The organism is Paracoccus subflavus, from assembly GCF_004310345.1.
In the GTDB taxonomy this organism is placed as follows: domain Bacteria; phylum Pseudomonadota; class Alphaproteobacteria; order Rhodobacterales; family Rhodobacteraceae; genus Paracoccus; species Paracoccus subflavus.
In genome coordinates this window covers 55592-168642 of record NZ_SISK01000008.1, presented here as the reverse complement: position 1 = coordinate 168642, position 113051 = coordinate 55592, and the positions used below count along the sequence as shown (strand labels likewise).

The following is a 113051-nucleotide window of genomic DNA, read 5'->3' as shown; positions in this document are numbered from 1 at the left end:
GCGCACGGATCGGCGCCATCCACTCCATCGTCTTTGCGGGCTTTTCACCCGATGCGCTGGCGAACCGCATCAACGACTCGGGCGCCAAGGTCGTGATCACGGCCGATACCGCGCCCCGCGGCGGGCGCCGCACCAATCTGAAGGCCAATACCGACGCCGCCCTGCTGCACTGTTCCGATCGGGTGCGCTGTCTGGTGGTCAAGCATACCGGCGACCAGACCACCTGGATCGAGGGGCGCGACGTGGATGTCAGGGAACTGATGCGTCATGCCGGCCCCGATTGCCCGCCGCGCCCGATGAGTGCCGAAGACCCGCTGTTCATCCTCTATACCTCGGGTTCGACCGGCAAGCCCAAGGGCGTCGTGCATACCACCGGCGGCTATCTGGTCTATGCGGCGATGACGCACCAGTACACCTTCGATTACAGGGACGGCGACATCTTCTGGTGCACGGCCGATGTCGGCTGGGTCACGGGCCACAGCTATATCGTCTATGGACCGCTGGCCAATGGCGCCACCACCCTGATGTTCGAGGGCGTGCCGACCTGGCCCGATGCCGGCCGCTTCTGGGAGGTCTGCGCCAAGCACAAGGTGACGCAGTTCTATACCGCGCCCACCGCCATCCGGTCGCTGATGGCCAAGGGCACCGACCCGATCCAGGGACACGACCTGTCCAGCCTGCGCGTCCTGGGCACCGTGGGCGAACCGATCAACCCCGAGGCCTGGAACTGGTACAACGACAACATCGGCAAGGGCCGCTGTCCCATCGTCGATACCTGGTGGCAGACGGAAACCGGCGGCCATCTGATCACGCCGCTGCCGGGTGCCACGGAAACCAAGCCCGGTTCCGCCACCCTGCCCTTCTTCGGCATCAAGCCGGTGATCCTGGATGCCGCCACCGCCCATGTGCAGGAGGGCAACCCCGCCGAGGGCGTGCTGTGCATCGCCGATAGCTGGCCGGGCCAGATGCGCACCCTGTGGGGCGATCACGACCGCTTCATGGAGGCGTATTTCCAGCAGTATCCGGGCTATTACTTCACCGGCGACGGCTGCCGCCGGGATGAAGACGGCTATTACTGGATCACCGGCCGCGTCGATGACGTGATCAACGTCAGCGGCCACCGGATGGGCACGGCCGAGGTCGAATCCGCCCTGGTCGCGCATGAAAAGGTGGCCGAGGCTGCGGTCGTGGGATACCCGCATCCGCTGAAGGGTCAGGGCATCTATGCCTATGTGACGCTGATGAACGGCGTCGAGCCCACCGAGGAGCTGCGCGCCGAACTGGAAAAATGGGTCCGCACCGAGATCGGGCCCATCGCCAAGCCCGACCTGATCCAGTGGGCACCGGGAATGCCCAAGACGCGGTCGGGCAAGATCATGCGCCGCATCCTGCGCAAGATCGCCGAAAACGACTATGGCAGCCTGGGCGACATCTCGACCCTGGCCGAGCCCGAGGTCGTGGACGACCTGATCGCCAACCGGATGAACCGGGGCTGACGGGGGGTCGCCGCACCTTCATGACAAGGCGGCCTCCGGAGGAGGACCGGGTGCCGCCAGACCTGCCCGACGAGCAATCCCGGTCAGAGGTTTCGGCTTGGTCCAACCGCGATCCAAGAAGGCTTGAGCGTCGAAATTTCCTGCCAGCCACCGGCCGGCATAACAGGAGGAGGACAGATGACTTACATATCGCCCGACGCAACGACCCGTTCGCGTCCCATGACGTCCGAGGAAAAGAAGGTCATTCTGGCCTCGTCCGCGGGCACGATCTTCGAATGGTACGACTTTTATCTTTACGGCTCGCTGGCCGCGATCATCGGCTCGCAGTTCTTCACGGCCTTCCCCGAGGCAACGCGCAACGTGTTTGCGCTGCTGGCTTTCGCGGCGGGCTTTCTGGTGCGGCCATTCGGCGCACTGGTCTTTGGATCGCTGGGCGACATCATCGGCCGGAAATACACCTTTCTGGCCACCATCCTGATCATGGGCTTCTCGACCTTCCTGGTGGGCCTGCTGCCGGGCTATGCATCCTGGGGCATCGCCGCGCCGATCATCCTGATCGCACTGCGGATGTTGCAGGGCCTGGCGCTTGGCGGCGAATACGGCGGCGCGGCGGTCTATGTGGCGGAACATGCGCCGCAAAGGCAGCGTGGCTATTTCACGGCCTTTATCCAGACCACCGCGACCCTGGGCCTGCTGCTGTCCCTGATCGTGATCCTGCTGGTCACGTCCTATGTCAACGCCAATTACCCGGCGGTTCCGCAGGTGGGCCTGGATGGCCAGCCGCTGCTGGACGCGACGGGCGCCCAGGTCATGCTGGACCCGTTCCGGGCCTGGGGCTGGCGGATCCCGTTCCTGGGGTCGGTCTTCCTGCTGCTGATCTCGCTGTATATCCGACTGCAAATGAATGAATCCCCCGCCTTCAAGAAGATGAAGGAAGAAGGCACGCAGTCCAAGGCGCCCCTGACGGAAGCCTTCGGCAACTGGAAGAACGGCAAGATCGCCCTGATCGCGCTGTTCGGCCTGACGGCAGGGCAGGCCGTGGTCTGGTATTCGGGCCAGTTCTACGCCCTGTTCTTCATCCAGAACGTGATCAAGGTCGATCAGTTCAGCGCCAACGTCTTTGTTGCCTGGTCGCTGATCCTGGGCACCGCCGGGTTCATCTTCTTCGGGTCGCTGTCTGACCGCATCGGCCGCAAGCCGATCATTCTGGGCGGCTGCGCGCTTGCCGCGCTGACCTATATGTGGGTGTTCCCGATGCTGACCAGCGTCGCCAACCCGGCGCTGTCCGCGGCACAGGAAACCCCGGTCACGGTGACGGCGGCGCCGGACGACTGTTCGTTCCAGTTCAACCCGGTCGGCACCGCGCAGTTCAACAATAGCTGCGACATCCTCAAGGCGGCACTGGCGCGGTCCTCGGTCAACGTCCAGGAAACGGTCGATGCCCCGGCGGGCACCGTGGCCTCGGTCCAGGTGGGCGAGACGGTCGTGCAGGCCTATGACGGCAATGCCCTGACCGGCGAAGCGCTTGCCGCCGAAAAGGCCCGTTTCACGGCCGAGATCAACGCGGCGATCACGGCGGCGGGCTATCCGCTGACGGCGGCCGACAACACCACCGTCGCCAAGGCCGACCACTTCTTTGACATCTTCAACGGCCAGAACATCAAGGTCGTGCTGATCCTCACCTATCTGATCGTGCTGGTGACGATGGTCTATGGGCCGATCGCGGCGCAACTGGTGGAACTGTACCCGACCCGCATCCGCTATTCCGGCCTGTCGCTGCCCTATCACATCGGCAACGGCTGGTTCGGTGGCCTGCTGCCGGCGACCGCCTTTGCGATCTCGGCCCAGACCGGCAACATCTACGCGGGCTTGTGGTATGCGATCGTGATCGCGGTGATGACGGTGATCATCGGCGTCATCTTCGTGCCGAACAATACCCACAAAAAGGATATCTTCGCCGACGACGGCCTGTAATCAGCGGGCGGGCCGGGATGCGTTCCGGCCCGCCGCCCCATCCGTCAGACCGGAAAGGCACCCCGCATGGCCAGGATTCTTGTTGTCGAGGACGAGGACAACATCGCCCTGGCGCTGGAGTTCCTGCTGACGCGCGACGGACATGCCCATTCCCGCCTGTCCACGGGAAATGCCGCTCTGGCGACGATCCGCAAGGAACGCCCCGACCTGGTCCTGCTGGACGTGATGCTGCCCGACATATCGGGTTACGAAATCGTCGAACTGCTGCGCGCCGATCCCGGTCTTTCGGGGGTGCGCATCTTGCTGATGACCGCGCGCGGATCGCTGGTCGAAAAACGCCGTGGCCTGGCGCTCGGCGCGGACGGCTTCATCGCCAAGCCCTTCGAGCCGTCCGAATTGCGGGCCGAGATGACGCGGCTTCTGACCTGAAGCGCAAGCAATCCCCCTTCTCGACGCCGTTGCGGCCACGGACCGCCACTTGTCCGTCCCCGCCCGCAATGGAATGCGCAATCCCCCGCATGATGCCGATCAGGTGCAGTCGATGTCCAGGATGGTGTTGAAGCGGTTGTTGTCGGGATCGACATCCACCACGGCCGGGCCGCCCGTCGCCCCGATGACGGCCTGGGGAAAGATTCGGCCCGGCCCCGGCGCATTGCAGGCGATGCGATAGGTCACCCGTTCGACCCGCCGATAGCTGCCGTCCACCCGCCCTTCCGTAAAACTGGTCGGATCGGCGGTCTGGACGGACAGGTTCGGCGACACGAAGAATGGCGCTATTGCCATCGAAACCCCGTCCGTTTCGCCCTGGAGGTTCTGGAACGTCGCACGCAGGGTGACATGGGTGAATTCGGACACAGGCAGGCTGCGCTGCGATCCGTCCACGGCGGTAATATCGGCTTGCAGGTCGATCTGGTCGCAGGCGATGTCGGCCGGTTCGGCGGCACAGAAATCCTCGATCGCCCGATCCAGCCGTGCCTCCATGACCTGCCCCGATTGCAGGTCGGTGATGCGCACCGACGACAGGGCCTTGCTGTAGGGCAGCACATAGCGAGCCTCCTCGACGGCCAGCCGTTCCGCGTTGCGCATGTGGGGATGGGGGGCGTTCCACTGGTCCATCAGACTGCCGCGGCGGTCGATGATCTCGACCAGGATGTCGCCCCCGTCGCCGCGCCGCACATTGGCGCGGGACTTGACCAGGGCAATGGACGCCGGCTCCAGCATGGCCGCCCCATGGGGAACACGCAGCACGATGGACCGCTGACCATCGTCAAAGGCCGTCGGGTCGATCTGGCCTTCGATCGAAGGCGGCTCCTGCGCGGCCACCAGAACGGGTATCGCGGCGATCAGGATCAGGGACAGCAGGCGGGCCATGATCAGCATCCCTCGGCAGCGTTGGCGCAACGGTCCAGCAGCCAGTCGGCGCGCCGCCGGTCAAGGCGGTTGAAGGTCATCCGGTCATCCGTCATCAGATCGGGCAGGGGGTCCGAGGTAAAGACCATGCCCGTGATGTTGCGGCAGACCGCCGCCGTGCCGTCGGTCGGCAGGTCGTTCGTGCAGGCCTGGATGCCGTTATAGACATTGGGCAGCATGGGCGCCTGGAAATAGCCTCCGTCGCAGCAGTATTCGTCGGCAAGGCCGAAGGGAACATGGCCGGTTTCATGCACCGCCGCCGCCGCGTCGTTCGTGGCGCCGCCAAAGGCCCGCAGGCTGGGGGCTGCACAGTCGCGCTGCATGGCGGCGTCCCGGTGGGCGATCCAGCCGACATCGGCAAAGGCATACTGGTCCCAGTCCTCGGGCGGCTGGACCAGGATGCAGGTGGTGGCCGTGCCCTGGAAATCGGCCGTGGACCGCCCCAGCCAGAAGTTGAAGCGATGCTGGTTCGCCAGCACATAGGGGTTGTTCATGAAGCTGGTCCACAACGCCTGACGGATTTCGGCCAGGACGGCCGGCTCCTCGGGCAGGGACAGACCGGTGAGGCCGGCAGGCGGGGCGAAATCGCGGTCCACCAGCACCACCACGTCGATGGCGCGGGCTGCGGATGCAGCGACCCCGACCGGGCTCCAGCGTTCGGCGGGAAAGCCTACGCGCACCAGACGCGACCGGGTATCGGCCATTTCCGCGTCGGGATTGGCGCCGACGGTGTTGCGGGCACGGCATTGCAGGACGAAATGCGGTCCGTTCGCCGTAAAGGCATAGGCGGTCTGGCTTTGCGCCGTGGCCCGCTGCATGATGGTGTTGTTGACCAGGATTTGCAGGTCTGAGGCGACCTTTGGCCCGCCGGCGCCGTCCAGCACCTCCATGTCGATCGTCACCGCGTCCCCGGGCCGGGGCAGCAGAGGGTCTTGCAGACAGCGCACCAGAAGCCCTGGTGAGCTGGGGGGCCAGAACACTTCGAGCCTGAGCGTGGCGCTGTCGCCCTGGTTGATGGCGATATCCCATCCGCAGGTGGTCGAAATGCCGTTCCCGGTGATGGCGCAACTGCCGAAATCGACATCCAGCCGCGCGTCGATGGTGGTATCGTCGCCGAAATTCAGCCCGCTGTCGTAATCGAGCGCCCGGAAATGCAGCTCTCCCCCGCCGCTGGTCGAGGGGACATCGAATTCGAATTCCCAGTTCGGATGAATCGTTTCCTCGCCCTCCTGGCGGGCAGCCTCGTTTTCAAAGGGAATTGCCGTGCCGTTGCGCGGCGTGAACGACCCGGCCACATAGAAATCGGAATCCGACAGGGAATCGTTGTCGTCGCCACTGTCGGAAAGCCGCAGCACCGTCATCTTGACCGTGAAATCGGGGGTGGGCTGCGCCTGTATCGGGGTGGCGCAGATCGCAAGAATGGCAATCAGGACAGGGGGAAACCAGCCTTTGGCGGCAGTAGGGCTGCATGACATGATAACCTCGACACCAAAAAGAATCACCCAGGTCATTTAATAATAATATATTTTCCTGTTTTTATTGTTTTTAATTATTATGGAAAAAATATAAGTCAAATCGGCGCTTCCCGGAATATCCGTTCTTGTGCATCAGCCGCAGATGCTTGCGGTGTCTTGCGCCCGGCATCGGGACGCTGCAATGCTGCGCCCCGGAACGCCGATGGGGAACCTGCCATGGACGAATACTGGATCTGTCGCCGCGACAACCCGCATTTCCGCCTGACCGAGGATGGGCGCGATTTTTCCACCACGGCCGCCCCCATGGCGTTTCCCAGCCATGACGCCGCCTTCGACTACATGACCCGCGAGAACACGCAGCCGCCGCTTGAGGGGGTATCGCTGGAAATCGTCAAGGCCGACGCCTGACCGCTTCAGCAGGCCGCCTCAGTTTGCCGTATGGACGCTGCGCAGGTCGGCGCTGATCCGGCAAAGCAGCCCGGTGGGGTGATAGTCGATCTCGACCTCGCAATCGGTGGTGCCCGACAGCCCCGCCCGGATCAGACGCGATCCCGACCCCAGGGTCCGGGGCGCGATCACCGGCGGGCCGCCTTCTTCGGTCCAGGTCAGCACGAAACGGTCATTCCCGGCAACGTCCGAGACGACCTCCCACCGGATGTGGACAAGGCCCGCGTTGTTCGACAGGGCACCGTATTTCACCGCGTTGGTGGACAGCTCGTGCAGGACCAGCGACAGCGACAGCGCCGGACGCGAGGCTATCGACAAGGGCGGACCCTCGACCCGGAACCGCGCCTGTCCGGATTCCTGATGCAGGGCCAGGACCTTGGCGACGATATCGCCGATCATGGTACTGTCGGCATGACCCCGGATCAGGATGTCGTGGGCCCCCGACAGGACGCGGATGCGGTCGCCCAGAACCTCGGACGCGGTGGCCAGGTCGGTGGCGGTGCGCAGCGTCTGGTTGACGATTGCCTGGATCATGGCCAACTGGTTCTTCATCCGGTGGCTCAGTTCGCCCAGGATCATCTGGCGGCGCTTTTCCTCGTCCACCCGTTCGGACACGTCCAGGGCCTGCACGAAGATGCCGGTGATGGCGCCTGCGTCGTCGCGGATCGGGTGGAACAGATAGTCCAGAAAATGTTCGCGCGGGGCGGCATCGGGGCTGGATTGCAGCGTCACGGGGATGTTGCGCCCGATATGGGATTCGCCCGTCCGGAAGACCTTGTCCAGAATGGCGATGAAGCCCTGGTCCACAATCTCGGGCAGGCCCTCGCGGACCGTCTTGCCGATGATATCGTGACGACCCACCAGCCTGACATAGTCGCTGTTCACAAAACGGAACACATGGTCCGGGCCGTCCAGCAGGGCCACCGCGCCAAGCGCCACCTCGAAGACCTGCAGGAAGTCCCTGCGCTCGGCCTGCTGGGCGTCGCGAAGGGCGACCGAGGCGGTGGTTTCGAGGCAGGCGCAGAGCATCCCCACCACCTGTCCGCTGCGGTCGCGCACCGGGTTGTAGGAAAAGGTGAAATGCGCCTTTTCAGGATAACCGTTGCGATGCAGCATCAACTGCAGTTCATCCTTCGCGGTGCCCACGCCCTGATAGGCGGCCGCGATCAGCGGACCCACGTCGTTCCAGATATCGAACCACATCTCGTGGAAGGGCCGACCCAGACCGGCGGGGTGGCGCTTGCCCGCGATGACGCTGTAGGCATCGTTGTAAAGCGTGATCCGGTCCGGCCCCCAGACGATGAACATGGGCTGCGCCGAGGCCAGCACGATGCCTGCCAGCACGGCCAGTTCGTCCGGCCATTCGGCAGGATGGCCAAGCGGGTGGCGCGACCAGTCCATCTGCCGCAGCAGTGCCCCGCATTCCCCGCCCCCCTGCAGGAACGGCAGTGTCGCCCCGTCCGTCATGATGGCATCGACCAATCGGTTGTTTCGCCTTCCTTATCTTGGGACGGGTCCGGCTGCCACATGACATTTGACAATCGGCGGCAGACAGCCTGCGGGCCGGTCCTTGCGGGGGCGCGGCGGTCTCGCCAAACTGTGACCGGCGCCGGGGGTGACGGCCCGCCGCCCCTGCCCTTAAGTCGGGCGATCATCTTCTTGCGCACGGAAAGCCCATGGGCGACACCCCCTCGACCGCCGACACCCGCTCGGGCGACCGCTATGCGCGGGAACTGGAACGGCATCTGGACTGGCTGGATACCTTTACCTCGACCGCGCTCGGCGTGCTGGCGGCGGCTTCGGGGATCTATACCTATCTGGGGGTGCGGACGCTGCTGGACGATCCGGGCGTCTGGACGACCTTTGCGGCTTTGTCCTATTCGATCGCGGTGTCGGTGGGGATCTTCGTCTTCTGGTCCTATATGCTGCGCCTGCTGCCCGCGGTCCGGACGGCGGCGGCACGCGGCGGCCTGCTGCTGACCATGGCCCTGGGCTGCGTGGCCATCATCGCCATGTCGTCCTGGCTGAACGCCGCGGCCTTGGCCGGGGGCGCCGCCGTGGAAACCCACATGGCGACCACCGTGCAGCAGTATCAGGCCGCCCTGGAACGCGCCCATGCCAATGCCGTGGCGGGCCAGTCCCTGTCGCGCGACGTGGCCCGCGTCCGCCAGAGCTTCGACGACCTGTCCGAGCAGGAGGCCGGCGGCACGCTGTCGGGCTTTTCCGGACGCGGCGCGGTGTTCCGTGTCCTGACCCAGAAGGGGGCCGAGCTTGCCGCGCTCGAGGATCAGATGACCGTCGTGGCCCAGCCGATCGAGGATGCCTTTGCCCAAGGCAACACCATCCTGGCCCGGATGCGCAGCCTGTCGGTCGAACCCGGCGGGATCGAGGATCGCACCGTCCGCTTTTCCGAGGACGCGGTCGAACTGTCGGGCCTCATCACCCAGTTGCGCCAGTTGAACCCCGCGCCGCTGGTCGCGCGCGCCGCGCAGGATCTGGCGGATGCGGTGGTCCTGCCCGAACTGGACGGGTCATCCGCCGACATCCGCGCGGGCCAGAACAGCACCATCAATTCGGTGCTGAGCCTGGTGGAACAGCGCGCCGCGACCCTGACCGCCGCCGCGACCGAGGTTCTGGCCCTGCCCCAGCCGTCCGAGGCGATCTATACCCCCCTGTCGGCGGCGGACGCGGTGATCGTTTATGCCGGCAACTTCATTCCCGCCTGGGCGGGCGCCATTTCCATCGACCTGCTGCCGGCCGTTCTGGTCTTCATCATCATGGTCGTCCAGGCCGCGATCCGCGGTGGCCGGGGCGAGACGATGACCGACGACCGCATGACCGTGGGCGAGTTGCGCAGCGCCCTGGCCGCCGCCGACCTGCTGCGCCAGACCGAGCCGGGGCCACACGACCCTGCAGCCGCGCCGCTGCGACCGGGGCCATGACGTGAAACGGCTGGCCACCCCGCAGGGCGCGATCCGCGCGGTGCTGCTGTCGCAGGTGCTGCTGGCGGGCGCCATCGTGCTGCTGGATCTGCGCGCATCCCCCGGCGGGGCTGCCCCGGACCTGTTCGCCCCGCCTGCCCAGGGGCCGTCCGTGCGCCCCTATCGCCCCGACCTGCGCCCGGCGTCGCCCGGCGCCCCCGCCATGCGCCCCATGCCCGATCGCCTGGAATTCGCCGTTGCCGACGGAGCCATCCGCGTTATGGGCCAGATCGCGCCGGGCGATGCCGACCGCTTCCTGTCCTGGCTGGACGAAACCCGGCCCGCCGAAAGGCGTGTCAGCCTGGACAGTTCGGGCGGGTCGGTCGCCGATGCCCTGGCCATCGGCCGCACCATCCGCGGCGCGGGCTATGACACCGAGGTCGGCGACGGCGGCGTCTGCATGTCGGCCTGTCCCTATATCCTGGCCGGCGGGACCGAACGGCGGGTGACAGCGGGCGGCGTCGTCGGTGTCCATCAGCACGATTTCGGCGAGAACACCTTTCTTCCCGCCTTCATGGCGATCCGCGACCTTCAGCGCAGCCAGGCGGGCGTTCTGGACTATCTGTCGGACATGGGGATCGACCTGCGCCTCATGTCCCTGGCCCTGCGCACCCCGCCCGAGGACATCACCGTCCTGACCCCCCGGCAGATGCAGGATCTGCATCTGGTCACCGGCTGACACAGGGTCGGGTCCTGCGGCGGGACAGCCTGGCCACGGCATCGGGGGCCCCGAGGATCGTCCGGGTCGCATCTCGGCCCTTCGGGACCGCCGCGGCCTTTGCCTGCGGCCCGGACAAGGTGCGGCTCAGCGCCCTGATCGACCGGTTGGCGATTCCCCTGGCTGGTCGGAGGCGGCAGGCGGTGATCGCCGTCGGTCAGGACCGCGCGACCGGGGGCCACATGCGCTGCCAGACTCCGTCGCGGCGGATCATTGCATGATGCAGCGCCGCGCCCACATGGATGAACAGCACCCCGATCAGGGTGAAGGCGGCAAAGGCATGAAAGTCCTTGGCAAATTCGGCAAGGGGCTCGGACTTGGCAAGCCACGGCCCGGCGCCCAGACGGTCCAGAAGCTCGATCGGAAAGCCGCCGGCGCGCACCCTGACAAAGCCGCTGACCGGCATCGCGATCAGCAGGGCATACAGCGCGGCATGCGACGCCCCGGCCGCGCGGCGCTGCCAGCCGGGCATCGAGGCGGGCAAGGGCGGCGGCGGGTGCATCAGGCGATAGGCCAGCCGGGCGAGGATCAGGAAAAACAGCAGCACGCCGGTGTTCTTGTGAAACAGGAACAGCGCGTCCTGAAGCGGCCGGGAAATGCCTTCGCGGGTCATCACAAGCCCTGCCGGGATCATCAGCAACACCGCTGCCGCCACGATCCAGTGCATTGCGCGGGCGGGGGTCCGATAGCCTTGCAGAGGGTGGGGCATGGCGCGGCTCCTTTGGAAGCCACTCTATCAGAATGCCGGGAACCCGCACAGGCGTTTGACGAGCGGCCTTGATCGCGCGCTTGACGGATCGCGGACTTGGCCCGAGGCTGGGCGGAATGCGCGATGCCCCTTTCCCCGGATGGCACAGGCCCCCCCGGCAGACCCGCCGGGCGCCGTCCCTTGCGGTGCAGGTCGGCGTGGCCGCTGTCCCCGGTCTGGCGGCGATCTGGGCGACCTCGGTCCTGACGGCCGGGACGGGCACCGGCCTCAGTGGCGCGGTTCTGGTATTCCTGCTGGTCTGCATGGCCGTTGTCCTGGCGATGCGGGACGGCTATCCGCATGGCCGGATCGGCGGCTGCAACAGGGTCACCCTGCTGCGGATGGCTCTGGTCGCGGCCCTGCTGGTGCCGCTGAACGCCGGGTATGCCGGGGGTTGGATCGTCGCGGGGATCGCCGCCGCCGCCCTGATCCTGGACGGCGTGGACGGGCATCTTGCACGGCGCAGCGGCCTGGATTCCCGCTTTGGCGCGCGCTTCGACATCGAGGCGGATGCCGCCATGGCCCTGGTCCTGGCCCTGCATGTCCTGGCATACCGGGCCATGATCCCCGAGGCGCTGATCCTGGGGCTTACCCGATACGCCTTCGTGCTGGCGCAGGGCCCGTGGCCCTGGCTGCGGGCCGATTTGCCGCCGCGCCGGTGGCGCAAGGTGGTCTGCGTGCTGCAACTCTCGGCGCTGATCGCCGTGCAGGTTCCCCTTGTCGGCCCGGATTCCGCCGCGGCCGTGGCGCGTCTTGCCGCAGGGGCGCTGATCCTGTCCTTCTGGGTGGATCTGCGCTGGCTGTGGCGGCGTCGGCCATGACCGGGCGGGACTGGGCCAGCCTGGCGGCGGCGGGACTGGTGATCCATCTGGCCCTGGCTCTGCCCGACGCGCCCGTGCCGGGGGGGCAGGCGTGGCTGCGGGTGGCGCCCGAACTGCCGCTGATCCTGCTGGCGCTGCCCCTGTCGGGGCGCATCGGGCGGATCGCGACTGCCGTCCTGCTGGTCCTGCTGACGGCGCAGAAGACCGCCGACTGGGCCATGAATGCGGCCTTGGGGCGGCCCTTCAACGTCCTGGCGGACCTGCCGCTGCTCGCGCCCGGGGCGGAGCTGGCGCGGGAAACGCTGGGCCTGTCGGGACTGCTGGCGGGTCTGGCGGCAACCCTGGCGCTTGGGGCCGCAGCCGGGGCGGCCTTGTGGTGGGCGACCGGGCAATGGAGCCGGCATCCCCTGCCCCCTGCCATGGCCATCGGTCTGGCTGCGGCCGGCGGCGCATTCACGGCAACGGCCCTTGCCGGGGCCGCATGGGCGGGCAACGGCCCCTATGCCGCGGCCCGGCTGGCGCTGTTCCAGCAGACCGCCCGCGACCTGCGGCAGATGCGCGCCTTGGCCGCGCGTGACGAGCTGGCGGGGACGGCCGGGCTGCTGGCGGCCATCGACCGCGATGTGCTGGTGATCTTTGTGGAAAGCTATGGCCGGGCCAGCTTTGACGTTCCTTTCCACGCAGACCGGCACAGGGCAACCCTGGAACAGGCGCAGCCGCGGCTGGCCCAAGCGGGTTTGGCAATGCGGTCGGGCTTTCTGGTGGCGCCGACGCAGGGCGGGCAAAGCTGGCTGTCCCATGCCACCCTTGCCAATGGGCTGTGGATCGCCGACCAGACGCGCTATCGCACCGCCCTGGTCAGCGGGCGGCAGGGGCTGTTCCATCACGCCCGGCAGGCGGGGTTCCGGACGGCGGCGGTGATGCCCGCCATCACCAGACCCTGGCCCGAGGCCGCGACCATGGGGTTCGACCACATTCTGGCGGCGGGCGATCTGGGCTATCGCGGTCTGCCCTTCAACTGGGTTACGATGCCCGACCAGTTCACCCTGGCGGCGACCGACCGGTTGCTGCGCGACCGGACCGGGCCGCCCCATCTGTTCGCGCAGGTCGCGCTGATCTCGTCCCACGCGCCCTGGGTGCCCGCGGCCCGCCTGCTGGACTGGAATCGCCTGGGAAACGGGGCCGTCTTCGACGCCATGGCCCGTGCCGGCGACCCCCCCGAGGTCGTGTGGCGCGACCGCGACCGGGTGCGCCATGCCTATCGGGACGCGGTGGACTACAGCCTGCGGACGGTTCTGGACTATGCGCGCCTTCATGCCGCCGACCCGCCCCTGATGATCGTTCTAGGCGATCACCAGGCGGTGCCCTGGGTGGCGGGGCAGGATGTGCCCGACGTGCCCGTTCACCTGATCGGCCCGCCGCATCTGGTGGACCGCGCCGCCTCGTGGGGACTGGCCCCCGGCCTGGTGCCCCCGATCGGGCACGAGGCCCTGCCCATGGACCAGATGCGCAACCTGATCCTGAGGGGCTTTGGCACCCTTCCGCCGCACAGATGATCGCCATTGCGCGCCGGGCCAAAGGGGCGTCACATATGGGGGGTGCCATGCCCCATCGTCACGGAGGTTTCCGATGCCGCTTCGTTCACTGTCGCGCCGCACCCTGATGACCACCGCCACGGCAGGCCTTGCCCTGGCGGGGATGGGCCTGCGCGCGCCTGTCCGGGCCGCCACGCCGGCAGGACTGCAATTGTCCTGGCTGCATTCGGTCCAGTTCGCGGGCAGCTATATCGCGCTGGAAAACGGCTGGTGGCGGGACGCGGGGCTTGACGTGACCTTGCTGCAGGGGGGGCCCAATGCCCCGGTCGAGCCGCCGGTGGTCGCAGGCACCGCGCTGATCGGGATTTCGGCCGCCGACTATGCCTCGGCGGCGGTGGCGCAGGGGGCGCCCTTCCGCATCATCGGCGTGGCGATGCAGAAGAACCCCTTTGCCATCGCCTCGCTGCCCGAAAACCCGGTCCGCACGCCCGCCGACCTGCCGGGCCGCCGCATCGGCATGGCCTTGGCGAACATGCCCGTCCTGCAGGCGCTTTGCACGCTGAACGGCATCGACATCGATGCCATTGCCGTGGTTCCCACCCAATATTCGGCCCAGCCGCTGCTGGCGGGCGAGGTCGATTGCCTGCTGTGCTGGGAAACCGACCTGCCGGTCGCGATGGCCGTGCAGGGGGTGGAATCAGAAACCATGCTGCTGGCCGACCATGGCTATGTGCTGCATTCCCAGACCTATATCGCGACCGAAGACAGCCTGGCCAGCCGCCGCGCCGATCTGGTCGCGATGATGGCGGGAGAGATCCGGGGGTGGGAAACCTGCCGTGCCGACACCGACGCGGCCGCCGATCTGACACTGCGGATGTTCCCCGATGCGGGCCTTGATGGCGCCATGCAGCGGATGCAGGCCAGACGCCAGATTCCCCTGATGTTTTCGGACCTGACGGACGCCCGGGGTTTCGGCTGGTGGACGGATGAGGGGGTCGAGGCGAACATCCGCACCCTGTCGGCCATGGGCCGCGAGGTCCGGCCCGACCTGTGGGACCGTTCCATTCTAGAAGAAATCCATGGCGCCTGACGACCACCCCCCGGCGGCGATCGTCTGCGCGGGGCTGGTCAAGCGGTTCGACAACGGCATGACGGCGGTGGACGGGATCGACCTGACGCTGGCGGGCGGGCGGACCACGGCCCTTCTGGGTCCGTCGGGCTGCGGCAAATCCACGCTCTTGCGCATGATCGCGGGACTGGAGGAGCCGTCCATCGGGGGGATCACGATCGCGGGCCAGCCACCGGCCGCGCTGTGCCGGCAGGGCTCGCTGTCGGTGGCCTTTCAGGACCCTTGCCTGCTGCCCTGGCTGACGCTGCGCCAGAACATAGCCCTGGGGCGCAAGCTGGCGCGGCTGCCCGCCGATCCCGCCACGGTGGACCGCCTGATCGACCTTGTGGGCCTGGGCGGGTTCCAGCAGATGCGCCCGGCGGCCCTGTCGGGGGGGATGCGCCAGCGTGCGGCCATCGCCCGCGCCTTGGCAACGCGCCCGCGCGTGCTGCTGCTGGACGAACCCTTTGGCGCGCTCGACGCCCTGACGCGCCGCCAGTTAGCGCAGGATCTGCCGCCCCTTTGGCGGCACGCGGGCGCCACCACGGTTCTGGTCACGCACTCCGTAGACGAGGCCGTGATGCTGGCGGACCGCATCGTCGTCCTGTCGCCCCGCCCGGCCCGCGTCCTGGCCGACATCCCCGTGCCGCTGGACTGGCCCCGCAGACCGGACCTGTCCGAAGCCCCCGCCTTTCGCAGGCTGGTCCAGACGGCGCTTGCCGCCCTTGTCCGGGGGGGCGAACGATCGCAAGCCGTGGCCGCGCAATAGGGCAGCCCGCCCCCTGGATGGGCCTTCTGGTCCTGCTGGCACTGTGGCAGGCCCTCGCGCTTGCCGGAGGCGGCTATCTGCTGGCGGGACCGCTGGGGGTGGCTAGCTGGCTGGCGGCGCATGGCGGGCTGATCCTCAGGGCGCTGTCGGTGACGCTGGCCAATGCCGCCTGGGGGTTCCTGCTGGGCAATCTGGCGGCGATCCTGCTGGCGGCGATCGCCCTGGTCTGGCCGCGCCTCTTGAACCTGGTGGGCGGCCTGGCCTTGGTGGTGTTCTGCCTGCCGCTGGTCGCCACCGGGCCGATCCTGCGGGTGCTGATGGGTCCGGGCGAAGGACCGCAGGTCGTTCTGGCGGCGCTTGCCGTCTATTATACCACGCTGATCCCCCTTTTGGCCGGGCTGCGGGCCGCGCCGCAGGTCTGGTTCGACCTGATCCGCAGCTATGGCCGGGGCCGCTGGTCCGAACTGGCCCATGTCCGCGCCCGCGCCGCCCTGCCCTATCTGCTGGCGGGATTGCAGATCTCGGCCCCCGCGGCCGTGCTGGGCGCCATGGTGGGCGAATTCACGGGGGCCGAGCGGGGCCTTGGCGTGCTGACCATCCGCTTTACCCGCGATCTGGACGTGCCGGCACTGTGGGGGGTGGCGGGCATCGCGGCGGCGGCCTCGATCGTCCCCTATGCGGCTCTGGGATGGCTGGGCGCGCGGATCGCCGACGACAAGCCTCCGGTCATCCTGTCGCCCCCCCGGATCGTGCGGGGATCGCCGTTTCGCAAGGCGGCCGGAACCGCGCTGCTGGTCGGGGCGGTTTTGGTCCTGTGGTGGGGCGGGATGGAGGTTCTGGGGCTGAACCGCTTTTTCGCCAAACGCCCCGACGACCTGGCCGAGGCGCTGTTGTGGGCGCCGGATGCTGCCCGGACGCGGCAGGTGCTGTGGGCCGCGACGGTGCAGACCCTGATCTGGGCCCTGCCGGGCTATCTGGCAGGACTGGCGGCCGGCGCAGGCCTTGCGATCCTGCTGTCGCTGCTGCCGTGGCTGGGGTCGCTGATGACGCCCCTGGCGGTGGCGCTGCGGTCCATCCCCATCGTCACGACAGCACCGCTGGTGGTGGTGCTGACGGGACGGGGCGCCGCCGGCACCATGACGCTGGTGGCGCTGATGGTGTTCTTTCCGACCTTTGTGGCCTGTCAGCACGGGCTGCGCCAGGCACCGGGGCCGATCCTCGATCTGTTCCGCTCCCATGCGGCGGGGCGGCTGGCCCGGCTGCTGCACCTGCGTATTCCGGCCATGCTGCCCGCGCTGTTCGCCTCGGCCCGGATGGCGGTGCCGGCGGCGATCCTGGCGGTGACGGTGGTGGAATGGCTGGCCACCGGGCGGGGTCTGGGCAGCCTGATGGCGCTGTCGGCCTCGCTGTCGGATTACGATATGCTGTGGCTGACGGTGGCGGTGGTCACGGTCATGGCGGCGCTGTTCCATGCGGCCGTGTCCGCCGCCGAACGCCGCGTGCTGGCGGCCTTTGCCCCCGAACAGACCCACGCATGACGCGCCCTCCGCTGGCTTTCGCCATTCCGGGCGACATCGCCACCCTCACCGGAGGCTATATCTACGAACGCCGCCTGCTGGAGGGGCTGCGCCGGGCGGGCCACGACATGCGGCATCTGGAACTGTCCGCAAACTTTCCCGATCCCTCGACCGCCGACATGGCCCAGGCCGTCGCAGCGCTTGCCGAGCTTCCCGCGGACCGCCCGGTGATCCTGGACGGCCTGGTCTTCGGATCGATCGATACCGCGGGCCTGGCACGGATCCGCGCGCCGGCGGTGGCGATGATCCACCATCCCCTGGCGCAGGAAACCGGCCTGACGCCCGCCCGGCGCGACCACCTGTTCAGGACCGAGCGCGACAACCTCGGGCTGGTGCGGCATGTGCTGGTGCCCAGTCCGCATACCCGCCGCATCCTGATCGAGCGTTACGCCGTCCCGTCCGGCACCATCAGCGTCGTCCGCCCCGGCACCGACCGGCCGCGCCTGCCGCCCCGTCCGCAGCATCCCCCGCTGATCCTGTCGGTGGGCATCCTGCACCCGCGCAAGGGCCACGACATCCTGATCGCCGCCCTGTCTCGGCTGGCCGACCTGGACTGGCGGGCGGTGATCGCCGGCAACCCCTGGGACCGCGACCATGCCCGGGCCCTGGCCCGGCAGTGCCGCGCCAGTCCCGTGGCGGACCGGATCACCCTGGCGGGCCGGGTGTCCGACGAGGTCTTGCAGGATCTGTATGCGCGGGCGCATGTCTTTGCCCTGGCTACGCATTACGAGGGACACGGCATCGTTTTCGACGAGGCTCTGGTGCGCGGACTGCCCATCGTCAGTTGTGCGACCGGCGCGGTGCCCGACACGGTGCCCGGCGGCGCGGGCCTGCTGGTTCCGCCGGGCGATCCCGATGCCCTGGCAGGCGCCCTGCGCCGGGTCATCGCCGATCCGGACTGTCGCCACCGGATGGCCATGGCGGCGGGGGCCGCAGGCGCAAGGCTGCCCAGTTGGCAGGGAATGGCCGACCGTGCCAGCCTGGTCCTGACCGGGCTGTTCGGGGGCTAGCCGTCCTCGGCTTCCTCGGGAACCTGTTCCTTGGGGGCAGGCGCGTCGTCGGCGCGCAGGCCAAAGCGCAGCCCCACGTCGGGGGCATAGCGCGGCAGATCGGACCGCAGCCGCATCAACGCCAGATCCTTGGTCTTGGCCTCCAGCATCACATCGAAATCCAGGTTGCCGGCTTCGCGCATGAAGGTGGCGAATTCGAAGGGATTGACGAAATCCGCATGTCCCGTCCAGACCGGGGGCAGCAGCACCGTCTTGACGCGCGAGGCGGCGGTCACGACGTCGCGCGTCGGCGCGGTGCCTGCGGGCTTGTCGGACCTCAGCGCCGCGCGTTCCCTGTCGCTGACCTTGCGCTTGACCTCGCGCATTTCGGTGCGGGGGGACGAGAAATGGATCTTGGGCCGCACCCCCTAGGGCCAGGCCCTCGGGGTTGAGACACCAGTGGTGTTGATAGTCGAAGATCAGCGGCACCCCGCAGCGGTCGTGAATCCACAGCACGTCCGCCGCCGAAAAGCGGATGTCGTCGTTTTCCAGCACCAGGCGGCGGCGTACCGGTTCGGGGCATTGCTCATAGCCCCTGATCCAGCGGGCGCGGCTGGCCTCGCGGTCGTCATAAACGCCGCCCACATGCGTGACCAGCACCGCCTCGGGGCCCAGGGTCATGCGGTCCAGCATTTCGGCCTGAGAGGCAAGATCCCAGATGCTCTTGTCCGTCAATGCCTGATCGGGGCTGTTCAGCAGCACGAACTGTGACGGATGGAACGACAGCCGCAGGTCCAGGTCGCGCGCCCGCCGCCCCAGGGCAGCAAGTTCGGCATCGCTCTCGGCGACCATGCCGTGGAACTGCGGCATGTCGGGATGGGTCGCATAGGGCGCCAGATCCGAGGACATGCGATACATGTCGATGTTCTTTTCGACCAGATGGTCGAAGATCGCGTGCAGATGTTCCAGCGAGGTCTTGAGATGCGGGTTCTGCTGCCAGCGGCGGGTGTCGCTGCTTTTCAGTCCAGGCTCTGCCATCACCTTGACGGGAAAGCCCAGACGAAGGGGGCGGTTGGTCATAGGGGCTCCTGTGCGTCGGAAAAACCGATCCGGGCGGCAAAGTCGTTCCGGTGGACGGGCCATGGCCCGCGATGACAGGCGCCGCCTCGGGGTAGCTCTGCGGGACATGATGGCTGATCGGCACGGTCCATCGTCCGCGCCGGGATCAGCGGGGGACGGGCCGGGTCGACGGCCCTTGGTGCAGTCCTGGAGGCGGGACCGGCCTCGGCGGGGATGAGGGGGGCTTGCGCGGTCATGCGCGTCAACGGCGCAACCCTCGGACGGTTTCATGCATTTCCCGGACAGCCTGTCGCAGGCGGGCTGACCGGAACACCACAAAGGACATCCGCAGATGACATCGACGAACCAGACACGCGAACGCCTGGCAGGCATCGCCCAGAGCCATGGCTTTTCCCCCCGGACCGCCGAGGGGATGCTGGAGGCCCTGCGGCGCGGCGGCGGCACGCAGGCGCAGTTCGACCTGCCCGAGGCGGGGGGCATGGGGCAGTTGTCCTCGGGCGGGATGCTGATGATCGGCGACATGTTCGACAGCGGCCTCAAGGCCCGCGTGCAGGCGCTGATCGCCGACCTGCTGCCCTTGGCGCAGTCCCTTCCGGACCGGGACGGCGGCGATGACCGCCAAGCATCGGACTGGCCCGCCGACCTGGGCCGACCCGGCGCCAGCGGGGCGCAGGGGGACATGCGCTATGCGGTCTTTCCCGACACCCGGCGGCTGGCGATCCGTCAGGGCGACCGGCTGTCGGTCTATGACACGGGCGAGCATCGCATCGGCGGAGTATCCCAGCAGCAGGGGGGCAGCAGCAGCCTGACCTTTTCCAGCCAGCATGGACCCGTGTCGCTGGACAGCCTGACCCCGGTGGCGATGCCGGGCGACGCGGAACCCGGCCCTGCGCCCGCCGATCGGACCCCCGGCGACGACGGCTCGATCCCCGCCCGGATCGAACAGGTGCACGGCCTGTTCACCCGCGGCGTCCTGACGCGCGAGGAATACGAGGCCAAGAAGGCCGACCTGCTGTCGCGGATGTGACGCGCCTCAGCCGCAGGTCGAGGCGGCGATGACCGGAAACAGCGTGACCGCGCTTGCCACCGCGCCGATCCAGTTTCCGGCCCGGATCAGCCCTGCCTGCGTGCCCTCCCCGCCCGGCCCGTTCAGCACGATCAGCGCCCCGTGGACCGCCAGTCCCGCCAGCCACAGCGCGATCATGCCCAGGGGATGCAGCGGCCCCAGCGGCGTCTGGCGAGCGGGCCAGTCCCAGGCGCAGCCCAGGCCGTGCAGGCCATAGACGGCGCAGAACAGCACCGCCCACAACCCCGGCCCCGCCAGCATCCGCGCCACCCAGGTCATGCCAGAACCTCTTGCAGGACGACCACCGCGACCGACACGGCCGAGGTCGCCAGCCAGAAATCCCCGAACAGGCGCCAGACCGGCGCGGCCCCGCGCCGGGTCCGGCTGACCCGTCCGGCCCGGATATCGGCCAGGCTGCGCAGGCCCATCATCAGCGCGATCACCCCGTGGACGGCGGCATGGCCCAGCAGCACACCGCGCAGCGCGTTGCGGGCATGGCGCGTCGGATCGTCAAGCTGCAAGGCAAGGCCCGCCAGCAGGGCCAGGCCCAGTATCGCGGCCAGAATCCCTGCCAGGGCCGCCTGTCCCCCCAGCGGGCGGGTGCGCCGCGATTCCGCCAGCCGCGCCGCCAGCGATCCGCCCGCCATCGCCAGCAGCGCCCCCCCGGCCAGCCACAGGTCAAGCATCGACAGCCCGCTGTCCGGCGCGGGCCAGTTCGGCGCGATCACGGTCAGGAATGCCACCCCGAACAGCAGCGACGCGTAGAGCGTCCCGTCGGCCACCAGCAGCGCGACCGCACCGCTAAAGGCCAGGGTGTTGCGGCACTGGTAATGTTCAGGCAGGGACAGTCCGGGGGCGACGGGGATCGGCGCGGCCTCGTCGGCGGTGCCCATGATCCGGCCCCACCGCCACGCGGCCCACAGGATCGCAAGGATGGCCAGCGGCGCCAGCGGGTAAAGCCCCGCCAGCATCAGCAGAACGAGGCTGCCAATGGTCGCGGCGGTGACGATGGGCAGGGCGGTATTGCCGGGCAGGACGGCCACATGGTCGGGCCGCCCGCTGCCCGGATCGACGACCAGCGTCTCGCGCCGACCGCGCGGGGCGCCGGGCAGCAGCCCCTCGCCCCGCGCCAGGGGCAGCAGCGCATCGGCCGTGTCGCGGCCCGGTCCGGGCAGCGAGGCGACGTTGTAGGACGGCGCGGGCAGCGCCATGGCCCAGTCCAGCGTCGGCGCCCGCCACGGATTGCGTCGGCTGCGCCGCCCGAACAGCCATTGCATCGCGATGTCGAGCGCGAACAGCGCGAACCCCGCCGACATGACCATGCCGCCGATCGAGGATATCAGGTTCAGCCACTCCCATTCGGGATTGTCGGGATACACGTCTATCCGGCGCGGCATCCCCAGCAGCCCGGTCAGGTGCATCAGGAAAAAGGTGCCGTGGAACCCGACCAGGATCAGCAGGAACGCGGCCTCGCCCAGGGCGCGGACGCGGAAGCGCCCGCAGATCATCGGCATCCAATAGGTGATCGCGGCCAGCATCGGAAAGACGAAGCCGCCGACCAGGACGTAATGCAGATGCGCCGTGACGAAGGCCGTGTCATGGGCCTGCCAGTTGAAGGGCACCATGGCCAGCATCACGCCCGTCAGCCCGCCCATCACGAATGTCAGAAAGAACCCGGCGACGTGCAGCATCGGCAGGCGCATCGTCACCCGCCCCGCCCACATCGTGCCGATCCAGGCAAAGATCTGCACCGCCGTGGGCACCGCCACCAGGGCCGAGGCGGCCGAAAAGAATGCAAGCGCCATGTGCGGGATGCCCACGGTGAACATATGATGCACCCACAGCCCGAAGGACAGGAACACCAGCCCTAGGATCGCCGCGACGATGGCCCCGTATCCCAGGATCGGCACGCGGGCAAAGACCGGGATGATGGTGGACAGCACGCCCGCGGCGGGCAGAAAGATGATATACACCTCGGGGTGGCCGAACAGCCAGAACAGGTGCTGCCACAGCAGCGGGTCGCCGCCGCGCAGGATGTCGAAGAACGGCCAGCCTGCGGCGCGCTCCAGTTCCAGCAGGATCGACCCCAGGATCAGCGGCGGAAAGCCCACCAGCATCATCGCCGCCGTGCCCAGCATGTACCACCCCATCAGCGGCATCGCAGCCAGCCGCATCCCCGCGGCGCGGCAGCGCAGGATGGACACGGTGATCTCGACCGCGGCGGCGATGGCGGAAATCTCGACGAACGTGACCCCCAGCAGCCAGACATCGGCGCTGATGCCGGGGGTATGGGTCTTGCCCGACAGGGGCACATACATGAACCAGCCGCCGTCGGGGGCCACGCCCGCCAGCAGCGACAGCAGAATGATAATGCCGCCGAACAGATAGCACCAGTAGCCAAGCGCGCTCAGCCGGGGAAAGGCCATGTCCCGCGCGCCCAGGATCTTGGGCAGCAGCCATAACCCCAGACCCTCCAGCATGGGGATGGCGAACAGGAACATCATGATGCTGCCATGCATCGTGAAGATCTGGTTATACAGGGCCGTGTCCAGGAAGGCCCCGTCGCGGGTGGCAAGCTGAGCGCGGATCAGCATGGCCAGCACCCCGCCGATGCCGAAGAACACGATTGCCGTCGCCATGAAGCGAAGCCCCAGCGTGCCGTGGTTGACCGAGGTCAGAAATCCCCGCCAGCCAGGCAGGTCAGTCCAGACCCGGTCCAGTTCGCGGTGCAGGCGGATTGCGCGCTGCGGGGGATTGGGGGCGATGGCGGGGCGGGTGTCGGTCATGGCGCGGTTCCCCCTGCGGATGCCGACCCTTGGGGCAGCGGGGCAAGATCGGGCAACGGCCCGGACGGGTCATAGACCACCACCTCGAACCGCATGGCGGCATGGCCCAGGCCGCAGAATTCGGCGCACAGCCCCTCGTATCGGCCGGGGGCGTCGGCCTGAAGGCGGTGCACGTTCCGGCGGCCGGGGATGGCGTCCATCTTGCCGCCCAGTTGCGGAACCCAGAAGGAATGGATCACGTCGCGGCTGGTCAGAACGATGTCGAAGGGCTGCCGCGCCGGCACATACAGCACGCCCTCGGTCCTGACCGGGCCATCCGGGCCGGGCTGCACGAAGCTCCAGCCCCATTGATAAGCCTCGGCCTGCACGGCAAATGCGCCGTCGTCGCGCGCGATCATGCGTTCGCCGATCCACAGCGCAAAACCGACCAGCATTGCGAGGACCGCCAGCGGAAAGGCCAGCCCGCCCCAGATCGTCCAGGGCCGTTCAACGGTTGCGCGCGGGCCGCTGCGCAGCGCGATCCAGGCCAGGGACAGCACCAGGATCGTGATCAACCCCGCGCCGCCCAGCATCACCCACCACAACAGGGCGATCCCGGACGCGGCGGGGCCCGCGGGCGTCAGCGTGCTGAACGCGCCGTCGCATCCCGCCAGCAACGGAACCGCCGCCGCGGCAGGGGCTTTCCCCCTGACCCTCACAAGGAACCGATGCCGATGCGACCCAAGCGCACCTGGAGCCAGCGACGCCGCCTTGCCGATCCCATCGAGGAACATGCGGCCTTCGACAAGACCGAATCCCGGATCGCCCTTGCCGGCCATCCGCTGCACGCCATGATGGTCACATATCCCATCGCCCTGGCCTTTCTGACCTTTGGCGCCGACGCGCTGTTCTGGTGGACGGGCGATCCCTTCTGGCCGCGGGTGGCGGTCTGGACCGCAGGCGTCGGCTTTGTCGCGGGCGTGTTTGCGGGGATCACCGGCGCGGTCGAACTGCTGATCGTGCCAGGCATCCGCATCCGTGCGCCAAGCTGGACCCATTTCATCTTGGCCTGCACCCTTTTGTCGGTGATGGGCGTCAACTGGGGCTATCGCCTGCCCGACGCGCAGGCGGCGGTCCTGCCCTTCGGTATCCTGATCTCGGCCCTGGGGATGGGGATGACGGCCGTGACCGGATGGCACGGCGGCAAGCTGGTGTTCGATTACCGGATCGGGACGCAGCGCGATCACAGCGATTGATCCTGGGTCTGCAGCATGAATTGCGGCAACAGGCCCGCGACCCAGGCCAGATCGGGCTTGGCCAGCACCAGCCACAGCACGGCGGCCATGGCCGGGATGGCAATCACCAGTGCCATGATCGGGTTCGGCATGGCATAGCCCCGGCTGCGCTCTCCATTCGCCATGGCACCCTGCCGCTGCACGCCGGATTGTTCGATCAGGTGGCCGATCCAGGCATGGACAAGCGCCATCAGGCTGACAAGGGCCAGCTTGGCGATGAACCACAGATCGAACACCCCGGCCGCGAAGATCAGCCCGGTGCCCGCGACCACGGCGATCACGGCGGCGGGGGTCACGAAGGCCACATAGCCGTAATGGGTCAGCAGCCGGAACTCGGAAAACCGCGACTGCCGCCGCGCGCCGCCATAGCCGATCAGCAACAGCGGCAGGGCGATCAGCCCCGCACTCCAGACCAGGATGGCGGCGATGTGCAGGGCCTTCAGCGCGGCGATCATGCGGCCAGACCGTTGTGCCAGCCGCGCCGCAGCAGCACAAAGGCCAGCCCGGCCATGGGCAGGAATCCCGGCACCCACAGGATCAGTCCGGCCAGTTGCTGATCGTCCAGGGCCGACAGGCCCCACAGCGCCGCACCATCCACATGCTGGAGATAAAGCAGCCCCGGCGCAAAGGTCAGCACCGCACCCAGAAGGCCCATGATCCCGGCAAGGCCGATCGCCAGAAAGGCGTTGCCCAGCAGGTGCCGGGCGTCGGCGCCCGGCGCCAAAACGGTCGACCAGAAGGCCCAGGCCGGCAGCAGCAGCGCGGCCTGCATCAGCCAGTAGAGGCCGTCGGAAAACCAGATCGCCGCATAAACCGCAGGCAGGTGCCAGGCGACCATCGCCGCGGTCATCCCCGCCGCCGCGATCCAGGCGGGCAGGCGTGCCGCCATCGGCAGCGCCAGGGCCAGTGCAGGCGCCGCCACCCCGGCCAGAACCAGATGGTGCAGGGCACGGCCCGACAGCAACGCAACCGTCAGCGCGCAAAGGGGCGAGACGAAGGCCAGGATCAGGGCCGCCATCGCGACCCAGCGGGCCTGCCCCCTGCCCCATCGCCACAGCGCAAGGCCAAGAACCCCAAGCCCCGCCAGCAGCACCGGATCGGCGTTCCACGCGATCCACAACGCCTCGGGCGGCAGGGCCGGTCCGCAATAGGGCTGGCTCATGTCACGACCGCCTTTCTTCGTGTCCCTCTGTCATAAGCCGCCGACAGGGCCACGGGTTTCACGCGGCGCGGTTCCCTTGCGGGGCCAGACCTCAGCCCTGGGCGGGCAGCACGCTTTGCGCGATCGAGGCATCGAGCGCCTCGAAGGCATTCAGTCCGATGGTGTCGTAAAGTTCGGCCCGGGTCTGCATCTCGGACAGCATGGCGGTGGTGGCGCCGTCGCGGGCAAGCGCGGCATACAGGCGTTCCTGCGCCCTGTTGGCCACGCGCAGCGACGACACCGGCCAGATCACCATGTCATATCCCAGATCCTCGAACTCCTGCGCGGTCAGGGCGGGGGTGCGGCCGAATTCGGTCATATTGGCCAAAAGCTTCACGCCCGGCAGGCGTTCGCGCACCTCGCGGAACATCTCGACCGAGGTCAGAGCCTCGGGAAAGATCGCGTCCGCGCCGGCATCGACATACATCTGCGCGCGGGCGACGGCGCCGTCGATCCCCTCGGATGCGGCGGCATCGGTACGGGCGATGATGACTAGGTCGCGGCGGGCGCGGGCGGCAGCGGCCACCTTGGCGGCCATGTCCGAGGCCGTTGCCAGTTTCTTGTCGTTCAGGTGCCCGCATTTCTTGGGCAGAAGCTGGTCTTCCAGATGGACGGCGCCGGCGCCCGCCTCCTCGAACGTGCGGACCATGTGCATGACGTTCAGCGCCTCGCCATAACCGGTATCGCCATCGACCAGAACCGGCAACCCGCTGGCCCGCGCGATCTGGCGCACGAAAAAGGACACCTCGTCCACGGTGATGATGCCCAGATCCGGCAGGCCCATGCTGGCGGTCATCGCCGCGCCCGACAGATACAGCGCGTCGAACCCCGCCGCCCGCGCCTGCAACGCGGCCATGCCGTTATGGGCGCCGGGCAGGCGCAGGATGCCGGGACGGTCAAGCGCGGCGCGAAACCGAGCACCGGCGCTGTCGCGGGGTTGGTCGTCTGCAATCAGATACGGCATGGCTTACTCCGCAGCCTGGGGGCGGTCCGCGCCGCGCTTGTCGATGGGCACGAAGGCCCGGTTCTCGGGCCCGACATAGTTGGCCGAGGGGCGGATGATCTTGTTGTCGATACGCTGTTCGATCACATGCGCGGCCCATCCCGCCGTGCGGGCGATCACGAAGATCGGCGTGAACATCGCCGTGGGCACGCCCAGCATGTGATAGGACACGGCCGAGAACCAGTCGAGATTCGGGAACATCTTCTTGGCGTCCATCATCACCGTCTCGATGCGTTCCGCGACATCGAAAAGCTTGGTAGAGCCTGTATTCCGCGACAGGCGGTGGGCCACCTTCTTGATGACGGCATTGCGCGGATCGGCGATGGTATAGACCGGATGGCCAAAGCCGATCACGACCTCCTTGGCCTCGATCCGGCGGCGGATATCAGCCTCGGCCTCGTCCGGGTCGCCATAGCGCTTCTGGATGTCGAGAGCGACCTCGTTGGCGCCGCCGTGCTTGGGGCCGCGCAACGCGCCGACCGCCCCGGCAATGGCTGAAAACATGTCCGATCCGGTTCCCGCAATGATCCGCGCCGTAAAGGTCGAGGCGTTGAATTCATGTTCGGCATACAGGTTCAGCGTCACCTGCATGGCCTTCACGTCGTCGTCGCTGGCAGCCGTGCCGTGGAGAAGATGCAGGAAATGCCCGGCAATGCTGTCGTCCGGGGTTTCCACCTCGATACGGCGGCCATTCTGGCTGTAGTGATGCCAGTAAAGCAGCATCGACCCCTGCGCCGCGATCAGCCGGTCGGCGATGTCGCGCGCGCCCGCGACGTTGTGGTCATGCGCTTCGGGCAGGGTGCAGCCCAGGGCGCTGACGCCCGTGCGCAGCACGTCCATCGGATGGGCCGAGGCCGGCAGGCTTTCCAGCACCTGCCGCACGGCCAGGGGCAGGCCCCGCAGGGCCCGAAGCTTTGTCTTGTAGGCCGACAATTCGGCCGCCGTGGGCAGGCTGCCATGGATCAGCAGATGGGCGACCTCCTCGTATTCGGCGGCCTCGGCCAGATCCAGGATGTCATAGCCGCGATAGTGCAGGTCGTTGCCGGTCTGGCCGACGCTGCACAGCGCGGTGTTGCCCGCGACCACCCCCGACAGGGCAACCGACTTCTTGGGCTTTGCGACGGTCCCGCTCATTTCCCGTTCCCCTTGTAATCAAAGATGCCGGTCGGGCGCGGCGTGCCCAGACGGTCCGGGGACACGGCAAAGTTCAGGTGCATCAGGTCGCCCGCGCCCAGATCGGCCAGACCCTCGGCCGCGGCCAGGAAACGCTTCTGTTCCTCGGGGGCGATGATGCCTTCGGACAGGGTCAGGAACTTCTGGACATAGTTCTCGCGCACGAAGGGACGCGCGCCGTCGGGATGGGCATCGGCCAGGGCCAGGCTGTCCTCGATCACCCGGCCGTCCTTCAGGGTCACGACCACGCGGCCGCCGAAGGCCTTTTCCTTGGGGTCACGGGCGTGATAGCGGCGCGTCCATTCCGGATCTTCGGTGGTCGAGATCTTGTGCCACAGCGCCACCGTTTCGGGACGGTTCGCCCGTTCGGGGGCATAGGATTTCTCGTGGTGCCAGCCGCCGTCCTCGAGCGCCACGGCAAAGATATACATGATCGAATGGTCCAGCGTCTCGCGGCTGGCCTTGGGGTCCATCTTCTGCGGGTCGTTGGCGCCCGTGCCGATCACGTAATGCGTGTGGTGGCTGGTGTGGATCACGATGCTGTCCACCTGCGACAGGTCGCCGACCTTGGGGCCCATGCGGCGGGCCAGGTCGATCAGCGCCTGGCTCTGGTATTCCGCCGAATGTTCCTTGGTATAGGTGTCGAGGATCGCGCGCTTGGGCTCTCCCCTGCCGGGCAGCGGCACCTGATAGCGCGCCTCGGGGCCCGACAGCAGCCAGGCGATGAAGCCGTCCTCGCCCTCCCAGGCGGGGCTCGGGGCGCCCTCGCCGCGCATCACGCGGTCCACGGCCTCGATCGCCATCTTGCCCGCGAAGGCCGGGGCAAAGGCCTTCCAGGACGAGATCTCGCCCTTGCGGGACTGGCGGGTGGTGGTGGTGACATGCAGCGCCTGCTGGACGGCCTGATAGATCACCTCGACAGGCAGGCCCAGCAGCGTGCCGATGCCCGCCGCCGCCGACGGCCCCAGATGGGCGATATGGTCGATCTTGTGCTCGTGCAGGCAGATGCCGCGCACCAGGTTCACCTGGATCTCGTAGCCGGTGGCCAGACCCCGGATCAGGTCCGCGCCGGATTTGCCGACATGCTGCGCCACCGCCAGGATCGGCGGGATGTTGTCGCCCGGGTGGCTGTAGTCGGCAGCCAGGAAGGTGTCGTGGAAGTCCAGTTCCCGCACCGCGGTGCCATTGGCCCAGGCCGCCCATTCGGGGCTGACGCGCGCATCGGCCAGGCCGAACACGGTCGAACCCGGGGCAAAGGGATGGCACAGCGCCTGCGCGCGGGCCGAGGCGACCGGCCTGCGCGCGACCGAGGCCGCGGCCACGGCGGCGTTGTCGATGATGCGGTTGATGATCATGGCGGTCACGTCGTTGTCGACCGCGACGGGGTCGGCGGCCACCTCGGCGATCTTCCAGGCCAACTGGTCCTCGCGCGCCAGATGTTCGGCCGAACGATAGGTGCGCAGATCATGCATCATCATGGTGGTATTCCTCTGATATCAAGACGGTTGCGAGGCCTGCGGATGGTGGCGCGCAGGACGCCGGGCCAGGCTTCGCACGGTTTGCATTGCCTCTATCCCGCGCAAGACGGCTTATTTCAACCGTTGAAACAGCGAAACAGTGCTTGGGCCAGGTGTGCAAACTGCAAAATCTGCAAATTTCCGCAAGGAAATGACCCGGGGCCTGCACAGCCCGGGGCCGGCTTTCCGGCAGGCGGGTTCAGGATGCCTTGTCGGCCTTGCGTTCCGTTTCCCGGATGGTCGGAACGACCTGGTCGCCCCAGCAGCCGTTGCCGCCATGGTGACGCGACACGCGCACCAGTTCCACCGAGACTCCGTCGTTCACTGCCCGCTGGATCGCCTCGTTCAGCCGGTGGACCGCATCTGCCACGCGGTGGATGGCACGGTCGCGGGGGTCCAGCTCGGGCCGGTCGACACGTTCGAAATCGGAATTGCTCACGGTTTTCCTCCCTGGGGAAAGGGCCTGCCCCGGCATGGGACAGGCCGCTGGCTCGTCACTCGGCCGCGAACTGGTTCATGGTGTTCGCGTGTCCGCCCGCCTTCAGCGCGCGTTCGCCCGCGACCATCTCCTTGAAGCTGTCGCCCAGGTCGGACCCGACCTCGTGCTGGTGCCGGACCGCGCTGATGCCGCGGCGGATTTCCTCGCGCTGCACCGTCTTGACATAGGCCAGCATCTTCTGGTCGCCGAAATATCCATGGGCCAGTTCGTCCACCGACTTGGCGGTCAGGTGGAAGGTCGGCAGCGTGATCAGGTTGTGGAACACCCCGGCGCGGGCCGAGATGTCGGTCTGGAACCGCTGCAGGCGTGCATCCGCCTCGCGGCCCAGATCGGTGTCGTCGTAGTCGGCCTTCATCAGCTCGGTCCCCTCGGGATAATCGCCCTCGGCGATCCTGCCTTCGGCGATCCACTGCTGGCGGACCTGCTTGCGCAGGTTCAGCGTCCAGTTGAAGGACGGCGAATTGTTGTAGGTCAGCTTGGCGTTCGGCACTTCCTTGCGGATTTCGTTCACCATGCCGGCGATCTCGTCCACGTTGGGGGTGTCGGTCTCGATCCACAACAGATCGGCGCCGCCCTGGGTCAGCGAGGCAATGCAATCCTCGATCACGCGCTGCCGGCCGGTGCCCTCCTGGAACGGGAACAGCCCGTTGGGCAGGCGCGCCGGGCGCACGAACCGGCCATTCATGAAGATCGCCAGCTCGCCCTCGCGCATCGGGTTCTGGTCGCTGATCGGCTCGGTCTTGAGCCATTTGATGTATTCGCTTGCCAGATCGCCCGGCTGCTGGCTGACCGGAACCTTCTGGGTCAGGCCCGCGCCCAGGCTATCGGTGCGCGCCACGATCACGCCGTCATCGACGCCCAGTTCCTCGAAGGCCAGACGGCAGGCGCGCAGCTTTTCGATAAAGTCCTCGCGCGGGACCGTGACCTTGCCGTCCTGGTGGCCGCACTGCTTGGCGTCGGACACCTGGTTCTCGATCTGCAGGCAGCAGGCGCCCGCCTTGATCAGTTCCTTGGCCAGCAGATAGGTCGCGTGTTCGTTGCCGAAGCCCGCGTCGATGTCGGCGATGATCGGCACGACATGGGATTCGAATGTGTCGATCTTTTCGATCACCTTGGCGCGCTCGGCCTCTGACCCGGCCTTCTTCAGGTCGCGGAACAGGTCGTTCAGCGCGACCTCGTCGGCCTGGCGCAGCGAGACGTAGATTTCCTGGATCAGGTCGGCCACCGCGGTCTTTTCGTGCATGGACTGATCGGGCAGGTGGCCCCAGCGGTTGCGCAGACCGGCGACCATCCAGCCGGACAGATAGACATAGGTGCCCTTGGCGGTGCCGCGCAGGCGCTTGACGGCCTTGATCATCTGCTGGGCGTGAAAGCCCGACCAGCAGCCCAGCGACTGGGTGAATTTGCTGCTGTCGGCGTCATAGGCGGCCATGTCGGCGCGCATCACCTTTGCCATCTCGCGGGCGATGTCCAGATGCGTGTCGTAGCTGTTCTGCATCCGCAACTGGACGATGTCGTCCACCGAAACGCCCCCCGCCGTCTGGCCCGACGGATAACGGGCCGAAACCTCGGCATGAATGTCGGAAAAGGTGCGTGACCTGGTCATGATGATGCGTCCTTTGTGCAAATCGTGTTTGGGTGAGGGGGCCTGCGGGTCGGCATGACCCCGGAAAGGGTCCGGTCAGTCGAGCGCGTTCAGCACCTGATAGGCCGGGGTGGTGATGAAATCGGGCAGGGTTTCGGCCATCACGGCCTCCTGCACGATGCGGGCGGCCGAGGCGTAATGGCCCCGGTGAAAGCCGTTGGGTCCAAGGCGTTCCAGCACGCGGACGATCTCGTCCTGCATGAGCTGGCCGAACCAGTCGTCGGTCAGCCGGCCTTCGTTCCCGTCGGCCATGACCACCGGCGCGCCGTGGCGCCGCCACTGCCACAGTTGCGCGCGGCTGATCTCGGCCGTGGCGGCGTCTTCCATCAGGTTGTTGATCGGCACCGCGCCGCGCCCTTGCAGCCAGTGCGCCAGATATTCGACGGCGATCGCGATGTTGGACCGGATGCCGGCCTCGGTGACCTGACCCTGGTGGGGGGCCAGCAGCTTGGCGGGGTCGATGCGGTAATCCTGCCGCTGGCGGCGAACCTGGTTCGGCCCGGTCATGCCGGCGTCAAAGACCGCCCGGGCGACCGGCACCAGATCGGGATGGGCGACCCAGGTGCCGTCATGACCCAGCTCGACCTCGCGCTGCTTGTCGGCACGGACCTTGGCGAATGCGGCCGCGTTGGCCTGTTCGTCGCCCTTGACCGGGATCGCGGCGGCCATGCCGCCCATGGCGTGGATGCCCCGGCGGTGGCAGACCTTGACCAGCCGCGCGGCATAGGTCGCCAGGAACGCGCGGTCCATCGTCACCTCGGCCCGGTCGGGCAGGATATAGGCGCCGTGGTTGCGCAGGGTCTTGATATAGCTGAAGATATAGTCCCAGCGGCCACAGTTCAGCCCGGCGATGTGGTTGCGCAGTTCCCAGACGATCTCGTCCATCTCGAAGGCGGCGGGCAGGGTCTCGATCAGGACGGTGGCCTTGATCGTGCCCTCGGACAGGCCCATGCGGTCCTGGGCGAACAGGAACACCTCGTTCCAGAAGCGCGCCTCGCGATGGCTTTCCAGCTTGGGCAGATAATAGAACGGCCCCCGGCCCGATGCCGCAAGCGCGCGACCGTTGTGAAAGATGTTGAGACCGAAATCGAACAGCGCGGCGGATACCGGCTGGCCGCCGATCAGGACATTCGACTCGGCCATGTGCAGCCCGCGCGGGCGCACGATCAGCAGCGCGGGGTCCGACCCGACCCGATAGTCCCGGCCGGTCGCCGCGTCGGTGTATTCCAGCGTGCCGTCGCGATAGTCCAGCATGTTGGCATGGCCCGCGACGATGGTGGCGAAACCGGGCGAGGTCGCGTCCTCGAAATCGGCCATGAAAACCCTGGCCCCAGAATTCAGCGCATTGATCATCATTTTGCGATCGACCGGGCCGGTAATCTCGACCCGGCGGTCCTGGAGGATCTCGGGGATCGGCGCGGCCTCCCAGATGCCGCGGCGGATTTCGGTGGTTTCAGGCAGATAGTCCGGCAGTTCGCCCCGGTCGAAGCGTTCCTGGCGACGGGCGCGGGCGACCATCAGACTGTGCAGCCGCAGCCCGAACCGCGCCTGAAGCGTCGCCACGAAATTCAGCGCCTCGGCGGTCAGGACATGATCGCCCCCCGGCACGGCGCGCAGCACGAGCGGCATCTGGACGGGAATGGCGGCGTGATCAAGCATGACGATCTCCCTTGGTGCGTGCTGTCATATTAGTAATGTAACGCTACCAAGACAGCCCGAGATTTGCACAAAGGGGTTGCATTGTCGGTTCTGTAAGATGACATGAGCCTGATCTGTAACGTTTGTAATGCGCAGGTGCCTTAATGGGGCGGCCCGAAAAGCTGATCATCGGCCAAAGGCTGCGGGTGCTGCGGCAGTCGCTGGGCCTGACGCAGGCGCAGCTTGCCGCCGAACTGGGCGTCTCGGCCAGCTACATCACCCTGATTGAATCCGATCAGCGTCCCGCATCCGCCCGCCTGCTGATGCGCCTGGCCGCGGTCTATGACCTGGACATCACCGAACTGGCGCCATCGTCGGATGCGCAGCTTGCGGCAGACTTTGCCTCGGCGCTGAAGGATCCCGCGCTGGAATCGGGCAACCTGCCCCGCGCCGAGATCGAGGCCGTCCTGCAATCCTCGCCCAAAATCGCGGCGGCCTTTGTGCGCCTGCACGACCGGTACCGCGAGGCCCTGGTCAGGCCGCAGGCCGACGACAATCCCCTGACCGACCGCGACAAGGTCGAGGCCCTGGCCGACACGTCGCGACCCGTGGAACAGGTCCGGGCGTGGCTTTATGCGCGCAGCAACTATGTCGATGCGCTTGACCGCGCCGCCGAAGCGCTGGCCGACGACCTGGCCCTGCACCGCAGCGAGCCGCATGTGGCCCTGTCCACGCGCCTGGCCGCGCACGGGATCACGGTACGCATCCTGCCCGCCCCGGTGATGGGCGACCAGTTGCGCCGCTTCGATCAGCATCGCAAGGAACTGCTTTTGTCGGAACTGCTGGGTCAGGCCAGCCGCCGGTTCCAGATCGGTGTGCTGCTGGCACGGCTGGAAATGGACGATCCGATCAATGCCGTCCTGGCCGAAACCGGGCTGACCGATCCGGCAACGGTGTCGCTGATGCGCGTCAGCCTGGCCAACTATTTCGCCGCCGCGCTGCTGATGCCCTATGGCCGGTTCCTGGCGGCCTGCGAAAGCACGCGCTATGACGTGGAACTGCTGTGCCACCGGTTCGGCACCAGCTATGAACAGACCGCACATCGCATGTGCACGCTGCAACGGACCGGCGCGCGGGGCATCCCGTTCTTTTTCGTCCGGGTGGACCGGGCGGGCAACATCTCGAAGCGGTTCAGCGCCGGACGCTTTCCGTTTTCGCGCTTTGGCGGCACCTGCCCGCTGTGGAACATCCATTCCGCCTTTGAAACGCCGGGCCGCATCCAGACGCAGATCATCCAGATGCCCGAAGGGGCCAGCTATTTCTCGATCGCCCATACCGTCAGCCGTGCCGGGGGCAGCCACAGCGCGCCGTCGCAGCGGCTGGCGATCGGCCTTGGCTGCGACGTGGCCTATGCGCCGCGCCTGATCTATGCCGACGGGATCGACCTTGACCGCACCCGCCCGGTCGAGATCGGGCTGAACTGCTATCTGTGCGAACGCCGCAACTGCCCCGCCCGTGCCCATGCCCCCATCAACCGGCGCCTGACCATCAACGAACGCGAACGCAGCCTGGCGATCTTTCGGTTCGAGGAAAGCTAGGAATTCTTGCGGAACATCCGCTTTGCAGGCGTGTTGGACCGAAAGGCCAGGACGGAGGACATGCCATGACCGACAAGGACAATCCGGACACCGTTCCCCCCGGCACGACCGGCGCGGGCGAGAACATCTGCCGAAAGTGCGGCGGCAGCGGGCAGAGCGATGGAAAGGACTGCCCCGATTGCGGCGGAACCGGCAAGGTGACGACCGGGATCGGCGGGGGCTGACGGCGCTCAGCCGTTCAGCAGCCTCACGTCATAGGCGTAGAACTGGCGGTCCATGGACACCAGCGTCATCTCCTCGGACCGTGCCTGGGCGATCAGCATCCTGTCAAAGGGATCGGCGTGATGCAGGGGCAGATGCGCCACCGCCTGCGCATGGCCCCAGCCGATCGGCAGGGGACGCGCCCCGGCCGCCAGGGCGCGGTCGAACAGATCCTCCGGCACCTCGAGCTTGCCCAGGGCACGCTTGATCATAACCTCCCAGACGGTGGCGGCGCTGATGAACAGCGCCTCGGCCCCGGTGATGGCAGTGCGCAGGGACGCCGGCAGCCGTGCGTCGTCGGCCATCGCCCACAGGACGATATGGGTATCCAGAAGCAGTTTCATTCCGGCAGGACGCCGCCCGACCGGAACAGTTCGGCCACCTGATCGTCGCCGTCATGGATGTCGTCGGGCAGGCGCATCTGCCCCTTGGCACTGCCGATCAGGCTGTTGGCCCGCGCAGGCGAGGGCGTCAGACGCGCCACGGGCCGGCCATAGCGGGTCAACTCGATCTCCTCGCCGGCCTCGACCCGGCGGATCAGGTCGGCAAACTGGGCCTTGGCTTCGGCAATGGCGATCTGCATGGTCATCCCCCCGTGTTGACCTTAATGTAGGTCAACATTTTCCCGTATTCAAGCCGGTTTCCGGTCAGGGCCCTGATGGGGCCGCTCGATCCCTCTGTCCCGTCATTCTGGCAGGTTCGCCCCCACCACCCGCGCGCACAGCGCCAGCGAGATCGCACCCGCATCCGGGTGCCCGATGCTGCGGTCCGCCAGGGGGCGGGCGCGGCCCAGCCTGGGTCGCAGTTGCGCGGTGGCATCCGCAGCCTCGGTCGCGCGGGCAGCCGCAGCGGCCCAGGCCACGCCCAAGGTTTCCCCTGCCGTGACCCGTTCGGTCAGCACCTGGACAAAGGGTACCAGCGAATCCACCAGCGTCTTGTCGCCGACCCTGGCCCCGCCCAGCCGGACGATGGCGTCATGGGCGGCCTGCGCGCCCCGCGCGACGGTTTCCGGCAAGGGCCGGTCCCTGTCGCCAAGCGTCTGCCCCCAGGCCCGCAGCGCCACCCCCCACAACGCGCCCGAGGTGCCGCCCGCGCGATCCGCCCAGGCATCGCCTGCCAGCGACAGCACCGTCCCCGCCCCCCCGCCCCCTGCCACGGCCTTGTCGGCGGCGGCGGCCGCGGCGGCGGAGCCGCGCGCCATGCCCTGCCCGTGATCGCCGTCGCCCGCCTGGGCGTCGATGCGGCCCAGTTCCTCCTCGGCATCCGCCAGGGCACGGGCGACGTGACCGATCAGCCCCGCCACGCAGCGCCCCGCATCCTGCGAATCCGCGCTGCCTTGGGCAATCCGTGACTCCGCCTCGGCGCCGGCCTCGACCGCATCGTCGGCCACAGGAGGCGTGACAGTGCCCTTGCGAAATGCGGGTGCGTCGGCAGGCGCGCGCCAGTATCCTTGCAGCTCGTCGTCCAGCCAGGTGATCGTCAGCGAACAGCCCGCCATGTCCAGGCTGGTGACGAATTCCCCCACCTCGGGGTCCACCGGGGTCAGCCCGGCCTCTGTCAGCATCCCGGTCAGGTGGTGCCAGAGGACAAACAGTTCCTCGTATTTCGTGCGGCCCAGGCCGTTCAGGATCACGGCCACGCGGCCATCGTGATCCGCTGGGCGTTCGGCCAGCAGCGGTTCCAGCAAGGTGCGGGCCAGATCGGCGGCGGGCATCATCGCCCGCGTGCTGATGCCGGGTTCGCCGTGGATGCCCAGACCCATGCCGACCCGGCCCGGATCGACCGTGAACAGCGGCGTTCCCTGACCCGGCAGGGTGCAGCCGTCGAAGGCCACGCCAAAGGACACCGTGGCCCCGTTCGCCTTGCCCGCGACCGCCATCACCGCGTCCATGTCCAGTCCCGCCTCGGCGGCCGCGCCGACGATCTTGAAGACCGGCAGGTCGCCCGCCACGCCGCGCCGCCGGGCGCGATCATCGGCCCCGGCGCTTGCCACGTCGTCGGTCACGGCCAGAATGCGGGTGTCGATCCCCTCGGCCCGCAGCCGTTCGGCGGCGGACCCGAAGTTCAGCACGTCGCCCGCATAGTTGCCAAAACCCAGGATCACCCCGCCGCCCCGGTTTGCCGCCCTGGCGACCCCGTGGATCCACGCGGCCGAAGGCGAGGCGAAGACATCCCCCGCCACCGCCGCATCGGCAAAGCCGGTCCCGACATAGCCCAGAAAGGCCGGGTAATGCCCCGACCCGCCGCCGACCAGCAGCGCCACCTTGCCCCGCGCGCCCGGCGCCGCGCGCACCGCGCCATGGGGCACCGCGCGCACGCGGTCGGCATTGGCCGCGCAGAACCCCTGCAACGCGGTGTCGGCGAACTGGTCGGGTGCGTCAAAAACCCTGGTCATGTGCGGATCCTCCTCCCCCTCGGGATCTGTCGGATATGGTCGCGGCTTTGGGCACAGACGCCCAGGCCGCCGCCCCCCGTAATGTTCGACCGGAAAGAAACTGTCAAAGCCCGCCTTGATCGCCTTGCGGACGCCCTCGCGCCGGTGGATCGTTTCGCCCGGCAAAGGAAAAGATCCATCATCCCGGACCAGACTTTGACCGGGCGATAGGTTGCGGCATTGTCGGGATTCCTGACATCGGGCGGGCCTGTCGCAATTGTGCAGGGATTCTGCCGCAATCCGCCAAAGCGGCGATCGGACCTTCGGCCACGCTGGTCCCGTTCGGCGTCCCTTGCGGCAGAGATCCCATGGCCTCCTCTCCTCCCCGGTTGTTCACCTTTCTGCTGCTGGACCGGTTCACCATGCTGCCTTTTGCGGCGGCCATCGATGCCCTTCGGCTGGCCAACAAGATGTCGGGGCGGACGATCTATCACTGGCGCCTGCTGGGGGCGGGCGGGGATGTCGCCGTCTGCTCGAACGGCGCGCGGCTGGCGCTCGACGCGGGGCTGGGGGCCGACATGCCGATCGGACGGGACGGGGTGGTGATCGTCTGCGGCGGCGACGCCATCACGACGCAGGCCACCGCCCCCGTCCTGTCCTGGCTGCGCCGGCAGGCGCGCGGCGGGGCGACGCTGGGCGCGCTGTGCACCGGCAGTCATGTTCTGGCCAAGGCGGGGCTTCTGGACGGGCGCCGCGCCACGATCCACTGGGAAAACCAGGACGCCTTTGCCGAGATCTTTTCTGACGTGACCTTGCAACGGCAGGTTTTCGTGGACGACGGCAACCGTCTGACGGCGGGCGGCGGCACCTCGTCGATCGACCTGATGCTGCATCTGATCGGGCAGACGCAGGACGCCGACCTGGTATCGCAGATCGCCGACCAGATGCTGCACACGGCGATCCGCACGGGACGCGACCACCAGCGGCTGTCGGTTGCCACCCGCATCGGCATCCGCCATCCCCGCCTGGCCGCCGTGGTCACACGGATCGAGGCCAATCTGGAAACCCCGCTCAGCCCCGCGCAACTGGCCCAGGATGCGGGCATGTCCACGCGACAGCTCGAGCGGTTGTTCATGCGATACCTGAACCGCAGTCCCAAACGTTTCTACATCGAGGCACGCCTGACCCGCGCCCGCCACCTGCTGCTGCACACCGAATTGGCCGTGATCGAGATCGCGGTCGCCTGCGGCTTTTCCAGCTCGTCGCATTTCTCGAAATGCTATCGGGAACGCTATGGCGTCTCGCCCTATCGGGAACGCGGCGTGCAGAAATCGGGCGCGCGGGCGGAATGGGGGGTGCTGGCCCTGGCCAGTTAGAAGACCGCGTCGCCCTGGGCGGCATGGGCGGCCTGGCCCTGGGCGCGGCGCCACTGTTCCGGTGTGATCCCCATGGTTTCGCGGAACACCCGGATCAGGTGCGAGGCGTCGCAGAACCCGGTTTCGGCGGCGATCTGGCTGATGCTGCGGCCAGGCCGCGACAGCAGCATCCGGGCCTGGGACAGACGGACACGCATGAAGGCCTCGGCCGGGGGCAGTCCCAGCGAGGCGGCGAAATGGCGCTCCAGCTTGCGGCGGCTGACGCCCAGATGGCCCGCCACCTCGGCCACGCCGGGGGGCGTGTCCATGTTCTGCTGCAGCATCAGCAGGGCGCGACGCACCAGGGGATCGTCGGTCACAAGGTCCAGCGGCAGGCCCGGCTGGGGATCGTCGGCCGCCATCGCCTCGTCGATGATCATGATGTGCAGGCTTTTGCGTGCGGGTCCGCGGCCGATGTGGCGGTCCACCAGAAAGGCCGCGAGATGCGCGGAACTGGCGCCCCCCGAACAGGTCAGCCGGTCGCGGTCCACCACGAAGATGCGGTCCGAGACGGGACGCAGACCATCGAACTGTTCCAGGAAATCCTCGTGGTGAAACCAGCTTACGCAGCAGCGGTATCCATCCATCAGCCCCGCGCGATGCAGGATGAAGGCGCCCGTGCAGACGCCCACCAGCGGCACCCTGGCCGCCGCCGCGCGATGCAGAAAGGCGGCATGGTCGGGTTCCAGCCGCTCGATCTCGTCGATCAGGCCGCCCACCACGACGACATAATCGAAGCGCGAGGGATCGCCCAGCTTTTCGTCGGGGGTCACGCCGATGCCGCAACTGGACCGGATCGGGTCCATCGAGGTTCCCAGCACCCGCCAGGAACAGCGGATCGGACGCGACCGGTCGCCTTCGTCGGCGGCAAGGCGCAGCACGTCCACGAAATTGGCAAAGGCCGACAGGGTAAAGCGCCGCGCCAGCAGAAAGCCCACACGCAGGCGCAGGGGATCGGCGGGCTGGTGAGGATGATCGCGCATGACGCGGATCTTACCTGGCTCTGGCGCGAATATCCAGCAAAGGGCCCACTCGCCCCAAGGCGCGCACCGCGCTAGATTGCCGGGGCGGTCAACGGAGAACGGCAATGGCTGGGGTCAACTGGTTCGACACGGGCGGGCGCGACTATGGGGCATTCCGGCCCGACTATCCGTCAGAACTGGCCGCCCATCTGGCCGACTGCGCCGCCCGGACGGGCTGTGCGGTCGATGTGGGCTGCGGCACCGGGCAGTTGACCCGGCACCTGGCCCGTCATTTCGACCGGGTGATCGGGCTTGATCCCAGCGACGACCAGTTGCGCAATGCCCTGCCCCATCCCCGTATCACCTGGCGCCGGGCGGGGGCCGAGGACATGGGGCTAGATGACGGCAGCGCCGACCTGATCACTGCGGCGCAGGCCGCGCACTGGTTCGACCTGCCGGCCTTCTACGCCCAGGTCCGCCGCGCCGCCGCCCCCGGCGCGGTGATCGCGCTTGTCAGCTATGGCGTGATGGAACTGGACGACGCAGCCCTGGATGCCCGGTTCCGCCGGTTCTATGACCACGAGGCCGGTCCCTTCTGGCCACCCGAGCGTCGTCTGGTCGATGACGGTTATGCGGGCCTGTATTTCCCGTTCGCCGAAATTCCCGCGCCCGATCTGTCGATCCGGCGGGATTGGCGGCTGGACGAGGTCCTGGGATATGTCGCCACATGGTCGTCGGTGCGCCGCCTGCGCGAGGCCGGGCGGCAGGAGGTTCTGGCAGGTTTCGCCGCCGATCTGGCGGCCCTGTGGGGCGATCCCGACCGGCCGCGGGGGGTGGCCTGGCCGGTGGCGATGCGCCTGGGGCGCCTGTGACGCGATCCGTGTCGCCACCGCCCCCCTTGCCGGCATCGGTCGCCGGGACCTGCGGCAAGGTGCCACAATCGCACCGGCGCGCCGGAACCCGGTTCCCCTCGCTTCGTTAAGGCTGCGCAAGGCCGGGTGGATGCCCCCGCCCCTGCCCCAGCTTGCCGGACGAGGTTTCGATGTATGTCATGCACATCGCCCTCGGTGGCTGCATCGCGCAGCCGCCGATACGCTATGGCCTGACCCAGGATACGGGCGGCCACATCGCCTATGTCCTGGGCGCGGCCACGGCACAGGCCTGCCTGTCCGGCATGTCGCGCGTCGATATCCTGACCCGGCTGTTCAACGATCCCGCCCTTGGCCCCGACCATGCCGTCCCCGTGCAGCAGATCGGGCCCAAGTTACGGATCCTGCGGCTGAAAGGCCCGTCGCCCGCCTATCTGACCAAAGAGGCGCTCGAGGCGGAGCTGCCGGCGCTGAGCGATGCCTTTCTGGACCTGCTGTCGCTGTTGCCCCGCAAGCCCGACATCCTGCACTGCCATTTCGCGGATGCCGCCGAACTGGGCCTGGCGGCGCGGGCGCGGTTCGGGATCCCCGTTCTTTACACCCCCCATTCGCTGGCCGTCGACAAGCTGGATTGCATGTCTGCACCAGGTTGCGACGCGCGGCTGGACCGAGAGCGTCGGGCGATCGCCGGGGCCGACGCGATCATCGCCTCGTCGCGCGACGAGGCCGAACGGCAGATCCCGGCCTATGATCCGGACAGCTCCGGGCGGGTCTGGCGGATCAATCCGGGGATCGCCCTGCCGCCCTCGGCCGGTCACGCGCGGGCGGCGGGAATGCTACGCGACGGGCTTGACCGCCCCGAACTGCCCTTTCTGCTGGCCATCGCCCGTCCGGTCGGCAAGAAGAACCTGAGCGGGCTGATGCGGGCCTATCTGTCGTCGCCCGCCTTGCGGGACGCAGCCAATCTGGTGATCCTGGCCGGGCAGGACGGTGCCGAGCCGGAACAGCGTGCGCTGCGCGGCGAACTGGCCCGGATGGCAGGGGCGGCACCGGGCAAGGTGCTGCTGCCCCCCCGCCATGATGCGGCCCTTGTGCCGCAGTTCTATCGTCTGGCCGCCGCACAGGGCGGAGTTTTCGTCAATCCGGCCCTGCACGAACCCTTTGGCCTGACGCTGATCGAGGCCGCGCGGTTCGGCCTGCCGGTGGTCGCCACGCAAAACGGCGGGCCGGTCGATATTCTGGCAACCATCGGTCATGGCTTGGCGATCGATCCCCGGTCCCCTGCCGCCATCGCAAAGGCCTGCCTGCACCTGGTCCGGAACCGCGGCGAATGGGACCGCCTGTCCCGCAATGCCCTGGACCGCCACACCCGCTATGACTGGGGCACCTGGGCTGAACGGGTCTGCACCATCGCCCGGCGCCTGACACGCAAGTCCGCGCCCCTGCGCCCGATGCCCCTGCCCCGCAGCGTTCTGGCCTTTGACATCGACGGGACGCTGACCGGCTGCCCCCGGTCGGTTCCCGCATTCGCCCGATGGGCATCGGAGGCCCCCCGCCGCCGCCAGCATGTGGTGATCGCCACCGGACGGTCCCTGCCCGAGGCGCGGCGCATCCTGGCCGACTGGTCGCTGCCCGAACCCGCCGTCATCATCGCCTCGGTCGGATCCGAGATCTGGCGGGCGAACCGGCGCGGGTCGCTGGCGCCCTGCCGGGATTACGCGGCCTGGATCGGGCAGGACTGGCAGCCCGATGCCATTCGCGGCCTGCTGGCAAGGCTGCCCGTCGCCTGGCAGCCCCGCCACGATCAGCGCCGCTGGAAAATCAGCCTGACCGGCACCGAGGCCGAGGCGAGTCAGATCCGGCAGGCCCTGGACGATGCCGGCCTGCCGGCCCGCGTGATCCCCTCGCACGGGCGCTTTATCGACATCCTGCCCCGGCGCGCGGGCAAGGCCGGCGCCCTTGCCTTCGAGGCCGGGCGCCTGGGCCTGACGCTGGCCGACTGCGTGGCGGCGGGCGACAGCGGCAACGACGCCTGCATGCTGGCCGCCGCGGGACGGGCGATCATCGTGGGCAATGCCTGGGCGGAACTGCGTCTGTGCGATCGGCCCGGCCTTTATCGGGCGGCCCGGGCCCATGCGGCGGGCGTGATCGAGGGTCTGGCCCATTTCGGCCTGGCCGATGCCGATCCGGCCCAGGCCGTTCCGGCGGAATGACCGTGCGGCCCGTCGGATATTTCGTCCATCACCAGGGCCGCGGCCATGCCGAACGCTGCGCCGCCATCGTCAACGCCCTGCCCGCCGCGCGGCCCGTAACGATCTTTTGCGCGCGCGACGACCTCTTTCCGCCGCTGCGCCCCAATGTCCGGGTCTGCCGCATCCCCTCGCTGTTCGAACGGCGCGGCGACGAAGCCGGGGCCATGGACCACATTCCCACGCCGGACACGATGCATTGCGCGCCGCTGGGATGGCCCGGCATCCGCAAGGCCATGGCGATCCTGGCCGACTGGTTCGACCGGGCCGATCCGGCACTGATGATCTGCGACGTGTCGGCCGAGGTGGCGCAGGTCGCGCGGCTCTGTTCGGTTCCCCATGTCAAGGTGCTCCAGCACGGCGACCGGGGCGATCCGGGCCATAGGGCGGCCTATCGCGGCGCGGCGGGTCTGATCGCGCCCTTTGCCGCCGAACTGGCGCAGGACGACTGGCCCGGCTGGATGCGGGACAAGACCCATTGGGCGCCCGGCATCGGCATCGACGCGCGGCTGCCCGACCGCGACACGGCCCGGCAGCGGCTGGGGCTGGACAGGGACATTCCGGTGGCCGTGGTGGTGTCGGGGGCGGGGGGCAACGGTTTCGCCCAGGCGCCCTTGGGGGTGGCCGCGCGGACCTTTCCCGACATGCGGTTTCTGACCATCGGCGACATCGCGCGCGACTGGCACGCGACCGAGCCTGCGAATCTGGTCCATCACGGCTGGGTAGACAATGCCCCGGACTTCATCGCCGCCGCCGATGTCGTGATCGCCTCGACCGGCAACACCACCTGCCAGCAGATCCTGTCAGCGGGCAAGCCGTGGATTGCCGTGCCCGAATGGCGCTATTTCGACGAACAGGTCCGCAAGGCCGTCTGCCTTGACCGGGCCGGGGTGGCCGTGATGCGCCCGCACCTGCCGTCGTCCGCCCATGCCTGGACGGTTGCCCTGGACGAGGCCAAGGCCCGCCACGACCCTGCCCGTCAGGCGGCGATGGTGACGCCCGATGCCGATCGTCACGCCGCGCAGTGGCTCGAGGGGCTGATCGCCCGTCTCTGGCCCGACGATGCGCGGATCACCCCAACCCCGGAACCCGCCATGTCCGATCCGACCTTTCGCACCGTTTCCGCCCTGACCATCGCCCGCGGCCGGGGGGATCACCTGCGAAACCTGATCCGGGGTCTGGTGCAGCAGACCCAGCCGCCCGTCGATCTGGTGATCGGGGTGATGGCGGCGGACCCCTATGCCGACCTGCCCGAGGCGCCCTTTCCCATCCGCCAGATCCTGATCCCCGGCGATGACCTGCCCCTGGCCCGCGCCCGCAACGCCGCGGCGCGCGAGGGGCTGGGCGAGGTTCTGGCCTTTATCGACGTGGACTGCATCCCCGCGCCCACCCTGATCGCCGATTACGCGCAGACCTGCGCCCCCGGCGCGGGCCTGATGATGGGCGAGGTTCTGTATCTGCCCGGTGGCGCGACCGAGGGCGGCATCGACTTCGACCGCTTCGCGCGGATCGCCGTCAAGCATTCCGACCGCGCCGGTCCGCCCGCCCGGCCCGTCGAACGCTGCAACGATTACCGCTGCTTCTGGTCGCTGAACTTTGCGATCCATTCCGACGATTTCGCCCGCTCGGGCGGGTTCGACGACCGATATGTGGGCTATGGCGGCGAGGATACGGATTTCGGCCGTACCCTGGACGCCCTGATGATCCCGATCAACTGGGTGCAGGGCGCGCGGGTGTATCACCAATATCACCCCCATTTCATGCCGCCGGTCCACCACGTCGAATCCGTGGTCCGCAACGCCGAACTGTTCCGCCAGAAATGGGGCCACCGGACCATGGAGCATTGGCTTTACTGCTTTGGCCTGATGGGCCTGATCGAGAACAGGCCCGCCGGGCTGGCGATCCTGGGCGACCCGACCGAGGAGCATCTGGCGCTGTGCCGCCAGCAGTCGGACCAGCCTTATGCCAACACCCGCCGGGTCATCGACCTGCTGAACGAACGGCTGGGCAAGTCCGCGGCACATACGGCCGAACAGCGCCGGATGGTCGATCAGGCGCAGAAATCCATGCTGCTGCCCGCCGCCGAATAACCGCCGACCGCCATGCGTATCGCCCTTCTGGCCCATCTGCGCCATCCCATCGCACCCCCCTTCAAGGGCGGGATGGAGGCGCATTCCTGGCATCTGGCGCGCGGGCTTGCCGCGCGGGGGCATGATGTGACGCTGTTTGCGTCCGGCGACAGCGACGCGGACGCGGGCGCCCTGTGGCCGGTCCTGCCCCATGGCTATGACCGCGATCACGCGCCGGGCACGCCCGCCGTCAACGCCCTGCTGGATGCGGCCCATGCCCGCGTGGCGGCGGCGCTGCTGGACGGCGGGTTCGACGTGATCCACAACAACAGCCTGCACCGCTATCCGCCCCGGCTGTCCCGCGCACACCGCCTGTCCTGCGTGACCTCGCTGCATGTGCCGCCGTTCGACGCGCTGCACCGGGCGGTGCTGGACAGCGCGGCGCCCTGGTCGCGGTTCACCGTGACCTCGGCCCGGCAGATCGCAAGCTGGTGGAACGACGACCCGCCCCCGCAGGCCGCCGTGGTCCACAACGGCATAGATCCGGCGCTGTGGCCGTTTTCGCCCAAGGGCGACGGCAGCGCGGTCTGGGCCGGGCGCATCACGCCCAACAAGGGCGCCCATCTGGCGGTCCGCGCCGCCGCCCTGGCGGGCATTCCCCTGACGCTGTTCGGCGCGGTCGAGGACCAGAACTATTTTGCCGCCCGGATCCTGCCCTTCCTGAACGGCGGCATCCGCTATGGCGGCCATCTGCCGGGGCCGGATCTGGCCCGGGAATTCGGCCGCGCCTCGGTCCTGATGTTCACGCCGCTCTGGGACGAGCCCTTCGGCCTTGCCGCCATCGAGGCGATGTGCTGCGGCCTGCCCGTCGCCGCCCTGGACATGGGCGCCGCGCGCGAGGTGATCGGTCCGGCGGGCCGGTTCGCCGCCCTGGCCGATGCCGAAGGTCTGGCCGATGCCGCCCAAGCGGCGCTGTCGATCCCCAGGGGTATTCCGCGGGAACGGGTTCTGGATCATTTCACCATCGACCGGATGATCGCGGGATACGAACAACAGTACGATGCGGCCATCGCGGGCTTGGCCCAATCCGCCCCGGCGGCGGCCTATCCGACCTGGGATCTGTGCGCGGTCCCGGCCTCGGCCCGCGCGGTCGCCGCATCGTGATCTGCACGATCTGCAAGCCAGGCCTTGTCGCGGCGTCCCTGCGGGCCTAGCAAGGACGCGTCCGGCAACGCGGCGGTCCGTTCCATGCCCCAGTCCAACCCGATGCAGGGCATCCTGCTGAAATGCGCCAGCGTGGCCGTGTTCACGGTCATGGCGGCCATGATCAAGGCCACCTCGGGCGATGCCGCCGTGCCGGCGGGTCAGCAGGTGTTCTTCCGGTCGTTGTTCGCCATCCCGGTGATCCTGGCCTGGCTTGCCCTGCGCGGGCAGTTGCGCACGGGGCTGCGCACCGTGCGGCCCCTGGGCCATGTCTATCGCGGCCTGGTGGGCACGGCGTCGATGGGGCTGAACTTCTGGGCGCTGTCCTTGCTGTCCTTTCCCGAGGCGACGGCCATCGGCTATGCCGCGCCCCTGCTGGTGGTGATCTTTGCGGCGATGTTTCTGGGCGAGGACGTGCGCCTGTTCCGCTTGTCCATGGTCGGCATCGGCCTGACCGGCGTGCTGATCGTGCTGTCGCCGCAACTGCGCGTGGGCGTGGGCGCCGGTCCCGACCCCGCCCGGACGCTGGGCGCGGTGGTGGCCCTGGGCGGGGCGGTGGGCGCGGCGCTTGCCCAGGTCTTCGTGCGCAAGCTGGTGGCCACGGAACAGACCTCGGCCATCGTGTTCTGGTTTTCCGCCACCTCGGCGGTGCTTGGCCTGCTGACCCTGCCCTTTGGCTGGGTCATGCCTGACAGGGCGACGGCGCTGCTGCTGGTGGGCAGCGGCCTTTTGGGGGGACTGGCACAGATCCTGCTGACTTCGGCCTATCGTCATGCCGACGCCTCGCTGGTGGCACCCTTCGAATATGTCTCGATGATCCTGGCTATCGCCATCGGCTGGTATGTCTTTGCCGAAGCGCCGACCCTGGTGGTGCTGGCCGGGGCAAGCCTGGTGATTCTGGCGGGAATCGCGATCATCTGGCGCGAACATCGCCTGGGACTGGAACGCAACCGCCCGCGCAAGGCCATGACCCCGCAGGGTTAGGCGCAGTCCCCGGCGGCGGCTGCTTGCCGGCGATGGAACTGAAGCCCCTGATCCGGCGCTGTATTCGGACGCCCCAATCAGGGGCAGATCGAATCTTTGGGGGATTTTCCGATGGTCAGGAAGACGCTTCTGGCAGCCGTTGCCGCCGCAGCCCTGGCGGCGCCCGTGCAGGCGCAGGATCTGGGCGATATCGTGACGGGCGTGGCGCAGGAATATCTGCGCCAGGAACAGGACCGCGCCACCTTTGCCCAGGCGCAGCAGGCGGGCACCCTGCGCGCCTATCAGTCCTATCTGCAACAGTTCCCGCAAGGCATCTATGCCGCCGAGGCGCGCCAGCAGATCCAGCGGCTGGGCGGCAGGACAACCGCCGCCGCGCCGGCCAATCCCTATGGCGGCGGCGGTGTCGACCTGACGCGCGACCAGCGGCTGGTGGTGCAGCGGCGGCTGAACGCGCTCGGCTACACCACCGGCGGCATCGACGCCAGTTTCGGTCCCAGCACGCGGCGCGCCATCGGGCTGTGGCAGCGCGACCGGGGCTATACCCAGACCGGCGTGCTGAACCGCGCCCAGGCCAACGAGCTGCTGCGCGGAACGGCCGCGGCGGCACCGGCGGCAGGCACCGCGACCGCCGGACAGCCGGCCGCCGCCACCTCGGTGGCAAGCGCCGCGCAGGCCGAGGCAAACCTGCGGCTGTCGCGCCAGCAGCGTCTGGCCATCCAGGCCGGGCTGACGCGGCGCGGCTTTGATACGCGGGGTGTGGACGGCATCTTCGGTCGCGGCACACGGGGCGCCATCTCCGGCTGGCAGCGGGCCAACGATGCCCCGGCCACCGGCTATCTGACGGCGGCGCAGGCCCAGCGGCTGAGCCGCTGACGGTTGACGCGGTCTGTTCCGGCAGATGCAGGACGACAGGGACATCACCTGCGGCGACATCGTCAAGGGCGTGTCGCCGGAAGACAAGGGCGCCCAGGTCTTTCGCGCCATCCTTGACCTGGCCTCAGGGCAAAGGGCCAAATCCGAGGATCTGGGATAGGGGCGGCACGAAATCCTGCCCTGGCAGATCGGCGCGGTGATGTGACGATTCGTCTTTTTGCTGGACGATGACGCCCCGGTGATGACAGGTTCGGCCTGTTCGACAGGCGCGCGCGATGGATCGGGCGCGCATAGGGGAGGTTGAAAAGACCAATGAAGCAGACCTTTTTCGCCGGGCTGATCGCAGCCGCTCTGGCGGTTCCGGCCATGGCCGAGGATTACACCATCATCGCCCCGGCCGCCCCCGGCGGCGGATGGGACCAGACCGCCCGCACCATGCAGGAGGCCCTGCAGGCCGAAGGGATCTCGGAGTCCGTGCAGGTCCAGAACGTTCCGGGCGCGGGCGGCACCGTGGGCCTGGCGCAGTTCGCCGCCAATGCCCAGGGCCAGCCGGACCAGTTGATCGTCGGCGGCTATGTCATGGTGGGGGCGATCCTGACCAACAAGTCGCCCGTGTCGCTGGCAGACGTGACCCCCATCGCCCGCCTGACCGGCGAATACGAGGCGATCGTGGTCCCTGTCGCATCCGAGATCCAGGACATCGGCCAACTAGTCGAGATGCTCAAGGCCGATCCGGGCGCCGTCAGTTGGGCGGGCGGATCGGCGGGCGGGGCCGACCACATCGCCGTGGGCCTGATCGCCAAGGCGGCGGGGGTCGATCCCACCAAGATCAACTACATCGCCTTTTCCGGCGGTGGCGAGGCCCTGGCCGCAATCCTGGGCTCGCAGGTGACGGCGGGCATTTCCTCGCTGGGCGAATTCAAGGCGCAGGCCGACGCGGGCACACTGCGCATCCTGGCCGTATCCTCGGGCGAGCGGATCGAGGGCGTGGACGCGCCGACCCTGAAAGAGGCCGGTCTGGACGTCGAAATGCAGAACTGGCGCATGGTCGCCGCCGCGCCGGGCATCACCGACGACCAGAAGGCAGCCATCACGGCCGACATCGAACGGATGGTCCAGTCCCCGACCTGGCAGGACGCCCTGGCCGCGCGCGGCTGGGCCGATACCTATCTGTCGGGCGCCGATTTCCAGACCCAACTGGACCAGGACATCGCCGCCACCCAAGCCGTCTTGCAGGACATCGGTCTGGTGGAATGACCCGGCCGGCACCCCGGACGCGTCGCCCCGACGGGGCGACGCTGATCGTGGCCCTGATCCTGGCAGCGGTGGCCGTCGTGATCTGGCGGGATGCGGCGCGCCTTCCCCAGGCGGGCGGCTATGCCGGGGTCGGCCCCGCCGACGTGCCCCGCTGGATCGCCCTGGGCCTGGGCGCGCTGTCGCTCTGGTCGGCGGTCGAGGCGTTCCGGCAGGGCCGGGCCGCGCGCGAACCGCAGAACACGGGTCCGATCCTGTGGATCGTGGGCGGGCTTGCCGCGCAGCTTGCGCTGCTGGCCACGGCGGGGTTTTCGATTGCCACCGGCCTGCTGTTCGCGGCCACCGCCCGCGCCTTCGGCAAACGCAACCTGGCGCTGACCGTGCCGCTGGGCATCGCCTTCGCCCTGATGGTCTATCTGGTCTTTGCGGGCCTGCTGCAACTGGCCCTGCCCGCCGGACCGCTGGAGCGGCTGGTCTGGTCGCTGCTAAGGGGGGCGCCGGAATGAATACCTTCGATTTCCTGATGCAGGGGCTTTCGGTCGCCCTCGACCCGGCGATGCTGCTTTACGCCCTGATCGGCGTCACGCTGGGCACCGCCGTGGGCGTGTTGCCGGGCATCGGCCCGGCGCTGACGGTGGCGCTGCTGCTGCCCGTGACCTACGGGCTTGATCCGGCGGGATCGCTGATCATGTTCGCGGGCATCTATTACGGCGGCATGTATGGCGGATCGACGACCTCGATCCTGCTGAACACGCCGGGCGAAAGCGCCTCGATCGTCACGGCGCTTGAAGGCAACAAGATGGCCCGTGCCGGCCGGGGCGGCCCTGCCCTGGCGACCGCCGCCATCGGATCGTTCGTCGCGGGGCTTGTGGCCACGATCCTGCTGGCGCTGGTTGCGCCCACGGTGGTGAAACTGGCCCTGGTCTTTGGACCGCGCGACTATTTCGCGCTGATGGTCCTGGCCTTTGTCACCGTGTCCTCGGCCTTTGGCGACAGCGCCCGCAAGGGGTTGATCTCGCTGTTCGTGGGGCTGTCGCTGGCGCTTGTGGGGATCGACCAGTTGACCGGACAGGCGCGTCTGTCGTTCGGCGTGCCGCAGCTTCTGGACGGGGTCGAGGTGACGACGCTTGCCGTCGCCCTGTTCGCCGTGGGCGAGGCACTGTTCATCGCAGGCCGCCGCAGCGCCGCCGATGACCAGGTGATCGCCGTCAAGGGATCGGTCTGGATGACGGCGCGCGACTGGTCGCGGTCCTGGAAACCCTGGCTGCGCGGCACGGCGATCGGCTTTCCGATCGGCGCCATGCCGGCCGGCGGCGCCGACATCGCCACATTCCTGTCCTATGCCGCCGAAAAGCGCGCAAGCCCGCACCCCGAGGAATTCGGCCATGGCGCCATCGAGGGCGTGGCAGGTCCCGAGGCGGCCAACAACGCCAGTGCGGCGGGCACGCTGGTGCCGCTTTTGACCCTTGGCCTGCCCACCACGGCCACGGCGGCGATCATGCTGGCGGGGTTCCAGCAATTCGGCCTGCAACCGGGACCGCTGCTGTTTGCAACCAACCCGCAGCTTGTCTGGGGCCTGATCGCATCGCTGCTGATCGCCAACCTGATGCTGCTGGTGCTGAACCTGCCGCTGATCGGGCTGTGGGTGCGGCTGCTGACCATCCCGCGCCCCTGGCTGTATGCGGGTATTCTGGTCTTTGCGACGCTGGGAACGATCGGGGCCAATCCGTCCCCGGTGGAATTGTCGATGCTGCTGATCTTTGGCGTCATGGGCTATGGGATGCGGCTTTACGGCTATCCCATCGCCCCGGTGGTGGTGGGCCTGATCCTGGGTCCGATGGCCGAACAGCAGTTGCGCCGGGCCCTGTCGATCAGCCAGGGCGACCTGACCACGCTGGTCGCCTCGCCGGTCGCGGCCACGCTGCTGGCTCTGGCGGCGCTTGCGCTGATCGTGCCGCTGATCCTGCGGGCGCGCGGCAAGGGCGCCGTGCTGAGCCAGCTTGCCTCGGACGAGGACTGACCCCCCTGCCCCCCGTCCGCCGGGCTTTTTCCGGCTGCGCCCATGCAGTCCGCGCATATCCGGTCTGAGCCGGTGCCGCGTTGCGGCGCAACACCCCGGGCCCCATCTCTTGCCTGTCACACAGCGACAGAAAGAGAGCCCTATCATGACCGTCCTCCGCACCGTTCTGAACCGCATCGGGGCGTTTCTGGACGTGATGGATGCCGCCATCTCGGCTGCGGCCGCCATTCGCGCGCATCATGCCCCGGCGGCTGGCGACCTGCGCCGTCTGGGGATCACGCCGACCTGCGCCACCCTTCAGGCGCTGTCCAGGGCCTGACCGCTAGGACGGTTCGATCCGCAATCTGGTGATGCCCGGATGGCCGCGCATCACCGCCTGCCGCAGCCGGACCGCCAGATGCGTGCGCAGATAGGCGGCATGGAACCGGCTGGGCGCGATCAGCGTCAGGCAATCGCCCTCCACCCCCCCGTCCGCCAGGGGGGCGAACCAAGCCTCGAACAGCGTTGCGTCCTCGGCCGCAAGGCGGACGCGGGCAAGGCCCCAGACACTGCCGTCCGCGGTGATGTCTGAACGGCGAAAGGGTATAACCGTGCGATCGGGGCCGGGCGCCGGGTCGCCGCCGCCGGTCAGCCGGGCGACGTAATCGGGTCCGATATTGGCCCAGGCAGGCCGCGTGTCGGCCAAGATCCGATCCAGATCCAGCCCCAGGACCGACACCCTGCCCCGCGCGCCCTGCCGCTTGACAACCACCCAGCCGCAGGCGCGCAGCCGCGCCATGTCACGTTTGACCGTGCGTTCGTCCACGCACCACAGTCGTGCGATCTCGCGCTGCGCCACGCTCAGATCGTTGTTCTGCCAGTTGTATCGGGTGGTTATCAGCGCCATCAGCCGCAGCACCAGCCGCTGTTCCGCAGCACCCCCGGCCAGGGCATGGGCCATCATCGCCGACAGGATATCGTATTTCTTCGCGGCCGCGAGGCGGCCGCCGGCCCTGAACCGCTGCATCTGCTCGTCCTGCCCTTTCCGCTGTTGCGGCATTCGATCTTTCCGACCCTACTGGAACGCTTTTCGGCGTCTTTCCGCCATTAGCGTCCGGGGCCACGATCCTGTCAAGCGATTCGATGGAATGGGCGAAGCCACCGTATTACTGCGGCATAAAAAACGGTATCACTGGTATTGGAGGACTCCTTGGGCGTCCCCTATTAGGAAGGAAATGTCCCCCAATCTGCGGTAGCGCTCCCTGGCATGTCCCCCAGTTCTTGTGCTCTAGCGGAAGCGGTCTGCGTGCCACCCGGAATGGCATGAAATCCAGACGCACGGATGCTGCGGATATTTCTTATCTAAATCCGTCTTTACCAGATATGCAAATCCGGCGTAAAATCCATGGTGTCCCAATTTAGCGTCCATGCAAAGGCCCCGGATGTACACCCATCAAGACCTTTCCCGTCTCCAGTCCCAGTCGCTCAAGATGCAGGGCTGGATCCGACGGCAGACCTTCAGCCCCGACAACGAAAAGACCCTGCGCCGCTTTTCAAGCTGGGAGGTGGCCGAGCTGATATTCCGGATGAATCAGTCCACCTTCAGGGGCAAGCTTGCGGCCGATCCGAACCTTCCCCTCGGGGAAGTCGAGGAGGACGGACGGCAGCGGTGGTTTTCCCTGGACGAGATCAACGAGCTGCGCCGCCGCATCAAGGTCAACAAGCGTTCGCTGATGCCGCCCCGCCCCGCGAACCGCCGTGCCTTCCGCGCGGCCATCGCCAATTTCAAGGGCGGCGCGGGCAAATCGACGGTGGCGCTGCACTTTGCCCATGCCGCTGCGCTTGACGGGTATCGGGTTCTGGTGGTGGATTTCGATCCCCAGGCCACGCTGTCGCATTCCATGGGCCTCAATGACGTGGGAGAGGATCATACCGTCTGGGGCATCATGGCCCGCGATCTGGAACGCGAAACCGACCGGATGAACACCGCCGCCGCCGGGGCCGAGAGCGGCACCGCCCTGCCCCGGCGCAAGCTGCCGGCCTCGATCCGGGACATGGGCCTCGGGTCGTTGCGTCCGGGCGACTTCATCAAGCCGACAGCCTGGCCCACCATCGATATCGTGCCAAGCTGCGCCAACGCCGCCTTTGTCGAATTCGCCAGTGCCCAGTACCGCCACCTCAATCCCGAATGGACCTTTTTCGGTGCGGTCTCGCGCTTTCTGGATTCGCTGACGGACGATGCCTATGACCTGATCCTGTTCGATTGCCCACCGGCCATCGGCTATCAGTCCATGAACGCGGTCTTTGCGGCCGACATGCTGTATATCCCCTCTGGTCCCGGCTATTGGGAATACGATTCGACCACCAGCTTCATCGGCCAGCTTGCCGAGGCGCTCGAGGATCTCTCGCACGGGTTCGAAAACTTCCCCACGGGGAAGATCGCGCTGCCCAAGGCCTTTGCCGACATCCGCTTTCTGATGACCCGGTTCGAACCGTCTAACGATCTGCATCAGGCCATGCTGGGCGCGTTCCGCCAGGTGTTCGACGGGCGCATGGCCCAGCATCCGATCGAGCTGACCCGTGCGGTTGAACAGTCGGGCCGTTTTCTCAGTTCCATCTACGAGATCGATTATCGGGAAATGACCAGGGGGACGTGGCGCCGGGCGCGTGCCACCTTTGATCAGGCCTATGAGGAATTCCGGTCGCATGTTCTGGCGGCCTGGACCACGCTGGAGGACAAGGCATGAGCCGCAAGCGTCGCATGTTCGATATTGAAATTCCTGCCGGGGAACCCGAGGTCTTCCCCGCGGGGAAGGACGAATCCGCCCCGCAGCGCCGCGGACCGATGGCCACGGCGATCACGGAAACCGCCGAATCCAGCCGCGAACGCGCCCAGGTCGAGGCCCAGATCCGCGCCGAAAACGATGCCCTGGCGCAAGAGCATGTGCGGCTGAAGCGTGCCGGGCTGATCGTCGATCTGATCGCGCTGGATTCGATCGACACGCACAAGCTGATCCGCGACCGGGCGCCCGCGGCGGATTTCGAACTGGCCGAACTGGTCCAGTCGATCCGCGACATCGGCTTGTCGAACCCGATCCGGGTCGAACAGGGCAGGGACGGGCGGTACGAGCTGATCCAGGGATGGCGCCGGCTGTCGGCCTATCGCGAATTGCTCAAGGAAACCGGCGACGCGGAAACCTGGGGCCGGATTCCGGCGGGGATCGTGGCGCGCGGGGATGCGCTGGAACAGCTTTACCGCCGGATGGTGGACGAAAACATGGTCCGCAAGGACATCTCGTTCGCCGAGATGGCCCAGCTCGCGCTGCATTATGCGATGGATCCCCATACGGCCGAACACGACCCTGATCGCGCAGTGGCGATTTTGTTCAAATCGGCAGGTTATCAAAAGCGCAGTTATATACGCAATTTTATTCCAGTAGTGCAGGCATTGGGCGAGGTGCTGTTCTATCCGCAGGAAATTCCGCGTGCGCTTGGTCTGGCCCTGTCGCAGCGGCTGTCCGAGATCCCGGGCCTGGCCACGGCCATCGCCGGCGAGTTTCGCAACTGGGACACGCGGTCCATCAAGGACGAGATGGATGTTCTGCGGCGCTATGCGGGGCAGGGGGGTGATGCGGGGGACGGGGCCGACGAACCCGTCCGGCCCGGTGCGGCGCCGCTGCGCGAGGGCAGGGCAAAGACCACCTTTCAACTGGCGCGTCCGCAAGGCCAGGCGAAATGCGTCGCCGCCAATGGCCGGCTGGAGATCCGCCTGCCGCGCGATTTCTCGGCCATCGACCGGCGCAAGCTGGAAATGGCCGTGGCCTCGCTGCTGGACCAGATCGAAGGGTGACGGAAAAGGGCCTGCCCCCCAAGGGGCAGGCCCGTCCAGAGGCGGGAAAGCCGACCGGGATCAGGCGGGGGCCAGGTGCACCCTGTCGCGCGCGCGGCTGTTGCTAAGGGCAAAGACCAGCATCGCACCTGCCGAAACGGCGGCGGGGATCGCGAAGATCAGAAAGTTCTGGCCCAGCGGCAGTTCGCGCGCCAGCAGCACCCCGCCCAGTGTCGGGCCGACGATGGCGCCGATCCGGCCCACGCCCGAAGCCCAGCCGAGTCCCGCCCCGCGCACCGACAGGTTGTAAAGCTGCGCCACGCTGGCATAGAGCAGGATCTGCGTGCCGATGGTGGTGGCACCCGCGACAAAGACCAGCAGGAACAGCAGGCCGGGGGCAGGGTTCGCGCCGATCAGGGCGATGGACAGCGCCGCCGCCAGGAAAAAGCCCACGACAACCCTGGGCAGGCCGAAGCGGTCGCCCATCCGGCCGCCGAGAATCGCCCCCGCCATGCCGCCGAAGTTCAGTGAGAACAGCGACAAAAGGCTGGCACGTTCGGCATAGCCCGCCTCTTGCAGCACCTTGGGCAGCCACGAGGACAGCAGATAAACCAGCAGCAGGCAGCAGAAGAACGACACCCACAGCATGGTCGTGCGCAGGCTGCGGCCGTGACGGAACAGTTCCGCGACCGAGGCCCTGGCGCCCTTGGTTTCGGTAAAGACCAGACGGTCATCGGGGCCCAGGATCGTGCCGGGATCGACCTTGGCAAAGATGCGCTTCGCCTCGTCCTGCTTGCCCTGACCGATCAGGAAGCCCAGCGATTCGGGCAGCTTCCACAGGATCAGCGGCAGCATCAGCAGCGGGATCGCGGCGGCAAAGAACATGGGCTGCCAGCCAAAGCCGGGGATGATGCCGATGCCCAGGCCCGCCGCCAGCATCCCGCCGATGGAATATCCCGAAAACATCAGGGCGACCATGGTGCCGCGCAGACGTTTTGGCGCATATTCGTTCATCAAGGCGACCGCGTTGGGCATCAGCCCGCCGCAGCCCAGGCCCGCGATGAAACGCAGCACCTTGAACTGTTCGGGGGTGTTGGCGAAACCCGTCAGCGTGGTGGCGGTGGTGAACAGCACAAAGCTGATCGCCACGCCCTTCTTGCGTCCGATCCGGTCGGCCAGCGGTCCCAGGATCAGCGCGCCGAACATCATTCCGAACAGCGCCCAGGCCTGCAGCGCGCCGGCCTGCGGCTTGGTCAGGCCCCATTCCGCGATCAGCGTCGGCAGCACGGTTCCCGCCACGAAAACGTCGTATCCGTCCACGATCAGCAGCGCGCCGCACAGCGCCACCACCATCCACTGGAATCGTCCGAACGGGCTTTGGTCTATCGCCTCGCCCACCTCGATGTTGCGCATTCCTTCTCTCCTCCCTGTTGTGTTGAAATGACGATCAGACCGTGTCGCGCCGGGCGGCATTCATCCGTTGTCGCCCCCGGCGACGGGCAGAACGGCGGCGGTGATGTAGGACGCCTCGTCTGAGGCCAAAAACAGGATCGGCGCGGCCTGTTCGTCGATGGTGCCATAGCGTTTCATGAAGGCCGACTGCTTCACCTGGTCCACGACCTCGGCCATCCATTGCCGTTCGTCGGGGCTCTCGCCTTCGGCGTTGCGGGGCACGCGGCGGGGCGGGGCCTCGGTGCCGCCCGGGGCGGTGGCCACGACGCGGATGTTGTGCGGCGCCAGTTCCATGGCCAGCGACTGCGTGATGGCGTTCACGCCGCCCTTGGCCGCCGAATAGGGCACGCGGTGGATGCCGCGGGTGGCGTTCGACGACACGTTGACGATGGTGCCGCCACCGCGCGCCAGCAGATGCGGCAGCACCGCATGGCAACCGTACAGGGTCGGCATCAGCGATCGGCGGATCTCGGCGTCGATCTGGGCGGGACCGAATTCGGCAAAGGGCCGCATCCGGATCGCGCCGCCGACATTGTTGATGAGGATGTCGATATGGCCAAAGACCTTGACGGCCTGTCGCATGGCCGCGTCGGCGCCATCCCAGGTTTCCAGATCGGCGACAAAGGCCGCCGCGCCACCTCCGGCCTCGGCGGCCACATCCGCTACGAAATCGGCGCGGTCCACCAGCATCACGCGGCCGCCCTCGGCCGCCGCGCGCAGGGCCACGGCGCGGCCGATCCCCTGCGCGGCCCCGGTCACGACCAGAACCTTGCCCGTAAAGCGGCCGGCAAAGACCGCACCCCCCAAAGCGGACCCGGTCATGCGGTGGCCTTCAGCGGCGCATTGGGCGTGAACTTCTCGTAATGGAAGCTGGCCGGGCGGATGGCGTTCTCGTCCAGGTAATGGCGCACGGCATCGACCATCTGCGGGGGGCCGCACAGATAGACATCGACCTCGCCGGCGGTCAGCATGTCCTCGGGCATGTGCTGGGTGACCCATCCCTTGCGCGGGTGATCCGATGCGGGATCGGCGACCACCGTGGCGAAGGTGAAATTCGGCAATCGGCTGGCATAGGCCGCGATCTGATCGACCAGAACCAGATCCAGATCCCGTGTCACGCCATAGATCAGGTGGATGTGACGGCGCGATCCGGCGCGGGCCAGAACCTCCAGCATCGACAGAAAGGGCGCAAGCCCGGTGCCGCCCGCCAGAAACAGCAGCGGGCCGTCGCCGTCGCGCAGATAGAAACTGCCCATCGGCCCGGTCAGGTCCAGCCGGTCGCCCGGCCTGGCGCGGGCCAGCCAGCCGCTCATCAGCCCGTCGGGGATCTTCTTGATCAGAAAGCCCAGGCTGCGGTCGCCCGGCGCCGTGCTGAAGGAATAGGACCGGTGGTCGCCGCTGCCGGGCACGCCGATGTTGACATACTGGCCGGGCAGGAAGGCGGGCGCAGCCCCTTCGTTCACAGCCAGTTCCAGGACCACGGCGGCGTCGTGATGCGGTTCGATCCGCGTCACGGTGGCGGCAAAGACCTGCTGGCCCGTCTTGCAGGATGTGGCCGTCACCGGCACCGACAGCACGCAATCCGAGGACGGCACCATCTGGCAGGTCAGGACCAGGCCCTGGGCGGCCTCGTCCCCGGTCAGGGCGTCGTCGATATAGTCTTCGCCCAGATCATAGGACCCGCTTTCGGCGCGGCATTTGCAGGTGCCGCAAACGCCGTCCGAACAGTCCATCGGCAGGTTGATCTTGTTGCGGAACGCCGCATCGAGAACCTTTTCTCCGGGCTTGCAGTCGACGAAGCGGGTGACCCCGTCCTCGAAATTCAGTGCGATCGTGTAGCACATGGTCGCCTCCTCCTTGCGGTTGTGCGGGGTCACTGGCGGCCGTCAGACGTGATAGACGTCGATGACCTGGCGGATGTAGTCGTTCTTCAGGACGATCTTCTTGGCGGCGATGCGCAGTCCTTCGCCGTCCTGGCGCAGGGTCACGAACATGGTTCCGAAGAACTGGTCCGTGGTCTTGTAGCGGTGGTTCAGCGTGTGGAAGTTGTAGCGCACGTCCACCTCGGTTCCCCGGTCCTCGACCACCTCGACGTTCGACACCGTGTGGCTGGTGCGCGGCTCGGGCGTGGACGCGCCCGACCGTTCGGTCTTGATGCGGAACACCCGGTCCTCGAGCCCCTCGCGGTTGGGATAATACATCAGCGAGATTTCGGACTGCGGGTCATCGGTGGTCAGGTCGTTGTCGTCCCAGGCCGGCATCCAGTAGGACGCATCCGGCGCATAGCAGGTCAGCCATTCGTCCCACTGACGATCGTCCAGCAGGCGCGCCTCGCGATACAGAAAGGCGCAGATGGTGCGATAGTCGATGGCTGCGGGGGTGTGATCCAGGCTCATGCCGCTTCTCCTGCCTTGATGCCTGCCTTTTCGGTGGCGAGCGCCTGGCGCATGGCCTTGGCCCAGTATTCGTGCTGGCAGACGAACAGGCCCTCGTCCTCGCTGCGTTCGCCCGACAGAAGCGGGTTCAGACCCATGCGGCGGGCATTGTCATCGGGGCCCTGGATCCACAGGGGGGCGCCGCGCGACATGTCGTTCCACAGGGGCGCGGCATAGGCGGTCTGGCAGGCCCGGAATTCTTCCAGGTCGTCGGAGGTGCCCATGCCCGAGACGTTGAAGAAATCCTCGTACTGGCGGATGCGGGTGGTGCGGTCCTCGGCGGATTCGTTCCGGGGGGCAAAGCAGAAGATGGTGACTTCGGTCTTGTCCACCGCCAGGGGCCGGACGACGCGGATCTGGGTGCTGAACTGGTCCATCAGGAACACGTTCGGATAGATGCCCAGGTTGCGGGTCTGGTTGACGATGAAGCCGGCCTTTTCCTCGCCCAGCCGGGATACCAGCTCGTCGCGGCGGTTCCAGACGGGACGCACCTCGGGGTTGCGGGTGTTGGTCCACAGCAGGATGTGGCCGTTCTCGAAGCCATAAACACCGGCGACCGACTTGGACCAACTGTTCGCATCGACCGCCTTGGTGCCGGTTTCGCTGCGCCGTTCCATGGTGGTGGCATAGTTCCAATGGACCGAGCTGACGTGATAGCCGTCGCAGCCGTTTTCCATCTGCAACTTCCAGTTGCCATCATAGATATAGGACGAATTGCCGCGCAGAACCTCCAGCCCCTCGGGGGCCTGATCGACGATCTGGTCGATGATGAGGGTGGTTTCGCCCAGGAACTCCGTTAGCGGCGTCACGTCGGGGTTCAGGCTGCCGAACAGGAAGCCGCGATAGCTCTCGAACCGGGCCACGCGGGTCAGGTCGTGCGAGCCGTCCTGGTTGAACTGGTCGGGATACTGGGTGGTCTTGGCGTCCTTGACCTTCAGAAGCTTGCCGGTATTGGAAAAGGTCCAGCCGTGGAACGGACAGGTGAAGCTGCCCTTGTTGCCCTGCTTGCGGCGGCACAGCATCGCCCCCTTGTGGGCGCAGGCGTTGATGACGGCGTTCAGGGTGCCGGACTTGTCGCGGGTGATGACGATCGGCTGGCGGCCGATCCAGGTGGTGTAATAGTCGTTCACTTCCGGGATCTGGCTTTCATGCGCCAGATAGACCCAGTTGCCCTCGAAGATGTGCTTCATTTCCAGTGCGAACAGATCTTCGTCGGTGAAGATGTCGCGGCGGCAGCGGAACTGGCCGGCCTCAGCGTCGTCCTGCACGGCGTTTGCCAGCAACTGCTCCAGGTCGCGGGCCTTTTCGATGATCGCGGACATGCGTGTCTCCTCCCCAGGGGCGGCGCCTTGGCGGCCGGCCCCTGCTCTGATGTCGTTGTTGGGCTGCGGAATGGCGGGGCAGGGCGGCCGTTTCGGGGCCGCCCCGGATCGTCGGGTCAGGCCGCGGCGCGGCGGCGCTGTTCGTTGATCTGGTTGTCCAGACCGTCAATCAGGGCGGTCAGGTGGATGTCGAAGCTGATCTCGGCAAAGGGACCGTTCAGGCCGTTGGCATGAATGCTGTCCTCGTCCGTGCGCTCGACGACATGGGGCACCAGGCCATCGCGGGTGGCATAGGCAAAGTCGTCGTCGATCAGCGGATCACCCTCGATGTTGATCTGGGTGGTCAGCTTGCGGTGTCCGTCACCGCTGACGAAGAAATGGATATGGGCCGGGCGCTGACCATGGCGGCCAAGGGCCGTCAGCAGCTTTTCGGTCGGGCTGCCGGGCGGCACGCCATAGCCCGAGGGCAGGATGCTCTGGAACCTGTAGCGGCCCTGGTCGTCGGTGATGATCGTGCGGCGCATGTTGAAGGGCGCCTGCTTGCCGGTCGGGTCGAAATGCGAATAAAAGCCGCGCGTGTCGCAGTGCCAGACCTCGACCTTGGCGCCGGGCAGGGGCCTGCCGGTCGCGTCGTGGACTGTGCCATGCATGATCAGCGTGTGGCCATCGGTGTCGGTGCCGTCGTCCAGGCGGGCAAAGCCCACCGATTCCGGGGCGCCGGCCACATAGAGCGGGCCTTCGATGGTGCGCGGGGTCGGGTTCTCGATCCCCAGGTCGGCGTCGATGGCGTCCAGACGCTCGTCCAGGAAATGATCGATCCCCAGGCCGGGCGAGACCAGGCCGGCCTGACCGGCGGCGCCCAGGTCGTTCAGCCAGGCAACGCCCATCCAGTATTCGTCGGGGGTGATGTTCAGGTCGTCGATGGCGCGGAACAGGTCGGACATCAGGCGGTGCGTGATCTCTTTCATGCGCGGGTTGCCATCGCCATTGTTCAGGCCGCTCAGTTCGCGCAGGAATGCCTGCACATCGGGGCGGTCGAAGATCTTGACGGTCATGGGTTTTTCTCCTCCTGGATTCATAGGGAAACTGGGTCGGACCGGCTCCCCCGCCGGTCCGGGGGTCGGATCACCTGTCGTCGTCGCGGATGGCCGACGGATGGCGCAGCAGCGGCGTTACCTTGATGTCCATGAAGGGAAACAAGGGCAGGCCCGACAGGATGTCGTGCAGTTCGGCGTTGTCGCGGACGTCGAAGATGCTGACGTTGGCATAGTGCCCTGCGATCCGCCAAATGTGGCGCCACGTGCCCTGGCGCTGCAAATCCTGCGAATAGGTCTTTTCGCGTGCCAGGATCTCGGCCCGGTCATCGGCGGACAGGTCGCGGGGGATATTCACATCCATGGTGACATGAAACAGCATGGTCATTCCTTTCCGGGCAGGCTGATCGTCCTGCGGATGCCGTCGCGGGCGAAGAAGGCCACCCGGTCGTCATCCAGCGTCACGCCAAGGCCGGGACCGGCGGGGACGATCAGTTCAAAGTCGCGGTAGTCCAGCGGCGTTTGCAGGATGTCCTCGGTCAGCAGCAGCGGGCCGAACAGTTCGGTGCCCCATTGCAGGTTGGCGAAGGTGGCAAAGGCATGGGCCGAGATCACCGTGCCCACCGCGCCTTCCAGCATGGTGCCGCCGTAAAGCCCGATCCCCGCCGCATCGGCGATGGCCGCGACGCGTAGCGCGTTGAAGGCGCCGCCGCTTTGTTCCAGCTTGACGGCAAAGACATCGGCGCCTTGCACGCGGGCCAGGTCAAAGGCGCTTTCCGGGCCGGTCAGCGATTCGTCGGCCATCAGCGCCACGGGGAAACGGCGCACCAGCCGCGTCAGGGCCGCGGCAGAGGCCACGGGCTGTTCCACCAGTTCGCAGCCCGCATCGGCCAGGGCGGCCATGCCGAAGGCCGCCTCCCCTTCGGACCAGGCCATGTTCACGTCCACCCGCACCGCGCCCCGGTCGCCGAGCGCCGTCTTGATGCGGGCAACATGGGCGATGTCGTCGCGGATGGCGCGGGCACCGATCTTCAGCTTGAAGATATTGTGCCGGCGCAGATCCAGCATCCGTTCCGCCTCGGCGATGTCGCGGTCGGTGTCGCCCGAGGCCAGCGTCCAGGCCACCGGCAGCCGGTCGCGGCGGCGTCCGCCCAGCAGTTCGCTGACCGGCAGGCCCAGACGTTTGCCATGGGCGTCCAGCAGCGCGCATTCCACGGCGGATTTGGCAAAGCGGTTGTCCTTGACCATCCTGCCCAGTCGCGCCATCAGCGCCTGCACACGCGTCGCGTCCTGACCGACCATCACCGGGGCGAACCAGGTGTCGATGTTGACCTTCATGCTTTCAGGGCTTTCCCCGCCATAGGCGAGGCCGCCGATGGTGGTGCCCTCGCCGATGCCGGTGATGCCGTCGCTGCAATGCACGCGCACCAGCATCAGCACCTGGCCGTTCATGGTGGCGACCGACAGCTTGTGCGGCCGGATCGTCGGCAGATCCAGGATCACCGTGTCCACCCCGGTGACGACGGGGCTGGCGGTGTCGGTATGGGGGCGGGGGGCGAAGGACTGGTTCATGTCGGAAAGATGACATCGGCATGGGTCTTTCGTCCAACACCGTTTCCATGTATTAATATACCGGAAAGGTATTGTGCTGGACATCCGGGTCAGAAGCCGCAGCCGGAATTTCAGGAAATGCAGGCCGCGACAAGGCGGGTCGGTGGCTTGAAAGGGGTAACGGGTATGGATCTGCGGCAGTTGCGCTATTTCGTGGCGGTGGCGCGGGAACGGAACTTCACCCGGGCGGCGGAACAGCTCCACATCGCGCAGCCCCCCCTTAGCCGTCAGATCCAGTTGCTCGAGGAGGAACTGGGCGTCGCCCTGTTTCTGCGGAAAACCCGGCCGATCCGCCTGACCGATGCGGGCCGCCTGTTGTATGAACAATCGTTGCAGGTTCTGGGCCGCGTGGATCAGATGAAGGATGCCACACGGCGCGTGGGACAGAACCGCAACCAGCTTCTGTCCATCGGTTTTGTCGCCTCGACCCTTTACGGGGGGTTGCCGACGCTTGTGCGCAAGTTGCGCCAGAACGCGCCGGATCTGGATATCCAGTTGCTGGAGATGCTGTCGATCCAGCAGATCCCCGCGCTGAAGGAAGGGCGGATCGACATGGGCTTCGGGCGTCTGAAACATATCGATGCGGGGATCGTCAGCACCGTCCTGCGCGAAGAACGGCTGGTGGTCGCCCTGCCGCCGGACGTGCCCCTGGCCAGGGATGCGATGCCCCTGCCTCTGGAGGCCCTGGCCAGGCAGAAGCTGATCGTCTATCCCAAAGAGCCGCGGCCCAGCTATGCGGACCATGTCCTGCACCTGCTGCACGAGGCCGAGGCGCGGCCCGGCGACGTGCTGGAGGTCCGCGAGATCCAGACCGCCCTGGGGCTTGTGGCCGCGCAGTCGGGGATTTGCATCATTCCGTCGTCGGCGCGGCAGATGCGGTCGGACCTGAGTTATCGGGTGATCGACAGTCCGGGGGCGACATCGCCGGTGATCCTGTATCACCGTTCGGGCGACACCTCTCGGTACCTGGATCTGGTCAAAAGGCTGATCCGCGACATGTATGCCGAAAATCCGCCCTGGCTCATGACGAACAACATTCATCCGGTCGAGGAAGGGTGACGCAAATCTGACATTTCGCTGACGCAAGCCTTCCGTCAGGCGGGGATGGCTCGGGGCATGGTGGCGCCACCCCTGGAATCGAAGGTTCGGCCCGCCATGACCCATTTTTCCGCCTTCTCGCTGCTGAAACAGGCGCTCAACGGCCACAAGGGCTGGCGCGAACAGTGGCCGGACAGCCAGCCCAGGGCCGAATACGACGTGGTGATCGTGGGTGCGGGCGGGCACGGCCTGGGCGCGGCCTACTATCTGGCGAAAGAACACGGCATCACCAATGTCGCGGTGATCGACAAGGGCTGGCTGGGCGGCGGCAACACGGGGCGCAACACCACCATCATCCGGTCGAACTATCTCTATGACGAAAGCGCCAAGCTCTATGACCACGCGCTGGATCTGTGGGACGACCTGTCCCGGGATCTGAACTACAACGTCATGTATTCCAAACGCGGCGTGATGATGCTGGCGCACAATGTCCATGACGTGCAGTCCTTTCAGCGTCACGTTCATTCGAACCGGCTGAACGGCGTGGACAACCGCTGGCTGACCGCGGCCGAAGCCAAGGAATTCTGCCCGCCGCTGAACATCAGCCTCGATGCCCGCTATCCGGTGATGGGCGCGGCCTTGCAGATGCGGGCGGGCACGGCGCGCCATGACGCGGTGGCCTGGGGCTATGCCCGCGCGGCGGCAGCCCGGGGCGTGGACATCATCCAGAACTGCGCGGTCACCGCGATCCGGCGCGGGCCGGACGGGGCGGTGATCGGCGTCGAGACCGCCAAGGGCTTCATCCGCGCGAAAAAGGTCGCGGTCTCGGCGGCGGGCAACACCAGCGTGGTGATGGACAGCGCCGGGCTGCGGATGCCGCTGGAAAGCTTTCCGCTTCAGGCGCTTGTCAGCGAGCCGGTCAAGCCGATCTTTCCCTGCGTCGTCATGTCGAACACCGTCCACGCCTATATCAGCCAGTCCGACAAGGGCGAACTGGTGATCGGATCGGGCACCGACCAGTACACCAGCTATAGCCAGCGCGGCGGTCTGCCGCTGATCGAACACACCGTGGCCGCCATCTGCGAGGTGTTTCCGATCTTCACCCGGATGCGGATGCTGCGCAAATGGGGGGGCATCGTCGATGTGACGCCCGACCGCAGCGCCATCCTGGGCAAGACGCCGATCAAGGGGCTGTATGTCAACTGCGGCTGGGGCACCGGCGGCTTCAAGGCCACGCCGGGGGCCGCGCATCTGCTGGCCTGGACCGTCGCCAAAGACGAGCCGCACCCGCTGAACGCGCCCTTCACGCTGGAACGCTTTGCCACCGGCCGGCTGATCGACGAAGCCGCCGCCGCCGCCGTCGCGCACTGATCTGCGCGCATTGAGGAACCCGCCATGCTGCTGATCCACTGCCCCTATTGCGACGACACCCTGCCCGAGCTGGAATTCACCTATGCCGGAGAGGCGCATATCGCCCGGCCCGCCGACCCGTCCGCGCTGTCGGACGCGGAATGGCGCGACTTCCTGTTCATCCGCACCAACGCGCGCGGCCCGCATTACGAACGCTGGCGCCATGTCGGCTGCGGGCGGTTCTTCAACGCCCTGCGCGACACGGTCAGCGACCGGTTCCTGATGACCTACAAGGCGGGCGAGGCAAGGCCCGACCTGAACAACCCCACCCTGACCCGGGAGGCCGCCGAATGAGCCGCTATCGCATCCCCGGCAAGGGCCGCGTCGATCATGGCGCGCCCGTGTCGTTCACCTTCGACGCCAAGATCTATGCGGGACTGCGCGGCGATACGGTCGCATCCGCCCTGCTGGCCAACGGCGTTCACCTGATGGGCCGCTCCTTCAAGTATCACCGTCCGCGCGGTGCGGTCACGGCAGGGTCCGAGGAACCGAACGCGCTGATCGGCACCAGCCGCGGCAAGGGGCGGTTCGAACCCAACACCCGCGCCACCGTGCAGGAGCTGCGCGCCGGACTGGTCGCCGAAAGCCAGAACAAGTGGCCCTCGCTGTCCTTCGATCTGGGCGCGATCAACGACCGGGCCTATATGCTGTTCTCGGCCGGGTTCTACTACAAGACCTTCATGTGGCCGAAGTCGTTCTGGGACAAGGTGTATGAACCCGTGATCCGGGGCGCTGCCGGCCTGGGCAAGTCGCCGACCGAACCCGATCCCGACCATTATGCCAGCCGCTATCTGCACACCGACGTTCTGATCGTGGGCGCCGGTCCTGCAGGCATCGCCGCCGCCATGGCGGCCGCGCAATCGGGCGCAGACGTGACGCTGGTGGACGAGAACCCCGAGATGGGCGGATCGCTGCTGTCCGATCCCGCCGTGCAGATCGACGGCAAGTCCGCCTGGGACTGGATCGACGCGCAACTGGGCCGCCTGCGCGCGGCGGGGGTGCGGCTGATGACCCGGACCACCGCCATCGGCTATTACCATCAGAACATGGTGGGACTGTGCCAGCGGCTGACCGACCACCTGGACAGCCCGCCCAAGGGCGCGCCGCGCGAACGCCTGTGGCGGGTCCGTGCCCGGCAGGTGGTTCTGGCCCAAGGCGCTTTGGAAAAGCCGCTGGTGTTCGACGGCAACGACCGTCCGGGCGTGATGCTGGCCGGCGCCGCGCAAACCTATCTGCACAAGTATGGCGTCCGGGTGGGCGACACCCCGGCGGTCGTCACCAGCCATGACAGCGCCTATCACGCCGCCTTCGATCTGGCCGACAACGGCGCCCGCGTCGCGGCGATCATCGACACCCGCGATGAGGTGCGCCCCGACCTGTTGGATGGCGCCCGCAGCCGGGGGATCGAGGTGCTGGCGGGCCACACCGTCACCACCACGACAGGCCGTCTGCGCGTGAAATCCGTCCGCGCTGCCGCCGTCCGGGGCGGCACCGTCGGCGGGGGCCGGACCGTTCCCTGCGACTGCCTGCTGATGTGCGGCGGCTGGACGCCCTCGCTGCACCTGTTTTCCCATACCAGGGGATCGCTGGTCTGGGACGGGGGCGGCCAGACCTTCCTGCCCGACCGCAAGACCGAGGAGGTGGAGATCGCGGGCGCCGGGCGCGGGCTGTGGGGCTATGACCCGGTGCTGGCCGATGGCGCGGCGGCGGGTCTGCGCGCGCTTGAAGGGCTGGGTCGCGTGGGCCACCCGGCGGGATTCCATGTCACGAACGACCGCCCCGGCACGGGCACCAGCCATGCCGAGCTGCCGACCGACGGCAATCCGGGCAAGGCGCGCGCCTTTGTCGACTTCCAGAACGACGTGACCGCCAAGGACATCCGCCTGGCCGTGCGCGAGGGGATGCGGTCGATCGAGCATGTCAAGCGCTATACCACCAACGGCATGGCGACCGACCAGGGCAAGATGTCCAACATCAACGGGCTGATGATCGCCGCCGACGCGCTTGGCAAGGCGCCCCCGCAGGTGGGCCTGACCACCTTCCGCCCGCCCTATACGCCGACCAGCTTCGGCGCCTTCTGCGGATACCTGCGCGGCGAGACCTTCCAGCCGACCCGCAAGACCCCCATCGACCCCTGGGCCGAGGCGAACGGCGCGGTGTTCGAACCCGTCGCGCAATGGCTCCGGGCCTGGTATTTCCCGAAACCGGGCGAGGACATGCACGAAGCCGTCTTGCGCGAATGCAAGGCGACACGGGCATCCCTGGGCATCTTCGACGCATCCACCCTGGGCAAGATCGAGGTCGCGGGGCCGGATGCGGTCGAATTCATGAACCGCCTGTACACCAATCCCTGGACCAAGCTTCAACCGGGCCGCTGCCGCTATGGCCTGCTCTTGGGCGAGGACGGCTTCATCCGCGACGACGGGGTGATCGGACGGCTGTCCCCCGACCTGTTCCACGTCACCACGACGACCGGCGGCGCCGCCCGCGTGCTGACGATGATGGAGGATTACCTGCAAACCGAATGGCCGGATCTGGACGTCTGGCTGACCTCGACCACCGAACAATGGGCCACGGTCGCGCTGAACGGGCCGAACGCTTTGAGGATGCTGCAACCGCTGGTCCAGGGGGTGGACTGGAACGATTTCCCGCACATGTCCTGCGCCGACTGCACCGTCGCCGGCCTGCCCGCGCGCCTGTTCCGCCTGTCCTTCACCGGCGAGATCGGCTTCGAGGTGAACGTGCCCGCCCGCCACGGCCTGACGCTGTGGACGGCGCTGATGGAGGCCGGCAGGCCCTATGACATCTGCCCCTACGGCACCGAGACGATGCATGTGCTGCGGGCCGAGAAGGGCTATATCATCGTGGGCCAGGACACCGACGGCACCGTGACGCCTGCGGACGCGGGCCTGGATTGGGCCATCGGCAAGGCCAAAGCGGATTTTGTCGGCAAGCGGTCCCTGTCGCGTCCCGACATCGTCGCCAAGGGCCGCAAGCAACTGGTCGGCCTGCTGACCGAGGACGGCAGCCTGCTGCAGGAAGGCGCGCAGATCGTGCTGGATCCGGACCAACAGACGCCCATGAAGATGGTGGGTCACGTCACCTCGTCCTATCATTCGACCATGGGCCATCCCATCGCCATGGCGGTGATCGAGGGCGGGTTCGACCGGATGGGCGAGACGGTGTTCGTCCCGATGCCGGACGGGGTGCGCAAGGCCAAGATCACCTCGACCGTGTTCTACGATCCCGACAACACGCGGCTGAAGGCATAAGGAGAGACGGCGATGACCTATGAAAAGCATCAATTCCATGCCTCGCCCATCCTGATCGAGGAAATCGCCCCCGGCTTGCGCCTGTCCCTGCGGGTCAAGCCCGCCCATCGCGCGACGCTGGCCCGGGCGATGGGCCTTGACCTGCCGTCCCGCGTGGGCGCACGCGCCGCCGCCCATGGCGCCGAGGCGCTGTGCCTGGGTCCCGACGAATGGCTGATCACCGCGCCCGAAGGCGCCGGGCTGCCAAAGGCCGCCCGCGCGGTTTATTCGGATGCGCCGCACAGCCTTGTGGACATCAGCGACCGGGAAATCACCCTGCGCCTGTCCGGCCCGGCGGCGGTGGACGCGCTGACGACCTGCTGTCCGCGCGATGTCGCGGCCATGGCGGTCGGCACGGCGGCCCGGACTGTCTTCGACAGCGCCACCGTGATAGTGTGGCGCGACGGCCCGGCCGAATTCCGCATGGATGTCTGGCGCAGCTTCGCCCCCCATGTGCGGGCGCTGCTGGCCCAGGTGGAAACCGAATTCCATGCAGGTCTGTGACCGATCCCGAGGGAGATGAAGAATGCTTGACGCCAAGACCCCCACCCTGACGGACGATGCCGTCGCCGCCGCCATCGGGCGCGAACTGGCGCGCCAGCAGGACCAGATCGAACTCATCGCGTCCGAAAACATCGTCAGCCGCGACGTGCTGATCGCGCAAGGCTCGGTGCTGACGAACAAATATGCCGAAGGGTATCCCGGCAAACGCTATTACGGCGGCTGCGAGTTCGTGGACGAGATCGAGGAGATCGCCATCGACCGGCTGAAGCGGCTGTTCGGCGCCGGTCATGCCAATGTCCAGCCGCATTCCGGCGCACAGGCCAACCAGGCGGTGTTCCTGGCGCTGCTGTCGCCCGGCGACCGGATCATGGGCCTGTCGCTGGCCCATGGCGGGCACCTGACGCACGGATCGCCGGTGACCATGTCGGGCAAGTGGTTCGACGTCGTCTCCTATGAGGTCGAGCCCGACACCCATCTGGTCGACATGGACAAGGTGCGCGCCAAGGCCCTGGAAACCCGGCCCAAGCTGATCGTGGCGGGCGCATCCGCCTATCCGCGCCAGATCGACTTTGCCGCCTTCCGGGCCATCGCCGACGAGGTGGGGGCCTTTCTGATGGTGGACATGGCTCATTACGCGGGGCTGATCGCCGGCGGGCATTACCCCAACCCGGTGCCGCACGCCCATGTCGTCACCTCGACCACGCACAAGACGCTGCGCGGCCCGCGCGGCGGCGTGATCCTGACCAATGACGAGGGGCTGGCGAAAAAGCTGAATTCGGCGGTGTTTCCCGGCAACCAGGGCGGCCCGCTGATGCATGTGATTGCCGCCAAGGCCGTGGCCTTCGGCGAGGCGCTGCAACCCTCCTTTGCCGATTATGGCGCCTGCGTCATCGCCAATGCCCGCGCCCTGGCCGATGCACTGGCCAAGGGCGGCGTGGGCATCGTGTCGGGCGGCACCGACTGCCACATGGTGCTGTGCGACCTGCGGCCGCTGGGCGTGACCGGCAAGGCGGCGGAAATCGCCCTGGAACGCGCGGGCCTGACCTGCAACAAGAACGCCATTCCGTTCGACCCGGAAAAGCCCTTTGTCACCTCCGGCATCCGGCTGGGCAGTTCGGCGGGAACCACCCGCGGTTTCGCCGAGGCCGAGTTCCGCCAGATCGGCGCCATAATCCTGCGGGTGCTGCGCGCGCTTGGCCAGAACCCCGGTGGCGATGCGGCGATCGAGGCCGAGATACGTGCCGAAGTCCTTGCGATCTGCAACCGCTTCCCGATCTATCGGGACTGACACGAGAGCGTCGGTCCTGCATCGTCATGGACAGCGCGCCGCCGCCTCGGCCTGTGCGGGCGGCGGTCAGGACATCAAGGCGCTTGCCGATGCCTCGTCGGTGATCAGCCCGGACAAAAGACCGCTGTTCAATACGGCGCGGATTGCGGCGGTCTTTTCGGGTCCGCCCGCGATCGCCACGATCCGGTGATCGCCCCCGGCCAGTTCCACCGACAGCGTTCGCGCGCTGAGCGTGGTATCCAGCAGGTTTCCGGCGGCGTCGAAGAAATGGCCCATCATCTCGGCCACGCCGCCCGCTTTGCTGATCTCGGCGATCTCGCGCGCCTCGATCATGCCGGACGCTACCAGTTGCGCGCCCATATCCGCCGTTCCCATGCCCACGAATTTCAGGCTGGCGCTGTTCGACAGGTCGAAAATCTCGCGCACGCCGGGCTGGTCCAGCAGCACCGCACGGTCGGCCTCGCTGTTGGCGAAAAAGGGCACCGGCAGGACAAAGGCCTGCGCGCCGGTCTTGCGGGCCAGGCTGTGCATCACGTCATGGGGGTTTGCCGCGTAATGACGGGTCAGGCCGCCCAGGACCGATACGAACCGGACCGCCCCGGCGTCGATGCGCGGCAGTTGCTGGACCACGGCGGCCAGCGTGCGGCCGTGGCCCAGGCCGATCACCCGGTCCTCGCCCCGCGCGATGATCCGTCGCAGAAAGGCGGCGCCAGCCAGCCCCAGGGCGCGCAGGGGGATCCCGTCTTCGCCCAGATCGGGGGCGACCTCGCAGAAGTCCAGGCCGAAACGCTCGCAAAGCCGGTGTTCCAGCGCTGCGCATTCGACGATCTCGCCGTCGATGGACACCTTGACCATCCCTTCGGCCACGGCACGGGCGATCAGGCGATGCGCCTTGACGCCCGGCAGGCCCAGCCGCTTGGCCACCGCCGCCTGCGTCAGCCCGCCCGCATAGTGCAGCCAGGCCGCGCGGATCGCCAGGCTGTGTTCGGGGTCGGTCCCGCCATGCCGCGCCATCAGCCCGCATCCTCCATGATCCGGCGCAGCGTGCCGGGGGTCAGCGCCGCCGGATTGGCCTTCATCGAGGAGGAGGCCGCCGCCGTCTCGGCCGCGACGGCCTGCGCCTCGGGGGCGACACCCAGGGCAGACAGCGCCGGCAGGCCCGCATCGTGGGACCAGTCGGCAAGCGCCCGCGCGGCCTCGGGCATCGAGGCGAGAGGCGCGTCAAAGGCCGCGCCGATCCAGCGGGCGACCTGATCCAGCCGCTCCACGGCCTCGGGGTCGGTCGCGGCGCGGCGGTTCGCCATCAGCACATGCGGCAACAGCACCCCGCAGATCGCGCCATGCGGCGCCCCGGTCAGCCCGCCAAGGGGGCCGGCAAGCCCGTGGACCGCCCCAAGACCCGCATTGGCAAGGGCCAGCCCCCCGCACAGCGATACCCAGGCCATGTCGTCGCGCGCGTCAGGGTCTTCGCCCTCCATCAACCGCCGGATCGCCGACAGGCCGCGCGGGATCGCGTCGCGGCACAGCGCGTCGGTCAACGGATTGGCGCGGGTGCAGACATAGGGTTCGATCACCTGCGTGATCGCATCCAGGCCCGAGGCCAGCGTCACCCCGCGCGGGCAGTCGTCGGTCAGCGCAGGATCGACGATGGCCAGACGCGGCAGCATTCGCGTATCGCGCAGGCTGACCTTGCGGCGGTGTTCAGGCACGCCGATCACGGCGTTGCGCGTGACCTCGGCCCCGGTGCCCGCCGTGGTGGGGATCGCGACGACGGGCAGGGGCGGGTGGTCCAGCGGCAGGCCCCGTCCCACGACCTCGAGATGGTCCCTGATCGGGCGGGTGGCGGGAACAAGCGCGGCGATCGCCTTGCCCGCGTCGATCACCGCGCCGCCGCCAAGGGCCACGACGACCTGGGCGCCTGCTGCCGCATCCCGCCCATCCTCGATCAGCGCGGTGTCGGGTTCGCGGGGAACGGAAAAGCCCGTGACTGCGCAGCCTTGCCGGGCAAGGGCATCGGCCAGCCAGACCGCCCGCCCCGCGTCGCGCCCGTAAACCAGCAGCACCTGCTGTCCCAGCCCGGCCACCCGCGCCGCCGCCGCCGATGACTGACCCCTGCCGAACAGGACCCCGGTCGCGGTGGCAAAGGCAAAGGGCGCGATCATGTCAAACCCGCAAATCGCTCGCGCCGCTGTCGATATGCGGCGCCCAGAAACCCACGCTTTCGGCGATCTGGGCGATCACCTGACGGTCGTTCGGCTCGCGCTCCTTGAAGGACAGCTCCAGGCAGATTTCGTTGTCCACGGCGCCCCCTTCGGCAAGGGCGGCCAGCAGAGGTTCGGGCTGGACGCGGCCCTTGGCGTTGAATTCGGCGGTAAAGGGGCGGTGGCCCGACTTGTCCATCATCGACTGCTTGATGTGGATGATCGGGCTGACCCGGGGCACCGCGCGCGCCCAGGCATAGGGGTCGGTGTCGTCGGGATCGGGGCTGGTCACGTCGCCGTGGTCGATGTCGGCCATCATCCACATCGGGATCGCCATGCCGGCCGCCGTCAGCCGGTCCTGAAGGGCCATGCAGGCGGCGATGGTTTCGCCGAACTCGCGGCCCACGCTCATCGGTTCCCAGAAGACATGGGACAGTCCCGCGGCCTTGGCATGCTCCGCGACCTCGGCCCAGCAATCGATGGCGGTCTGGATCAGATCCTCGCGCCGCTGCGGATCGTCAAAGTCCCGATAGGTGAAGATCGCGAATTGCGTGCCCACCGACGTGCCGCCCAGATCGCCGATGATGTCGGCAAAGGTCTTGAACCAGTCCACATAGTATCGCCGCACGTCGCGGTCGGGGTGGCCGAAATGGTTGAGGCGACCATAGGGGCCGGTCATGCCGCTGGTGACACGCACGCCGGTTCGGTCCAATGCCGCGCCCATGGCCCGCGTCAGCCGGCGGATCACCGGGGCGGGCCAGCCGGGGTTGATGAACTCATGCGTCAGTTGCAGGTCGCGGATGCGCAGGTCGCGCGCGACCGTGTCGATCAGATCATCGGGTTCGGCGAAGCGGTTGACCAGCGGGTTGGTGTTCAGCGACAGCGTCAGGGCCATGGCGGTCACGCGGCCCGCGCCAGATCCGACCCGGCGAACCAGTCGGCGAAGGCGTCCTGTTCGGCGGGGGTCAGGTGCAGGTAATGCTTGGTGCGCCGCGTCAGGATGTCGTCGGGCGTCTGCGCCCATTCGCGGGCCACCAGATAACGGGCCTCGGCTTCATAGAGCGTGCCGCCGAAATGCCGGCCAAGGCCCGCCATGCCCATTGCGCCGGCGACCACGTCCTTGGTCCGCGCGCCGTAAAGACGGGCGTAATGCACCACCAGCGGGCGGGGCATCCAGGGATGCAATTCGCGCAGCAGGTTCAGGAAGGATTCGAAGTCCGCATTGGCGATCTCGCCTCCGGGCAGGGGGGCCTCGGCCGTCCAGTCCGGTCCCATCGCCGGAAAGATGTCCCGCAGCCGGTGCATCCCGCGTTCGGCCAGTTCGCGAAAGGTGGTGATCTTGCCGCCGAAGACGTTCAGCAGCGGGGCGCCCCCGGTCGTGTCCAGGTCAAACACGTAATCGCGCGTCACCGCCGAAGGGTTGCCCTTGCCGTCGTCGAACAGCGGCCGGACGCCCGAAAAGGACTGCAATACGTCCGTCCGGCGCAGCTTTTCCTTGAAATAGCGGTTCACGGCGGCCAGCAGATAGTCGATCTCGTCGTCCGAGATCGCCACGTCCTCGGCCCGGTCGTCCCAGGGAATGTCGGTCGTGCCGATCAGCGCCTTGTCGCCTTCGTAGGGGTTGATGAAGATCACCCGCCTGTCGTGGTTCTGCACCAGATAGGCTTGGCTGCCCGACCACCACTTCGGGACGATGATGTGGCTGCCCTTGACCAGCCGGACGTTGCGGCTGGAATTGGCGCCCGCGACGTTGTTGATGACCTGCGACACCCAGGGTCCGGCGCAGTTAACAAGGCAACGGGCGCGAAAGGTGCGAACCTCGCCCGTGACCTGATTGCGGGTCTGGACGGTCCAGGCGCCGTCCGCGCGCCGGGCCGAGACGCAGGGGCTGCGGGTCAGGACCGTGGCGCCCTTTTCGGCGGCGCCGACGGCGTTCAGCACCACCAGCCGGGCGTCATCGACCCAGCAGTCGCTGTATTCGAAGCCCTTGTGATACCGGTCCAGCAGCGGCGCGCCCTCGGGGTCGCGGCGCAGATCCAGCGTGCGTGTGCCCGGCAGCTTGTTGCGCCCGCCCAGATGGTCGTACAGGAACAGGCCCAGACGGACCAGCCAGGCGGGGCGGTCGTCGGGCGAATGGGGCAGCACGAAGCGCATCGGCCAGATGATGTGCGGGGCCGCGGCCAGCAGCACCTCGCGTTCGATCAGCGCCTCGCGCACCAGGCGGAATTCATGATATTCCAGATAGCGCAGCCCGCCATGGACCAGCTTGCCCGACCGGGACGAGGTGCCCTGCGCCAGGTCGTCCTTTTCGCACAGAACGACCTTCAGCCCCCGCCCGGCGGCGTCGCGGGCCACCCCCGCGCCGTTGATGCCGCCGCCGATGACGAACAGGTCGATCATGTCGTTATCCGGGGTCATGAGGGGTTCCTTTCAGGGATCGGGCCGCCGCCAGGGAATCCCAGGCAGGCGGCAGGGCCTGCCTGGATGCCGAGAATGCGCTGAACAACGCGTCATAGGCCGTAACAAGCGCCGGGTCGGGTGGCTCGGCATGGCCGAGCAGGGGGGTGACCCATTCCGCGATGCAGGACGCCATGTCGGGATAGGCGCCGATGGCGACGGCGGCCATCATCGCGGCGCCGGCCGCCCCGGCCTCGTCGCGGTCGGACACGCGGACGGGGGCGTTCAGGCTGGCCGACAGGATGCCGCGCAACCCGCGCGACCGGGCGGCACCGCCCGTCAGCCGCAGTTCGGACGGCAGCGGACCCATGGCGGCATAGCAATCGCGCATGGCCATGCCCAAGCCCTCGGCCACGGCGCGGATCAGGTCGGGATAGCGGTGGCCCGCCGACAGGCCCACAAAGCCCGCGCGGGCGTCGGCATCGACGAAGGGTCCGCGTTCGCCCGCGTCCGAGATATAGGGGTGATAGACGATCTGGCCGGGCCGGGACTGCGCCAGCCAGGGTTCGATCCGGCCCATCAGGTCGCGGGGGGTCGCGGCATGGCCCATGTCGGTCATCAGCCCGGCCGCCAGCCCCAGAACCCAGTCCAGGTTCAGCGTCGCGGCCATGTTGGTCTGGACCTGCGTGACGATGCCGGGGATCGGCAGGCAGATGACATAGCCCGTGCCCTCGGGGTTCAGATGCACGTCCTGCGCGCGGACGGCGCGCAGGTGGACGCCCGTCGATCCCACGGTCGAACAGGCCACGTCGCCCGCCGCCCCATCATGGACGCCCGCGCCAAGCGCGGTCATCACCATGTCCACATAGCCCAGGCAGACCGGCGTTCCGGCCAGCAGGCCCGTCTGGCGCGCGGCGTCGGCGGTCAGAGGATGCGTGACCTGGGTGCCGTCGATGATGGGCGGCAGCAGGTCGCGGCGATGGGTCAGGCCAAGCGCGTCGATCACCGCGTCGTCGTATCGGCGGGTGCGGAAATTGCCAAAGGTGAAGCTGGCCTCGGACGGGTCGGTGGCGCGCACCCCGGTCAGGTTCAGATACAGCCAGTCCTTGCAATGCAGCGCCACCTGCGCGGCATCCAGGAATTCGGGGTGATGCGCATCCATATGGGCCATCTGCGCGCCCTGCTGGCATGTGTTCAGCCCTGTCCCCGTCGCCTCGAACCGTGCGCGGTTGGCGGGTCCGGCCGCCAGCCGCGCCACCGTCGGTGCCGCGCGGGCGTCCAGCCACAGCCAGGCATCGCCCACCGGACCATCGCGCCCCACCAGCCAGGTCCCGTCCCCCTGGGCCGTCACCGACAGGGCCGCCGTCCGCCGGGCCAGTCCCTCGATCTGCCCGCCCAGGCCCCGCAGCGCCGCCGCGCAATCGTCCCATGTCCGGGGCAGGGATTGAATGGCCGATCCGTCGGGCCCGGCACTGTAACGGTTGGGCACGGCAAAGAGACCGACCTGATGCCCGCGCAGGTCGAAGGCCACAGCCTTGATCACCGACGTTCCCGCGTCGATTCCGATCAGGATGTCACGCCCCGGCATGGACACTGCCACCCTGCACGGGATTGAATGACCCGGCCTGCATTCCCATTCCCCCTGCCGCAGGCATCCCAACACGTCCTGCGCCGTTTGATGTGTCATACACGATCCTGCCCGATGCCGGAATGCATTTTTTTGCAGACATAGAAATTAATTTCAGATACTCTCTGCGCAGTATGCCCTGCAGGCGGGCTGAACTCGCCTCGACCATGACGAAGGGTCGGGGATGGGCGGCAAGGGCAAGGGGGGGGATGATGGTCATGTCGGTGGCAGAAAGCGCGGCTGTGCCGCATCCGATCCCGCCCGCGACTGGCGGGCCGGGCTGCTGGCCTTGCCCGCGGGGGCCAAGGCCATGATCCGGGACGGTGTTTCCGTGGCGCCGCGCGCGCCGGGCCGGCGCAGGCTGGTTGCCGGGCTTGCCGTTGCCGTTGTTGTTCTGGGGGCCATCGCGCTGGATACCACCGTGGTCCCCATCGGGTCCGAGGCAGATGTCCGGGTGCAGGCCTTTTCGCCCGACGCCTATGGCCAGGCCGAATTCCCGCGCATCCAGGCCCTTGTCCGGGAAAGGGCGGTGGACGCCCCGACGCTGGGCCAGGCCGTGCTGGCCGACAAGGATGCGGCGGCCGAAACCTATGGCACGCCCTCCTCGACCGGGGCCATTCTCTTCGTTCGGGTCACGGGCGTGGCTGGCGAGCCGCGCGCCGGCGTCTATCCCCTTGCGGTCGAGGGGATGCCGGGGGACATCGCCGTCCGGGTCCAGACCGGCCCGGCGATCAACGGCACCGATCTGCGCGACGCGCCGGGCGACATCGCCTTTGGCGCCTTCAAGAACCAGATCGAATACCAGGACGCGGGATCGGGCATCAACCGCGCCATGAAGGCCGCCGTGCTGGACGGCATCGACACCGCCAACCTGACCGGCAAGTCCGTCACCGTCACCGGCGCGTTTCGCCTGATCAACCCCAAGAACTGGATGATCACCCCGGTCGAGGTCGCGGTCCAATGACCCGCCGGACGCACGACATGCCGGACGCGCGCACGGTGGTTCTGGCCGCGCGCAACGTCGCCAAGTCCTATGGGAACGTCCATGCGCTGAAGGGCGTGAACTTCGACATCCATCGCGGCCAGGTCACGACCCTGTTCGGCGAGAACGGCGCGGGCAAATCGACGCTGATGAAGATCCTGTCGGGCGTGATCCAGCCCACCACCGGCCAGATCATCCTGGACGGTCAGCCGGTCGGCTTTGCCGATGCCAACGAGGCGCGCGACCGGGGCATTTCCATCATCCATCAGGAACTGTCGCTGGCCCCGAACCTGTCGGTGCGCGACAACATCTTCATGGGACGCGAACTGCGCGGCCCCCTGGGCGTGGACTTCGCCGAGGAGGAACGCCAGACCCGACGCCTGATGGAGGAGCTGGAGGAGGACATCGACCCCCTGATCCCGGTCGAGGAACTGCGCCTGGGACAGCAGCAGATCGTCGAAATCGCCCGCGCCCTGTCGGTGGACAGCCGCATCCTGATCATGGACGAACCGACCAGTGCCCTGTCGGCCAGCGAGGTCGAGGTGCTGTTCAAGGTGATCCGCGACCTGACCGCCAAGGGCGTCAGCATCGTCTATATCTCGCACCACCTGGAAGAAGCGCTGACCATCACCGATCACGCGGTGGTGCTGCGCGACGGCACCATGACCGCCTATGCGCCGCGTGCCGACATCGACCTGGACTGGATCGTGCGCAACATGGTGGGCGAGAACTACGACCTGGGCAGCCCGCCCGACAGCGACAAGCGCGCGGTCGCCCTGTCGATCCGCAACCTGTCGGTGCCGGACGCGACCGGCAAGGATCTGGTGCAGGGCCTGTCGCTGGACGTGCGCGCGGGCGAAATCGTCTGTATCTATGGCCTGATGGGCGCGGGGCGCACCGAACTGCTGGAAACCTGCGCGGGACGGCTGCGCGCCACGGGCGGCGAAATCGTATTGGACGGCCACGAAATATCCCACCTGTCCATCGGCGACCGCATTGCGCGGGGTCTGGCGCTTGTTCCCGAGGACCGGCAGCGCGACGGGCTGGTGCAGTCCATGTCGGTCGGGCAGAACCTGTCGCTGGCCTCGATCGGCACCTTCACGCGCGGGCTGTTCACCAGCCCCCGCGACGAGCGCAAGCTGGTCGAGGACACGATCCGAAAGGTGACCGTGAAAACCTCGGGCGGCGGCGCGCCCATCGGGTCGCTGTCGGGCGGCAACCAGCAGAAGGTCGTGATCGGCAAGATGCTGGCCACGAACCCCCGCGTCATCCTGCTGGACGAGCCGTCCCGCGGCATCGACATCGGGGCCAAGGCCGAGGTGTTCCGCCTGCTGGCCGAGGGCGCGCGTCAGGGCCTGGCGGTCATCTATTCCACGTCCGAGGTCGGCGAATGCCTGTCCATCGCCCATCGGATCGTCGTCATGCACAAGGGCCGGATTTCGGCCGAATTCGATTCGGCCGTCACCAAGGAAAAGATCATGGCCGCCTCGGGCGAGTCCGTGGCGGCCTGACGGGCCAGTGAACGAGGAAACAGGAATGTCAGCCACCACCACCGCGCCCCGGCAAAACGGCTTCAGCCTTGGCCGCCTGCTGCTGGAAGGCCGCGCCTTTTTCGCGCTGATCGCCATCATCGCCGTCTTTTCGGTGCTGTCGCCGAACTACTTTACCCTGTCCAACTTCCTGATCATGGCGTCGCAGGTGGCGATCTACGGGATCCTGTCGGTGGGCATGCTGCTGGTGATCCTGAACGGCGGCATCGACCTGTCGGTCGGATCCATCCTGGCGCTCTGCGGGGTCTGCGCGGGGGCGATGATGCAGGGGATCGAACTGCCCTGGGCGGGGGTGATCCTGTATCCGCCCGTCTGGGCCGTGGTGGTGCTGACGGTTGCCGTCGGCGCCCTGGTGGGCGCGCTGAACGGGGTGCTGGTCGCGTTCTTCAAGGTGCCGCCCTTTGTCGCCACGCTGGGCGTCATGTATGTCGCGCGCGGGGTCGCCCTGCTGATGACGAACGGGCTGACCTACAACAACCTGCGCGGACAGGAAGCCCTGGGCAACACGGGCTTCAACTGGCTGGGGTTCAACCGGATCGGCGGCGTTCCGATCAGCGTGATCGTGCTGGCCGTGGTGGCGATCCTGACCGGGCTGATGCTGTCGCGCTCGGCCTTTGGCCGCTGGCTTTACGCCTCGGGCGGCAACGAACGGGCGGCGGAACTCTCGGGCGTGCCGGTGCGCCGGGTCAAGATCACCGTCTATACCATCTCGGGGGCGCTTGCGGCGGTGGCGGGGCTGGTGCTGGCCTCGCAACTGACCTCGGCGGGGCCGACGGCGGGCACCACCTATGAACTGACCGCCATCGCGGCGGTGGTGATCGGCGGCGCGGCCCTGACCGGCGGGCGCGGCGGCGTGCGCGGCACGATGCTGGGCGCCTTCGTCATCGGGTTCCTGTCGGCGGGCCTGGTCATCATCGGCGTCAGTTCCTACTGGCAGACGGTGTTCACCGGCGCGGTGATCGTGCTGGCCGTGCTGATGAACTCGATCCAGTACGGGCGCGGCGGGCGCAAGTCCTGACGGCCCCAGTCTTTCCGTCCGGGCCGGGGGTCCGGGCGGCAATCCTGCCCGATCGCGGCAGTCCAATCACCCAAGGGAGAGAGAATCCATGTTCACCATGACCCGCCGCGCGCTGCTGGCCGCCGCCGTCGCCATGCCGATGATGGCCGCCGGGGCGCAGGCCGAGGGGCTGATGACGATCATCGTCAACGACCCGGCCAACCCCTACTGGTTCACCGAAGGCGAAGTCGCCAAGGCCACCGCCGAGGAGATGGGCTATACCGCCAACGTGGCCGCGCATCGCGGCGACACCAATACCGAAAGCACCCTGATCGACACGGCGATCACCAACCAGTCGGTCGCCATCATCCTGGACCCGGCCAATGCCGACGGCTCGGTCGGCGCGGTGCAAAAGGCGGTGGATGCGGGCATTCCGGTGATCCTGGTCAATGCCGAGATCAACCAGGAAGGCCTGGCCAAGGCACAGCTTGTGTCGAACAACGCCCAGGGCGCGGCGCTTGGCGCGCAGGCCTGGGTCGAGGCCATGGGCACCGAAGGCGGCAAGTTCGTCGAACTGTTCGGAGCGCCGTCCGACAACAACGCCCAGACCCGGTCCAACGGCTTCGAGACGGTGCTGAGCCAGTATCCCGAATTCGAAAAGGTCGGGCAGGAGGTTGCCAACTGGGACCGCACCCAGGGTTACCAGAAGATGCAGTCCTTGTTGCAGGCCAATCCCGACGTGACCGGCGTGATCTCGGGCAATGACGAGATGGCCCTGGGCGCCATCGCCGCCCTCAAGGAGGCGGGGCGCCTGGACGGCATGGTCGTCGGCGGCTTTGACGGGTCGCCCGATGCGGTCGAGGCGGTCAAGGCCGGCGAGATGGCCTATACCGTGTTGCAGCCCGTGGCCGTCTTTGCCGCCGAGGCGGTGCGCCAGGCCGACAACGTCATCAAGACCGGCGAAACCGGGGCGGATGCGGAAAAGCAACTGTTCGATTGCGTGCTCGTCAACGCCGAGAACGTGGACCGGATGACGGCTCCCTTCGTCCTGGGCGAATAGGACCATCCGGCGTATCGCTGAAAAGGGCGCGGTCCTCTGCGCCCTTTTTTCGTCCTTTCCCCGCCGGGCCGGTTTGCGCCCGGGCTGATGCAGGCTTCGGGGCGGCGCGTCAGTTCGCGCAGGCCTCGATCGCTGCCAGATCCGGGCCGTTCGGGCTGCGGCCCAGGTTGAAAGGGGCCGAGGCTTCGCGCCAGGTGCCGTAGTTTTCCAGATAACGGAGCTGGCTTGCATAGACCTTGGCCGCCGTCGGGTTCTCGCAGGCGACCTCCTGGATAGTCTGGTTGGCAAGCTGCTGGATCTGCTCAAGCGCGGCGTCGTCCATGCGGGTGATCTCGGTCCCCGCTTCCTGGAACTGGGCATAGGCCTCGGTCGCGCGGCGTTCGGTGAATGACAGGCTCCACAGCATCGTGGCATCGGCGGCAACGCGCAGGCGCTGCTGGGTGTCCTCGTCCAGGGCGTCCCAGGACGCCTTGTTGATCATCACGCCAAAGACCGACGATGACTGGTGCCAGCCGGGCGTGGACCAGTATTTCGTGACCTGCTGGAAGCCCCCCGAGAAATCGACATTGGGGGTAGAGAACTCAGCCCCGTCCACGACGCCGCGTTCCAGCGACTGATAGATCTCGCCGCCCGCCATGCTGACCTGGCTGCCGCCCAGCTTTTCCAGCAACCGCCCCTGTTCCAGGCCGGACAGGCGCAGGCGCATCCCCTGCAGATCCTCGATCGTGCTGATCGGCTTGTCGACGGTGCGGAATCCGGATTCGTTGTTGGTCACGCCATAGGGCAGATAGACCATGCCGAATTTCCCATAGACCTCGTCATACAGCTCCTGCCCGCCCCATTCGCGGATCCAGTTGATGTAATCGACGGCGTTAAACAGGCTGGAGGTCGTGGCCAGCGGCGAGAACGCGGCGTCGCGCCCGGCCCAGTATCCGGGCCAGTCCGCGCCCGCCTGCACCGTGCCGCTTTCGACCGCCCCGAAAACCTCGCCCGCAGGAACCAGGCTGCCGCCCTCGAAGAACTCGATGGTCAGCACCTCGTCGTCGACCAGGGCGTTCACGGTCTCGACCCATTTCCGGTCGATCTCGATCAGTTCAAGGCTGGATGGCCAGACCGAGGTCATGGTCCAGTTCTCGGCCAATGCCGGCGCGGCGCCCAGGGTCAATGCCAGAACGGCAGGGGTGGAAAAGGCTTTCATGGGTTCCTCCTTGATGAAAAAGCGCGGTGCGGGCCTCAGCCGCCGTAAAGGGTTTGCGGCAGCCACGTGACCAGGGCCGGAAAGGCGATGATCAGGCCGCACATCACGATGATCAGCCCGATAAAGGGCATCACGCCCCCGATGATCTGCCCGGTGGTGACATGGGGCGGCGATATGGCCCGCATATAGAACAGCGCATAGCCGAAGGGCGGCGACAGAAAGCTGGTCTGCAACACCACGGCCATCAGCACCACGAACCACAGCGGGTCGATCCCCATCTCGCCCACCAGCGGCAGGAAGATCGGGAACGACAGCAGCACGATGCCCGTCCAGTCGAGAAACATTCCCAGCACGAACACCACCACAAGCATCAGCAGCACCAGCGTATAGGGATCGTCGGCGATGCCGCGCATCAGGTCCTGGCTGGCGCGCAGCCCGCCGGTGATGTTGAAGACCCCGGTAAAGGCCGTGGCGCCGACCACGATGAACAGGATCATGGCGCTTGTGCGCCCGGTTTCCAGAAGCGCCGAATAAAAGGTCGCCCATTGGAAACGGCCGCGCGCGATCACGATCACCAGAGCGAGGGCCGCGCCGATGGCACTGGCCTCGGTCGCGGTGGCGATCCCTGCCAGCAGCGATCCCAGGATGCCCAGGATCAGCACCAGCGGCGGCACCGCCTCGGCCATCAGCATCCGCCACATGGCGCCGCGGCTGATCTGTTCCTCGTCCCGCACCGGGGGCGCCCAGTCGGGTTTCAGCCAGGCGATCAGGGCCACATAGATGGCATACATCACCCCCAGCAGCACCCCCGGCAGCATGGCGCCCGCGAACAACTGGCCCACCGACAGGCCCGGCGCATAAGAGGCCATCAGGATCAGCATGATCGACGGCGGGATCAGGATGCCCAGGCAGCCCGAGGCGGCGATCAGTCCGGTGGCCATGCGCGGATCGTATCCGTATTGCAGCATCGGGCGCAGGGCCATCATCCCCATCACCGTGATCGAGGCGCCGATGATCCCCGTGGTCGCCGCCAGCAGGATCGAGATGAATACGACCGCCAGCCCCAGGCCCCCGGTGACGCGGGCCATCAGGTGGCGCAGCGCCTCGAACATGCGGTCGGTCACGCCGCTGTCCGACAGGAACCGGGCCATCAGCACGAACAGCGGAATGGCGATCAGGACATAGTTGTCCAGAACGTCGCCGAAGATCCGGTTGATGACGATGCCCAGCACCATCGGCTTGCCGGCGATCACGGCGCCCAGGACGGCGGTACCGCCCAGGACAAAGGCCAGCGGGTGCCCCATGAACAGGCCCAGCAGCAGCAGGCCCGCCATGATCAGGCCGATCGTTTCACCGGACATCCATCGGCTCCAGATTTTCAAGGTGGTCGGTCTTGTCCAGCAACAGCTTCAGCACCTCGCTGATGCCCTGGATCAGCAGCAGCACGGCGGCCGCGAACATCGCCATCTTCAGCGGATAGACGGGCAGTTGCACCGCGCCATAGGTGACTTCGCCCTGGTTCCACGAGGTCATGGCAAAGTCCCATGAGCGCCGGGCGAAGATCCAGGCAAAGGGAAAGAAGAAGATCAGATAGCCGAGGATTTCGGTCCAGCGGCGCATGGTATGGCCCATCCGCGCGGTCAGCAGGTCTACCCGCACATGAGCCTGGTGGCGCAGCGCGTATCCGCCCAGCATGATGAAGTAGAATCCGTAAAGCTGCTTGGTCACGTCGAATGACCAGCGGGTCGGCTGCCCCAGGAAATAGCGCATCGTCACGTCATAGATGATGATCCCGGCAAAGACGATGGCGGCGACCGACACGATTCGGCCGACGATCTCGTTGATGGCGTCGATCAGGCGGATGATCGGCAAGGTGGTTCCTCCAAGGTTCTGCGCGGGGCGCCATGGCCGCCGGGCATCGTTCGTTCCGGCATTCAACGCCCCTGCCAGCGGGGCGGGCGGCGTTCGGCAAAGGCCACGGCGCCTTCCCGCGCGTCGGCCGATCCGGCCATCGGCGCCAGCAGCCGGTCGTTTTCCGCCCACAGCGCGGGCTCGGCCGCCCGTTCGGCGGCCCGCATCAGCTCCAGCGTTGCGGTGATGGACAGGGGCGCGCAATCCGCGATTTCGGCGGCCAGTGCCACGGCGGCCTCGCGCGGGTCAGGGTCGTCCGTCCGGCGGCTGACAAGGCCCAGCGACCAGGCCTCGTCCCCGTCGATGATGCGGCCGGTCAGCAGGATCTCGGCCGCGCGGTGGGGCGGGATGCGGGCGGCCAGGCGGAACACCCCGCCAGCGCCCGCAATCAGCCCGCGCCGGGGTTCGGGCAGGCCGAAGCGGGCGCCCGGCCCCGCCACGATCATGTCGCAGGCAAGCGCCAGCTCGAACCCGCCGGCAAGCGCGGGGCCATGCACGGCGGCGATCAGCGGCTTGGTCCGGGCCCGCCGCACCAACCCGCCAAGCCCGCCCGGCCCGTTCAGGATCGCATCGCCTGCCCCGGCGGCAAAGGCCTTGAGGTCCATGCCCGCGCAAAAGGCCGGCCCCGCCCCGCATAGGACGCCGACGCGGATGCCGGGATCATCCTCGATCCGGTCCACCGCCGCGCGCAGCGCATCGCCAAGGGCCGCATCCACGGCATTGCGGGCCTCGGGGCGGTTCAGCGTCAGGACGGCGATGGCGCCATGCGTTTCGAACAGGACGGGATCACTCATGGCTGGCCTCGGGGCTGGCGGCAAACCGTTCCGCCATGCGGCGCAGGTCGGCGCGGATGATCTTGCCGGTGGTGGTCATGGGCATCTCGTCGATGAAATGGACGGCGCGGGGATATTCGTATGCCGCAAGGCGGCGTTTCACATGCTGGGCAATGTCGCGGGCCAGGTCGTCGCCGGGGGCATGGCCATCAGTCAGGGTCACGAAGGCCGCAACGACATGGCCGCGCACCGGGTCTGGCTGACCCACCACGCCCGCCATCCGGACGGCGGGATGGCGCAGCAGGCAATCCTCGATCTCGGCCGGGCCGATCCGGTAGCCTGCCGAAGAGATCACGTCGTCGTCCCGCCCGACAAAGGCGAACCGCCCGTCGGCGCGCCGCGTGCCCCGGTCGCCGGTCTTTAGCCAGCGGCCGCCCGGCCCGTCCACGAACTTGGCCTGCGTGGCCGCGGGGTTGTTCCAGTATTCCAGAAACATCACCGGATCGGGGGCCCGGACGGCGATTTCGCCCTCGGTCCCGTCGGGCAGGACGCGGCCGGTGTCGGGGTCGATCACCGCCACATGATGGCCCGGAGCGGCGCGGCCCATGGTGCCGGGCACGGGGGCCTCGACGGCACAGCAGGCCGACACGATCATGTTGCATTCGGTCTGGCCGTAGAATTCGTTGATGGTGGTGCCGAATACCTGCCGGCCCCAGTCCAGCAGTTCGCGGCCCACGGGTTCGCCCCCGCTGGCCAAGGACCGCAGACGCAGGCCCCATTCGGCGGCGCGGGGTTCCAGCCGCATCAGCTTCAGCGCGGTGGGCGGCAGGAACGCGTTCTGGACGCCCTGGTCGCGCATCAGGTCGAAGGCGGCCTGGGCGGTGAATTTGCGGAACCGGCAGGCGACAACGGTCACGCCGTGATAAAGGCCGGGCAGAAGGACATCCAGAAGACCGCCGATCCAGGCCCAGTCCGCCGGGGTCCACAACCGGTCACCCGGCTGCGGCAGCAGATTGTGGCTGACCTCGACCCCCGGCAGATGGCCCAGCAGAACGCGATGGGCGTGCAGCGCGCCCTTGGGGTTGCCCGTGGTTCCAGAGGTATAGATGAGGATCGCGGGATCGTCCGCCCCCGTCGGCGCGGCGGGATAGCGGTCCGGCTGACCGGCTAAAGCGGCGTCCAGATCGACGATCCTGGTGCCTGGGAACCGGACCTCGGCACCCTTGGGCATGTCCTTGCACAGGATCAGGCGCAGATCTGGCAGGTCGGCAGCAATCCCGGCCAGGACATCCAGGCTGGCCGCGCCCGTGACAATCGCGGCGGCGGCGGAATCGCGCAACCGATGGCGCAGCGCCTCGGGCCCGAACAGCACGAACAGCGGCAGCGAAACGCCCCCCATCCGCGTCACGGCGATATGGGCCACGGCGGTGTCCAGCGACTGCGGCATCAACACGGCCACCCGGTCGCCGGCCACGCCCGGTCGGTGCAGCGCGATGCCCTGACCGGCCAGGACATGCGACAGTTGCGCGGCCCGCGCCGACAGGCGGCGGTAATCGTGCTGCGTCGCAACCCCGTTCTCGTCCACCTCGATAATGGCAAGGCGGTCGGGATCGCGCGCGGCCCAATGGTCGCAAACGGCCACGCCGATGTTGAAATCGACCGGAATCCGCCAGTCGAAGCCGCCCAAATCCCCGGCAGTCAGCGCCGTTCCCTGCACGTCGATCCTGCTCCCCTTCATGGCCGCCTCGGCCGGACGGCCATCCCCGTCAAGACTGTGTGAGGTGTGCCGGAGGGTGTCAAGTCGCCGATCCCATGTCATGGAAGTGTCGTCATTCAACGACCTGGCGTCATTGTCCTGCGTATCCCGCCCCCCTGCCGATCCGGCCGGCCAGCCTTGCCGCGTCACTGCACCGCATCTGGTTTTCGCTCTGTTCCGGGGATAGACTGTTTTCTTCGATGCCATACCCGAGACCCGCCATGCCGCCTCCCCGCCCCCAACCTTTGACCGCGATGGTCAGCCTGACCCTGGCGACCGGGGTGTTCCTGGCCTGGATCGGGCTGCATGTCTTTTCCGTCTGGTTTCTGGATGCGCCGGCCCGCCCCTGGCTGGCCGCGGCCTGCCTGATCGGGCTGACATGGTTGTCGGTGGGGCTGTTCATCGTGGCCCACGATGCCATGCACGGCGCCGTGGCGCCGGGACGCCCCGCGCTGAACGCGGCCATCGGCGGGCTGGCGTTGACACTGTATGCCGGGTTTTCGTGGCGCAGGATGATCGTCAAGCACATGAGCCACCACCGTCATCCGGGAACCGACGACGATCCCGACTTCGGCCACGGCCGGCGGGGCGTGGTGGCCTGGTATGTCGATTTCGTGCGGACCTATTTCGGCTGGCGGGAATTCTTTGTCCTGGGAACGGCGGTGATCCTCTATGCCCTGATCCTGGGGCCGCGCTGGCCCTATGTGGCGTTCTGGGCAGTTCCTTCGATCCTGGCCTCGATGCAGCTTTTCGTGTTCGGCACCTGGCTGCCCCACCGGGAGGACGGCGAGGCGTTCCCGGACCGGCACAATGCGCGATCGACCCCGCTGGCCGTTCCGCTGTCGCTGCTGACCTGCTTTCATTTCGGCGGCTTTCACCACGAACACCACTTGCATCCATCCGTGCCGTGGTGGGCGCTACCGCGTGCGCGGAGGGCAGAGCCATGACCGAACTGCTGATCGTCCTAGCCACCGTGATCGCGATGGAGGGATTTGCCTATTCCGTCCACCGCTGGATCATGCATGGTTCCTGGGGATGGGGCTGGCACAAGTCGCACCACGACCACGACCACGAGGGGACGTTCGAGAAGAATGACCTCTATGCGGTGGTCTTTTCCGTCTTTGCCATTGCGCTGTTCGCCCTGGGCAGCCGCTGGTGGCCGCCGCTGTGGTGGGTCGCCGTGGGGATGAGCGTTTACGGCGTCATCTATTTCTTTGTCCATGACGGGCTTGTCCACCAACGCTGGCCGTTCCGTGCGGTGCCCAGACGCGGCTATTTGCGCCGTCTGTATCAGGCGCATCGCCTGCATCATGCGGTCGAAGGGCGCGAGGACTGCGTCAGCTTCGGCTTTGTTTATGCGCCACCCGTCGATGACCTCAAGGCACAGTTGCACCGGTCGGGGGTTCTGGCGCGCCGCCAGTCGCGCCATCGCGATGCCTGGCGGCCGGGCCGCGACGACGCCTGAGCGGCGGGTCCGGAGGTTCCGGGAATAACGACCCCCCCCAGTCACCGGAACCGGGCGCACACGGATATTTGGGGGAACCCTATGCCGTTCGGACGGTTGTTCCAAGACTTTCGGCAAAAGAGGTTTGACATGAACAAGATGCTGACGACGACGGCCCTGATCGCGCTGCTGGCCGCACCCGGCCTGGCGCAGGCGGCCAACCATGAAGCCGGCACCGCGCCCGCCGATTCCACGACCACCACGCCGGCCCCCGAGGGCACGACCGCCGCGCCTGCCGACGGCATGGGCACCATGCCCGCCGATGGGATGGGCACCATGCCGGCCGACGGCACCGCCCCCGCAGCCGACGGCACCGCGACGACCACCATGCCGGCGGACGGCACGACTGCGCCCGCGACCATGGACACCGTTGCGCCCACCGATACCGCGACGACCGCCGCCACCGGCGCGGCGACCGGAACCGACATGGGCTTTGGCTATACCGCGACTGCGACCGACGTGTCGGCGGAAACCTTTATCGGCAAGAACCTGTATGTGTCCGAAACGGACGTCGATACGGCGGCGACCTATAACGACGTCGATGCAGAATGGAATGACATCGGCACCATCAACGATCTGGTGATCGACAGCACCACCGGGCAGGTCCGCGCCGTTATCGTCGATATCGGAGGCTTCCTGGGCCTGGGCGCGCGGTCGGTTTCGGTGTCGATGGATCAACTGCGTCTGATCCGCGATGGCGACAGCCAGGGCGATTACTTCATCGTCTTCACCTCGACCCGCGAACAGTTGGAAAACGCGCCCGAGTTCGAATGGAACGACATGGGCTGACGCCTGGTCGATTTCCTTCCCGGGCCCGGATCGACCAGTTCGATCCGGGCCTTTTTCGTGACGGGCGCCTGGCTCACTTCAGTGGATCATGGCCCCAGTTCATCAGCGAGAACCGCCACTTGCTGTGTTCCTTGTCGTCCCTCGGCCCGCCTTGGCTGGTATGACGCTTGATATAACCCACCACCTTGGCCATGTGCGCCCAGTCGTCATCGCTCAGATCGGCCTTTTTCTTGTCCTTGATGCGCAGGATGTGGCGGCCCGACTTGTGGCCGGTGCTTTCGCCCTGGCCGCCGCTGTCCCCCACCGATCGGCTGTCATCCGTATCCAGCCAGTCGCGCAGTTCGGAGGGCGCCATGTTCACCAGTCTCTGCCATTCGGACCAGATGTCGTCATGCGATCTCATGCGCGGGCTCCCTGCCTGTCGGGGGCAACGGACGCACAGGTCGCCGGTTCCGGGCCGGGCCGGGCAGGGCCTACCACGGCAAGGGTTCGCCGAAGCGGTCGAAAAAGCCGCCGCTGTGTTGCGGCTCCAGCCGGTCGATGCTGTCCAGCAGGGCGCGGGCGGCTTGGGACGCGGACTGCACCGCCAGGCCGGTCTTGGCGAAAGGCTGCGACAGGCCGGTTTCGACCGTGCCCGGATGGAAGGCCGCGCAGATCGCCCGGGGGTGGGTGCGGCGCAGTTCCACGGACGCTGTGCGGATGATCTGGTTCAGGGCGGCCTTTGACGCGCGATAGGAATACCACCCCCCCAGCCGGTTGTCGCCGATGCTGCCGACCTTGGCCGACAGAACCGCAGTCACGGCCCGTCGGTCGCGCGGCAAGAGGGGCAGAAAATGGCGCAGGACCAGGGCCGGGCCAATGGCGTTGATGGCAAACGATTGCGCCATTGCTGTGGGGTCCAGGTTGCGGAGGGTCTTTTCGGGGGTGATTCCCGCGCCGTGCAGCAGGCCGGTCGCCACCAGGACAAAGGCGGGCGTGCCGTAATGGGCGACCCGTGCCGCGGCACGGGCGATGCTGCCGTGATCGGTCAGGTCCAGGTCGGGGCGGGACAGCCCGATCACCTGGTGGAACGTCCGGCGCCGGGTCAGTTCGGCCACCATCGCTCCGCCGATCCCGCCAGAGGCGCCGATCACCACGGCCATGTCATTCGGCTGAAAGCCCATCCGCCTGCCCGCCTTTCCCCCAAGGGATTGCAGGCTGCATCGGATAAGATGGTTAACTAAAATCAACGCAACCTTTCGTGAACATCCATGTTAACGATTGCTTGAACAGGATGGACCATATGCCGGGCTGGATTGCTGCGATTTCCGACTATTGTTCGCAGGTTCCGCCTTTTCCGTCCCATTCCCGGCCCCCGGCTGGTTTCTGGACAGAGGCCGCCATTCCGGGCGCCAGTCGCCCTGATTCCCCAGCGGTGATCGGCGGTTATCTGCAACGTCTGCCACTGGCGGCGGTCGCCAGCGGTCTTGTCGATCATGCCGAGGTCTGGAGTTTTGCAGGGCGCGACGGGGAATCCGACCGCGACCGGGGGTTGCGGGACGGGACACCCGATCCCGACAGCCCGGCCCTGATCCGGCGGGTCTTTCGTGCCGACGGCCCCGCCCCCTATTCCTCGGCCGAGGCGGTGGAATTCGTCAGGACGGTGGGCGCGCCCGACATCCTGTGCGTCTGGGGCATCGGGGTGGACGCAGCCCTGCTGGAGGCCTGCGCGGGGTCGTTGAAGATCTACAACTCTATCGACGCACCCGCCTTGCGCATCCCGGACGATCTGGCCATGCGCTTTGACCTGTTCCTGACCGGCGCCGACTGGCAATCGCGCGAGATCGAATCCAGGGTTCCCGGCGCGCGCACGCTGGTTCTGCCCATCGGCCCGGCCTTTGCCTCGGGCGAGACATTCTTTCCCACCGGGGCCGACAAGGATCGCGACGTGGTCTATGTGGCCTGCGCGCAGCCCTACAAGCGCCACGATATCCTGTTCGACGCCATGGCCCGCAGGCCCGGCACGCGCGGGCTGCTGGTGGTGGGCTATGGCCATCAGGCCGATGAATTCCGTGACCGCTCTGCCCGCGAGGGCCTGGATCTGGAAATCGTCGGCCCCCCCGGCGTGCCCCATGACGAGGTGAACCGCCAGATCAACCGCGCCCGCGTGGGCGTGGTCTGTGGGGTGGATGACGGCGCGCCCGCGATCTTGACCGAATACCAGTTGGCGGGGCTGCCGGTTCTGGCCAATGCCCGGCTGACCTGCGGTTTGCAGTTCGTGACCCCGGAAACCGGCGCGATCGCCCACGAAGGCGCCGATTTCGCCCAGACGCTTGACATGCTGCTGCGCGACTATGGGCGCTATGACCCCCGGCCGGTCGCGCTGTCACGCTGGGGGTGGCAACCCAGCATGGCGGTGCTGACCGATGTACTGACCGAAATCCGCCATGCAAGGACCATGCGATGAACGACGCCAACCCTGTGATCCCCTTTTCCGCACCGGTCCGCCCCGCCCTGATCTGCTTTTCCCATCTTCGCTGGGATTTCGTGCTGCAACGCCCGCAGCACCTGATGTCGCGCTTTGCGGCCGATTATCGGCTGTTCTTCTGGGAGGAGGCGATCCCGACCGACCATCATCTGCCCTATCTGGAATTCCACGCCTTCGAGGGCACGACCGTCCAGTCGATCCGCCCCCGCGTCCCCGCCCGCTGGTCGCCCGCCGATCAGGCCCGCGCGCTGTCGCGGCTGCTGGATCAGATGATGGGCTTGACCGGCATCCATCGTCCGGTCCTGTGGTTCTATACGCCGATGATGTGGCCCGTGGCGGCCCATGTCGATGCCGCCGCCGTGGTCTATGACTGCATGGACGAGTTGTCGGCCTTCCGCTTTGCGCCGCCCGAAATGGCCGCGAACGAAGCGGCGCTGATGGCGGCGGCCGATGTGGTCTTTACCGGCGGCCATTCCATCTACGAGGCCAAGGCCGGGCGGCACGGCAACATCCACCCGTTTCCCTCGTCGGTCGATACGGCGCATTTTGCCCAGGCGCGGGGCGTCATGGCCGAGCCCGAGGATCAGGCCGGCCTGCCGCGTCCGCGTCTGGGATATTACGGCGTGATCGACGAACGGCTGGATCTGGGGCTGATCGCGGCCCTGGCCGCGGCCCGTCCCGATTGGTCGGTCATCATGGTCGGCCCGCTTGCCAAGATCGCGCCCGGGGATCTGCCTCGCGCGTCCAATATCCACTGGCTGGGGCAGCGTGGCTATGACCAGTTGCCGGCCTATCTGTCGGGCTGGGACGTGGCTCTGATGCCCTTCGCCATGAACGAGGCCACGCGCTTCATCTCGCCCACCAAGACGCCGGAATATCTGGCGGGGGGCGTGCCGGTCGTCTCCACGCCGGTGCGCGACGTGCTGCGCTATTATGGCGGGCTTGAGGCGGTGCGGATCGCCGGCGACGCCCCGACCTTTGTGCGCGCCTGCGACGCGGCTATGGCCCTGCGCAAGGGCGCAGGGGATTGGCGGGACGCGGCCGACCGCCTGCTGGCCGATCTGAGCTGGGACAACACCTTCCGCCAGATGCGCCTGCATCTGGACCGGGCCGTCCATGCCCGGCTGATGCCCGCCCAGCCGGTCAACATTCCGGTGCCGCCGGTCCTGCGGGGGGCGAAAAAGCACGACGTGACGATCTGTGGCGCGGGCTTTGCCGGGTCCGTGCTGGCGCGGCAGTTCGCCGAGGTGTCGGGCAAGCGGGTGCTGCTGGTGGACAAGCGCAACCACATCGGGGGCAATGCCTATGACTGCCTGGACGAAGCCGGCATCCTGATCCACCGCTATGGCCCTCATATCTTTCACACCAACAGCGACGAGGTGTTTTCCTGGCTGGGCCGGTTCACCGAATGGCGTCCCTACGAACATCGGGTGCTGGCGCGGGTGGGCGACAAGTCGGTGCCCATGCCCATCAACCGCACGACCCTGAACGCCCTTTACGGCCTGGACATGCAAACCGAGGCCGAGGCCGAGGCGTTCCTGGCCCGCAAGGCGCAGCCCGTGCGCGACATCCGCACCTCGCGCGACGTGGTGGTCAACGCCATCGGGGCCGAGCTTTATGAAACCTTTTTCCAGGGCTATACCCGCAAGCAATGGGGTCTTGATCCTTCGCAACTGGACAAGTCGGTAACGGCGCGGGTTCCCACCCGGACCAATACCGACGACCGTTACTTTACCGACAGGCATCAGGCCATGCCGAAGGAGGGCTATACCCGGATGTTCGAACGGATGCTGGACCATCCCGGCATCGACATCGCCCTTGGCACCGACTTCCACGATCTCGACGCGGCGGACCGGGGGCGGCAGCTTGTCTATACCGGCCCCATCGACGCCTATTTCGGGCACCGGTTCGGCACGCTGCCCTATCGCAGCCTGCGGTTCCGGCACGAGACGCTGGACGAGGCGCGGTTCCAGCCGGTGGGCGTGGTGAACTTTCCGGCCGAGGACGTGCCCTATACCCGCATCACGGAATACAAGTACCTGACCGGGCAGACCCACGCCCGCACCTCGATCAGCTACGAATACCCCTCGGCCGAGGGCGATCCCTATTACCCGATCCCGTGTCCCGAGAACCAGGCCCTGTTCCGCCGGTATGACGCGCTTGCGGCCGCCGAGCCGGACGTGATCTTTGCGGGCCGCCTGGGAAGCTATCGCTATTACAACATGGATCAGGTCGTGGGGCAGGCTCTGGCCATCCACCGGCGGCTGACGGCGCGGCAGCCCGCGGCGGGCGTCCTGGCGCCTCTGGCATGACCGCTTGATGCGCTGCCTGATCGTGACCGACAGCCCCGAGCCTTCGGGGGTGGGCGAACACATGCTGACCCTGGCCGCCGCCTTGCCGCCCGGCATGGCGTCGCTGGGATTTCCCGACCACGCCGCCGGGCAGGGGCTTGCCGCGCGGGCGCGGCAGAGGGGGCTTGCGGCGACGGTTTTCCACCCCGATGACCCGGATGCCGTTATCACCGCCCATCCGGGATGCATGATCCACGTCCATGCCGGCATCGGCTGGGAAGGCCACGGTCTTGTCGCGGCGGCGGCACGGGCTGGCCGGGCGGTCATCCGGACCGAACATCTTCCCTGGCTTCTGACCGATGCCGACCAGATCGGGCATTATGCCGGGGCCAGCCGCGAGGTGGACGCAATCATCGCGGTCTCGCAGGGGGTGGCGGAGGACTGGCAGGCGGTGCTGAGCAGGATGAACCCTGATCTTCCGGTCCATGTCGTTCCCAACGGCATCGCCGATCCCGGCTTGCGTCGCGGGGATCGGGACGGGATGACGCTGCTTTGCGCGGGTCGCTTTACCCCGCAGAAACTGCACCGGACATTGCTGGCGGCGCTTGCACGGCTGCATCGAAGCGGCCTCGCCGCCCGGCTGGATCTGGTGGGGCAGGGACCGGGCGAGGCGCGCCTGCGCCGCTGGGCCGTGCGGCTGGGGCTGGGCGATCATGTCCGCTTTCTGGGCCGGCGCGAGGACGTGCCCGCGCTGATGGCGGGGTCCGACCTGCTGGTTCTGCCCTCGGGGTTCGAGGGGCTGCCCCTGGCGGTCCTCGAGGCCATGGCCATCGGCCTGCCGGTCGTCGCCACCGATGTTCCCGGCACCGCCGAGGCTCTGGGACCGGATCACCCCTGGCTTGTGCCGCCCCGCCGGTCACGCGCCCTGGCCGATGCCCTGGCACAGGCCCTGACCGATCCCGCGCGCCGCGCCGCTGTGGCCCGGAACAGCCGCGAACGCTGGGCCGCCACTTTCACCGCCGCGCGCATGGCGGCAGACACCCTGGACATCTATCGCCGCGTGTCGCGGCAACGAAGCGAGGACGGAATGACCAAGACAAGGCTGGGCTTCATCGGCGCGGGCGGCATCGCGCATCGCCATTTCGGCGTGCTGCGCACCATGGAGGACGTGCAGATCGCCGCCGTCTGCGACCCGGACAGGGACCGCGCCCGGCAGGCAGCCGAGGCAACCGGGGCCGTCGCCTATCCCGATCACAACGCCATGCTGGCGGCCGGGGATCTTGACGCCGTCTATATCTGCGTGCCGCCCTTTGCCCATGGCGCGCCCGAACGCGCCTGCATCGCCAAGGGCCTGCCGTTCTTCGTCGAAAAGCCCATCTCGCTGGACATCGCCCTGGCCGAGGAGATCGCGGCCGAGGTCGAGGCCGCGGGCCTGATCACCGCCGTCGGATACCACTGGCGATACCTGGACACGATGGACGAGGCGCGCGGCCATCTGGCGCAAAACGCCCCGCATCTGATCCAGGGATTCTGGCTGGACCAGACCCCGCCTCCGCAATGGTGGTGGGATCATGATCGCAGCGGCGGGCAGGTGGTCGAACAGGCGACCCATGTGATCGACGCCGCCCGGTTCCTGGCCGGCGACGTGACCGAGGTGTTCGGCATGTCCGCCCGCCGCGACCGCGCCGATTTCCAGGGCCTGACCGTGCCCACGGCGACGGCCGCCACGTTGCGCTTCGCCAGCGGCGCCATCGCCAACCTTTCGGCCACCTGCCTGCTGCGTTGGAACCACCGCGTCGGGCTGCATGTCTTTGCCGATGGCATGGCGTTGGAGATCACCGACCACGACCTGATGGTGGATGTGGGACGCGGCCGTCCCGTGCGTCCCGCCCAGGGCGATCCGGTCTGGCGCGAGGACCGCGATTTCATCGAGGCCGTGCAGGGCCGCGAAAACCGCATCCGCTGCCCCTATGCCGAGGCGCTGATGACCCATCGCGTGGCCCTCGCGGTCGCGCAATCCGCCCGCGACGGCGCCCTTGTGAAGATGGAGGGGCTGCGGGCTGACCCGCAGCCCATCTTTCGTCCGTCCGCTGCGCAAGGTGCCCCTGATGCCGCATGAGCATCGCCATATCCGGTCCCTGGGCATCGAACGGCCGGGCGAGCCGTATTTCTTCGGCTATGACGAAGGCCCGGCGGGCGACGGGCAGGTGCGGCTGGATCTGATGTATACCGGCCTGTCGGCGGGGACCGAGCTGACCTTCCTGAAGGGCACGAACCCTTATCTGCACAGCCGCTGGGACGACTGGCAGGGGCTGTTCATCCCCGGAGAGCCGTCGGCGCATTTCCCGGTGAATTTCCTGGGCTACATGGAGGTCGCGCGTGTCGTCGATGCCCGCGCGCCGGGTTTCGCCAAGGGCGATGTCGTGGCCACCACCTTCGGCCACAAGACCGGGCACACCGCGAACCCCGCCCATGACCTGCTGCTGAAGATGCCCGACGGCATGGACCCGATGCTGGGCATCTTCGTGGCGCAGATGGGTCCGATCGCGGCGAACGGCATTCTGCACGCCGATGCCGACCAGTTCGGCGCGAATGTCCCGAACCTCGGGGCAGGGGTCGAGGGTCGCCCGGTCCTGGTCTGGGGCGGCGGCACGGTGGGCCTGTTCTGCGCATTGTTTGCCAGGGCTGGCGGGGCCTCGGAAATCGTCGTGGTGGACCCCTCGCCCTTCCGTCAGGACATCGCCCGCAGGATGGGATTCACCGCCATGGCCGAGGACGAGGCCGTGCGATACGCCAAATCCGCCTGGCATCACAAGGTCGGCGGGCGGGGTGCGGAATACGTGTTCCAGACGCGCGCGCGGTCCGACAGCCTCAACCGTTGCCTTCAGGCTTTGCGCCCGCAGGGAACGGTGATCGACCTGGCCTTTTATCAGGGCGGCATGGACGGTGCCCGTCTGGGCGAGGAATTCCACCACAACGGGTTGGCGATCCGCTGCGCGCAGATCAACCGGATGCCGCGTCCGGTGGCCCATGCCTGGGACCAGCGGCGGCTGGCGCGGGAAACGCTGCGCCTGCTGGCGGCCGAGGGCGACCTGATCCGCCAGCACATGATCACCCATGTGGTGCCCTATGGCGACGCGCCCGATTTCCTGCGCCGCCTGGTGGCCGAACGCCCAGACTTCCTCCAGATCGTGTTCGAGGCATGAGCATGGACGGCCCGCAGGTCTGGGGCTTCGTTCCCCCCGAAACCTTTCCCGCGCCCCATGACGGGCACAGGGTGATCCGCATCACCTTCGTGATGGCCTGGTTGGTCGTGGGGGGAGAGGAGACGGAAATCCGTCTGCTGGCCCGCAACCTGCCGCGCGAGCGATACCGCATCACGGTCATCCCCTGTTTCCGCAAGGAGGGGATGCCCGACCAAACGCATCAGCAACTGATCGATTTGGGCGTGGAGGTGGACACCACCCCCTATGGCCTGGGGTTCGAGGACACCATCGACTATCTGCGCCGCAGGCTGGCGGACGCTGATGTGGTCGTGTCCTGCCAGAACGTCGCCGACATCTATCCGGCGCTGGAACGCATGGCGCTGCGTCCGCCGCTGATCGAACATGGCGGTCTGGTGTCCGAGGCCCTGGCCGGACCGAAGCATTTCACCGCCCGCTATGTCGGGGTCTGCGACAGCATCCGGGCGGCGGCGGCGGGCCGGATGTCCGATCGGCCGAGGGACGCCCTGGAAATCCCGTCGATGGTCGATCTGGACGAATTCCACCCCGACCGGCGCAACGGGGTCCGCGCGTCCCTGGGCGTGGCGCCTGATGAGATCCTGATCGGCTGGGTCGGGCGGCTGGACCGCAAGAAGCGGGTCGAGGATCTTGTCGCCGCCGCCCTGAGCATCGCGCCGGTCCATCCCAAGGCGCGCTTTCTGATCGTCGGCGGGCCGGATGCCTTCATGCCGGAATACGCGGATGACTTGCGCCGGATGGCCGAACCGCTGGGCAGGCGTGCCATCTTTACCGGCGACCGCAAGGACGTGCCCGACCTGCTGGCCGCCATGGACATCTTCTGCTGGCTGTCGCGCGGCGAGGGGATGCCCCATGTCATCGCCGAGGCCGGGGCGGCGGGCCTGCCCGTGATCGCCACCCCCGACAACGGCGCCCTCCAGCAGATCGCCGATGGCATCAGCGGCATCTTCGTGCCGCACGAAGACCCCGCCGCCGTGGCCGATGCCATCACGCGGCTGCTGGACGACGCCCCCCTGCGCCAGCGGCTGGGAACCGCCCTGCGGGATCATGTCCATGCCGCCTATTCCGCGCAGGTCGTGGTGCCGCAATGGCAGGCGCTGATCGACACGGTTCTGGCCGAACGGCAACCCGCCCCGCCGCCCGCGACATTCGCCAGCTTCGTGCTGGGGGGATGGGAGGCATCGTCCCACCGGCTGCGCAATGGCCGGCGGCTGGACCTGATCGACGCCATCGGGCACGGCGCCCACGCCGCCCAGGATTACCGGCAACTCGCAGATCTGGGCATCCGCGCCTGCCGCGACGGCGTGCGGTGGCACCGGATCGAAACCGCCCCCGGACGATACGACTTTGCCAGCCTCACGCCGATGATGCGGGCCGCGCGGGACACCGGCACGCAGGTGATCTGGGATCTGCTGCATTACGGCTGGCCCGACGGCCTGGACATCTGGACCCCGGCCTTTGTGGACCGTTTCGCGGCCTTCTCGCGCGCGGTGGCCCGGCATCACCGGGAGATCACCGACGCCGTGCCCTTCTGGTGCCCGGTGAACGAGATCAGCTTTTTCGCCTGGGCCGGGGGCGACGCGCAGTATCTGAATCCCTTCGCCTGCCGGCGCGGATACGAACTGAAGTGCCAGCTCGCCCGCGCGTCCATCGCCGCCATGCACGAACTGCGCGGGGTCGATCCGCGGGCGCGATTTGTCCATGCCGAACCGCTGCTGGCGATCCACCATGACCCGCAAAACGGCCGTCCCCTCTGGGAGGCGCAGGGCCATCACGACGCGCAGTTCCAGGCGTTCGAGCTGATCGCGGGCCGGATGTGGCCGCAGCTTGGCGGCGATCCGTCCCTGCTGGATATCGTCGGGGTCAATTACTACTGGAACAACCAGTGGGTCCACGGCGGCCCGCCCATCGACATGGACCACCCCCGGTATCGGCCCCTGTCCGACCTGCTGGTCGAGGTCGCGGCGCGTTACAGCCGCCCGCTGATGATCGCCGAAACGGGGACCGAGGGCGCGCGGCGCGCGTCCTGGTTCGGCTATGTCAGCGATCAGGTGCGCCGCGCGCGGGAACGCGGCGTCCGGGTCGAGGGGATCTGCCTCTATCCCATCGCCAACCATCCCGGCTGGGACGACGACCGTCTGTGCCCGAACGGGCTGCTGGGCCATGACCCGTCAGACGGCGCGCGCACCGTCGAGGAACCGCTGGCCCGCGAAATCCTGTCTCAGAACACGTCGATGCGATAATCGGCGTGGTCCGTGGTGGCAGGCTGACCGATCGCCCCGGCCAGCAGCGCCACGGCGCGGGGTCCGTCCAGTTCCTCGTCCGTGGGGCCGGTCCAGTTCACGGCGACGATGCGGCCCGCGGCATGGCCGCGCAGCCAATGGCCCAGCAGGGAAATATCGTCGGGGGTCAGGAAATACAGGACCTCGGACAGCAGGATCAGATCGAAGGAACCGTCCGGCAGGTCGCGGGGCGCCATGCCGTGGACCACGGCGACATGCGGCAGATCCGCCAGATGGCGCCGGGCTGCCTCGACCGCGGCGGGGGTCACGTCCATTGCCGTCAGGCGGCGGCAGCGGGGGGCAAGCCTGCGGGACAGCGTGCCATTGCCGCAGCCGATCTCCAGGGCATTGCCAAAGGGGCCGGGGCCGATGGTGTCCAGCGTGGCCGCATATTTCCTGGCCTCATAGGGACTGGTGCGATGGTTCCAGGGATCGTCGCTGCGGCCATACAGCCGGGCCAGGTGATCGAGAACGGATTTACGGGGCAAGGATCACCTCGGGATGGATCAGGAAATGACTTTGCCGCCACGGCTCCATGACAAAGCCGCCGGGATCGTCGTCGATCAGCCGGGTCATCTGGGTGCCGTGGCAGGCCAGGGCGCGCGCCTTGGCCGTGCGCGCGGCAGCGGATGCCAGAACCAGCCGGGCCGGAGCGCTATGGTTGGTGAAGCGCCCCCAGATGGGATAAAAGCCCAGGTCCAGATCGGGCCTTTCGGCGACAACACGCCGGGTCAGGGCCGCCACCCGTTGGTGGTCGATATGCGGGTCCATTCCCCAGCTTGCGAAAGCGAATGCCCCGTGCGGGATCAGCCGGGTCAGGGCCTGGGCTGACGCGGTATCGTCCGGCGCCGCGCAGTCGGGATGGCCCAGCCAATGCGTGACCGCGCCGGGGGCCAGGATCGCCACCGCCCGGTTGAATTCGGCGCGCCGTTCGGCGGCCAGCCGGGCAGGGGGCCAGGCGCGCGATCCCGGATGGGACCGGCTGCCGTCGGTCACGCAGATGACGTGGCAGGGATTGCCCCGCGCATGGGCATCGAACAGCAGCGCACCGCAGCCCAGGGTTTCATCGTCGGGATGCGGCGCGATCACCACCAGGGGACGGTCGCCCAGCAGGTCGGCCACGCTGATCCACGGCGCATCGGTCAGGGCATCCAGAAAACCGCTCATCCGATCCAGCGGGCGCGCAGGGCCTGATCGGCCAGGGTCCGGGCCAGCGATCCCATCGCCAGCCCGTCCGGATCGGCCTGACGCAGATAGAAGTTCAGGTCGCGCCGGATCCGGTCGGCGGGATGGCGCGTGGCAAAGGACGCCGCGCCAAGCGCCTGATCGGCCAGCGACAGGACCGTTGCCGCCTCCTCGGCCGTCTTCAGCCGGGCCAGGATCGCGGTTTCCGCATCCGCCGCCGTGGCCTCGGGCCGCTCTACCGCGCAGGCCGCCTGTTCCAGCCACAGCCGCGCGGTTTCGCAGGCCGTCACCATCCGGTGCAGGCGCATGGCCTGCAGGGGCGCGTCGGCCTGACCGCGGACCTGCAACTGCTCGGCGGTGATCGACATCAGCGCCCGCATCCCGCCCAGATGCACGGCGGCATAGCGCCAGACGCCGCCATGGAAATGCGGCTCGGTCAGATAGTCGCCCGGCTGGCCCAGGGGAACCGCATCGGCCACGGCGAGGCCGTCCAGATCGCAGCGCCCCGACGCCGTGGCCCGCATCCCGGATACCTGCCATTCGTCCGGGAACAGCCGGTCTGCCAATTGGTCGCGCGTAAACAACAAAAGCTGCGGGCGGTCGCCCTGCCGTGCGGTGACGATGATCCGGTCCAGAACGTCGGAGCCGCTGCAAAACAACTTTTGCCCACGCAGGACGCCGTTTTCGATGCGCACCGGCGCCGGACCATCGGCGCCCCAGATGCCGTGCAGCTTGCCGTCGCGGATCGGCTCCAGCGGGCCGCCATGCAGGTGCAGCAGCTTGACCGCGTTCACATGCCCCTCAAGAATTCGGCCCGCCGACAGGCTGGCCCGGCCGATGACGGCCAGGGCATGAACCAAGTCGCGCGGATCGGCGGGGTGATGGGCCAGAGCCTCGCAATCCGCCAGCAGGCCGGTATCGCGCAGCGCGGCGGCCAGAGCGTGACCGGACGGCCCGTCCGGTCCGTCCGGCGGTGCCCCGGCAATGCGGCGGGCGGCCCGTTCGGCCGCTGTCATGCGACCGCCATGGCGGGGGCGCCGTTCATCCAGCGGGCAAATTCGGGCCGGACCCGCCGTTCCACGAAATCCTTCAGACCCGGCAGGCGCCGTTCCAGGTCCGAGGCATGCAGCCGCGGTCCGCAGCACACCGCCCGGTCGGGAAACAGCGGCGCCTGGCTCGCCACGGCCTGCGCCCACAATCGGCGCAGGACGGACAGGGGCAGCATCGCCTGATCGGCCAGGGGGTCGGGGTCCGTCATGCGGCGGCGCAGGCATTCGGCCATGCCGCCCCTGGCGCGGCCGAACAGCCGGGCTGAGACATGGGCGTGCATGTCGGGGGCATAGCGGATCCGCAGCCGATGCCGCTCAGCCTGGTGGATCAGGGCGCGATCCTCGCTTGAGGCGATCGGGGGCAGGCCGCCGATGGCCGCATAGGCATCGCCCCGGATGGCGATCGCGGCGCCCGATTCCGTGTAATGGGGGCGGTCGCCGTCCGCCCGTTGCCGCCCCGCCATCCGGTCGATGCAATGGCGGATCTCGTGGACGAGGGCGCCATAGGCGCCTTCGGCGGCCGCGATGCGCGCGCCCGATGGGGTTGCCAGCACATGCCGGGCATCGGTGCCGATGGTGCCGCAGACCAGATCGGCCCCCTGCGCGACATGGCGCAGTGCCGCCGCCACGAAACCGGGCGCGGGGGTCGCGTCACCGTCGGTGGTCATCAGCAGCGCATCGGCCCGCCAGGCCAGATCCATCGCCAGACGCCTGGCCCGTCCGGCATTGGCCTGCCCGGGGGGAAAGACGGTTTCGACCGTCTCGACGGCCAGGGCGGGATGACGAAAGGCACGCGCCACGCGGGCGGTATCGTCGGTGCAGTTGTTGGCAAGAACCAAGGCGCTGACAGGGCAGGAACCGAATTCTGCCGCAGCCGCCAAGGCCGACAACAGGCGGGGCAGGCGGGCCTGTTCGTTGCGCGCCGGAACGGCAATGGCGATGCGACCGGGCAGGGGGTGGCGGGCCGGGACGTCGCTTGGTGGCCCTGCCGTCAGATCGAATGCCCCATCCATGCCCGGCCCCCTGTTCCTCACGGGTCAACCGCCCCGCATGACCTTCCGTTCCGGCAACAAATGTCAGTCCGGTGATGGCCCTGCGGAGCTGCCCTGCCCCTTGGCCGTTCCGCCGACAGGCAGGGTCGGAGGCGGTCATGGCACCCAGGGCGAACTGGAAAGGCTTCCTGAAAATCGGAAAGGTCAGTCGCCCCGTGGCGCTGTACGCCGCCACACCGACATCCGAGCGGATCGGCTTTCACACCCTGAGCCGCAAGCCCCGGCGCAGCGCGGGCGCCAAGGGGCGCGGGGGCCGTGCCGTGGCAACCTGAGCATCGACAGCCCCGCGGTGCGCGCCCATCGCTCGGCACATGGCGGAAAAGAGGGGACGAAAATTCGGGCCATCGGACGCTCGCGTGGTGGTCCGTCCGCCAAAATCCAGGCTCTGGCAGAGGGTTTCGGGCGAGCGGTGGCGGTCACCCTCAGCCCGGGGAACCCACGCCGACCTATCCAAAGCCCCGGCGCTTTTGGACACATGCCCCGCTTCCGTCCGCCTGCTGGCCGACAAGGGCTGTGACGCAAACAGCCTGCGCGTCCGCCTCGCGGTGTCCGGAACAGGGGCCGTCATCCCCTCGACCAGATCGCGCAAAGCAGCCCATCCCCCACGATGCTGATCCCGACCGCGACAGAAACCGGATCGAGCGCGCCTTCGTCGCCTGAAGGGCACTCAACGCGTCGCCACCCGTTATGACAAGCCGGCCATCAACGTCGCTTCAGCCCTCGCCATCGATACGATCATCGTCTCGTGGACTTGAGTGTGTCCGGAGCCTAGGGCTGCCCCCGTCAGGCGTCCTTTTTGGGAATGATGCTGATGCCGCCGCTGATTTCCAGAACGGCGGCGTCGATCTCGTCCAGTGACTTCAGTCCATTCTGCTCTCGGGCGGTCATCAGGATTTCGTCCGTGCTGACCCGCGACCGGCGCAGGGCGTGATGGTCGATCCGGCCGTTGCTGATCAGGACGGTGGGATGTCCGTCCAGCCATGATGCAATGCGGAACGACCGGGTCTTAAGAAAGGCCAGCAGGACATCCGTTGCAAACAGCGTCACGATCAGCACCAGGGCATTGGTGATCGAGAAATCGTCCCCCAGCAGGGCCTGCTGGGTCGTTTCGGCGATGATCAGCAGCAGCACAAGGTCGAAGGGCGTCATCTGCGCCAGGGTCCGACGCCCCGTCAGCCGCGTCGCCGCCAGAAGAACGACATAGATGGCGATGCCGCGAATGACCGAATCCATCAGGAACCTCAGGGCAGAACGATCAGGGAGATGCGCCGGGTCTGGTCGCCGATGGTCATGTCGAATGCCGTCCAGCCGAAATGCCCCGCGCGCAGGTCGATCCTGACAGTATGCGGCGGATCGCCGGCCGATGGAAAGACCAGAGATTGCGCACCCGGCAAAAGCACGTTCTCCAAGGGCTCGGGCTGGATGCGCTCGATCGAGAAGCGGTCGAAAAAGGGCTGGCCGATACGAATCTCGTGACGGTCGGCGGCGTCGTGAAAGGTCACGGTCAGCTCGTCCGAGCCTTCCCACCGGGTCACCCGCGGCAGTTCCACCGTTGCCGTTCCAAAGCCTATGGTCCGGGTCTGGAACACCCCCCCGCTGCCCGTCAGCCCCAGCACCGCCAGCAGCACGATGATCCCGAACCCCCACCATGCCGCGCGCTGCACGCGCCAGTACCGTTCCTGCCGGTCGCGATGTTCGTCGAGTTGCAGTCCATCGGCGCGAATCGGAGGAGAGGGGGTCGGTGCAGGCTGCATCAAGGAGAAACCCTCTTTCTACGGAGCCTGCCGGAGTTCGGGCAGGGGTTCGTCCACGCCACTGGAATGCAAGGTGTTGTGTCCGATGACCATGGCTATCACAAATGCGCCACTATGACCATTACGGCCACACCGCACGGCCCCCTGCGCGGTGGTGTTGGCCTTGATGGTCGGCTGCCGGTTATCGTGACAAGGCCCAGATCGCCCCCGCCACGATCAGCAGCACCATGCCCAACGGCCAGATCAGCACCTGCCAGGCCAGCCGGCTGCGCACCGGCGACGTGGCGCGGACATAATCGACATCCGTGGATTCCCCGGCCGATCCGGCGGAACGGTCCACCGGTCCGGGGTCATTGTCCCTGACGCCGTCCTTGTCAGGCATCGCGGGCCTCTTGACGGGCTGCGCCGGGCTTCAGAACCACCTTTGTCCAGTCGTTCTGCTGGCCATAGAAGTTCTTGTATCCCGTCGGGGCATCCTCGAGCGACAGGCGGTGCGAGATCAGGAAGGTCGTGTCGATTTCACCCTCCAGGATGCGGTCCAACAATTGCTGGGTGTATTTCTGCACATGGGTCTGGCCGGTGCGCACCTGAAGCCCCTTTTCCATCAGCGCGCCCATCGGAAACTTGTCGGCCATGCCGCCATAGACGCCGGGGATCGACACCCGCCCTCCCTTGCGCACGGCCATCAGCGCCATGCGCAGCGCATGGATGCGGTCGGCGCCGATGCCGACCTTCTGCTTGACGGTGTCAAGCATGTTGTCGGGCGAAAAGCCGTGGCTTTCCATGCCCACCGCGTCGATGACGGCATCCGGCCCGATGCCGCCGGTCATCTCCATCAACGCCTCCAGGACATGGGTCTGGCGAAAGTCGATGACCTTGGCGCCCAGCTTGCGGGCCAGGTCCAGGCGGCCGGGGTAATGGTCGATGGCGATGACCTGGCCCGCGCCCATCAGCAGGGCCGACTGGATCGCGAACAGCCCCACCGGGCCGCAGCCCCAGACCACTACAGTGTCGCCGTCCCGGATGTCGCAGTTGTCGGCGGCCATCCAGCCGGTGGGCAGGATGTCGGACAAAAACAGCACCTGTTCATCGGGCACCCCGTCGGGGATCACGATCGGGCCCACGTCGGAAAAGGGCACCCGCACGTATTCGGCCTGTCCGCCCGGATAGCCGCCGGTCATGTGCGAAAAGCCGAAGAGGCCGCTGACGGGATGGCCGTAGAGCAGTTCCGAGGCTTCCTGTTTTTCGACCGGGTTCGAGTTGTCGCAGGCCGAGTAGAGCTGCTGCGAACAGAAAAAGCAGCTTCCGCACGAGATGGTGAAGGGCACGACCACCCGGTCGCCCTTCTTCAAGGTGGATTTCGGGCCCACCTCGACGACGCGGCCCATGAATTCATGGCCCAGGATGTCGCCGGGCAGAAGTCCGGGGATCACGGCGTTATACAGGTGCAGGTCCGACCCGCAGATCGCCGTGGCCGTCACCTCGATGATGGCGTCGCGCGGGTTGACGATCTGGGGATCGGGAACCGTCTCCATGCGGACGTCCTGTTTGCCATGCCAGGTCAGTGCGCGCATCAGCCTGCCTTTCTGTCTTGATCGGGCCGGTTGTCCGATGTTGCGATTTCGCCGGTTTCGACCAGCATCTTGAGCCGCTTGAGTTCCTGTCGGCCGCGCATCCCGGGATCGGCGCCGCGCAGGGCCGCAGCCCATTGGCCGACGATGCCCGACTGCGGCTTCCACGCGACATGGGCCTCGACCTCGGTGCCGCGTCCGGCGGGGGCATCGCGCAACTGGACCTTGGCCTCGATGTCGATCTCGGCGCCCTCGACCGACCGCCAGGCCAGGGCCTCGTTCTCGCGGTCCTCGACCAGACGGGTCTCGATGGCATGGCGGCCGGCGGGGGAATCGATCACCCAGGTGATCTGGTCGCCGCTGACCTGAACGGCCGTCAGGTCCTTCATGAACTGCGCCAGACGATCGGGGTCTTTCCACATCCGGTAGATGTCCGACCGGGGGGCATTGATGGTGACGGTGCGACCGGCCACCCGGTAATCACCGAACCGGGACCGGCGTGCGGTGCGGCCCGGCGCGCTGTCGGGCGGTCGCCGGGAATCGGATTTCAGAAGCGCGCCCGCGACAAGGCCCGCCCCCACGGTCAGGGCAAGCGCGGCGGCAACAACGGGCAGGTCGGACTGGCGGCGGGGCATCGAGGCCTCCCTTGATAGGGACGGCCGCCGCGGGGGGCGGCCGTCATGGGTTCAGCGCGACTTCTTGTACAGCTTGGTGGCGATCTCGAACATTTCCTCGGGCGCATAGTCCGGGGTAAAGGCCGAGGGCACGCCGGTCAGGTCGTGGATCTTGCCGCCCGCGGGCAGGCCGTCCACCACCTCGAGTTCGCCGGGCGGATCGTCGGGCAGGGCGGTTTCGCCGCCGCCGCCCCAGATGCCGCGCATTTCCTCGTAGTCGTTGGGGCTGAAGGTATAAAGCCGGCGGTGCGAGCCTTCCTCCAGGTATTTCTGGCATTCGGGGATGTTGCCCAGGGGAATGTTCGGCGTGGGCAGGAACTTGTCCAGATCGACGCCGGTGATCTTTTTCAAGGCCAGGGCATAGGCATGGGCGTGGACGGACCCGCGCACCAGCAGATAGCCGCAGACCTCGCGTCCGGTGGGATCGGTCAGGCTTTCATAGACCCGCAGCTTGTGCAGACGCGCGCCGCATTCCAGATGGAAGTTGTGCAGAAGGTCCACCACCACGTTGCCGGTGGTCGTGACCATATCCGCATTCCACGACATGGAATTCGAATTGACCGGAACCGCCCCGCCCGCATGGCTGAAGAACGAGGCCGCCGAACGGATGTCCTTCATCGCCTCGAAGGGCGCCTTGGAGATGTCCCCGCCGTCGCCCTCGTCCCCGCCCGGCTTGTCGGGACCGTTGGCCAGCATGGCCACGCCGTTGCTGACCAGTTCCACATGGCCCAGTTCCTCGGCCGTGATGGCGGCAACCAGGCTGTAGAAGGGGCGCAGCTTGCTCTTGCTGCGGAAATTGAAGCTCTGGAACATATAGTTCCCCAGCGTGGACATCTCGCCATACTTGCCGCCCAGCAGTTCCTGCAGGGCCGCGGCGGCGTTCGGATCTTGGCGCTTGGGAGCAGGAAGATCGACTTGCAACTTGTCGACACGCAGGAACATGAGAATTCTCCGGGTTGAAATACCTTCGATCCAACACGACTCTGCCGGGAACCGTTCCCTCTCCGTCCTGCAATAAAGGTTAATAGAGACCAAGGGCGCCATGCAGACCCTGCAAAAACCTCATGGGTCGGATCGACGCCTTGCCGGATGGCCCGCGCCGCGCCGCGCGGGGAGCCAGACACCTCGTTGCCGCAGCGAGATCCTGTTTCCCGTCGCACCGTCGAGCCCGATTCCGAGATCGGCGGTGCGACGGGAAAATCCGTCTGGCGCGGCGTGTGACGGCGCGATCCGTGTGAAGGACCAAACAGTTCCTTGACCCGGCGGCCCTTTGACCGCCTATTGCAGCTAGAAATCGCGCCGTGGCAGGCGGCGGCCTGACGCCTTGCTTCGGCGGGCACTTCATAACCCGCAGGCATAGGCGCAGGGGATCATCCAGATGACCGGCGAGCCCGAGGTCGTGCTGAACGACCCCGAGGTGATCCGCAACGTGATCGGAGGCTGACCATGCTTTCCTTGAACCGCGTCGATGCCGCGATCGGCAACATCCCGATCCTGCGCGACATCTCGTTCAGCGTGGGTCCGGCGGAAACCGTTGCCCTGGTCGGCCGCAACGGCGCGGGCAAGACCACGCTGCTGCGCACCATCATGGGCTTTACCGACAGCCGCGGAGAAATGCGCTTTGACGGCCGCGACCTTCAGGCCGTTGCACCCCATCTGCGCCCCGGAATGGGCATCGGCTATGCCCCCGAGGACCGGCGCCTGTTTTCGCGCTTCACGATCACCGAGAACATCCTGCTGCCCGCCCAGGTGGCCGGGCTGGATCAGGCCGAAACCAGCCGCCGGCTGGAACGCATCCACCTGGTTCTGCCGGAACTGCGCGACCTGGGGCCGCGCCCGGCCGGGTCGGTGTCGGGCGGACAGGGAAAGATGGTCGCGCTAGGCCGCGCGCTGATCCTGTCCACGCGGCTTTTGCTGCTGGACGAGCCCTTCCAGGGCCTCGCCCCGGTGCTGGCCAACCGCTATGCCGAGGCGCTTGGAAAGCTGCGCGAGATCGACCCGACGCTGGCCATCGTCATCACCGAATCCAACCCCCATCTGCTGCGCAGCTTCGCCTCGCGCACGATCACCGTCGAACGCGGCCAGATCGACAGCGATGTGGTTCACGACAGGCTGTCCGCATGAATCCGGGCCTGACCCCCGGCATGGCCGCAAAAAGGGCCCAGAGTCCTGCGCGGACATGCGGCGCAAACCCCCATGACACTCAACCACCAGCGAGGAAATGCAGATGACGCAAGGACGGCTGCACGGAAAGACGGCCATTGTCACGGGTGCGGGTGGCGGGTTCGGCGAAGGCATCGCGCGGCTGTTCGCCCAGGAGGGCGCGCAGGTCGGCGTGCTGGATCTGCGCGCCGATGCCGCCGAACGGGTCGCGGCCGACATCGGCGGCCAGGCCATCGCGTTGGCGGCCGATGTGACATCGGCTTCGCAGATGCGGCAGGCGGTGGAACAGGTTCTGGCCCGGTTCGGAACCCCCGATATCCTGGTCAACAATGCCGGGTGGACCCATCGGAACAAGCCCATGCTGGAGGTCACGGAAGAAGAATTCGACCGTGTTTACGCGATCAACGTCAAGTCGATCTTTCACATCAGCAACATCATCGTGCCGTTGATGCGCGGCAACGGGGGCGGTTCGATCATCAATATCGGTTCCGTCGCGGGCATCCGGCCCCGGCCCGGCTTGACCTGGTACAACTCGACCAAAGGTGCCGTGAACATCCTGTCGCAATCCATGGCGGTGGAACTGGCGCCTGATCGCATCCGCGTCAACGCCATCTGCCCGGTGATGGGGGAAACCGGCCTGCTGGAATCGTTCATGGGCCTTCCCGACACGCCCGAAAACCGCGCAAAGTTCGTGGCCACCATCCCCTTGGGACGAATGTCCCGCCCCGAGGATGTCGCGCGGGCGACGCTGTATCTAGCATCTGACGACGCAGAATTCATCACGGGCGTTCTGTTGCCGGTCGATGGCGGGCGCACGATCTGATCCGCACTACTGTGCCCGCATTCCGCCATCATAAGGACGTCCGATGAAAACCCGCGCCGCCGTTCTGAAATCCTCGCCCGCTTCGGCCCCTTTCGCCGACAGCCGGCCCCTGGTCATCGAGACTGTCGAACTGGACCCTCCAGGACCCGATGAGGTTCTGGTGAAGATCGGCGCGGCGGGCCTGTGCCATTCCGACCTGTCGGTCATCAATGGCAACCGTCCCCGCCCCGTGCCCATGGTCCTGGGCCATGAGGCGGCGGGAACCATCGTCCGGATCGGTTCGGCAATCCGCGATCTGCGGCCGGGCGACCGCGTCGTCATGACCTTTCAGCCGACCTGCGGAAGCTGCCTGCCCTGTGCCGAGGGACGCCCGGCCCTTTGCATTCCGGGGGCCGAGGCCAACGGCCGGGGGGTTCTGATGTCGGGCGCCATCAGGCTGCACGATTGTCACGATCACCACGCGATCCACCATCACTGCGGCGTCTCCGGCTATGCCGAATACGCGGTGATCTCGCGCCATTCGCTGGTCAGGGTGGATGCCGATGACATCCCGTTCGAGGAACTGGCCCTGTTCGGCTGCGCGGTGCAGACGGGGGTCGGCGCCATTCTGAACACATGCCGCGTGCAGCCGGGTCAGAGCGTCGCCATCGTCGGCCTTGGCGGCGTCGGCCTGGCCGCGCTGCTGGGGGCTGTCGCGGCGGGCGCCACCGATATCCTTGCCATCGACCTGTCTGACGACAAGCTGTCGGTGGCGCGCGATCTGGGCGCGACCCGCATCTACAACGCCGCCGAACCCGGTCTGGTCGAAACGATCCGAGCAGACAGCGGCGGCGGGGTCGATCACGCCGTCGAACTGGCCGGTGCGGTTCCCGCCTTTGAACTGGCCTATGCGATCACCCGGCGGGGCGGGCAGACCGTGACGGCCGGACTGGCCGCGCCCACCGCCGAATTTCGCATCCCGGCAGTGAATGTCGTGGCTGACGAACGGACCGTGAAAGGCAGCTATATGGGGTCATGCGTTCCGCAGCGCGACATTCCCCGGTTCATCCGCCTGTACCGGGCCGGAAAGCTGCCGGTGAACAGGCTGCTGACCGGGCGTCTGCGGCTGGAAGACATCAACGAAGGCTTCGATCTGCTGGACCAGGGCAAGGCGATCCGTCAGGTCGTCGTCTTCGACTGACAGATCAGGATTCACCAGAAATTGCACAGGCTTGCCGGCCACAAGGCTTTTCGGAAAAGCCTTTCGACCCCAAAAGGGATACATTAAAGTTATAGCCATTAGATACATCATATATTTGAAATATCCGTCCCCGTTGGACAGGTGTTGACACGGGAAGGCAGAACCTGCGGGATGCGGTTCTGTGGCAATAGGGGGACGCTTGGTGTCGTGCCGTTTCGGGCATGACGATCACTTGCCAGCGTCTGCAATCGTGACCGGCAGAAACCGGCAAGAGGGAGGATATCATGTTCAATCTGGGAAACGCCGCCAAGGCCACGGGCATCGCTGCCGTAATGGCGGTGCTGACGGTCGTGCCATCGCTGGCGCAGGAACCGATCACGATCAAGTTCAGCCATGTCGTTGCGCCTGACACGCCAAAGGGCAAGGGCGCCGAGAAGTTCAAGGAACTGGCCGAGCAATATACCGATGGCCGCGTAACGGTCGAGATCTATCCCAACAGCCAGCTCTATAAGGACAAGGAGGAACTTGAAGCCCTGCAGATGGGAGCCGTCCAGATGCTGGCCCCGTCGCTGGCCAAGTTCGGACCGCTTGGCGTCCCCGAGTTCGAGCTGTTCGACCTGCCGATGCTGTTCAAGGACCGCGCCGATCTGGTCAAGATCACCGACGGCGAGGTGGGCGAAAGCCTGATGGCCAAGCTTGAGGACAAGGGCGTCACGGGCCTGGCCTATTGGGACAACGGCTTCAAGATCATGACGGCGAATTCGCCGGTCGTCACGCCCGACGATTTCCTGGGCCTGAAGATGCGCATCCAGTCCTCGAAGATCCTCGAGGCGCAGTTCGAGGCCCTGGGCGCCGTGCCGCAGGTGATGGCATTTTCCGAAGTTTATCAGGCCTTGCAAACCGGCGTCGTGGACGGCACCGAAAACACCCCCTCAAACACCTACACGCAGCGCGTGAACGAGGTGCAGAGCCACGCCACCGTGTCGAACCATGGCTACATCGGTTATGCGGTGATCGTGAACAAGCCGTTCTGGGACGGGCTGCCGGACGACGTGCGGGCCAATCTGGAAAAGGCGATGGCCGAGGCCACCACCTATGCCAACGACATTGCCGAGGATGAAAACGCCACCGCCCTGCAAGCTATGCGCGATGCCGGCACGACCGAGTTTCACGACCTGACCGAGGAGGAGCGTGCCGAATGGTTCGAGGTGCTGCGCCCGGTCCATGAGGAAATGGCGGACCGCATCGGTGCCGACCTGCTTCAGCAGACCTATGCCACGCTTGGGATCGAATAACGGTCGCACGGGCTTCCGGGGGTGCGGATGCACCCCCTTTCCTTTCCTTGAACGAGGCTTGCCATGGTTCTGCGCATCCTCGACCGTTTCGAAGAAATCCTGATTTCCACGCTGATGGCCCTGGCGGTCGCGCTGATCTTCGTTGCAGTCGTTCACCGATTTTCCCTGGGGGTTGCCGCCGATCTGGTCGGCTGGGCCCGTGCCAACGACATGACCGCCGTCCAGGATTTTGCCCGCGGAACCTTCAGATGGATCAATTCGCTCAAGCTGACCTGGGCGCAAGAGGCCTGTATCTACCTGTTTGTCTGGATGGCCAAGTTCGGCGCGGCATACGGCGTCAGGATCGGCATCCATGTCGGGGTCGATCTGCTGGTGCAGGGCCTTGAGGGCACGGCAAAGAAGGTCATGACCGTGATCGCCATGTCGGGGGGCATCGTCTTTACCGCAATCGTGGCCTGGATCGGCGCCGAATTCGTATGGCACAGCTATCAGGGGGGCCAGATCTCGCCTGATCTGGAGATCAAGATGTGGATCGTCTATCTGGCCGTGCCTTTGGGATCCGCGCTGATGTGCTTTCGCTTTGTCCAGGCGCTGTACTGGTATCTGACCACCGGCTATGTGGCGCATCACGACATCGGCGAGGTGGATGGCATCGACGAGAACGCGGACACGGCCGCCGAGGGCAAGGCATGACCGCGATCATCATCTTTCTTATTCTTGCCGCGCTGCTGATCACCGGAATGCCGGTTTCCATCGCGCTGGGTCTGACCGTCTTCACCTTTCTGTTCGGCTTTACCGACATCCCGCTGGACAGCATCGCGCTGAAGCTGTTCACCGGCATCGAGAAGTTCGAGATCATGGCGATCCCGTTCTTCATCCTGGCCGGAAACTTTCTGACCCATGGCGGCGTGGCGCGGCGGATGATCCGATTTGCGACATCGCTGGTGGGGCATTGGCATGGCGGAATGGCCCTGGCGTCGGTCCTGGCCTGCGCGTTGTTTGCG

At 67.4% G+C, this 113051-nt stretch carries 105 protein-coding genes and 1 pseudogene (1 of these 106 cut by a window edge); 54 read left to right on the top strand and 52 right to left on the bottom strand.

Annotation, left to right across the window (positions count from 1 at the left end; all coding sequences use genetic code 11):
• The 3 genes from acs to EYE42_RS11820 all read left to right on the top strand — a co-directional run.
• On the top strand, window positions 1–1496 hold a 1496-nt coding region (gene acs / locus EYE42_RS11830), incomplete at its 5' end, for an acetate--CoA ligase (protein ID WP_130991537.1).
• Between the two features lie 177 nt (window positions 1497–1673).
• On the top strand, window positions 1674–3470 hold the full coding sequence (locus tag EYE42_RS11825; RefSeq protein WP_211657936.1) for an MFS transporter: 1797 nt from the start codon (window positions 1674–1676) through the stop codon (window positions 3468–3470).
• Window positions 3471–3536: 66 nt separating this feature from the next.
• Window positions 3537–3899 carry a response regulator transcription factor gene (locus EYE42_RS11820; protein ID WP_130991536.1) on the top strand — a complete coding sequence of 121 codons (363 nt, stop codon included), beginning with the start codon at window positions 3537–3539 and terminating at the stop codon, window positions 3897–3899.
• A gap of 99 nt (window positions 3900–3998) precedes the next feature.
• Here EYE42_RS11820 and EYE42_RS11815 read toward each other — a convergent pair whose 3' ends face one another.
• Together EYE42_RS11815 and EYE42_RS11810 are read right to left on the bottom strand one after the other, a co-directional pair.
• A complete protein-coding gene (locus EYE42_RS11815) occupies window positions 3999–4841 on the bottom strand; it encodes a hypothetical protein (protein WP_130991535.1) in 843 nt (280 codons plus the stop codon).
• A gap of 2 nt (window positions 4842–4843) precedes the next feature.
• Window positions 4844–6382 carry a hypothetical protein gene (locus EYE42_RS11810; protein ID WP_130991534.1) on the bottom strand — a complete coding sequence of 513 codons (1539 nt, stop codon included), beginning with the start codon at window positions 6380–6382 and terminating at the stop codon, window positions 4844–4846.
• A gap of 189 nt (window positions 6383–6571) precedes the next feature.
• Here EYE42_RS11810 and EYE42_RS11805 point away from each other — a divergent pair, with 189 nt between their 5' ends.
• The gene (locus tag EYE42_RS11805) at window positions 6572–6763 is read left to right on the top strand and encodes a hypothetical protein (RefSeq protein ID WP_130991533.1); all 192 of its coding nucleotides are present in this window, start codon (window positions 6572–6574) and stop codon (window positions 6761–6763) included.
• An 18-nt stretch (window positions 6764–6781) separates the two neighbouring features.
• Here the strand turns inward: EYE42_RS11805 and EYE42_RS11800 are convergent, their stop codons facing one another.
• Window positions 6782–8284 (bottom strand): sensor histidine kinase, encoded by a 1503-nt coding sequence (locus tag EYE42_RS11800; protein ID WP_130991532.1) that lies wholly within the window; start codon window positions 8282–8284, stop codon window positions 6782–6784.
• Between the two features lie 194 nt (window positions 8285–8478).
• Here EYE42_RS11800 and EYE42_RS11795 point away from each other — a divergent pair, with 194 nt between their 5' ends.
• Window positions 8479–9744, top strand: coding sequence for a hypothetical protein (locus tag EYE42_RS11795; RefSeq protein WP_130991531.1), 1266 nt, complete (start codon window positions 8479–8481; stop codon window positions 9742–9744).
• Window position 9745: 1 nt separating this feature from the next.
• The gene (locus EYE42_RS11790) at window positions 9746–10462 is read left to right on the top strand and encodes a COG3904 family protein (protein ID WP_130991530.1); all 717 of its coding nucleotides are present in this window, start codon (window positions 9746–9748) and stop codon (window positions 10460–10462) included.
• A 196-nt stretch (window positions 10463–10658) separates the two neighbouring features.
• On the opposite strand, the gene EYE42_RS11785 is transcribed toward EYE42_RS11790, so the two are convergent.
• Window positions 10659–11210 carry a cytochrome b gene (locus EYE42_RS11785; RefSeq protein WP_130991529.1) on the bottom strand — a complete coding sequence of 184 codons (552 nt, stop codon included), beginning with the start codon at window positions 11208–11210 and terminating at the stop codon, window positions 10659–10661.
• Window positions 11211–11326: 116 nt separating this feature from the next.
• Between EYE42_RS11785 and EYE42_RS11780 the strand changes: the two genes are divergently transcribed.
• The 6 genes from EYE42_RS11780 (at window position 11327) to EYE42_RS11755 (ending at window position 18069) form a co-directional block, all read left to right on the top strand.
• The gene (locus EYE42_RS11780; protein WP_130991528.1) at window positions 11327–12070 is read left to right on the top strand and encodes a CDP-alcohol phosphatidyltransferase family protein; all 744 of its coding nucleotides are present in this window, start codon (window positions 11327–11329) and stop codon (window positions 12068–12070) included.
• Window positions 12067–13626 (top strand): alkaline phosphatase family protein, encoded by a 1560-nt coding sequence (locus EYE42_RS11775; protein WP_130991527.1) that lies wholly within the window; start codon window positions 12067–12069, stop codon window positions 13624–13626. Before EYE42_RS11780 ends, EYE42_RS11775 begins: the two co-directional genes overlap by 4 nt.
• 73 nt (window positions 13627–13699) lie before the next feature.
• Window positions 13700–14695, top strand: coding sequence for an ABC transporter substrate-binding protein (locus EYE42_RS11770; RefSeq protein WP_130991526.1), 996 nt, complete (start codon window positions 13700–13702; stop codon window positions 14693–14695).
• Complete coding sequence (locus tag EYE42_RS11765; protein WP_130991525.1) at window positions 14685–15482, top strand: ABC transporter ATP-binding protein; 798 nt, start codon at window positions 14685–14687, stop codon at window positions 15480–15482. The genes EYE42_RS11770 and EYE42_RS11765 overlap by 11 nt, the downstream gene beginning before the upstream one ends.
• 17 nt (window positions 15483–15499) lie before the next feature.
• Window positions 15500–17020, top strand: coding sequence for an ABC transporter permease (locus tag EYE42_RS11760; protein WP_130991524.1), 1521 nt, complete (start codon window positions 15500–15502; stop codon window positions 17018–17020).
• Window positions 17017–18069, top strand: a complete 1053-nt coding sequence (locus EYE42_RS11755) for a glycosyltransferase family 4 protein (protein ID WP_130991523.1) — start codon at window positions 17017–17019, stop codon at window positions 18067–18069. The genes EYE42_RS11760 and EYE42_RS11755 overlap by 4 nt, the downstream gene beginning before the upstream one ends.
• Here EYE42_RS11755 and EYE42_RS16210 read toward each other — a convergent pair.
• Together EYE42_RS16210 and uvsE are read right to left on the bottom strand one after the other, a co-directional pair.
• A complete protein-coding gene (locus EYE42_RS16210) occupies window positions 18066–18473 on the bottom strand; it encodes a hypothetical protein (RefSeq protein WP_211657935.1) in 408 nt (135 codons plus the stop codon). The two genes, EYE42_RS11755 and EYE42_RS16210, sit on opposite strands and share 4 nt — an antisense overlap.
• 31 nt (window positions 18474–18504) lie before the next feature.
• Window positions 18505–19086, bottom strand: a pseudogene (gene uvsE, locus EYE42_RS16590) (UV DNA damage repair endonuclease UvsE); the annotation flags it as partial.
• Window positions 19087–19459: 373 nt separating this feature from the next.
• Between uvsE and EYE42_RS11745 the strand changes: the two are divergent.
• Complete coding sequence (locus EYE42_RS11745) at window positions 19460–20155, top strand: SHOCT domain-containing protein (RefSeq protein WP_130991522.1); 696 nt, start codon at window positions 19460–19462, stop codon at window positions 20153–20155.
• Between the two features lie 6 nt (window positions 20156–20161).
• Here the strand turns inward: EYE42_RS11745 and EYE42_RS11740 are convergent, their stop codons facing one another.
• The 3 genes from EYE42_RS11740 to EYE42_RS11730 are packed head-to-tail and all read right to left on the bottom strand — an operon-like array spanning window position 20162 to window position 23636.
• On the bottom strand, window positions 20162–20473 hold the full coding sequence (locus tag EYE42_RS11740; protein WP_130991521.1) for a hypothetical protein: 312 nt from the start codon (window positions 20471–20473) through the stop codon (window positions 20162–20164).
• Window positions 20470–22980, bottom strand: a complete 2511-nt coding sequence (gene ctaD / locus EYE42_RS11735) for a cytochrome c oxidase subunit I (protein ID WP_130991520.1) — start codon at window positions 22978–22980, stop codon at window positions 20470–20472. The genes EYE42_RS11740 and ctaD overlap by 4 nt, the downstream gene beginning before the upstream one ends.
• The gene (locus tag EYE42_RS11730; protein WP_246020758.1) at window positions 22977–23636 is read right to left on the bottom strand and encodes a cytochrome c oxidase subunit II; all 660 of its coding nucleotides are present in this window, start codon (window positions 23634–23636) and stop codon (window positions 22977–22979) included. Before EYE42_RS11730 ends, ctaD begins: the two co-directional genes overlap by 4 nt.
• A gap of 51 nt (window positions 23637–23687) precedes the next feature.
• Here EYE42_RS11730 and EYE42_RS11725 point away from each other — a divergent pair, with 51 nt between their 5' ends.
• Entirely contained in the window at window positions 23688–24215 is a 528-nt protein-coding gene (locus EYE42_RS11725; RefSeq protein WP_246020757.1) for a DUF2231 domain-containing protein, read from the top strand.
• Here the strand turns inward: EYE42_RS11725 and EYE42_RS11720 are convergent.
• The 8 genes from EYE42_RS11720 to aceB form a co-directional block, all read right to left on the bottom strand.
• A complete protein-coding gene (locus EYE42_RS11720) occupies window positions 24203–24709 on the bottom strand; it encodes a CopD family protein (protein WP_130991517.1) in 507 nt (168 codons plus the stop codon). The genes EYE42_RS11725 and EYE42_RS11720 overlap by 13 nt on opposite strands.
• Window positions 24706–25416, bottom strand: coding sequence for a cytochrome c oxidase assembly protein (locus EYE42_RS11715; RefSeq protein WP_130991516.1), 711 nt, complete (start codon window positions 25414–25416; stop codon window positions 24706–24708). The genes EYE42_RS11720 and EYE42_RS11715 overlap by 4 nt, the downstream gene beginning before the upstream one ends.
• Before the next feature lie 91 nt (window positions 25417–25507).
• Window positions 25508–26419 (bottom strand): methylisocitrate lyase, encoded by a 912-nt coding sequence (gene prpB / locus EYE42_RS11710; RefSeq protein ID WP_130991515.1) that lies wholly within the window; start codon window positions 26417–26419, stop codon window positions 25508–25510.
• A 3-nt stretch (window positions 26420–26422) separates the two neighbouring features.
• Window positions 26423–27592, bottom strand: a complete 1170-nt coding sequence (gene prpC / locus EYE42_RS11705) for a bifunctional 2-methylcitrate synthase/citrate synthase (protein ID WP_130991514.1) — start codon at window positions 27590–27592, stop codon at window positions 26423–26425.
• Window positions 27589–29109 carry an MmgE/PrpD family protein gene (locus EYE42_RS11700; RefSeq protein ID WP_130991513.1) on the bottom strand — a complete coding sequence of 507 codons (1521 nt, stop codon included), beginning with the start codon at window positions 29107–29109 and terminating at the stop codon, window positions 27589–27591. Before EYE42_RS11700 ends, prpC begins: the two co-directional genes overlap by 4 nt.
• Before the next feature lie 238 nt (window positions 29110–29347).
• Window positions 29348–29587 carry a hypothetical protein gene (locus tag EYE42_RS11695; protein ID WP_130991512.1) on the bottom strand — a complete coding sequence of 80 codons (240 nt, stop codon included), beginning with the start codon at window positions 29585–29587 and terminating at the stop codon, window positions 29348–29350.
• A gap of 55 nt (window positions 29588–29642) precedes the next feature.
• Window positions 29643–31253 carry an isocitrate lyase gene (locus EYE42_RS11690; protein ID WP_130991511.1) on the bottom strand — a complete coding sequence of 537 codons (1611 nt, stop codon included), beginning with the start codon at window positions 31251–31253 and terminating at the stop codon, window positions 29643–29645.
• A gap of 75 nt (window positions 31254–31328) precedes the next feature.
• Window positions 31329–32951: a malate synthase A gene (aceB, locus tag EYE42_RS11685; RefSeq protein WP_130991510.1), complete on the bottom strand. Its 1623-nt coding sequence runs from the start codon at window positions 32949–32951 to the stop codon at window positions 31329–31331.
• 143 nt (window positions 32952–33094) lie between these two features.
• Between aceB and EYE42_RS11680 the strand changes: the two genes are divergently transcribed.
• Window positions 33095–34528: a helix-turn-helix domain-containing protein gene (locus EYE42_RS11680; RefSeq protein ID WP_130991509.1), complete on the top strand. Its 1434-nt coding sequence runs from the start codon at window positions 33095–33097 to the stop codon at window positions 34526–34528.
• Between the two features lie 65 nt (window positions 34529–34593).
• Window positions 34594–34752 (top strand): hypothetical protein, encoded by a 159-nt coding sequence (locus EYE42_RS16020; RefSeq protein ID WP_165455777.1) that lies wholly within the window; start codon window positions 34594–34596, stop codon window positions 34750–34752.
• Between the two features lie 6 nt (window positions 34753–34758).
• Here EYE42_RS16020 and EYE42_RS11675 read toward each other — a convergent pair whose 3' ends face one another.
• The 3 genes from EYE42_RS11675 to EYE42_RS11665 form a co-directional block, all read right to left on the bottom strand.
• Window positions 34759–35133: a type II toxin-antitoxin system VapC family toxin gene (locus EYE42_RS11675; protein WP_130991508.1), complete on the bottom strand. Its 375-nt coding sequence runs from the start codon at window positions 35131–35133 to the stop codon at window positions 34759–34761.
• The gene (locus EYE42_RS11670; RefSeq protein ID WP_211657934.1) at window positions 35130–35378 is read right to left on the bottom strand and encodes a type II toxin-antitoxin system Phd/YefM family antitoxin; all 249 of its coding nucleotides are present in this window, start codon (window positions 35376–35378) and stop codon (window positions 35130–35132) included. Before EYE42_RS11670 ends, EYE42_RS11675 begins: the two co-directional genes overlap by 4 nt.
• 96 nt (window positions 35379–35474) lie before the next feature.
• Window positions 35475–37184: a dihydroxyacetone kinase family protein gene (locus EYE42_RS11665; protein ID WP_130991507.1), complete on the bottom strand. Its 1710-nt coding sequence runs from the start codon at window positions 37182–37184 to the stop codon at window positions 35475–35477.
• Between the two features lie 347 nt (window positions 37185–37531).
• Between EYE42_RS11665 and EYE42_RS11660 the strand changes: the two genes are divergently transcribed.
• Window positions 37532–38539, top strand: a complete 1008-nt coding sequence (locus EYE42_RS11660; RefSeq protein ID WP_130991506.1) for a GlxA family transcriptional regulator — start codon at window positions 37532–37534, stop codon at window positions 38537–38539.
• On the opposite strand, the gene EYE42_RS11655 is transcribed toward EYE42_RS11660, so the two are convergent.
• The gene (locus tag EYE42_RS11655) at window positions 38536–39561 is read right to left on the bottom strand and encodes a GlxA family transcriptional regulator (protein WP_130991505.1); all 1026 of its coding nucleotides are present in this window, start codon (window positions 39559–39561) and stop codon (window positions 38536–38538) included. The two genes, EYE42_RS11660 and EYE42_RS11655, sit on opposite strands and share 4 nt — an antisense overlap.
• A 104-nt stretch (window positions 39562–39665) precedes the next feature.
• On the opposite strand from EYE42_RS11655, the gene EYE42_RS11650 reads away from it, so the two are divergent.
• The 11 genes from EYE42_RS11650 to EYE42_RS16015 all read left to right on the top strand — a co-directional run bounded on the left by EYE42_RS11650 (window position 39666) and on the right by EYE42_RS16015 (window position 51380).
• Window positions 39666–40412 carry a class I SAM-dependent methyltransferase gene (locus EYE42_RS11650; protein WP_130991504.1) on the top strand — a complete coding sequence of 249 codons (747 nt, stop codon included), beginning with the start codon at window positions 39666–39668 and terminating at the stop codon, window positions 40410–40412.
• Window positions 40413–40582: 170 nt separating this feature from the next.
• A complete protein-coding gene (locus tag EYE42_RS11645; RefSeq protein ID WP_130991503.1) occupies window positions 40583–42622 on the top strand; it encodes an HAD family hydrolase in 2040 nt (679 codons plus the stop codon).
• On the top strand, window positions 42619–44748 hold the full coding sequence (locus tag EYE42_RS16375; RefSeq protein WP_130991502.1) for a galactosyltransferase-related protein: 2130 nt from the start codon (window positions 42619–42621) through the stop codon (window positions 44746–44748). The genes EYE42_RS11645 and EYE42_RS16375 overlap by 4 nt, the downstream gene beginning before the upstream one ends.
• 12 nt (window positions 44749–44760) lie before the next feature.
• Window positions 44761–45891: a glycosyltransferase gene (locus EYE42_RS11635; RefSeq protein WP_130991501.1), complete on the top strand. Its 1131-nt coding sequence runs from the start codon at window positions 44761–44763 to the stop codon at window positions 45889–45891.
• Between the two features lie 84 nt (window positions 45892–45975).
• Window positions 45976–46914 (top strand): DMT family transporter, encoded by a 939-nt coding sequence (locus EYE42_RS11630; protein WP_130991500.1) that lies wholly within the window; start codon window positions 45976–45978, stop codon window positions 46912–46914.
• A 111-nt stretch (window positions 46915–47025) separates the two neighbouring features.
• The gene (locus tag EYE42_RS11625; protein ID WP_130991499.1) at window positions 47026–47787 is read left to right on the top strand and encodes a peptidoglycan-binding domain-containing protein; all 762 of its coding nucleotides are present in this window, start codon (window positions 47026–47028) and stop codon (window positions 47785–47787) included.
• A 25-nt stretch (window positions 47788–47812) separates the two neighbouring features.
• The gene (locus EYE42_RS11620) at window positions 47813–47947 is read left to right on the top strand and encodes a UxaA family hydrolase (RefSeq protein ID WP_130991498.1); all 135 of its coding nucleotides are present in this window, start codon (window positions 47813–47815) and stop codon (window positions 47945–47947) included.
• A gap of 152 nt (window positions 47948–48099) precedes the next feature.
• Window positions 48100–49044, top strand: coding sequence for a tripartite tricarboxylate transporter substrate binding protein (locus EYE42_RS11615; RefSeq protein ID WP_130991497.1), 945 nt, complete (start codon window positions 48100–48102; stop codon window positions 49042–49044).
• The gene (locus EYE42_RS11610) at window positions 49041–49547 is read left to right on the top strand and encodes a tripartite tricarboxylate transporter TctB family protein (RefSeq protein ID WP_130991496.1); all 507 of its coding nucleotides are present in this window, start codon (window positions 49041–49043) and stop codon (window positions 49545–49547) included. Before EYE42_RS11615 ends, EYE42_RS11610 begins: the two co-directional genes overlap by 4 nt.
• On the top strand, window positions 49544–51061 hold the full coding sequence (locus EYE42_RS11605) for a tripartite tricarboxylate transporter permease (protein ID WP_130991495.1): 1518 nt from the start codon (window positions 49544–49546) through the stop codon (window positions 51059–51061). The genes EYE42_RS11610 and EYE42_RS11605 overlap by 4 nt, the downstream gene beginning before the upstream one ends.
• A 145-nt stretch (window positions 51062–51206) precedes the next feature.
• Complete coding sequence (locus tag EYE42_RS16015; RefSeq protein WP_165455776.1) at window positions 51207–51380, top strand: hypothetical protein; 174 nt, start codon at window positions 51207–51209, stop codon at window positions 51378–51380.
• A gap of 3 nt (window positions 51381–51383) precedes the next feature.
• On the opposite strand, the gene EYE42_RS11600 is transcribed toward EYE42_RS16015, so the two are convergent.
• Window positions 51384–52067, bottom strand: a complete 684-nt coding sequence (locus tag EYE42_RS11600) for a DnaA N-terminal domain-containing protein (protein WP_130991494.1) — start codon at window positions 52065–52067, stop codon at window positions 51384–51386.
• 415 nt (window positions 52068–52482) lie between these two features.
• Here EYE42_RS11600 and EYE42_RS11595 point away from each other — a divergent pair, with 415 nt between their 5' ends.
• The gene (locus EYE42_RS11595; protein WP_130991493.1) at window positions 52483–53787 is read left to right on the top strand and encodes an AAA family ATPase; all 1305 of its coding nucleotides are present in this window, start codon (window positions 52483–52485) and stop codon (window positions 53785–53787) included.
• Window positions 53784–54890 carry a ParB/RepB/Spo0J family partition protein gene (locus tag EYE42_RS11590; protein ID WP_130991492.1) on the top strand — a complete coding sequence of 369 codons (1107 nt, stop codon included), beginning with the start codon at window positions 53784–53786 and terminating at the stop codon, window positions 54888–54890. Before EYE42_RS11595 ends, EYE42_RS11590 begins: the two co-directional genes overlap by 4 nt.
• A 60-nt stretch (window positions 54891–54950) precedes the next feature.
• Here the strand turns inward: EYE42_RS11590 and EYE42_RS11585 are convergent, their stop codons facing one another.
• The 8 genes from EYE42_RS11585 to EYE42_RS11550 form a co-directional block, all read right to left on the bottom strand.
• Entirely contained in the window at window positions 54951–56282 is a 1332-nt protein-coding gene (locus EYE42_RS11585) for an MFS transporter (protein WP_130991491.1), read from the bottom strand.
• A gap of 60 nt (window positions 56283–56342) precedes the next feature.
• Entirely contained in the window at window positions 56343–57143 is an 801-nt protein-coding gene (benD, locus tag EYE42_RS11580) for a benzoate diol dehydrogenase BenD (RefSeq protein WP_130991490.1), read from the bottom strand.
• Window positions 57140–58165: a benzoate 1,2-dioxygenase electron transfer component BenC gene (benC, locus tag EYE42_RS11575; protein WP_130991489.1), complete on the bottom strand. Its 1026-nt coding sequence runs from the start codon at window positions 58163–58165 to the stop codon at window positions 57140–57142. Before benC ends, benD begins: the two co-directional genes overlap by 4 nt.
• 42 nt (window positions 58166–58207) lie before the next feature.
• Window positions 58208–58717, bottom strand: a complete 510-nt coding sequence (gene benB / locus EYE42_RS11570; protein ID WP_130991488.1) for a benzoate 1,2-dioxygenase small subunit — start codon at window positions 58715–58717, stop codon at window positions 58208–58210.
• Complete coding sequence (locus EYE42_RS11565; RefSeq protein ID WP_130991487.1) at window positions 58714–60078, bottom strand: SRPBCC family protein; 1365 nt, start codon at window positions 60076–60078, stop codon at window positions 58714–58716. Before EYE42_RS11565 ends, benB begins: the two co-directional genes overlap by 4 nt.
• 116 nt (window positions 60079–60194) lie before the next feature.
• Window positions 60195–61133 carry a catechol 1,2-dioxygenase gene (gene catA / locus EYE42_RS11560; RefSeq protein ID WP_130991486.1) on the bottom strand — a complete coding sequence of 313 codons (939 nt, stop codon included), beginning with the start codon at window positions 61131–61133 and terminating at the stop codon, window positions 60195–60197.
• A gap of 70 nt (window positions 61134–61203) precedes the next feature.
• Window positions 61204–61494, bottom strand: a complete 291-nt coding sequence (catC, locus tag EYE42_RS11555) for a muconolactone Delta-isomerase (RefSeq protein WP_130991485.1) — start codon at window positions 61492–61494, stop codon at window positions 61204–61206.
• 2 nt (window positions 61495–61496) lie between these two features.
• Window positions 61497–62684, bottom strand: coding sequence for a muconate/chloromuconate family cycloisomerase (locus EYE42_RS11550; RefSeq protein WP_130991484.1), 1188 nt, complete (start codon window positions 62682–62684; stop codon window positions 61497–61499).
• A 165-nt stretch (window positions 62685–62849) separates the two neighbouring features.
• On the opposite strand from EYE42_RS11550, the gene EYE42_RS11545 reads away from it, so the two are divergent.
• The 6 genes from EYE42_RS11545 (at window position 62850) to glyA (ending at window position 70274) form a co-directional block, all read left to right on the top strand.
• The gene (locus EYE42_RS11545) at window positions 62850–63782 is read left to right on the top strand and encodes a LysR family transcriptional regulator (protein ID WP_130991483.1); all 933 of its coding nucleotides are present in this window, start codon (window positions 62850–62852) and stop codon (window positions 63780–63782) included.
• A 96-nt stretch (window positions 63783–63878) separates the two neighbouring features.
• Window positions 63879–65132 carry a sarcosine oxidase subunit beta family protein gene (locus tag EYE42_RS11540; RefSeq protein WP_130991482.1) on the top strand — a complete coding sequence of 418 codons (1254 nt, stop codon included), beginning with the start codon at window positions 63879–63881 and terminating at the stop codon, window positions 65130–65132.
• A gap of 24 nt (window positions 65133–65156) precedes the next feature.
• Complete coding sequence (locus tag EYE42_RS11535) at window positions 65157–65465, top strand: sarcosine oxidase subunit delta (RefSeq protein ID WP_130991481.1); 309 nt, start codon at window positions 65157–65159, stop codon at window positions 65463–65465.
• Window positions 65462–68443 (top strand): sarcosine oxidase subunit alpha, encoded by a 2982-nt coding sequence (locus tag EYE42_RS11530; RefSeq protein WP_130991480.1) that lies wholly within the window; start codon window positions 65462–65464, stop codon window positions 68441–68443. The genes EYE42_RS11535 and EYE42_RS11530 overlap by 4 nt, the downstream gene beginning before the upstream one ends.
• 12 nt (window positions 68444–68455) lie before the next feature.
• The gene (locus EYE42_RS11525; protein WP_130991479.1) at window positions 68456–68986 is read left to right on the top strand and encodes a sarcosine oxidase subunit gamma; all 531 of its coding nucleotides are present in this window, start codon (window positions 68456–68458) and stop codon (window positions 68984–68986) included.
• Window positions 68987–69008: 22 nt separating this feature from the next.
• Window positions 69009–70274, top strand: a complete 1266-nt coding sequence (glyA, locus tag EYE42_RS11520; RefSeq protein ID WP_130991478.1) for a serine hydroxymethyltransferase — start codon at window positions 69009–69011, stop codon at window positions 70272–70274.
• A gap of 66 nt (window positions 70275–70340) precedes the next feature.
• Here the strand turns inward: glyA and EYE42_RS11515 are convergent, their stop codons facing one another.
• From EYE42_RS11515 to EYE42_RS11495, 5 genes are read right to left on the bottom strand one after another with little or no spacing between them, the layout of a single operon-like run.
• Window positions 70341–71288, bottom strand: coding sequence for a sugar-binding transcriptional regulator (locus tag EYE42_RS11515; RefSeq protein ID WP_130991477.1), 948 nt, complete (start codon window positions 71286–71288; stop codon window positions 70341–70343).
• The gene (locus EYE42_RS11510) at window positions 71288–72433 is read right to left on the bottom strand and encodes an iron-containing alcohol dehydrogenase (RefSeq protein ID WP_425466567.1); all 1146 of its coding nucleotides are present in this window, start codon (window positions 72431–72433) and stop codon (window positions 71288–71290) included. Before EYE42_RS11510 ends, EYE42_RS11515 begins: the two co-directional genes overlap by 1 nt.
• A 4-nt stretch (window positions 72434–72437) precedes the next feature.
• Complete coding sequence (locus EYE42_RS11505; RefSeq protein ID WP_130991543.1) at window positions 72438–73370, bottom strand: sugar phosphate isomerase/epimerase family protein; 933 nt, start codon at window positions 73368–73370, stop codon at window positions 72438–72440.
• Between the two features lie 5 nt (window positions 73371–73375).
• The gene (locus tag EYE42_RS11500) at window positions 73376–74893 is read right to left on the bottom strand and encodes a glycerol-3-phosphate dehydrogenase (RefSeq protein WP_130991475.1); all 1518 of its coding nucleotides are present in this window, start codon (window positions 74891–74893) and stop codon (window positions 73376–73378) included.
• Window positions 74880–76460 (bottom strand): FGGY-family carbohydrate kinase, encoded by a 1581-nt coding sequence (locus tag EYE42_RS11495; protein ID WP_130991474.1) that lies wholly within the window; start codon window positions 76458–76460, stop codon window positions 74880–74882. The genes EYE42_RS11500 and EYE42_RS11495 overlap by 14 nt, the downstream gene beginning before the upstream one ends.
• Before the next feature lie 223 nt (window positions 76461–76683).
• Here EYE42_RS11495 and EYE42_RS11490 point away from each other — a divergent pair, with 223 nt between their 5' ends.
• The 4 genes from EYE42_RS11490 (at window position 76684) to EYE42_RS11475 (ending at window position 81088) form a co-directional block, all read left to right on the top strand.
• Window positions 76684–77463 carry a DUF2291 family protein gene (locus tag EYE42_RS11490; RefSeq protein ID WP_246020755.1) on the top strand — a complete coding sequence of 260 codons (780 nt, stop codon included), beginning with the start codon at window positions 76684–76686 and terminating at the stop codon, window positions 77461–77463.
• Window positions 77460–78992 (top strand): sugar ABC transporter ATP-binding protein, encoded by a 1533-nt coding sequence (locus EYE42_RS11485; protein WP_130991473.1) that lies wholly within the window; start codon window positions 77460–77462, stop codon window positions 78990–78992. The genes EYE42_RS11490 and EYE42_RS11485 overlap by 4 nt, the downstream gene beginning before the upstream one ends.
• Window positions 78993–79017: 25 nt before the next feature.
• A complete protein-coding gene (locus EYE42_RS11480) occupies window positions 79018–80049 on the top strand; it encodes an ABC transporter permease (RefSeq protein ID WP_130991472.1) in 1032 nt (343 codons plus the stop codon).
• Between the two features lie 88 nt (window positions 80050–80137).
• Complete coding sequence (locus EYE42_RS11475) at window positions 80138–81088, top strand: D-ribose ABC transporter substrate-binding protein (protein WP_130991471.1); 951 nt, start codon at window positions 80138–80140, stop codon at window positions 81086–81088.
• Between the two features lie 109 nt (window positions 81089–81197).
• Here the strand turns inward: EYE42_RS11475 and dctP are convergent, their stop codons facing one another.
• The 5 genes from dctP to EYE42_RS11450 form a co-directional block, all read right to left on the bottom strand.
• Complete coding sequence (gene dctP / locus EYE42_RS11470; RefSeq protein ID WP_130991470.1) at window positions 81198–82286, bottom strand: TRAP transporter substrate-binding protein DctP; 1089 nt, start codon at window positions 82284–82286, stop codon at window positions 81198–81200.
• Window positions 82287–82321: 35 nt separating this feature from the next.
• On the bottom strand, window positions 82322–83647 hold the full coding sequence (locus EYE42_RS11465) for a TRAP transporter large permease (protein ID WP_170309506.1): 1326 nt from the start codon (window positions 83645–83647) through the stop codon (window positions 82322–82324).
• Entirely contained in the window at window positions 83637–84158 is a 522-nt protein-coding gene (locus EYE42_RS11460) for a TRAP transporter small permease subunit (protein WP_130991469.1), read from the bottom strand. Before EYE42_RS11460 ends, EYE42_RS11465 begins: the two co-directional genes overlap by 11 nt.
• A gap of 62 nt (window positions 84159–84220) precedes the next feature.
• Window positions 84221–84991 (bottom strand): crotonase/enoyl-CoA hydratase family protein, encoded by a 771-nt coding sequence (locus EYE42_RS11455; protein ID WP_130991468.1) that lies wholly within the window; start codon window positions 84989–84991, stop codon window positions 84221–84223.
• Entirely contained in the window at window positions 84984–86708 is a 1725-nt protein-coding gene (locus tag EYE42_RS11450; RefSeq protein WP_130991467.1) for an AMP-binding protein, read from the bottom strand. Before EYE42_RS11450 ends, EYE42_RS11455 begins: the two co-directional genes overlap by 8 nt.
• A 239-nt stretch (window positions 86709–86947) precedes the next feature.
• Here EYE42_RS11450 and EYE42_RS11445 point away from each other — a divergent pair, with 239 nt between their 5' ends.
• The 3 genes from EYE42_RS11445 to EYE42_RS11435 all read left to right on the top strand — a co-directional run bounded on the left by EYE42_RS11445 (window position 86948) and on the right by EYE42_RS11435 (window position 89019).
• On the top strand, window positions 86948–87673 hold the full coding sequence (locus EYE42_RS11445; protein WP_130991466.1) for a fatty acid desaturase: 726 nt from the start codon (window positions 86948–86950) through the stop codon (window positions 87671–87673).
• A complete protein-coding gene (locus EYE42_RS11440) occupies window positions 87670–88191 on the top strand; it encodes a sterol desaturase family protein (RefSeq protein WP_130991465.1) in 522 nt (173 codons plus the stop codon). The genes EYE42_RS11445 and EYE42_RS11440 overlap by 4 nt, the downstream gene beginning before the upstream one ends.
• A 129-nt stretch (window positions 88192–88320) precedes the next feature.
• Window positions 88321–89019: a PRC-barrel domain-containing protein gene (locus EYE42_RS11435; RefSeq protein WP_130991464.1), complete on the top strand. Its 699-nt coding sequence runs from the start codon at window positions 88321–88323 to the stop codon at window positions 89017–89019.
• Window positions 89020–89092: 73 nt separating this feature from the next.
• Here the strand turns inward: EYE42_RS11435 and EYE42_RS11430 are convergent, their stop codons facing one another.
• Complete coding sequence (locus EYE42_RS11430; protein ID WP_130991463.1) at window positions 89093–89422, bottom strand: DUF3140 domain-containing protein; 330 nt, start codon at window positions 89420–89422, stop codon at window positions 89093–89095.
• 70 nt (window positions 89423–89492) lie between these two features.
• Window positions 89493–90182, bottom strand: coding sequence for an SDR family NAD(P)-dependent oxidoreductase (locus EYE42_RS11425; RefSeq protein ID WP_130991462.1), 690 nt, complete (start codon window positions 90180–90182; stop codon window positions 89493–89495).
• Between the two features lie 119 nt (window positions 90183–90301).
• Between EYE42_RS11425 and EYE42_RS11420 the strand changes: the two genes are divergently transcribed.
• The 5 genes from EYE42_RS11420 to EYE42_RS11400 are packed head-to-tail and all read left to right on the top strand — an operon-like array spanning window position 90302 to window position 99262.
• Window positions 90302–91465, top strand: coding sequence for a glycosyltransferase (locus EYE42_RS11420; protein WP_211657933.1), 1164 nt, complete (start codon window positions 90302–90304; stop codon window positions 91463–91465).
• Complete coding sequence (gene glf, locus EYE42_RS11415; protein WP_211657932.1) at window positions 91462–93798, top strand: UDP-galactopyranose mutase; 2337 nt, start codon at window positions 91462–91464, stop codon at window positions 93796–93798. Before EYE42_RS11420 ends, glf begins: the two co-directional genes overlap by 4 nt.
• 7 nt (window positions 93799–93805) lie before the next feature.
• Window positions 93806–95896 (top strand): glycosyltransferase, encoded by a 2091-nt coding sequence (locus tag EYE42_RS16495; RefSeq protein ID WP_130991461.1) that lies wholly within the window; start codon window positions 93806–93808, stop codon window positions 95894–95896.
• Window positions 95886–96983 (top strand): zinc-dependent alcohol dehydrogenase, encoded by a 1098-nt coding sequence (locus EYE42_RS11405; protein WP_130991460.1) that lies wholly within the window; start codon window positions 95886–95888, stop codon window positions 96981–96983. The genes EYE42_RS16495 and EYE42_RS11405 overlap by 11 nt, the downstream gene beginning before the upstream one ends.
• Window positions 96984–96985: 2 nt before the next feature.
• Entirely contained in the window at window positions 96986–99262 is a 2277-nt protein-coding gene (locus EYE42_RS11400) for a glycosyltransferase (protein ID WP_130991459.1), read from the top strand.
• Here the strand turns inward: EYE42_RS11400 and EYE42_RS11395 are convergent.
• The 10 genes from EYE42_RS11395 to EYE42_RS11345 form a co-directional block, all read right to left on the bottom strand.
• The gene (locus EYE42_RS11395; RefSeq protein ID WP_130991458.1) at window positions 99241–99789 is read right to left on the bottom strand and encodes an SAM-dependent methyltransferase; all 549 of its coding nucleotides are present in this window, start codon (window positions 99787–99789) and stop codon (window positions 99241–99243) included. The two genes, EYE42_RS11400 and EYE42_RS11395, sit on opposite strands and share 22 nt — an antisense overlap.
• Complete coding sequence (locus EYE42_RS11390; protein WP_130991457.1) at window positions 99779–100468, bottom strand: PIG-L deacetylase family protein; 690 nt, start codon at window positions 100466–100468, stop codon at window positions 99779–99781. The genes EYE42_RS11395 and EYE42_RS11390 overlap by 11 nt, the downstream gene beginning before the upstream one ends.
• Window positions 100465–101502: an acyl-CoA dehydrogenase family protein gene (locus tag EYE42_RS11385; RefSeq protein ID WP_165455775.1), complete on the bottom strand. Its 1038-nt coding sequence runs from the start codon at window positions 101500–101502 to the stop codon at window positions 100465–100467. The genes EYE42_RS11390 and EYE42_RS11385 overlap by 4 nt, the downstream gene beginning before the upstream one ends.
• A complete protein-coding gene (locus EYE42_RS11380) occupies window positions 101499–102548 on the bottom strand; it encodes a glycosyltransferase family 2 protein (RefSeq protein ID WP_130991455.1) in 1050 nt (349 codons plus the stop codon). The genes EYE42_RS11385 and EYE42_RS11380 overlap by 4 nt, the downstream gene beginning before the upstream one ends.
• An 822-nt stretch (window positions 102549–103370) precedes the next feature.
• Window positions 103371–103820: a DUF421 domain-containing protein gene (locus EYE42_RS11370; RefSeq protein ID WP_130991454.1), complete on the bottom strand. Its 450-nt coding sequence runs from the start codon at window positions 103818–103820 to the stop codon at window positions 103371–103373.
• Between the two features lie 8 nt (window positions 103821–103828).
• Entirely contained in the window at window positions 103829–104341 is a 513-nt protein-coding gene (locus EYE42_RS11365) for a hypothetical protein (RefSeq protein WP_130991453.1), read from the bottom strand.
• A 181-nt stretch (window positions 104342–104522) separates the two neighbouring features.
• The gene (locus EYE42_RS11360) at window positions 104523–104723 is read right to left on the bottom strand and encodes a hypothetical protein (protein WP_130991452.1); all 201 of its coding nucleotides are present in this window, start codon (window positions 104721–104723) and stop codon (window positions 104523–104525) included.
• Window positions 104716–105915 (bottom strand): zinc-dependent alcohol dehydrogenase, encoded by a 1200-nt coding sequence (locus EYE42_RS11355; RefSeq protein WP_130991451.1) that lies wholly within the window; start codon window positions 105913–105915, stop codon window positions 104716–104718. Before EYE42_RS11355 ends, EYE42_RS11360 begins: the two co-directional genes overlap by 8 nt.
• Window positions 105915–106547 (bottom strand): SRPBCC family protein, encoded by a 633-nt coding sequence (locus EYE42_RS11350; protein ID WP_130991450.1) that lies wholly within the window; start codon window positions 106545–106547, stop codon window positions 105915–105917. The genes EYE42_RS11355 and EYE42_RS11350 overlap by 1 nt, the downstream gene beginning before the upstream one ends.
• Window positions 106548–106598: 51 nt before the next feature.
• Window positions 106599–107528, bottom strand: a complete 930-nt coding sequence (locus EYE42_RS11345) for a manganese catalase family protein (protein WP_130991449.1) — start codon at window positions 107526–107528, stop codon at window positions 106599–106601.
• A 504-nt stretch (window positions 107529–108032) separates the two neighbouring features.
• Between EYE42_RS11345 and EYE42_RS11340 the strand changes: the two genes are divergently transcribed.
• The 6 genes from EYE42_RS11340 to EYE42_RS11315 form a co-directional block, all read left to right on the top strand.
• Window positions 108033–108710 (top strand): ABC transporter ATP-binding protein, encoded by a 678-nt coding sequence (locus EYE42_RS11340; RefSeq protein ID WP_130991448.1) that lies wholly within the window; start codon window positions 108033–108035, stop codon window positions 108708–108710.
• A 103-nt stretch (window positions 108711–108813) separates the two neighbouring features.
• On the top strand, window positions 108814–109572 hold the full coding sequence (locus EYE42_RS11335) for a glucose 1-dehydrogenase (protein ID WP_130991447.1): 759 nt from the start codon (window positions 108814–108816) through the stop codon (window positions 109570–109572).
• A 43-nt stretch (window positions 109573–109615) separates the two neighbouring features.
• Window positions 109616–110752, top strand: a complete 1137-nt coding sequence (locus tag EYE42_RS11330) for a zinc-dependent alcohol dehydrogenase family protein (protein ID WP_130991446.1) — start codon at window positions 109616–109618, stop codon at window positions 110750–110752.
• Between the two features lie 284 nt (window positions 110753–111036).
• Window positions 111037–112047 carry a TRAP transporter substrate-binding protein gene (locus EYE42_RS11325; RefSeq protein WP_130991445.1) on the top strand — a complete coding sequence of 337 codons (1011 nt, stop codon included), beginning with the start codon at window positions 111037–111039 and terminating at the stop codon, window positions 112045–112047.
• A 63-nt stretch (window positions 112048–112110) separates the two neighbouring features.
• Window positions 112111–112740 (top strand): TRAP transporter small permease, encoded by a 630-nt coding sequence (locus EYE42_RS11320; RefSeq protein WP_130991444.1) that lies wholly within the window; start codon window positions 112111–112113, stop codon window positions 112738–112740.
• On the top strand, window positions 112737–113051 hold the beginning of the coding sequence (locus tag EYE42_RS11315) for a TRAP transporter large permease (protein WP_130991443.1). The gene runs 1008 nt beyond the window's last position; only the first 315 of its 1323 coding nucleotides appear in the window; the start codon lies at window positions 112737–112739; its stop codon lies off the right edge, out of view. Before EYE42_RS11320 ends, EYE42_RS11315 begins: the two co-directional genes overlap by 4 nt.

Coding starts and splice junctions, on each gene's coding strand:
- EYE42_RS11825 (WP_211657936.1), top strand. CDS start 1,674: ATGACTTACATATCGCCCGACGCAACGACCCGTTCGCGTCCCATGACG.
- EYE42_RS11820 (WP_130991536.1), top strand. CDS start 3,537: ATGGCCAGGATTCTTGTTGTCGAGGACGAGGACAACATCGCCCTGGCG.
- EYE42_RS11815 (WP_130991535.1), bottom strand. CDS start 4,841: ATGGCCCGCCTGCTGTCCCTGATCCTGATCGCCGCGATACCCGTTCTG.
- EYE42_RS11805 (WP_130991533.1), top strand. CDS start 6,572: ATGGACGAATACTGGATCTGTCGCCGCGACAACCCGCATTTCCGCCTG.
- EYE42_RS11795 (WP_130991531.1), top strand. CDS start 8,479: ATGGGCGACACCCCCTCGACCGCCGACACCCGCTCGGGCGACCGCTAT.
- EYE42_RS11785 (WP_130991529.1), bottom strand. CDS start 11,210: ATGCCCCACCCTCTGCAAGGCTATCGGACCCCCGCCCGCGCAATGCAC.
- EYE42_RS11780 (WP_130991528.1), top strand. CDS start 11,327: ATGCGCGATGCCCCTTTCCCCGGATGGCACAGGCCCCCCCGGCAGACC.
- EYE42_RS11775 (WP_130991527.1), top strand. CDS start 12,067: ATGACCGGGCGGGACTGGGCCAGCCTGGCGGCGGCGGGACTGGTGATC.
- EYE42_RS11770 (WP_130991526.1), top strand. CDS start 13,700: ATGCCGCTTCGTTCACTGTCGCGCCGCACCCTGATGACCACCGCCACG.
- EYE42_RS11765 (WP_130991525.1), top strand. CDS start 14,685: ATGGCGCCTGACGACCACCCCCCGGCGGCGATCGTCTGCGCGGGGCTG.
- EYE42_RS11760 (WP_130991524.1), top strand. CDS start 15,500: ATGGGCCTTCTGGTCCTGCTGGCACTGTGGCAGGCCCTCGCGCTTGCC.
- EYE42_RS11755 (WP_130991523.1), top strand. CDS start 17,017: ATGACGCGCCCTCCGCTGGCTTTCGCCATTCCGGGCGACATCGCCACC.
- EYE42_RS11745 (WP_130991522.1), top strand. CDS start 19,460: ATGACATCGACGAACCAGACACGCGAACGCCTGGCAGGCATCGCCCAG.
- EYE42_RS11740 (WP_130991521.1), bottom strand. CDS start 20,473: ATGACCTGGGTGGCGCGGATGCTGGCGGGGCCGGGGTTGTGGGCGGTG.
- ctaD (WP_130991520.1), bottom strand. CDS start 22,980: ATGACCGACACCCGCCCCGCCATCGCCCCCAATCCCCCGCAGCGCGCA.
- EYE42_RS11725 (WP_246020757.1), top strand. CDS start 23,688: ATGCCGATGCGACCCAAGCGCACCTGGAGCCAGCGACGCCGCCTTGCC.
- EYE42_RS11720 (WP_130991517.1), bottom strand. CDS start 24,709: ATGATCGCCGCGCTGAAGGCCCTGCACATCGCCGCCATCCTGGTCTGG.
- EYE42_RS11715 (WP_130991516.1), bottom strand. CDS start 25,416: ATGAGCCAGCCCTATTGCGGACCGGCCCTGCCGCCCGAGGCGTTGTGG.
- prpB (WP_130991515.1), bottom strand. CDS start 26,419: ATGCCGTATCTGATTGCAGACGACCAACCCCGCGACAGCGCCGGTGCT.
- prpC (WP_130991514.1), bottom strand. CDS start 27,592: ATGAGCGGGACCGTCGCAAAGCCCAAGAAGTCGGTTGCCCTGTCGGGG.
- EYE42_RS11700 (WP_130991513.1), bottom strand. CDS start 29,109: ATGATGATGCATGATCTGCGCACCTATCGTTCGGCCGAACATCTGGCG.
- EYE42_RS11690 (WP_130991511.1), bottom strand. CDS start 31,253: ATGACCAGGTCACGCACCTTTTCCGACATTCATGCCGAGGTTTCGGCC.
- aceB (WP_130991510.1), bottom strand. CDS start 32,951: ATGCTTGATCACGCCGCCATTCCCGTCCAGATGCCGCTCGTGCTGCGC.
- EYE42_RS11680 (WP_130991509.1), top strand. CDS start 33,095: ATGGGGCGGCCCGAAAAGCTGATCATCGGCCAAAGGCTGCGGGTGCTG.
- EYE42_RS16020 (WP_165455777.1), top strand. CDS start 34,594: ATGACCGACAAGGACAATCCGGACACCGTTCCCCCCGGCACGACCGGC.
- EYE42_RS11675 (WP_130991508.1), bottom strand. CDS start 35,133: ATGAAACTGCTTCTGGATACCCATATCGTCCTGTGGGCGATGGCCGAC.
- EYE42_RS11670 (WP_211657934.1), bottom strand. CDS start 35,378: ATGACCATGCAGATCGCCATTGCCGAAGCCAAGGCCCAGTTTGCCGAC.
- EYE42_RS11665 (WP_130991507.1), bottom strand. CDS start 37,184: ATGACCAGGGTTTTTGACGCACCCGACCAGTTCGCCGACACCGCGTTG.
- EYE42_RS11660 (WP_130991506.1), top strand. CDS start 37,532: ATGGCCTCCTCTCCTCCCCGGTTGTTCACCTTTCTGCTGCTGGACCGG.
- EYE42_RS11655 (WP_130991505.1), bottom strand. CDS start 39,561: ATGCGCGATCATCCTCACCAGCCCGCCGATCCCCTGCGCCTGCGTGTG.
- EYE42_RS11650 (WP_130991504.1), top strand. CDS start 39,666: ATGGCTGGGGTCAACTGGTTCGACACGGGCGGGCGCGACTATGGGGCA.
- EYE42_RS11645 (WP_130991503.1), top strand. CDS start 40,583: ATGTATGTCATGCACATCGCCCTCGGTGGCTGCATCGCGCAGCCGCCG.
- EYE42_RS16375 (WP_130991502.1), top strand. CDS start 42,619: ATGACCGTGCGGCCCGTCGGATATTTCGTCCATCACCAGGGCCGCGGC.
- EYE42_RS11635 (WP_130991501.1), top strand. CDS start 44,761: ATGCGTATCGCCCTTCTGGCCCATCTGCGCCATCCCATCGCACCCCCC.
- EYE42_RS11630 (WP_130991500.1), top strand. CDS start 45,976: ATGCCCCAGTCCAACCCGATGCAGGGCATCCTGCTGAAATGCGCCAGC.
- EYE42_RS11625 (WP_130991499.1), top strand. CDS start 47,026: ATGGTCAGGAAGACGCTTCTGGCAGCCGTTGCCGCCGCAGCCCTGGCG.
- EYE42_RS11620 (WP_130991498.1), top strand. CDS start 47,813: ATGCAGGACGACAGGGACATCACCTGCGGCGACATCGTCAAGGGCGTG.
- EYE42_RS11615 (WP_130991497.1), top strand. CDS start 48,100: ATGAAGCAGACCTTTTTCGCCGGGCTGATCGCAGCCGCTCTGGCGGTT.
- EYE42_RS11610 (WP_130991496.1), top strand. CDS start 49,041: ATGACCCGGCCGGCACCCCGGACGCGTCGCCCCGACGGGGCGACGCTG.
- EYE42_RS11605 (WP_130991495.1), top strand. CDS start 49,544: ATGAATACCTTCGATTTCCTGATGCAGGGGCTTTCGGTCGCCCTCGAC.
- EYE42_RS16015 (WP_165455776.1), top strand. CDS start 51,207: ATGACCGTCCTCCGCACCGTTCTGAACCGCATCGGGGCGTTTCTGGAC.
- EYE42_RS11600 (WP_130991494.1), bottom strand. CDS start 52,067: ATGCAGCGGTTCAGGGCCGGCGGCCGCCTCGCGGCCGCGAAGAAATAC.
- EYE42_RS11595 (WP_130991493.1), top strand. CDS start 52,483: ATGTACACCCATCAAGACCTTTCCCGTCTCCAGTCCCAGTCGCTCAAG.
- EYE42_RS11590 (WP_130991492.1), top strand. CDS start 53,784: ATGAGCCGCAAGCGTCGCATGTTCGATATTGAAATTCCTGCCGGGGAA.
- EYE42_RS11585 (WP_130991491.1), bottom strand. CDS start 56,282: ATGCGCAACATCGAGGTGGGCGAGGCGATAGACCAAAGCCCGTTCGGA.
- benD (WP_130991490.1), bottom strand. CDS start 57,143: ATGACCGGGTCCGCTTTGGGGGGTGCGGTCTTTGCCGGCCGCTTTACG.
- benC (WP_130991489.1), bottom strand. CDS start 58,165: ATGTGCTACACGATCGCACTGAATTTCGAGGACGGGGTCACCCGCTTC.
- benB (WP_130991488.1), bottom strand. CDS start 58,717: ATGAGCCTGGATCACACCCCCGCAGCCATCGACTATCGCACCATCTGC.
- EYE42_RS11565 (WP_130991487.1), bottom strand. CDS start 60,078: ATGTCCGCGATCATCGAAAAGGCCCGCGACCTGGAGCAGTTGCTGGCA.
- catA (WP_130991486.1), bottom strand. CDS start 61,133: ATGACCGTCAAGATCTTCGACCGCCCCGATGTGCAGGCATTCCTGCGC.
- catC (WP_130991485.1), bottom strand. CDS start 61,494: ATGCTGTTTCATGTCACCATGGATGTGAATATCCCCCGCGACCTGTCC.
- EYE42_RS11550 (WP_130991484.1), bottom strand. CDS start 62,684: ATGAACCAGTCCTTCGCCCCCCGCCCCCATACCGACACCGCCAGCCCC.
- EYE42_RS11545 (WP_130991483.1), top strand. CDS start 62,850: ATGGATCTGCGGCAGTTGCGCTATTTCGTGGCGGTGGCGCGGGAACGG.
- EYE42_RS11540 (WP_130991482.1), top strand. CDS start 63,879: ATGACCCATTTTTCCGCCTTCTCGCTGCTGAAACAGGCGCTCAACGGC.
- EYE42_RS11535 (WP_130991481.1), top strand. CDS start 65,157: ATGCTGCTGATCCACTGCCCCTATTGCGACGACACCCTGCCCGAGCTG.
- EYE42_RS11530 (WP_130991480.1), top strand. CDS start 65,462: ATGAGCCGCTATCGCATCCCCGGCAAGGGCCGCGTCGATCATGGCGCG.
- EYE42_RS11525 (WP_130991479.1), top strand. CDS start 68,456: ATGACCTATGAAAAGCATCAATTCCATGCCTCGCCCATCCTGATCGAG.
- glyA (WP_130991478.1), top strand. CDS start 69,009: ATGCTTGACGCCAAGACCCCCACCCTGACGGACGATGCCGTCGCCGCC.
- EYE42_RS11515 (WP_130991477.1), bottom strand. CDS start 71,288: ATGGCGCGGCATGGCGGGACCGACCCCGAACACAGCCTGGCGATCCGC.
- EYE42_RS11505 (WP_130991543.1), bottom strand. CDS start 73,370: ATGGCCCTGACGCTGTCGCTGAACACCAACCCGCTGGTCAACCGCTTC.
- EYE42_RS11500 (WP_130991475.1), bottom strand. CDS start 74,893: ATGACCCCGGATAACGACATGATCGACCTGTTCGTCATCGGCGGCGGC.
- EYE42_RS11495 (WP_130991474.1), bottom strand. CDS start 76,460: ATGCCGGGGCGTGACATCCTGATCGGAATCGACGCGGGAACGTCGGTG.
- EYE42_RS11490 (WP_246020755.1), top strand. CDS start 76,684: ATGGGCGGCAAGGGCAAGGGGGGGGATGATGGTCATGTCGGTGGCAGA.
- EYE42_RS11485 (WP_130991473.1), top strand. CDS start 77,460: ATGACCCGCCGGACGCACGACATGCCGGACGCGCGCACGGTGGTTCTG.
- EYE42_RS11480 (WP_130991472.1), top strand. CDS start 79,018: ATGTCAGCCACCACCACCGCGCCCCGGCAAAACGGCTTCAGCCTTGGC.
- EYE42_RS11475 (WP_130991471.1), top strand. CDS start 80,138: ATGTTCACCATGACCCGCCGCGCGCTGCTGGCCGCCGCCGTCGCCATG.
- dctP (WP_130991470.1), bottom strand. CDS start 82,286: ATGAAAGCCTTTTCCACCCCTGCCGTTCTGGCATTGACCCTGGGCGCC.
- EYE42_RS11465 (WP_170309506.1), bottom strand. CDS start 83,647: ATGTCCGGTGAAACGATCGGCCTGATCATGGCGGGCCTGCTGCTGCTG.
- EYE42_RS11455 (WP_130991468.1), bottom strand. CDS start 84,991: ATGAGTGATCCCGTCCTGTTCGAAACGCATGGCGCCATCGCCGTCCTG.
- EYE42_RS11450 (WP_130991467.1), bottom strand. CDS start 86,708: ATGAAGGGGAGCAGGATCGACGTGCAGGGAACGGCGCTGACTGCCGGG.
- EYE42_RS11445 (WP_130991466.1), top strand. CDS start 86,948: ATGCCGCCTCCCCGCCCCCAACCTTTGACCGCGATGGTCAGCCTGACC.
- EYE42_RS11440 (WP_130991465.1), top strand. CDS start 87,670: ATGACCGAACTGCTGATCGTCCTAGCCACCGTGATCGCGATGGAGGGA.
- EYE42_RS11435 (WP_130991464.1), top strand. CDS start 88,321: ATGAACAAGATGCTGACGACGACGGCCCTGATCGCGCTGCTGGCCGCA.
- EYE42_RS11430 (WP_130991463.1), bottom strand. CDS start 89,422: ATGAGATCGCATGACGACATCTGGTCCGAATGGCAGAGACTGGTGAAC.
- EYE42_RS11425 (WP_130991462.1), bottom strand. CDS start 90,182: ATGGGCTTTCAGCCGAATGACATGGCCGTGGTGATCGGCGCCTCTGGC.
- EYE42_RS11420 (WP_211657933.1), top strand. CDS start 90,302: ATGCCGGGCTGGATTGCTGCGATTTCCGACTATTGTTCGCAGGTTCCG.
- glf (WP_211657932.1), top strand. CDS start 91,462: ATGAACGACGCCAACCCTGTGATCCCCTTTTCCGCACCGGTCCGCCCC.
- EYE42_RS16495 (WP_130991461.1), top strand. CDS start 93,806: ATGCGCTGCCTGATCGTGACCGACAGCCCCGAGCCTTCGGGGGTGGGC.
- EYE42_RS11405 (WP_130991460.1), top strand. CDS start 95,886: ATGCCGCATGAGCATCGCCATATCCGGTCCCTGGGCATCGAACGGCCG.
- EYE42_RS11400 (WP_130991459.1), top strand. CDS start 96,986: ATGGACGGCCCGCAGGTCTGGGGCTTCGTTCCCCCCGAAACCTTTCCC.
- EYE42_RS11390 (WP_130991457.1), bottom strand. CDS start 100,468: ATGAGCGGTTTTCTGGATGCCCTGACCGATGCGCCGTGGATCAGCGTG.
- EYE42_RS11385 (WP_165455775.1), bottom strand. CDS start 101,502: ATGACAGCGGCCGAACGGGCCGCCCGCCGCATTGCCGGGGCACCGCCG.
- EYE42_RS11380 (WP_130991455.1), bottom strand. CDS start 102,548: ATGGATGGGGCATTCGATCTGACGGCAGGGCCACCAAGCGACGTCCCG.
- EYE42_RS11370 (WP_130991454.1), bottom strand. CDS start 103,820: ATGGATTCGGTCATTCGCGGCATCGCCATCTATGTCGTTCTTCTGGCG.
- EYE42_RS11365 (WP_130991453.1), bottom strand. CDS start 104,341: ATGCAGCCTGCACCGACCCCCTCTCCTCCGATTCGCGCCGATGGACTG.
- EYE42_RS11360 (WP_130991452.1), bottom strand. CDS start 104,723: ATGCCTGACAAGGACGGCGTCAGGGACAATGACCCCGGACCGGTGGAC.
- EYE42_RS11355 (WP_130991451.1), bottom strand. CDS start 105,915: ATGCGCGCACTGACCTGGCATGGCAAACAGGACGTCCGCATGGAGACG.
- EYE42_RS11350 (WP_130991450.1), bottom strand. CDS start 106,547: ATGCCCCGCCGCCAGTCCGACCTGCCCGTTGTTGCCGCCGCGCTTGCC.
- EYE42_RS11345 (WP_130991449.1), bottom strand. CDS start 107,528: ATGTTCCTGCGTGTCGACAAGTTGCAAGTCGATCTTCCTGCTCCCAAG.
- EYE42_RS11340 (WP_130991448.1), top strand. CDS start 108,033: ATGCTTTCCTTGAACCGCGTCGATGCCGCGATCGGCAACATCCCGATC.
- EYE42_RS11335 (WP_130991447.1), top strand. CDS start 108,814: ATGACGCAAGGACGGCTGCACGGAAAGACGGCCATTGTCACGGGTGCG.
- EYE42_RS11330 (WP_130991446.1), top strand. CDS start 109,616: ATGAAAACCCGCGCCGCCGTTCTGAAATCCTCGCCCGCTTCGGCCCCT.
- EYE42_RS11325 (WP_130991445.1), top strand. CDS start 111,037: ATGTTCAATCTGGGAAACGCCGCCAAGGCCACGGGCATCGCTGCCGTA.
- EYE42_RS11320 (WP_130991444.1), top strand. CDS start 112,111: ATGGTTCTGCGCATCCTCGACCGTTTCGAAGAAATCCTGATTTCCACG.